Source organism: Paraburkholderia sediminicola, assembly GCF_046026675.1.
Taxonomy (GTDB): domain Bacteria; phylum Pseudomonadota; class Gammaproteobacteria; order Burkholderiales; family Burkholderiaceae; genus Paraburkholderia; species Paraburkholderia sediminicola_F.
This window is the reverse complement of the sequence record NZ_JAQQEY010000002.1, coordinates 1,493,474-1,607,279: the sequence shown is the minus strand read 5'-3', so window position 1 is coordinate 1,607,279 and position 113,806 is coordinate 1,493,474. Positions and strand designations below refer to the sequence as shown.

The following is a 113,806-nucleotide window of genomic DNA, read 5'->3' as shown; positions in this document are numbered from 1 at the left end:
GCCCGGGAAACGAAGTCGCAAGCCGTCTGGCAAGCGTGGTATGAGACTTGATGCGTCGCTATACTTGATGGCCTCGAATGAGCAGACACCCATGAACCAGATCACCCAGCACATGATCGCGGACGCGTTGAATATCCGCCAGCCAGAACGCCGCCATCCGTGAGCAGCAAAGAACTCCTCAACCTGGCGCAACTGCGCGCATTTCGACTCGTTGCCGAAATGGGTAGCGCCACGCGTGCGGCAGCGGCTCTATTTCGCGCTCAGTCCGCTGTGACGCGTTCGGTGCAGGAACTGGAGTCGGCCCTCGGTGAGCCCCTCTTCGATCGCGGCCCCTCCGGCATGCTGCCGACGCCCGTGGGCCGCGCTGTGCTGCAGCGGTGCGAGCGGATCTTCGCCGAACTGGAGGAACTCGCGCAGTGGTGCTCGGCGAGGCAGGCACGCCGGCGGCCGACCGCAGAAGGCGCGCTGCCGGCCTATCTGCTCAATACCCGGCGGCTTCAGCTATTCATCGCATTGGCGCGTCATCGGCATATGCCGAGCGCGGCAAAGACCTTTGGTATCAGTCAGCCGGCCGTGAGCACCGCGATCCGGGTGCTGGAAAGCGGCTCCGGTTTGAGTTTGTTCCATCGCAGCCCGCGCGGCATCCTGCTCACCACGGAGGGCGAAACGTTTCTGCTTCATGTGCGCCGCGCATTGAACGAATTGCGGCATGTGCCCGACGATATCGCCGCCTTGCACGGCAAGATTCAGGGTGCGGTGACGGTGGGCGCATTACCGCTCGGGCGCACATTGCTTCTGCCCAAGGCGATTGCGCGGATGACCGTGCAGCATCCGGGCGTGAGAGTCGTCACTGACGAAAGCGCCTATGAGGCGCTGGTCGCCGGCCTGCGCGCGGGCGATATCGACTTCATTCTCGGCGCGCTGCGCGATAACGACGCCAGCAGCGGTCTGAAGAACGAGCGTCTGATGTCGGAAGATATGGTCGTTCTGGTGCGCCGCGATCACGCACTGACTCGCGCTCGCGATCTGACCATCATGGATTTGCGCGACGCGCAGTGGATCGTGCCGCGCAGCAATGCGCCGGCTCGCGCCCTGTTTGAAGCGCAATTCAAACGAATGAAAGTGAAGCCACCCATGCCCACGGTCGAGACAGCAGACCTTGCGGTGATTCGTGGGCTGCTGCTCGGCACGGACATGGTCGCGGCGTTATCGGGCCAGCAACTGCACTACGAGGTTCAATCTGGTCAACTGGCGGTGCTCGACGTGCAGTTGCACAACACCCGGCGCGACATAGGACTGACCATGCGGGCAGCCGGCACGCCCTCGCCTGCGGCACGCGCGTTGATCGACGCGATCCGGCTCTCGGTTGTCGATGTCACGCGGACGATCAGCATCGCCGCAAACCAGCTTTAACGCGGCAAAGTCACTGGAAACTGGAATTCAGAATTACAAAGATCGCCAGAATATGCTGCTGTTGCCTTGGTCGAATAGTGACGATCAAGACAACGGAAGCAATATGAAAAGCCAACCTTTTTTGTTAGCACTATTCGCCGTCGCCGCGTTCTGGGCTGCCGATAGCCAGGCCGTGCAGCCGAATTACGCCTATTCGACAACGGTGCGCCTTTCCGACGGCAAAACGCTGAGCTGTGCTGTGAATGAGCCCCTGACCGCTGTGCGCGACGCCAGTACCACGCTCACCCGACGCGAAACGACGGAAGCAGACGTATTGGCGACTCAGCGCCTGCGCCTGCTCAGCGGCCCCACGTCCGCGTATCCGTCCCCGTACACTGCGCCGAACGTCACGTGCGGGGCCGTCGGTTGACGTGGAGTGGAGTGGCGTGACGGGGTGCGTGCGGCTCATTCGGTACGATGCGGAACATCGTCCGGGAAAGGATAAGGGGTGTGAGGCCCTGGCCATTCCGCCGCCGGTGGACCGCTTAGCGCATTGCATCCGGCGAGACCTGCGAGAAAGCTGCACGTGAGTAAAGCGGCGCAAATGCACCGCACTGCTGCTCGACCGTTCATCGCACACCTCCTCGCATCTACCGCATACGCTACTTCTTGGACCTTCGGTCGGCGTGGCAGGTTGCACATGGCGAGCCCCAAAAAAAACGGCGGGCGGATAAGTCCGCCGCCGCTAGCAGGAGCATATCGATGAACGGTTCAGAGCGAATCTGATTCCTGGATCAGAAGCGAGTGCGCACGCCCGAAGTCAGTTCGAGCTGATTGGTCGCGCCGAACGTGGTTCCGACTGTGTAGCCGCCATGCAGTCTCATGTAGTCGCCAGCCAGATACACTTCAGTACGCTTGGACAGGTGATAGAACGCGGACCAGTACAGCGTTTCCTTGTAACCGTTGTGGAGACCCGACGTCGGATCGAAAGCGCCGATGTTCGCGTTCGGGATGTCGCCGTCACTGTTGTAAGCGGCGTTCTTCACGCGCATCTGCTGATAACCTAGTTCGTAGTCGAACGGCCCCTTCGGCGACAGCTTGAGCGATACCGTAAAGGCGTTGTCCTGACGCTGGCCGAGCCCGCCCTGATTGCCCAGGTAACGGAAGTAACCCGCATTGGCGCGCAGAATACCGAACGTGTAGTTGCCACCCACCGAGAACGTCTGATTGGTAAAGCCGACGCGATTCGCGTGGCTATAGAAGCCCGACAGGTTGAACGGGCCGCCGTTGTACCCGAGCGCTGCCTGGTAGTTGGCGTTGGAGCCGAAACTCGTCGAGTTGCCGAATGCGTAACCTGCGCTGGCGAAAATGCCGTTGTCGAACAGTTTCTTCCATGCCACGCCATTGTTATAACGTGTGCCGGTTGCGCTGGCCGCGTAGAAAATCATCTGCTTGAAATTATTCGCGTTCGTCCAGCCGCCTTCTTCCGTCGTCAGACTCGCGGTGCCGTACGGATCGCCATAAATCGTCGATGCGTCGCGTGCGATCGTGTTCTGGAACCCTGCCGTAATCTTGCCGAATGCGTCGTTCTGGATGCCCACCCATGCGTCGCGGTCGAAGATCTGGCCCGGATCTTCCATCTGGCCGTTGGCGACAACGTATTCGCTTTCAAGCCGGAAAATGATCTTCGAACCGGCACCGATATCTTCCGCGCCCTTCAGGCCCCAGCGGCTGCCGCTGAACCACGGTTCGCCGCCGATACCCATGCCGATCACGTGATCGCCGTTCGCATTCGCGTGCGACTGATAGGTCGGTACGCTCAGATCCATCAGGCCATAGAGCTGAACACTCGATTGGGCGTGCGCGCCGGTTGCTGCAAAAGCGCCTGCCGTAGCGGCCAAAGCCAGATACTTTTTCTTCACGATCGTCTCCTCTGATTACAACATTGAAATTTTCGTTCTCGCCGACTGCGGTGACTGCCGTCCAGAGATCCGGACAACAGCCCCGATCAGTCGATGAGCGCAATCCTAGTTTTCTCAATCCTTCACGCCGCTTTCCCGCATCACCGGCACAACTAAGTGAATTCACCGATATACGTCGCCAATTCGGGCGTTCGCTGCGCGGTATCGATGCTGCGCAGGAGCTGCCGACCCCTTTTCAGCGTTGCAGGCCGTTCGGAGAAAAAAAACGGCACGCTACTGGCGTCGAACTCGATCACCGGGCGTCTTTGGAGACAACGGGATTCATCAGGCAAAACGGTGCAGGATGCCGGTACCGCGAAAGCGGCACCGGCGGCGCAACGAAGTCACACTGCAACCGGCCGGCGGCAGCGACCGGCAGCGCCGGCTTATTTCGAACCGGTGAACTCGTTGGTGTAGGTTTTCGCCAGCTCGATATGCTTGCCTTTGACTGACGGGTTGAACGCCGACAGCACCTTCAGCACGGTCTCGGGACCGTCGGCCGGCATCTTGCCGTCCTTCGTAAACATGGGCAGCGACGCTTTCAACGCGCTCACGTAAAGCGCTTTGTCTTTCTGATAGTCGTCAGGCATCTTCGCTGCAATTTCTTCCGCGCTATGCGTGTGGATGAACTGCATCGTGCGAACGAACGCGTGCGCAAGCTTTGCTGCTTCCGCCTTGTGAGAATCGGCCCATGCAGCCTGGACATAGAGGCTCGACGCCGGGTAGGTGCCGCCCAACGCGGCCTTCGTGCCCTCCACCGAGCGCATGTCGACAAGCACCTTTGCGTCGCCGGACTTCTGCAATGCGGAGACGGTCGGCTCGGTCGTCATGCCGGCGTCGATGCGGCCTTGTTTGATCGCCGCGATGAAGCTGGCGTCGGCGCCCACCGGCAGCATCGTGTATTGCGTGGACTGGATGCCGTGCTGTCCAGCGAGGTATTGCGTAAGGAAGCTGGTCGAAGAACCGAGGCCAGTCACACCCAGCGTCTTGCCCTTCACGTCCGCCATCGATTTGACCGTTTCGGCCGCTTTGGTCGATACCATTTCGACCTCGCCCGGCACCTGCCCGAACACGACGATCGCCTTGACGTCCTTGCCCTTGGTTTGCAGATCGATCGTATGGTCGTAGAAACCGACGACAGCCTGAACGGCGCCGGCCAGCAGTTCGTTCTCGGCGTCTACGCCCGCCGGCTGCGACAGCAGCTCGACATCGAGCCCTTCATCCTTGAAATAGCCGAGCTGTTCGGTCAGGCGCGCCGGCAAATAGATCAGCTTCGTGATACCGCCGACCATGATCGTGATCTTCTCGCCGTCGGCTGCTATCGCGTGCTGCGACGCAAGACTGAACAGCAGGCCGGAAGCAACGGCGATATGGCGCAGTGTGCGAAAGCGAGGGGTCATCGATAGTCTCCGTTATTGTCCGGTGCGGCGGAGTGCCGCCCGTCTGCATCGATGGGCCGATTCTAGGAGAGCGAATCCTTCCCTCGGCTTACACGGAGACCGAAGATCCGTACGGGATTTCCATGAGGGACGAGCACAAAAAAAAGCCAAGGCGTGAAGCCTTGGCTTGGAAAATTCTGTGGGTCGAGAGGTCCAGCAGAATCCGAAGATGCCTGCTGCGCCTTGGAACGCAGCAGCACCCAGGTACGGCAATAACAGTCTGGCGAGCGCGAAGGCTCAATGCCGGGCTTTGCTCCAATGCGGCCAGTAGTGGCGGTGATCGAGATGTCTAAGCCGCTTGCGACGCATCTGCTCCCGGTAATAATGAGCGGTGACGAACACAGGTGCCATCGCCAGCACGAACGAACCCATAACGATTCCCACTGCTTCACTCATCGCGACCTCCATTGCAGAACTAGCGAACTATCGGTATCGGCTTGACTTCAGTCCACGAATTGGATGCTGGAATTCATGATCCCAGCACCCATCAGCAATCCTTCATATATACCGGAGACCTCGCCACGGGCATTGCTGCCCGCGTCAGTTCTATCGCTTCGCTCCCGCAGCTACGGGAGCTTTCTCACCGTTGCTTTGTGCGGCTTGTGACGCCGTGGCTGTGACGACATCAAGATTGCTCCCGGCAAACTGCACGGCCTGTTGTCCCGTTTTCTGCAGCGTTTCGTACAGAGTCGTGGTGGCGGCAATCGCGGATTTCCACGCGGCGACTGCTGCTTCGGAGCCGGTGGGAGCATGCTTCGCCGTTTCTTCGACGAATGCCTGTACGCGATCGTTATAGCGCTCGTAGTGCGCCTGTGCAAGTTGCGTCACTTCAGCCTGAGTGCTCGATGCGATCTCGAACACCTGCTTACCGTATGACAGCGATTTTTCCGCGAAGGGTGCGGTGAAACCGGCTTGCAGCGCGAACCATTGCGGCGGCTCCGTCGTGCCGGGCACCTTTGCCATGTTTTCCTGCGTCTCGGCCAGCGTGGCCCTGACAGCCTGCAGGTTCAGCGCAACCAGTTTTTCGAAGCCTTCAAAGATCTTTCCGGCCGCCCCGAAGAACGCGTCGACGTTGGCCTTCTGTGCGGCAACCTGCTCGGGACTCAATAGAGTCATTGTGAATTCCTCAAAATTCGGTCCGGCGCGCGAAGCCCCTATCGGACGGGCGTGCTGCGGCGGACCGTGATGGTGAATAAATCGACGTGGGTGCCGCGGATGCAGATGCCTAGCGCATCCGGGCAACCGCCTTGAGAATGGAATCGCCTTCGCTTGTGATCTGAGGACGTGAGCGTCCCGACGCGAGGTTTTCAAGGGAAATGAGTTGTCGCTCGAGCAGAGCGTCGAGCTCGGCGCGGCCCAGTTCGATCTGATCCGGGGCGTTCTTGATGAGCATTAACGTAGCGAATTCATGGGGACTCAACATATCGTCTCCTCGATTTAGTCCACCTGCGCGGGAAGTATTAATTACCCCCTCTAGATTTAATGCCCGGCAAATGTTCCTGCCGTCTCCGCAAGCGATCGTTCGAGAAATCGCATCTGGGAGACGCCATCATAACCGCTCAATTTTCAAATGCAATATGCGGGATGCGCTTTATCAAAACGGCTGTTTTGTCTGTTGAATAGCTTCGCATCGCGTGGCCTCGTAATGCGCCCCGATAACACCGCCGACGCCCCGTGGATGCAGGCCTGGTAAGGCCGATGGGTTGATCCGATCAACCCGCCAATGTTTGAATCGATGGCTTAATTAACGCTACCGATCCACTTTAAATTCACCGAGCCTGTTTATATTTGAATATTGTATTTATAGACCGGCACTTTATCGCGGCGGCCACCCATACCTCGACACTGCGAAATATTTATTACAACGCACATCAATTTCAATAATTGTCAGAATTTCAATCAGCGCAGAGGCCTCTGACTTATTTATCGGGTTGAATTCCACAACCCGCCATACCGCTAACCGTGCCGAAACCGACGGACGCGATCCGCTTGAAGTCCGCTCATGTCCGTGCCGGCCAAACTGCAGAAGGAATGCCGACTGCGCCGTCGAACAGCCACCTCGCCGTGCGCAACAGCGCCGCGCTCAGCACTTCAGGCTGGCCTAGGCTGCCGCCGGGAACGAGCTCCACCGTGAACTCGCCTGTCGGGTGCTCAACCGACACGCGTTTTCGCGCGCCGTCAGCGTCCACATCGGCGAGGCCCTCGCAGACCGTACCCGGCAGCACCGCGGCCGTGGCCACGCTCACCGCGCCGAGTACACCGATCGACGCGTGGCAGCGATGGGGAATAAAGCTGCGCGTACTGATCGTGCCGCCCTGGCGAGGCTCGGCCACCAGACACATCTTCGGGACCGTGCGCGCGCTCACGTCGCCGAGATTCATCATTGGCCCCACAGCAAGCCGGATCTTTTCGATGCGCGCTTTCAGTTCCCCGTCCGCGTCGAGTTGCTCGCGCGTTTCGTAGCCTGTGCGATCGAAATCGCCCGCTCGCATCAGCACGAGGGGCATGCCGTTGTCGATGCACGTCACGTCGATACCGTCGACCGTATCCTTGAGATGCCCTGTAGGCAGCAGCGTGCCGCAGGTGGAACCAGCCGTGTCCCTGAACTCGAGCGGAATCGCCGCTGCGAGGCCTGGCACACCGTCAATGCGGGCATCGCCTTCGTAGGTGACCTGGCGTCCCGGCGTGCTTACCGTCGCCACCGCGATCTGCCCGGTGTTCACCATGTGAATCGCGACCCGTGTGCTGCCATCCTGCGCATCCACGAGACCGCGTTCGATCGCAAACGGGCCGACGCCCGCGAGAATGTTGCCGCAGTTCTGTCCGAAATCGACCCGCGCCTCGTTCACAACGACTTGTGCAAACAGATAGTCGACGTCGGCATCGTTGCGCGTGGAGGGCGAGATGATCGCCACCTTGCTCGTCAACGGATCGGCACCGCCGATACCATCGATCTGACGCGGATCGGGTGAGCCCATCACGGCAAGCAGAACACGGTCCCGAAGAGCGGAATCGGCCGGCAAATCCGACGCCATGAAGTAGGCGCCCTTTGACGTGCCACCGCGCATCATCATGCACGGAATACGCGTTTGCGCGCGACTGGCCATGACCTCGCCTCTCCGTCAAATATCGTCGGCCGAGGCAACGTAGCGCAGGCCCTTTTGCGCGAGCTTGTCACGCATCGCGTAGTAGTCGAGTCCCAGCGTGCCGGCGGCCAGCACCGAACGCGTCTTCTCTTCCTTCGCCATGCGTGCTTGCGACGCCTGCGCAACACTCGCCACGGTATCGAGCGGCACGACGACCACGCCGTCATCATCCGCAACGATGACATCGCCTGGATTCACGATCTGCTGCGCGCAGACCACCGGAATATTCACCGACCCGAGCGTTTCCTTGACTGTCCCTTGTGCGGACACGGCCTTCGACCAGACTGGAAATTTCATTTCCCTGAGCGAGGCAACATCGCGGCATCCCGCGTCGATGATCAGTCCGCACACGCCGCGCGCCGCGAGCGAAGTCGCGAGCAGGTCGCCGAAATAGCCGTCCTCGCAGGGCGAAGTCGGCGCCACAACGAGAACGTCACCCTCGCGGCATTGCTCGACGGCAACATGCAGCATCCAGTTGTCCGACGGCGGCACCAGCACCGTCACCGCCGACCCCGCGATAGCCGGCCCCGAGTAGATCGGCCGCATGTAGGACGCGAGCAGGCCGAGTCGGTTCTGCGCCTCGTGAACGGCGGCGGCGCCCGCATGCTGCAGCACGGCCACATCGCGCGGATCGGCACGGCGGATAGTCGTCACCACGACGCCTCGCTTCATGCCAGATCTCCCGTCACGGCCGGTGTGATGCGTTGATAACCTTCAGCGTATTGAATATCGCGCGCGGCGGTGATGCCGATATTGCGCTTGGCCTGCACGCCGCGTTGCAGGGCGACGCGCGTGTAGTACTCCCACAGGTGCTCCTGGCCCGCCATGCACTCGATCGCACGGCGCTTGACGTCCCAGACCTCGGTGATATCGAGGAACGTATTGGGCATCCATTCGCATTGTTCGGTTTGATGCGGTTCGAACGCGTAGACGGGCGGCGCACCGACCACCTTCTGCCCGGGATTGTGACCTTCGGCCTGGGCAATGATCCGCGCCTCCTGCGCCACGTGCATGGCGAGCGGGTGATCGAAGTTGTACGGGTCTTTCTGCGAATGGCTCAACACGAACGCCGGCTGCAGTTCACGGTACACATCGACGAGGCGCATCAGGGCCTCGTCGGGCACGCGCAATGGGTAATCGCTGAGGTCGAAAAATTCGACTTCCGCACCGAGAATGTCCACGGCCCGCTCGGCCTCCTCCCTGCGTGCCGCCTTGACCTTCTCGATCGTCATTTCGCCCTTGCGCCAGAGTTTGGCCGACTCCCCGCGCTCGCCGAACGAAAGACACACGACCTTCGTACGGTATCCATTTTTTTTGTGCAGAGCGATTGCGCCACCTGCTCGCCACACGAAATCGGCGCTATGCGCGCTCACTACCAACATCGCCTTGCCTGCCATTTCCAACCCGCCCATGTTCACTATGTGATGGGTACTATTGTAGGTTTCGAAGGTGGCCATGAAGCACCTAAAGGAGCGTGCAATACCATCTAATCTGTTTATCGGAATGGCTCAGTTCAACGCGAGACCGGCTTGGCACCTCAAGGAGCGCGTTGTTCAACGATGTTCTCGAACACGCGGCACAACGCGAATACAACCCCGTCGTCCCGCGCTCAAATCAGAACAGGTGATGTATCCCGCTCAGAAACACCGTCTGCCTTCCACCTGACGCCGCGCCGATCCCGAGCGTATTCGCCACCGCCCCTCCGCCCGCAGTCTCGAACATCAGGTCGGCATAGAGTTGAGTCGCTTTCGAGAGCGAATATACGTTCGCCACGGTGAATTGAGTCCAGCGACTCCCCGCGAGTGTCGCGGTCCATGCCCCCGCCGCAATCTCCTCCGCAGGCGTCAGGCGCACATTGAGGCCGCCGTCGACGGTGCGAAAGTGCTCGCTGCCACCGTCCGACTGGATTCGCACATCCGTTGCGAGCGCATGCAGCGTGACGCGTTCAAAACGATACGATCCGCCGATCCCCATGTCGCGTACCTGTTTCGCGTTGAAGGAGGCGCCGGGCGCGAGTGTCTGTCCTTCGAACGACGTCAGGCCGAGTCCATTGGAAAGCGGTAGCAAACGATCTCGGTATTCGGAATACACCGCCACCAGCTTGAGCGGTCCATTCGTATAGTTAGCGCCGAAGCTGGCGGTCCGTCCGTTGGTGTTGCTGGCCGACGCGCCGGGAAACCCGTAGAGCGCACCGAAACTGAGTCCGCTGTAATTCGCACTCTTCCACTTCACCGTGTTCGACAACTGCACGGGCAAGGTGCTTCCAAGGCCATCGAGATTGCCAGGGTGGAACGCAGAGAAGTCGCCGAGCAGTTGACCGGTCGACACCGAGCCGAGCCAATCGAAATTCCAGTCGGTCTGACGGCCGAGCGTCACGGTGCCGAGCATTGGATCGGACAGTCCCACATAGGCCTGACGATTGAAGAAGGTACTGCTGCTCGCGGACGCGCCCGTCGTCGTGACGAAACCGCTTTCGAGTCTGAATACCACCGAGCGGCCCGCGCCGATATCTTCAACGCCCTGGAAGCCGAAGCGATCGGCCTGGAAAGTGCCCTGCTCAGCGATATAAGCGTGAGCGCCGTGCAGGTTGCTCACGTAGCCAAGGCCCGCATCGAGACTGCCATACAGCGTGACGCTGCTCTGGGCGTTGGCCGCGGTCGAAACGACGAGCGCAGGCAGGCACGCGACGAGCGTCGCGCGGAAAGCGAAATGGGTTTTCATGGCGTGTTGGTTGAAGCGTTGGAGGGAGAACTGCGTGGGCGTGCGTGAGCCGTTAAAGCCCGAGGTCATCAGGTTGTCTGGATTTTCTCCGCGGGCCTAAGGTGCCATGGGCCGAAAACCAGATTGACGACGATGGCGGTGAGCGTCCCCGCCGCCATACCGTTGCCCAACACGATCTGCAAATAGCCCGGGAACGATGCGTAGACATTGGGGACCAGAATCGGTATCAGCCCCGCCACGAGCGCGGCGGCGAGCGTGTACTGATTGCCGCGTGCATGCAGGTCGACCTTGCCGAGCAGATTGACGCCCATCACGCCGATCATCGCGAACACGATCAGCGCCGTGCCGCCTACCACTGGCGCGGGAATGGCGTAAGCGAAGCGTCCGAGCGGCGCAAGCAGCGCGATGACCATCAGCATCGCACCCGCCGTCGCGGTCACGTAGCGCGAGCGCACGCCGGTGGTCTGCACGACGCCAATGTTCTCCGCACTCGTAATGATGAGCGAGGTGCCCAGCAGCGAGCCGAGCAACGACGCCACCGCATCGCCGCGAATGGTCCTCGGCACATCGCGGCGCATGTCGATCTTCTTGCCGGTGATCTCGCCGACGGCAACCGTCTGCCCCGTTGCTTCGGCCATCGAGATCACGCTGAAGATCAGCATCGGCAGCGCGGCGAGCACGTCGAAACGGGGCATGCCGAAAGGCAGCAAAGTCGGCAGCGTGAAGAGCGGACCGCCCCACATGCCGCCTGCGGGCATCAGTCCCATTGCCCAGCCAGCACACGTCCCCATCGCAAGGCCGAGCAGCACGGCAAGCCGACCCACCGTGCCCTTGAAGAGGCGCGCTACGGCCAGCGTCGCCACGATCGTGAGCAACGCGAGGCCGAGCGACTGCGGCCGCGCGAAACCAGGCGTTCCCGGCTGCCCGACGATGATGCCAGCGTAAATCTTGATGAGGCTCACTGACACGAGCAGCAGCATCGTTCCCACCACCACACGCGGGAAAAACCGCAGACAACGCGCGAATACCGGCAGGACGAGCCAGTAGAACAGGCTGGTGAGAATCGCCGCGCCCGCGGCGGTGCGCAGATCCGTCTGCGTGGCGATGACGGCGAACAGCATGGCGGGCGCGCCGCCCGGCACCATCACGAAGGGCAGCCGTGCCCCGATCGACCCTGCTCCGAGCGATTGCAGAAGCGTGCCGGCGCCACAGGCAAAGAAGGTCGCGCCGATCAGTTGCACGGTCATGTCCGATGAGAGCGACAGCATCCTCGACACCAGAAATACCGCGGTGACGGGCGAAGCCGCCATCGACAGGACATGCTGCAAGCCGAACAGCGCGAGTTGCCATGCGGGCAAGCGCGCGTCGACGCTATGTGTGGCTGGGTCTGGATTCACGTTACCCCCGAGGGATCGAAAACGCGGCGTTCAGGCGCGTAGCCACGGCAATTGCTCGCGGCTGTAGCGGAAAGTCTGGAAGACGCTGTTCAACTGGCCGGGGCCGGTTTTGCGCGCCGCATCGTCCGGGTACTGGCCGAACCAGGGAATCACGTATTCCCATACCACTTCTCCAGCGGGCGTCACTTCGAAGAGGCGGCCCGTTGCCGACTCGGTGATGTGCGTATTGCCATTCGCGAGTCGCTGCGCGTTGCCCATGAAAGCGCTGTAGAACGCATTCACCATGTCGTCGGCGTACGACCACACCACCTCGTTGTTCGACGGATCGATCTCGAGCACACGCGAGAAAGCGACGTGCGCACCGCTACGAAAATTGCCGTTGTCGAACGTGAGAATGTTGCCGTTGGCGAGCGCCACGGGTGCGTGCTGGTGCGACACCACGCTCGGCGGAACGTGCATCGTGACGCTGCCGGTCTTGCGATCGACGGCGATGATGCCCGACGTGGTGCGCAGGCTCATCAGCACGTCGCCCTTCGCATTCACGCCGAGCCCGTTCACGAGCGGCCAGTGATACCGGCCGAAGCCGGCCGCGATCGGAAAGTCTTCGGGCTTGAGGTGCTCCCATGCTTTCCATTCCCACACCAGCTCGCCTGCGCGATTCACTTCGCGGATCACATCGGCGTACATGACTTCGTCGGGACCGTGCGCCGTGCCGCCCGGCACGCGCTCGGCAAATCCCGCCGGCACGGGTGCGCACGCGGCGTAAAGCAGGTTGCCGTTGGCAAGCCACTGCGCGTCATGATGATGCGCCGGATCTTCGTAATGCCAGACCACTTCGCCCTCAGGCGTGACTTCGGAGAAATCGCCGCCGTGCCACATCGACCATGGCGCGTAACGGTTTTCCGATTTTGCATGGTTGCCGTTGTAGCCGAGATTGCCGTTGGGAAGAATTACGGCGTGGCGTCCGGCCCGCACCGGCATCTTCCACTCGTGCACGACTGTGCCCTCGATATCGATGAGATAGACGTGGCCGTCCGCCGTTTGCGGCGCAATCAGCGTATACCCGCCGAATGAAACCCTGGGGTCGTGAGCGATGAGGCCGACGCCGCGGCGCCGCTGGGTAATTTGATCGACTGTCGTGGTCACGGTTCGCTCCGTTAAGATGATGAAGCGAAATCTAGGCTATTCATTCCGTCAATAAAATCTGATTATTCTTTACGGCCCGTATGGAAAAACCATACGGTCGATTTATGCGTCCAATATCACAGACGTTCCGTTGTTTCGACGAGGTGGTGAGGCGCGGTTCGATCCGCAAAGCGGCCGAATCGCTGCACCTGACCGCGGCCGCCGTGCACCAGCAAATCCTCAACCTGGAGGAGCAGGTCGGCTCGCCGCTCTTCGACCGTTTGCCGCGCGGCATGCAACTCACCACGGCTGGCGAGATCATCATTGCTGCCGTGCGGCGCGGACAGCGCGATTTCGACAACGCGATGACGCAGGTGGAAGATCTGCGTTCGCTGCGCCGCGGGCATATCAACCTCGCGGTGTCGCCTTCGTCGGCCGAGCAGTTGGTGCCCGACGCGATTCAGGCCGCCATGAAAAGCTATCCGGGGGTGACTTACAGCGTGCGCTCGGGCAACGGCGAAAGCATCCTCAAGTGGGTGGAGACCGGTGAAGCCGACATCGGCTATGGCCTGCGCCGCAAGCCGCCGCCGGGCGTCGTGGAAGTGCGCGCCTTCTCGCAACACCTCGGGCTGGTCACGCCACCTGGGCATCCGCTGACGAAGCTCGGCAAGCGGCCCCGACTGCGCGACTGTCTCGAGTACCCGCTCATCCTCATGTCACCGGATACGGAGTTGCGGGCCATGGTGGATCAGATCGACCACCGCGAGCAACGCAAGGCGCGGCCGCTGGTGGAGACGAGTTCGGTTTCGATGGTGCGCCGGCTCGTCGCGGATGGTGTCGGGATCGGCTTCCTGATTGCGGAGAATGTGGCGGAGGACGTGACGCAGCGCAAGCTCGCATGGACCGCGCTCGCCGACGCCGGCGCGAAGTCGTTCAGTTGCCTTTATCAACGCTCCGATCTGACCACGACCGTCGCGATGAGCATGTTCCTGCAGTTCCTCGGCCACGCGATCGAGGCGACCGAGAGCCAGTTCCACGCGTCAGCGCAATCGGGCCGTAAGCGTGGGCAGCAGGTCAAGTGAGGAATCCGGAGTCGTGAAACGTTCAGTAGAGCGCTCAGCGGCAAACCGCTCCACACACGCCTGCCGCACTCTCTCAACCGACACGGCCCAGTCTTCGCCCACTGCCCGGCGGAATAGCCGCAGCGTGTGCGGATACCACGGCGAATCGTTGCGCTCGTGCATCCAGCGCCAGTCGATATCTTTCTCCGGCAGCATCACCCAGCACGGTTTGCCCAGCGACGCGGCCAGATGCGCCGTGGACGTATCCACGCAGATCACCAGATCGAGTTGTTCGATGATCGCGGCGCTGTCCGCGAAATCGTTCACTGCCGAGCCGAGTTCGAGCAGCGGCTGACCGGCGGGCGGCTTTTGCGCCTCGTCTTCACCCTGGCCTTTTTGCAGACTCACGAAGCTCAGACCCGGCACGCTCCAGAGCGGTGCGAGCGTGGCTAGCGTTGGGATCGACCGGTTTGCATCGTTATGGTGTTTCGCATTGCCTTTCCACACCAACCCGACTTTGCGGCCGGGCGGCATTGTCTCGAGCATCGGCCGCCACTTTTCGACGAGCGACGGTGCGGCCGCGAGACGGACCGGGCGCGGAATCGTGTCCACCGCCGTACGCAAGTGCAGCGGCGCGCTCAACAGGCTCGTCCAGCAATCGTATGTCGATGCGGCTACGCGGGCCAACGCCGTATCGTGATCGAGCACGGCATCCACGCCGTCCACCGAAGCCATCAGCCGGTGCAAGGCAGGCACGCACGCAAAGGCGATATGCGCGGCCCCTTGCGCCTTGAGCAAGGCGAAATAGCGGCTGAATTGGACCATATCGCCGAGCCCGTCTTCCTGCCAGACCAGCAAGGTCTTGCCGGCGAGCGTGTCGCCTTGCCACTGCGGACAGCTCAACATGGAACGCGTCTTGTGATGCACGAAGCCCGGCTGGTCGTAGCGGCACTCGTACAAGCGCCAACCCTCTTCAAAGCGGCCCATGCTGAGCACCAGCACAGCCAGACCGAACCTGGCATCGCCGTAATCGGGGCGTAAAGCCAGCGCCCGCAGGTAAGCGGCTTCAGCTTCCGGCAGCCGCTTGAGTTGTGCCAGCGCGGCCCCGGCGTTGTAATGAGCCTCGGCCAGATCGGGCCGAAGCGCAAGCGCTTGTGCGAAGGCATCGACAGCCTCCGGCAAACGGTCGAGCTGACGAAGCACGCAGCCCAGGTTGTTGTGCGCGTGAACGATGTCGGGCCGGCAGCGAATCGCCTCCCGGTAAGCTGTTTCGGCCTCGGGCAGACGCTCCAGACTGGTTAGCGCGAGGCCGAGGTTGTAGTGCGCCTCGGCATAGTCCGGGCGATGCGCGATGGCCTCCCGGTACGCCGCTTCAGCCTCGGGTAGACGCTTGAGATCCGCCAGCACAGCACCTAGGTTGAGGTGCGCCTCCGCGTAATCCGGGCGAATCGCCAACGCGAGCCGGCAAGCCAGCTCGGCCTCGGGCAGACGGTACGTCGCCTTCAGCACACCGCCGAGGTTATTGAGCGCTTCGGGATACTGGGGCTTGATGGTCAGCGCCTGCCGGTACGCGTCGTCCGCCTCGGCAACGCGGCCGAGTTCCATCAGCACGTTGCCCAGGTTGTTGTGCGCCTCGGCGTGTTCCGGCAGCCCGATCAGCGCCTCACGATAGGCCACTTCCGCCTCATGCAGGCGGCGCAGTTCGTGCAATACGATAGCCCGGTTGTAGTGCGCCTCTGTGTAGTCGGGGCGGATCGCAACCGCCTGACGATACGACGCCTCCGCCTCGTCCCTGTAGCCCATCCCGTAGAGCACCGTGCCGAGATTGTTGTGCGCGTCGGCCTGGCCGGGACGCAGCGCGACCAGTTGCCGATAGACCGCCTTGGCCGCCGACAGGCGGCCGTGCGACTTGAGCAGCATGCCGAGACTGCTGTACACCTCGGCATAGTCGGGTTTTGCCCGCAAACACTGGCGCCAGTAGGTTTCAGCATCGGACAGGTTGCCCATGCCGTACCAGCAAGCGCCCGCAATATTCAACGCGTCGGCCCGCGCGTCTTCCGCCACCTCCTCGTGCGGTTCGAGGATCGGCTCCACCAACGACCAGGCATCGGCGAATTGCCCGCTTTTGCAGAGCAATGCCGCCTGCTGATTGATGTCGGCTATCGAGGATGCGCGCGTCTGCGTGGCGGTCATGAGTCGTGGTAACGGGTGGCGGCGGTCGGGCCGGGTCAATCGTGTTTTGCACGCCCTGTCCGGCGTTTCGCTTTTCTGCGCGGTCGCGCGGGGGGCGAAGCGCCGACAGGGAAAGCCGAACATTTACCACGCAGCTTAAGGGAAACGGTGAAGCTGTAACGCCCCGAAATGAGCGGGTTTCGGCCTTCTAATCCGACGCTATAGGCGGAATCACAGGAGAAAAGACCGCGCGGCAATGCTAGAATCGCCCGCGTCTTTACGTTCATCACCATGACTCCACGCTCCCATAACCGCATGACCGCATGGCTTGGCCTGATCGCCATGTGGCTTATCGTGTTCGCGCCGGTCGTGAGTCAGATGCTGGTGTCGAACCGCGCGAACGAGCCCTTCGCGGCGCTCTGTTCTGCGCTACAGCCGGCCAATCAGAGCCTGGTGAGCCAATCCACCCAGGCCAACCCGGCGCCCGTCCACCTCAGCCATGACGACGCCTTCGGCGCATGCGGCTACTGCCATCTGCTCCAGCATCACGTCGCCATGCCGAGCGTCGCGGCCGTCGAACCGCCGCCAGCGATCGCGCTTGCCGGCACTGTGCCGCCCGCCCTCTCCACCCGCTTCACGCCGCTCGGCGCGTTCCCGTCCGGACGCCCAAGAGGCCCGCCCGCCGTTTCCTGATCGCTGTTGTTCCTGATCGCGCATCTTGTCGCGCCCGTTGAGGGGGCACGCGATCGCCTGTTCAATGCATCAAGGAAACGTTCATGCTCAACTTCGCTCTGCGAAGGCTGCCCTTTTGCGCCCGTCGCGGCGCTCGGCGCATCCCATCCGGCCGGCGGCCGCGATCGTATTTTCCAGCCTATTTTTCTGCGTTAATTCCGGCGTTCGCACCGGCATTTATTGCCTCCCCGGCTCACGCGGATAGCGCGCCCGCCGACGCCACGCTGCCTGCTGTCAGCGTCACCGCCAATACCAATGCCGTCTCCGCCCCGCGCGCGGTCGACCCTAACCTGCCGGCCTCGGTCGAGACCGTGACGCGCGAACAGTTCGACAACTGGAACGTCGTCAACACCGAAGACGTGCTGAAGTACATGCCGAACCTCGCCGTGCGCAAGCGTTTTATCGGGGATCTGAACTCGATCATCGCCGTACGCGGCACCAGCAACACGCAGAGCGCGCGTGGCCTCGTTTACGCGGACGGCCTGCTGCTCAGCAATCTGCTCGGCAACAGTTATTCGTTTCCGCCGCGCTGGTCGATGGTGTTCCCCGACGAGATCCAGCAGGTCGACGTGATCTACGGGCCGTTTTCCGCGCTCTATCCGGGCAATTCGCTAGGCGCCACGGTACTCATCAGCACCCGCATGCCGAAGAAGTTCGAAGCCGACGCGGACGTCAAAGCGTTCACCCAGCACTTCAGCCTGTTCGGCGTGAATCAGAATTTCAATGGCAGCGAGGCGAGCGCATCGATCGGCGACCAGATCGGGAAGTTCTCGTATCGGTTGGGCGTGAATCACCTTGAGAACACGAGCCAGCCGCTGCAATTCGCCACGCTGGCCAAGTCGAGCACGCCCGCGAAAGCCGGAGACACACCGGTGACCGGCGCGTACTTCTACAACAACCAGACCAACACGCCGACCGCGGTGCTCGGTGTGAACGGCGAAGGGATCGAACACACGGTGCAGGACCAGTTCAAGCTGAAGATGCAGTACGACTTCACGCCGACACTGCAGGCTGCCTTCACGCTCGGCTACTGGCATCAGACGTACAACAGCGCGACGTCGAGTTTTCTGCGCGATGCGAACGGCAATCCGGTATACAACGGCAAGGTCGCGATCGCCGGCTACGAGTACTCGATTCCGGCGGCCGCCCTCGCCCCGAGTCTCGGCTACAGCGAGAACTGGTTATACGGACTCACGTTGAAAACCCGCAACGCCACCGGCTGGAATGGCGAAGCGATCGCTTCGTACTACGACGTCGGCAACAGCGTGGCGCGCACTGCGAATTCGGGCGCGCCGGGCAACGGCCCTGGCACCGTGATCTTCGGCGACGGCACCGGCTGGAAAACGCTCGATCTGCGCACCACCTACACACCCGTCACGCCGCAAGCGGGCCTGACGAGTCACGCGCTGAGCTTCGGCTATCACTACGACAACTATTTCCTCGACAACGAGAGCTACAACACGCTGAACTGGCGCGACGGCGCGGCGACCTCGTTTGCCAATGCATTCAAGGGCAAGACACAGACTCAGGCGCTGCACGCACAGGATGCCTGGCACTTTCTGCCGCGCTGGAAGCTGGTCTACGGCGTACGGTACGAAGACTGGCAAGCCTATGGCGGCTCGCAGGCGCTGCCGGGCAAAGCCTTTCCGTACAGCGACGCGAACCAGCATCACTTTTCGCCGAAGGCCTCGTTGTCGTTCGACGTCACTGACGATCTAAGCTTGCGCGCCTCCATTGGCCGCGCTTATCGGTTTCCGACGGTGGGCGAGATGTTCCAGGGGCAAATCAACGGCTCGTCGATCATCAACAACAATCCGGACCTGAAGCCCGAAGACGATCTCTCGAAGGAGTTGACCGCTGAATGGGCGCACTGGAATGGCGTGTTCCGTTTCTCGCTGTTTCAGGACGACGTGAAGAACACGATCTTCAGTCAGACCGATACGACCGTGATTCCGAACGTGACAAATTTCCAGAACATCGGCAAGGTGCGCTCGCGTGGCGTCGAAACGAGCTACTCGGGACAGGATGTATTCGTGCGCGGTCTCGATCTACTGGGGAGCGTGGCGTACACGCAGTCGAAGATCATCGCGAATGCACAGAACCCGGCGACCGTCGGCAAGTACTTCTATCGGATTCCGCTGTGGCGCGCGAATCTCGCCGCGACGTATCACATCGACGAACGTGCAGCGATCACGCTTGCCGCGCGCTACTCCGGCCGTGAATACAACACGCTCACCAATACCGACACGAATCCCGATGTATTCGGCGGCACCAGTTCGTACACGGTGGCGGACGCGAAATTCACGTTCAAGCCGACGAAGCTGAGTGAAGTCGGTATCGGCGTCGATAACCTGTTCGACGCGCGTTACTTCGTCTATCACCCGTATCCGGGCCGCACGTTCTACGTCGAAGCGAAGTTACGTATGTGAACTCGCGATTTGCATGCGCGGTTTGCGCTCGCCCGGTGCCCGATGCACTCGCGAGTTGCCAACCAGCGCATGCATCGCTGCGCAAACCGATCGACTCATTTTTTGCTTCAGGAGGATTGAATGTCCACCACCACCGCTCAACGCGCGACCTCGGCAACAGGCGCTGCGAATACTGGCTACCGGACGCTCTGGCGCTGGCACTTTTACGCGGGACTCTTTGTGATGCCGTTTCTGGTCGTGCTTGCGATCACCGGCACGCTGTATTGCTTCCAGCCGCAAATCGAACCGCTGCTTTACCCGCACCGCCTGATCGTCGAACCGCAAGCCACGCCCAGGCTGACTGAAGACGCCTTGCTTGCCAAAGCCCGCGCGGCGATGCCGGCCGATGCGCGCGCGGTGACGGCGCCAATCGCGAGCGCACCGGACCGCAGCACCGAGTTCATCTTTCGCCTCGTCGACGGCGAAAAACAGAGCATCTATCTGAACCCATACAGTGGTGAAGTATTGGGCACGCTGAGCGTCGAGCGCCGCTTCATGCAGGTGGACCGCATGCTTCACCGCAAGCTGCTGCTCGGCAAGCCAGGTGAATTGCTGATGGAGTTGGCCGCGTGCTGGACGCTGGTGATGATCGGCACGGGCATCGCACTCTGGTGGCCGCGCGAGAAGACCACCGCACGCGCGGCGCTGGTGCCTCGTTTCTCGCTGCAAGGACGCGCGCTTTGGAAGAATCTTCACACCGTGATGGGTATCTGGCTCGCGCTCGGTGCGCTCATCTTCGTGCTGAGCGGCCTGCCGTGGACAGGCTCATGGGGTAAGCAGTTCAAGGCGCTCGCGACCGCCGCAAATCTTGGCGCGCCGCCGGGCTCGTGGGGTGGCTTGCCGTTGCGTTCTGCCCTGCCAGGTGCGCGCGCTGATAAGCATGCGGGTACTGTGGACACAGACGCCGAACCGCAATCGAGCCACGACGCACACGGCGAACACCAGGCGAACATGGACTCGATGCCGGGCATGGTGATGGACGATCTACCGTTGCCGCTCACGCCATGGGCCGTCGGTAACACGCCAGTGCCGCAATCCGCCGATGCACACGCGGCGCAAGCGCTGCCGCTCGGACGCATCGTCGCCCTCGTCGCATCGCTCGGTGTCCAGACCGGCTACGACATCGTGCTGCCCACCTCCGCTACGGGCGTCTACACCGTCTCGTACTTTCCCGCCGACCCGAAAGACGAGCGCACGCTGTACATCGACCAATACAGCGGCACGGTGCTGAAAGACATCCGTTACGGCGACTACGGCGCGGTGTCGAAAGCCGTCTCGTACGGCACGTCGTTGCATATGGGCCGCTATTTCGGCGTCGCCAATCAGATCCTCTGCGCCGCGATTTCGCTTGGCCTCGCGGGAATGGCCGTGACCGGCTGCGTAATGTGGTGGAAGCGTCGGCCGCAACGCTCGCTCGGCGCACCCTCGCGCGAACGTGCCGCACCGCCGATGCGTGGCTGGAAAACCGGTCTCGTTCTGCTCGGCATCGTCTTTCCGTTGATGGGCGCCACGCTGCTCGCAGTGTGGCTCGCCGATCACACGATTTTTGGCCGCGCCACGCGGCAACCTGCTTAACGCTTCATTTCCGCCGTTAAAACAAGGAACACATCATGAAGACATCACGCAAACTTCTCCTCGCCGCCTTGCTGTGCGGATCATCCATTCAAGCCTTCGCCGGTGGCGCGGCAACCGTGAGCGTATCGGACTGCTGGATCCGCACCCTGCCGGGTGACCTGCCATCGGGTGGCTATTTCAAGGCCAGTAATGCGGGTGATCAGCCGGTCAATCTCACCGGTATCAGCACAGAAGCTTTCGGCATGGCCATGCTGCATCAGACACAAAGCCAGGGCAGCACGTCTTCCATGGCGATGGTCCATCAGGTGGCGGTGCCCGCGCACGGCTCGCTCGTCTTCGCACCAGGCAACTATCACGTGATGCTGGAGCATCCGAAACAGCCGCTCAAGATCGGTACGACGATCCCGCTGACGTTCTCGTTCAGCGACGGCGAGAAAGTCACCGCCTCCTGTGCCGTGAAAAGCGCGAGTACGATGAGCCAGTAACATGCCGGATAATCAATACGGCAGGCTTAAAATCGGCTTACACGTGACCCCGGCGCTGCGAATCAGGCGCACCGTCTCAGCCCCGAAGCAGCCCATGGCCAAGCGACGGTTGAAATGGTGCGGCGAGCGATCCACTGCCGCTTACTCAGGAGAAGCAAATTGAATTCGAAACTTAGCCGGCCGGCATTGATCGCCGCGGCCCTCGCAGGACTCGCGGCCACCGGAATCAGCGCCGCGCATGCGGACGAGAAGGTTCAGTGCTTTGGCATCGCCAAGGCCGGCCAGAACGACTGCGCGAGCAAGACCGGTGTGCACGGCTGCGCCGGTGAGGCCAAGGTCGACCACGACAAGGGCGACTTCAAGACCGTGCCGAAAGGAACCTGCCAGAAGATGGGCGGCAAGATCGACGAACAGCATTCCTGACGCCAATGCGGCGATCCTGTGGCAGTCGACGCCTATGATGCATCCCCTCGTCCCTTCTGCCTGCGCGCCGGCCGGCATCGGTATCGGGTTGCGCCATACCCATTACCGCGACTTCCTCAATGCTACGCCGGCGGTCGACTGGGTCGAGGTGCACAGCGAAAACTATTTCGGCGACGGCGGCTTCGACCTGCACGTGCTGGACACCGTGCGACGCGATCTGCCCGTCAGTTTGCACGGGGTCGGTCTCGGCCTTGGCTCGGCGAAACCACTTGACCTCGCTCACGTTGCGAAGCTCAAACGTCTGATCGAGCGGATCGAGCCGGCTGTCGTCTCCGAACATCTTTGCTGGGGCGCGACATCGGCCGGCCATCTGAACGATCTTTTGCCGATGCCGTTGACTGAAGCGGCGCTCGCGCTGCTCGCTTCGCGTGTCAGCGAATTGCAGGACGTGCTCGGCCGGCCGGTTCTACTGGAAAACGTCTCCACCTACGTTCGATTCCGCGACGATCAATACGGCGAGACGGCATTTCTTGCGGAACTTGCGTCACGCACGGGTTGCGGCGTATTGCTCGACGTGAACAACCTGTACGTGAACCAATGCAATCATGGAGAGGACGCTGTCGCGGCCATGAACGCCCTGGCGATTGGCACGATCGGCGAGATTCATCTTGCGGGTCATCGCGTGACGGACATCGCCGTCATCGACGATCACGGCTCAAGTGTCACCAACGAAGTCTGGGCGCTCTATGAATACGCACTACAGCGGTTCGGCACCATACCGGCGCTGATCGAGTGGGATACCGATGTACCGGCGTTAAGCGTCATGCTCGATGAAGTCTGTCGCGCCCGTGATATCCAGAACACCGTTCACGCCAGGCGATCGGCCCTCACCCCTTCCACTCAATACGACGCCGACGATGCGCACGCCGGTTGAGTCACTGCAGCGCTTGTTTGCCGAATCGCTGGAGGGCGAACTGCGACCTGTGCTTTCGCAACTGCAATGCACGGGGCGCGGAGTCGATCAAGTGCAAGGTCGCGCCGACATCCCTGCATGTGCCGCTGGACAAACGCCTTGCTTCAGCAGCAACGACAATGGCGCCGGCAACGAACTCGCGGACAATCTGCGCCAACGCGTCGACCTCTATCGGAGCAGCATTCGCGCCAATCAGCGGACTGCACTCGCCAGCGCCTATCCCGTCGTGCTGGCGCTGGTCGGCAGCGCCTACTTCGATGCACTGTCAGTGACTTACGCGCAAGCACATCCGTCACAGAGCGGCGACCTCAATCGCTTCGGCGCCGCACTGCCGGCTTTCATCGAAACCTTCGAACAGGCCCCTCGTTTCCGTTATTTCGCCGACCTCGCGCGTCTCGAATGGTCGCTGCATCTGGCCTACTTTGCCGCCGACGCCAACGTGCTCACGCAAGCGGAATGGGCCGCCATCCGCCCCGAAGATTTGCTCGAAGCGAAACTGGCCGTGCATCCCGCCTGTGCGCTCATCTCGTCGCGCTATGCGATCGCCGAGATCTGGGCTGCACACCAGCCGGGCGGCTCGTTTCCGGCAAATCTCGAGTCACCGACCTACGCACTGGTTGTGCGACCACAATGGCGGCCGCAAATACTCGTTCAATGCGCCGCCGCGCATGCGGCTTTCGATGCGTTGCAACGCGGAGCGACGCTCAATGAAGCGCTCGACTTGGCGTTTGCAATCGATGCCGAATTCAATTTCACGTCGCAATGGCGCGCGTGGATCGCGGCCTCGGCGATTACAGGCCTCCAGCCCGGTGCGCGGCCCGCCCAGCCGACGTCAGCGCCTTAACGGCCTGCCGAACCTGTCCATTCAGGAGAATTTCGACCGCACCGTTGCTCGATCTGCTCGTTTACGTTAGATTATGCTCGATTATGATTGTTTTACAATCGAGCAAGGTGAGGTCATGCAACGAACGCGGCAGGATGCAGTGGACGGGCTTCTGCCCGAAGAGCGGGAGCGGCTGATTCTGGAACGGCTGCGGGCACAGGGCCGCGTATTGGCATCCGAACTCGCTGCCGAACTCCAAACATCTGAACATACGGTCCGCCGCCACTTGCGCGAACTGGCCGATCAGGGTCATTGCAAGCGCGTGTATGGCGGCGCCCTGCTGATCTCGCCTGCCGGCGTAGACGCCTCGGTCCGCATGCACGAAGCCGTGGATCGCAAGGCCTGTCTCGCCATCGTCGCTGCGTCCATCGTCCGGCCCAGGCAAATCATTTTGCTGGACACCGGGTCGACCAACGTTGCGATTGCCACCGCGCTCCCGGACAACGCGGATCTAACCGTCGTGACGAACTCGCCTGAGGCTTGCGCGCGCCTGCTGAACCGGCCGGGCTTCGACATCATTCTTATCGGCGGGCGCATCGCTCAGCACGCAGCCGGCACGACCGGCGCCACGGCGTTGCTGCAGATCCAGCAGATCAAGGCCGACCTTTGCTTTCTGGGTGCGTGCGCGTTCGATCCAGACGAAGGAGTCGCCGCGTTCGACGCTGAAGAGGCCGAACTCAAACGGGCGATGGTGCAGGCAAGCAGCCAGGTCGCCATCGCCGTGACGTCGGAAAAACTGATGACCGCTGCGCCGTTTTACGTTGCGCCGGCGCGCGCCGTGGACCACCTATTCGTCGAAGCGGATGTAACGGCCGCGCGGCGCGCCCAACTCGCAGCGGTATGCGACAACGTGATGGTGGCGCGCTCATGAAAACACTCGCTACTCCGGTCAGCACGCCGCTCATGAAACCGCTCAAGGAGCGGGTGGCCACCCTCGGCGTATTTCTCGCCAACGGATTCGGGATCGGCGCCTGGGCAGTCGAAGTGCCACGCATCAAGGAAAGCCTGTCGCTCAACGATACTTCGCTGGGGATCGCGTTATTCGCCTTTGCGCTGGGGGCCATCATCGCGATGCCGCTGGCCGGACAGTTGGCGCCGCGCTTCGGCAGTGGTCGGGCCACCGCGCTGCTCGGCGCGGCGTTTGTCGTGGCGCTGCCGCTCCCCGCCTTCGCGCCGAACCTGGCGACGCTGTGCATCGTGCTCCTCGCGCTCGGCGCAGCGAACGGCGCGCTCGACGTTTCGATGAACGGCCACGCCAGCACGATCGAAACGCAATGGAAGTCGCCCATCATGTCCTCGTTTCATGCGGCGTGGAGTGCGGGCGGCCTGCTCGGTGCGGCGACGGGCGCCATGCTTCAGAAAAACGGCGTCGGCGTGATCGGCGGTCTCGTGCTGCCGGACGTGTTCATCGCCGTCCTCATGGCCGCCGCCGCGGTGCTGGCGTTGCGTGATCTCGGTCCGCGCGCGGCCGCGTCCTCCAGCGGCTTCGCGGTGCCCAACGCCAAAGTGATGAAGCTTGCGCTGCTCGCGTTCCTTTGCATGATGGTGGAAGGCGCGGTGGCCGACTGGAGCGCGGTGTATTTGCGCGCTACCTTGACCGAAGCGGCCAGCGTCGCGGCGGTCGGCTATTCCGCGTTTGCGTTCTCGATGGCGGCTTGCCGCATCGTCGGCGATGTGTCCGTGCGGCGCTTCGGTTCGAGCAAGGTGATCGGCTTCGGCGGCCTGCTGGCGGCGGCCGGGCTCGCGCTGGTGTTGAGCCTGCCGACCGTGCTCACGGCTTGCGTGGGCTTTGCCATGGTCGGCGTCGGCCTCGCGAATATCGTCCCGGTGATTTTCAGCGCGGCGGGCCGCTCGACGGTTACGCCGGCTGTCGGCGTTTCGATGGCGGCCACGGCGGGTTATGCCGGCTTCCTGGTCGGCCCGCCGTTGATCGGACTCGGCGCGGGTTTGCTCGGCTTGCGCGTAGCGCTATGCGTGCTCGTCGTGGCCACCATGATTGTTTGTTTGACGGGTGGCAAGGCGGTGCGTGGTGGGAGTGTTGGTTAGAACACGCCGGGAATCACGCGATAACGTACGCGCCCCTTGTACGTCCGATAACTATCGTCTGCCGATAGAAGCTGCTCTTCCCGCACGATCCGGCCCACCTGCAAGGCAAACTGGCAGCCGTACACCAGCAGGTTTTGCAGGCCGAAGTTCACCAGCAGAAAGCCGATGTCGGTGATGAAGTAACCCAGATACATCGGATGACGCACGAAGCGATATGCCCCGCGCGATACGACGCCACGGTTCGCCGGCAAGATGCCGAACGAACGGCGCAGCGACGCCTTCGCGAACAGTTGCCAGAGAATCCCTAGCAGTTGCAACGATGCGCCGACCATCTCCGGCACCAGTTGCGCGCCGGGGGCAAGACGCACGGCGAGGAAGTAATACGTGCCGCCCATCGAACAGATGACCGCGAAGAGCCGCCAGTCGCGCTTCATCGGCACGCGCGAAAACAGCGAAAGACCGACTGTCACGCACGCGGCCACTACCAGCAGCAACAACGTGATCCGCGACGGCGCCGCGCGCCACTGAATGATCGCGGCGTAGGCGAACAGGCTCAGCATCGTCGCGGCGGCGGCCCGTGCTGTGATTTCCACCAGCGCGTGGCGCAAGCCGGTGGACTCGCCCATATCGGCAGCGGATGCGGATGCTGATGGCAGAGCCGCCGCGTCCGCAGGGCTGAGTGCGAGAGGCAGATCCTGCAAAGGTGTCGTCGGTGTCATGGCGCGCTCACTTGGAAATGCGGAGAATTTGCGAGGCCAGCTGCGAAAAGCACGGCTTCAGATCGTTCGGCGTCGCGGCATAGCAATACACGCCGACCGGTTGCGCCGGGTTGTAGCAGCGGGGCAGCGAATCAGGTGTGTTGGCCATGCATTTGAGTACTTCCTCGCCTATTTCGTTGTCCGGGCCTGCCGGCTGAGCGAGGGTGAGTCCATAGCCCAGCGTGAACACGTAAGTGCCGTCGATGCGCGCCTGCGCTGCCATCGCTTCGAGCAGATTGCGCGACACACGGTTGACGTTCACATACGTGACATTGCCGTTCGGCACCGCGCGCGGAGCGGTCACGGGCCAGATGGGGAAGATCTGTTCGTTGAAGTTGTGCGCGTTGTACCACTTCGGTAGCGCGGTCACGAGTGTGCTCGCGTCGCTGCTCGCCCTCTGGCCGCTCTTGTAGCATGGCGATGCGAACTGCTGACTTTGGGCACCTATGCTGTCCAGCCCCGATAGAAAGCCGTTCGTAGCGTCGCCGCTTGCGATCGTGCCGGCTTTATTGTTGTTGCACGCGCTCTGATTAGTCGGGAAGAAAGACGAGAAGCTATTCGGTGCGCCGTCCGAGAAGAACACGATCACCCGCAGACTGGACGGCTGCGTAATTACCGTATTCAACTGGTTGCGCGCATTCCAGATCGCTTCAGCCGAATTGGTGTTGCCGCTGAAAGCGTAGTTGTTGATATCAGCGGTCATCGTTGCGCGGTCGAATCCGCGTGTATTGCCATTGAACGGCACGTCCACCACGGTGCCGAACGCGAAGTGCATCAGCGCCACACGATCGTTCGTGACGTCGAAGTTGTTAAGGAACGCCACTGCATTCGAGCGAACCGCGGCCGGCACACCTGACGTATTCAGTGAACCGGTCGTATCGATCACGAACGCCAGATCCAGCGTCTTGCGGATCGCCTGCGACGAGGCGCTCACATTCAGCACCCTGAACCCAAGCGTCTGCATGAACGTGACCGGCACACTCGCCTGCGCCGTCATGCCGATCGTGACCGTGCCGGCGTTGAACACGATCGACGGCGTACCAGCCGTCACGCTCGATCCGAGAAAACCCGTCGGGTAATTTGCAGCAAAGAAAGCGGTGGCCGCCTGCTGCGCGTTGGCCGTCTGTTGCGTCTGGTTGTTGCCGCGCGTGACCGCTTCGCCGGCCGCGATCACCGCGCCGTCGGTGGCGGCGTCGAGCCGCGCCTTGATCATGTAGCCGAAACCGGAATCCACCGCGAGCCCGATAATGCCCAGCAACGCAATCAGCGACACCGCCACGATGATGCTGACCGAGCCCTTCTGCCGTTTATGTGCCGCTCTTGTTTTCATTGCATCCCCCGACCTGCGTTTTTTTATTTGAATCCGTTGCTGCCTGAATCAGAACACCGTCATTGCATAGAGATTGGGCGAGAGCGCCGGCGTCTTGATGCCGCCGCCCAGATTCAATGAGCCGATCAGTGGTGTTTGCAAATAGAACGTCTCGACCGCGTACGCTATCTGGCCGTCGGAAAGTTTGCCTTGCAGCAGATTCACCACCGGCGACGTGCTCCCCGCCGCCGGAATCCCGCTGCAACTGCCGGTGCCGTCGGTGGCCCAGCGCGTGCCACTGTTGCCGCAGTTCCACAACTGGCTCGCCGGAAAATAATTGCTGCCGTTCCAGCGATACTGGGCGACCACGACGCCCGTGCAGTTGTTGCCGTTGCTGTCGCAGTTGTTGTTGCCCATGATCTCGGTGATGTAGATCATCCCGTGCGCATTCATGTTCAGCGGCGGTGTGGTCGAGGTCAGCGACGACATGATGGTCTGCATCGGATACGTGAGCGACGCGCGCGACGACAGGCTCGCGCCTTCGCGGCTCACGTTGATCAGAATCATCTGCGCCTGGATGTTGCGCGCGACGTCATACACCGGCAGCGCCAACGCGACCAGGACCGGCAGCAACAGCGCCATTTCCACGCTGACGATGCCTCTGGCAGCGTGGCGGCTTCTTCGCGAGGAATGGGTGCGCATGTCAAAAGCCCTCGTTACGCATCGTGGCCGCGACGCTGAAACTGAACTTGCCATTGGCAAAGAACGGCTTGACCAGTGGCGTCAGCAGCGGCCAGATGCAATTGATCTGCAGCACGACGATGTCGCCCGGATTGCCGAACATGCCGGTGCTATAACTCGTCTGCGTGGTGTAGCTCTGGGTCGCGCCGTTGATGGTAATCACGTAACTCGGTGAAACGAGCGTGTAGAGACCCATCGAGCTAGTCTTGATTTCCTGCACGATCGCCAGATAACGCTGCTGGTTGGTCGCATTCGGATCGAGATTGCTTTGCCCCGTCACCGAGTAACGGGCGCCTTCCCTCACCGCATATTGCATCGTCAGATTGACCCATAGGGCGATGCCCAGGTCCATCGCAATGCACAGCAGCAGGAACAGCAGCGGCGCGAGCAGCGCGAACTCGATCGTCGCTACGCCGCGCTGCTTGCGCGTGGTGTCCCTTAAGCCAGATGTCAGGCGGGTGGCACGCCGGATGGCTTTCATTTCGCCTCCTTGTCCAGTATCTCGACACGCCTGCCGTTCAGAACGGCGCCGAGGCCAGCATGCGAACGCAGCGGCCAGCTCAACGCACCGAGCAGCGAACGCGGTTGTGCGCCGTCGTCCAGACCGGTAGCCGGCCATTCATGTTTCGCCGGCACCCACAGCGTACCGAACAGGTCGTCCCACAGCGGCAGCAGTTGCGTGAAGTTGTGGTCGAAATGCTCGGTGCGGTTCGAGTGATGCAGGCGGTGGTATTGCGGATTGTTGACCCACGTCGTGAAGCGGCCCAGGTCGACACGCAGGTTCATATGCGCGAAGTAATTGCCGAACATAAAAATGACCGCTGTGACACCGACGATCCACGGCTCGACCTTGAACAGCACGCCGACCACCGGATAGAGCAGGCAGCCCTTGAGGAACACCTCGAACCAGTGATGCCGGAACGTCACCGTGACATTGAAGTCGGTGGCACTGTGGTGCAACGAATGCAACTTCCACAGCACGGGCCACGCATGCTGCAAGCGGTGAAACGCGTATTCCAGCAGATCGACCGTCAACAGCACGACCACGATGGAAGCGAGTGCGCCCCACCCCCGCGAAGCCAGCACGACCCAACCACCGCCGAGCGCATTGATGATCGCGACGCTCGCCACCGCCATCAGCGGCCGCATGATTTCCGCGAGCCCCATATACAGTCCCGCGTAGATGACGTTAAAACGCATCCCCGCACGCGACTGCAGCAACTCGGCAGGCCAGCGCCGCTCCAGCGCCGCACCCACGCTCATCATCACCAGGGCGAGCGCGAAGCCGCCCAGCCAGTGCCGCGCGTGGATCAGCAGTTCAGGAAACGGGCTCGACGCAAACATGGAATTCCCCGGTAGATATGGTTCGCTCAATCTCTATCGCTCAGCCACCCGACATGGCGGTCATGGTCGGAAGCAGCTGGCGCGCGACCTGGATCGCTGACGGGCCGACCAGCACGACCAGTAGCGTCGGGAAAATGAAAAACATCAGAGGAAAGAGCAACTTTAACGCGATCTTCGCAGCCTGCTCTTCCGCGCGCAAGCGCCGTTTGGTGCGCAGGTTGTCCGTATAAACACGTAGCGAATCGCCAACGCTGGTGCCGAAGCGGTCTGCCTGGATCAGCATCGCGGCGAGCGTATCAATATCCTCGACGCCGGTGCGCAGCGACAGATTGCGCAGCGCCTTGTCGCGCCCCGATCCGGCACGCAATTCCAGCAGCACCATGTCGAACTCGTCTTTCAACGCGCGGCTTTTGACGCCTATTTCCTGGGTGACACGCATCATCGCCGCATCGAGCCCGAGGCCCGCCTCGACGCAGACGGTCATCAGATCAAGCGCGTCGGGCAGATCCTCGAACAGCTTGCGCTGGCGGCTGTCGATCAGGCGCGTGAGCACCAGGTTCGGAAGATAGAAACCGATTGCCGATACCGCCAGCACTACCAGCAGCAACACCATCCGCTTGTCGGCGTCGAAGACATTGCTGAGAAAGATGAGCGCGATGGCGGGCAGAATGAGGGCCAGTAGCGTCTTGGCGGCGAAATAGATGGCCGGAGCGGACGGTGTGCGGATACCCGCGTTCGCAAAGCGCAGGCGCAGCGCCGATTTGTCCCAATCTTCTTTTGGAAGCGAAAGCCTGGCGACACGTTCGGATACCTTGGTGACGGTTTCGACCCAGCTCTTCTGCGCGCCGGCATCGCCTTCCGCATCGCCAAGAGCGATGGCGCCGGACTGCCCGATCTCCTCGATACGCCGTTGCACCGGATCGGGCTTCAGCAGCATCATCGCTTTCAGCGCCGCGCCGAACACGATCAGGAACATCACCCCCAGCATGACGATCTGTTCTGTTTTCATGGTCTGCGGGCCGCGCCCGCGCTCCTCATTTCGAACCTATGGAACGGACGGTCTAGACATGAATGCGCACGATCTTGCGCATCCACACGATGCCGAACAGCATCATCGTGAGCGCTCCTGCGGCGAGTTGCACACCCGCCGAATCCTTCCAGAACACGCTGATGTAGCCCGGATTTAGCAGCGACAACAGCGCGAGGATCGCAAACGGCAAGACGCCGAGAATCCACGCGGACAGCCGCCCTTCCGCCGACAGCACACGCACCTTGCCAAGCAACTTCAGCCGCTCGCGAATGATGCTGCTGATGCTGCCGAGAATCTCCGCCAGATTGCCGCCCGCTTCGCGCTGGATCAGCACGGCGATCACGAAGTAGCGCAGATCCTCGACCGGCACGCGGTTCACCATATTCAGAAGCGCATCGTTCATCGACACACCGTAGTTGATCTCGTCGAACACCAGCGCGAATTCGCCACCGAGCGGGTCGGGCAATTCTTCGCCGACCATGCCGAGCGCGGCAGGAAACGAGTGGCCGGCGCGCAGCGCGCGGCCAATCAGGTCAGCCGCGTCGGGCAACTGACGCTCAAGTTGCAGCACGCGCTTTGCGCGCTTGCGGCGCAGGATCATCGTGGGCAGCAAGCCTGGCACCACGGCCACGGCGCTTATCACCGGGGCGGGCGCATGCATCACGAAACCCAGCACGGCGCCGACGAGCGCGCACAGCAGCGTATAGGTCGCAAAACGCGCCACCGACCAGCGCAGCCCGGATTGCTGCAACTGACGGTCGAGCGCGTGCACACGCGGCACGTGCAGCAGCAGCCGCGTAATGAACGGCGAATCGCTCAGGAGGCGCTGCTTGAGAATCGACAGTTTCTCGGCGCTGATATTGCCGCCCGCCGTGAGTGCGCGGAGGCGCTCGTCCATGCGCTTGACGGCCGTGCCATGACGGCTGCTCCAGAACAGATAGACGGCTTCGATCAGCAGCACGATCGCAAGAAACGCCAGCACCGCAAAGCCGATAAACGAGGTGTTCATGTCCGTCTCCCTGAAGCCTTTGTGTTAGGCATGCTCACACCTCGAAGCGCCGTGCCGGATCGAACATCTGGTCCGGCAGCGCAATGCCGAAGCCCGCCAGCCGGTCGCAGAACTTCGGCCGCACGCCGGTCGCACAGAAATGCCCTTTGATCATGCCGTTTTCGTCGACGCCGGTCCGCTTAAATGTGAAAATCTCCTGCATGTTGATGATGTCGCCTTCCATGCCGGTGACTTCCTGAATACTCATCAGCTTGCGACGTCCGTCCGTCAAACGCGAGGCCTGCACCACCACCGTGATCGCCGAAGCGATCTGCTGGCGAATCGCCTTGATCGGCATCGTCAGACCCGCCATGCCGACCATGTTTTCGAGCCGGGTCAGTGCATCGCGCGGCGTGTTCGCGTGCAGCGTGGCCATCGAACCTTCGTGGCCGGTATTCATGGCGTGCAGCATGTCGAGCGCTTCGGCGCCGCGCACTTCGCCGAGGATGATGCGGTCGGGGCGCATCCGCAGCGCGTTGCGCACCAGCGTGCGCTGCGAGATTTCACCCTTGCCTTCGATGTTCGGCGGCCGCGTTTCGAGCCGCAGCACGTGTTCCTGGCGCATCTGCAATTCGGCCGCGTCCTCGATCGTCACGACCCGTTCGTCGCCCGGAATGAAACCGGAGAGCAGATTGAGCAGCGTGGTTTTGCCGCTGCCCGTGCCGCCCGAGATCAACACGTTCAGCTTCGATTTGATAAGCGCTTCGAGCAGCTGCGCCATCGCCGGCGTGAAGCTCTGATTGGTCACCATGTCCGCCACCGTCAGCGGATTCACCGCGAAGCGGCGAATCGACACCAGCGGACCGTCGATCGCCGACGGCGGAATGATCGCGTTGACTCGCGAGCCGTCGGGCAGGCGCGCGTCGACCATCGGCGTGGACTCGTCGATCCGGCGGCCCACGCGCGAGACGATGCGTTCGATGATCTTCATCAGATGGGCGTCGTCGTAGAACGTGACGTCGGTGTGTTCGAGACGGCCGCGTCGTTCCACGTACACGTGCTGCGATGTGTTGACAAGAATGTCCGAGATGGTCGGGTCGTTGAGCAGCGGTTCGAGCGGACCGAGGCCGACCATTTCGTCGTGCACGTCCTGCGCGAGACGGCGGCGCTCGAGCTCGTTCATCGGAATCTTGTCTTCGTCGACGATCCGTTCGACCAGTTGCGCGAGTTCGCGCTTGATCTGTTCGGGCGACAGGCGTTGCAGCTTGTCGAGCTCCACCCGGTCGATGATCGCCTGATGAATGTTCATCTTGAGTTGCTGGTACGCGCGCCGCGCCGCGAGACTTTCTGCGGCAACGCCGGCAGCTGCAGCGCCGCCGTTGGTGCCGTCGAACGGTATCGTGCCGTTTTGCATCATCAACTGTTCGCGCAATGACATGGTGCTCTCCGCTTTGTTTCGATGGCAGCCGGGTTCGGTTTGACTTGTCCCGGCTTAGTGTCCGGCTTTCAGTTGCGGCGGCGAATTCGGCCGGCCCGGGAACAGACGACCTAGCACGCTCTTACGTGCTTCGACAGGGCGCGGCCACATCATGTCCGCCAGATGCGCAATGCCTTGAGCGAGCGCGCCGCCCTTCGCCGACGTAACGAGCGGCACACCGTGGTTAAGCGCCTCGGTGGCCTGCTTCTCGTCGCGCGGCAATTGTTGCGCAACCTTCGCGCCGAGCGTTTCTTCGAGCGTCGCCAGATCAATGCGCGCGCTCTTGTCGTACTGGTTGACGATCACCCTCACCTTGCTCGCCGGGTAGCCGAGTTCCTTGAAGATGTCGAGCATGCGGCGGCCGGCGTGCAGATACAGGATGTTCTGCCGCACTACCATGCAGATCGAGTCGCTGTGATCGAGCGCATGAATTGCAAGCGGATTGATGTTCTGGCCGACGTCGATCAGCACTGCGTCGTACTGCTCGCGCACCAGCGTCAATATCCGTTCCAGATGCGCGGCGCGCAGCTCGCCCGACTTGACCGGATCGCCCGCGCCGGCCAGCACGTCGAGATTCGGGTGCACGTGCATCACGCAGGCTTCGAAGAAGGCGGCGTCGAGCCGGTCGATTTGCGAGCACAGGTCGGCGAGCGTCGCAGGCGGCGGTTTGTCGGCGACTAGCAAACTCGCGTCGGCGAACTGCTGGTTCAGGTCGATCAGCAGCACACGCTTGTCACGCTGCGCCGCAAGGGCGTAAGCGAGATTCACGGCGATCAGCGTCGTACCACTGCCGCCTTTGCACGACGTGAACGAGACCACGCGGCCGTCACGGCGCACGCCCGCGCTTTTCTTCGCTGAGACATGCGCGAGGGCGTCGGCGAGTTCGGCCTCGTCAAGCGGCCAGGAGAGCACGTGCCGCACACCGACGCGCATGGCGGCCATCAACAGCGTGGTCGAAGGCGTGGGCGTCACCAGCATGCAGTGCAGATTCGGCGTGTGGGACAGCGCCTCTTCGACGCCACTCAGTTCGCGCGGCGTCAGCTCGGCGTCGTCGATGATTAGCAGGTCGGCGCTCCTGATCGCCGCGGCGTGCACGCGCAACTGCTTCGCGGTGCCGTGCAGCGTGCGCAGCCGGAACGCAATGCCGCTTGCTTCGAGACGCGCGGCGATCCGCGGCGCGCGCTCGGCGCTGGACGAAATCAGGAGGGTGTCGATCATGGTGTGTCTCCGCTGGCTCGAGTCCGAGCCGCCTGGCTGCGCTGTTTCAGTAGCTGCTCGACGAACCGATGCCGATGGTGAAGCTGTTGGTCGGCGCGGGTGGCGCCGTGAACGATTTGGCATAGCTCTTCTGCGCTGCGGCCGCCGCCGTGCCGTCAATGCCCGCGACCGGATCGGTATTGGTCGAGGCTTGCGGATTGAGCGTCTGCATTTCCTTGATCTGGTTGACCGAGTCGCCGAACGTCGCGTCCCAGTGCGGGGTTGAAGTCAGGCAGCCGGCGAGCGCGGCGCTCAGTCCTGCGCACACGGCAGCGCGGATCAGTGTCTTGGTAGATGTCATGTCGATCTCCGATGAGTCGCGATTCAGCGCGCGGCGTGTGAGGCGGCGCCGGCCGCCGATGTTTGGCTGACGAGCGCGGCGTCGTGGGCCGGGGTGGTCGCGGCCACCGGGGCCGGCGTACGATCATCCTGGCCTGGCTTGGGTTGCGTGGGTGGCAACGGTTGCGTGGACGTGGCCGGCGTTGCGACAGGCGTGGTCACCACCGGTGTCTGGCTGATTGCCGCGGGCATGTCAGGCGCGGCCGGCGTCGAAGGCGCGTTCGGCGAATTCGGTGCAACCGGTGCCGTGGCCCCCGCTGCTGGCGCGGCGCGCTTCGCGCCTTCCATATGGCCGGTCAGATACACGTTCCCTTCGTTGGCGTCGCTGAAACCGTCGGTCGGTAGCGGATAGTGCTGCGGCAGCGGCTTGGCGAGACGCGGCGTCACGACGAACACCAGTTCCGTCTTGTCCTGTTCGTAGCTGGTGCTGCGAAACAGCGCGCCGAGCACCGGCAGTTCAGCCGCGCCAGGCAGACCTTTGATCGAGCCAGTCACGTTGCTCTTCAGGAGACCGCCGATCGCAAAGCTCTGACCGTCGAACACCTGCAGCGTGGTCGAGGCGCGCCGCGTCGTGATCAGCGGCAGGATCGAGGTCGTGTTCGAGTTGCCGGCGCTGACAACCACACCGGTCGACGAGAGCTCGGACACTTCCGGCGACACCTTGAGATTGATACGGCCGCCTTCGAGCACCGTCGGCGTGAAGGTCAGGCCGACACCGTATTGCTCTTCCTGCAGGACGATCGTCGTGCCGCCCGAGCCGTTGCTTTGCGGCACCGGAATGTAGACCTTGCCGCCCGCGAGAAAGCTTGCTTCCTGGCCGCTGATCGCCATCAGATTCGGCTCGGCGAGGATCTTCACGAGTTGATCGGTTTTCTGCGCGTCGACCGCGAGGTTGAGCGGCAGATTGTTCGCTTTCGAGGCGGTCAGCGCGCTCAATCCGCCGGACAGGTAATTGGCCAGCAAGCCGAAACTCCAGCTGCCGATGCCGCCCTGGATGTTGGCCGCGACGCCGAGCTGGTCAATCAACGTCTTCGAGACTTCGGCGACTTTCACTTCGAGCATGACTTGCTGCGGCGCGGCCACATGCATCATGTTGATGATGCGTTCGCCACTCCCGCCACCGAGCGTCGGTGCCGGCGCGCCCATCGCGCGTGGCGCCGCACCGATCGGCAGCGGGCCGCTTCCCATCGGCGCACCACCTTGCAGCGCGGTGGTCGGCCGGGCCACGAAGGCGCGCGCCAGTTCCATCACACGCTCGGCCTTGACTGCATCGGTGACCGTGCCGGTCAGCACCAGCGTATCGGCGGCTGTCTTGACCTGGATGCCGGTTTCCTCCGGCATCAGCGCGGCGAGCGTCTGTTGCAGGCCGCCCGGGTCCGCGCCAACGCTCACGTCGATGATCGTGCAGGAGCCGCTACGGCCTTGCACGATCATGTTGGTGGTGCCGACGTCCGAGCCGAGCAGATAGAGCGTTTGCGGCGACACCAGCATCGCCTGCACGATCGACGGATTGCCGACGGTGCGGCTGCGCACGGGTTCGCGCACGTCGACCATCGTCGATTTGCCGACCGGGATCGTCACTGAAGTATGTTCCGCCACCGGGCCGCTGCAATTGGGTCCGCGGGTGGCTTGGGCCGCGCCGCCGGAAGAGGCGCCGCCGCTCATGCCCGTTGCCGCGATGGTCAGATGCACGGCTCCGTTTGACGCCATGGTGACCGGCATATCCGGCAAACCTGGCACATTGGCAGCTGCATTCTGTCCGGCCGCTTGCGCGACCGGCAGCATCGACAGATACAGTCCGACCACCACGCAAGTGCAAGCTTCAGCGATCCGGGTCCGGCCGCGGGCAGAGCGCGCATGCAGTCCGCGCGATTCACCTGGGCCAAGCGGGTCCTGCGGCGCGCGAGCGCGCTGATTCGTTCTGGCTTTCATGTCCTACCCCCGTTATGTGCCGCTTTTTTAACGCGCTGGACCTGGTGGTCAGTCACGCATATCGGTCACGGCTTGCAGGCTAAGGCCTGTCAAAAGCATTCTTGTCGTGCGTCGGCGCCGTCGAGCACGCGGACACAGTTGCCCGGCGCGCGCACCGCCACTTTCCGTATGATGTGCGCCGGTTTCGGTTCAGACGCGGCGACTACCGCAACCGGCATCTTGAGCAGCGTTGCCTTGGTGGCGCCAGCGGTGTCGATCGCCTGCGGATCGATCTGGTTGCGCAATACCAGCGAGAGCGTGCCGATGCTGCGCGCCAGGTCGATCTTCTCGGCCTGTTCCGGCGACACTTCGAGCGTCACCGCATCGACCACCTTAGGCTTGGTTTCGTCGCGGCCCACTTCCTGAGCGACGGCCAGCACCAGAATCTTTTCGAGCACGATCTTCGAAATGTTCTGGTCGCGCTGCGCACCGGGATCGCGATTGTCTTTCTGCGTGTTGACGATGATGTCGACGTAGTTGCCCGGCAGCGCGAAACCCGCCACACCGATCACGTCGTTCACCCGTACCGTGATGGCCCGCTTGCCTTCGCCGATTACCGCCGACAGGCCCCCGAGCGTGCCGACCGGTGTCAGCTTCGCGTCGACAATCGGTTCACCGTGCAAGAGGCTTTCCTTGAGCACACGGCCGTCGAGTTTCTGGACGTCGGTGTACGCGCCGGGCGGCACGCTGTTCGATGGCCAGTCGGTGAGCTTCAGAAAGTCCGGCCCGATCCGCTGACCGAGATTGATGTCGGTTGCGGCCACCACCACCTTGGTGGTGGCATTCGACGTCTGCGAGATCATCCAGCGTGAAGCGAACACGACCGCGGTGAGGCCGGCCAGCGTCGCGATCAGCAGCATCGTTACAGCGCGCGCATTTTTCATTTTGAACCCCCGATTTTTTTTGGCCTGCTGGTCCGCGTCACACGCTGTAGAACAACACGAGTGCGCTGCCTATCGCTATGGCCACTCCGTACGGCATGGACCCCGTCGCACTACTTTCGGCCACACCGCCTTGCCGCTGCCTTGCGCCGTTGCCCGGCGTCGTGTAGCTCACCAGCAATGTCGCCACCCCGCTCAGTCCAGCGCGCATCTGACGTCGCCGGAGCAGTATTGCAAGCGACCCGATTCCACCAATCACACAGGTCACCAAACCTATTTCGAGTGCGCCGTAAGCGCCACAGAAAGCGCCGATCGCAGCCATCAGCTTCACGTCGCCGGCGCCCATCAGCCGCATCGCATAGCCCGGCAGAAATATCGCGCCGCCTACGAGCATGCCGCCCAACCACATCTGCATCCCGTCGATACCGCCTTGCGTGAACCATTGCACAGGTATCGCCGCAATTAATCCCGTCGCCACCAGCCAGTTAGGAATCCGGCGCGTTTGCATGTCCCATAATGCGGCGAGCAATGCCAATGTCACTACGCACGGTCCAACCGGAAAAGGAACCCCGTTCATTTTCTGCTCCGTTTCAAGGATCGAATTGCCCTGCTGGAGTCGTTTCTTATTGGCGCGAGGCCGTCGCTACCCTGTTTCGAAGGACAATCGAAACAGGGTAGCGATCGGGTATGCGCCTGTTGCTGTGGGTCGAACTACGCAGCTGGGTTGACCACACCATTCAGTGCCGTCGAAACGAACCCAAACACGGTGTTGAGACGCGTGCCGATCAAGCCAATCGTCGTGATGATCGCCACCGCAATCAGCCCGGCCAGCAGGCCGTATTCGATCGCTGCAACACCGTCTTCTTCGCGCAGAAATTGTTGGATCGTGTTCTTCATGCTAACCCCCGTAAGAGTGAAAGTTGACTTCGGTTTGTGCCGCCACAGCTGCCTGAAAACAGGTCCACTGGTGCGGTGTTGAGGCCCGTCCACAGAGACGGAAAAAGTGGCGAGGTCAGCGCTTCACGTCGTCCCGGTCGCGAATCGCCGATACCCCGTATCGATCGTTCGCGCCGTGCTTTATTGACATCCGTTTTTCGTTGGCCCCGCCGCACCCCGTAAAGCGCGTTGAACTCTCCGACGCGTTCTACGAAGACTGTTGCTGCCGCCGGGATTTTTCTGCTGCTTCTGCTCGTTTGCTGCTTCCCGGCTGCAACGTGTTTCGCTTTGTGACTCGCTTATTGCACGCGCTGTGCCATGTGCCCTCAAAACCTTGCTGGACGGTGATGAGCGATTCGGCGCACCCCGCAGAAGGGGGTTCGCATCACGCGATGATTCGTGTTTGATACGCCGTGAGCGGTCGTGGCGGCGGGTTGCCGCGATGCGCCAGGCGTAATTTCCGGAGGGTGGGGAAACCCTCGGCCGTGATGACTGGCAATGGTTTGACGAATGCCCAGGTCAAAAATGCCGGGTCTCAACACACAAAAGTAGCTTTTACAGGTCGTGGACCAGCGTGTCGCAAGCTTGAGACAGCAAATGGTCGTTTCGGTGGACAGGTTGCGAGATTGACGTGGCCCGCGCCTGCATTGCTATGTGTGCTGGCCCGCACTACGGGGATTGACGGAGGATTTATGAATCGCTTGGACGTGGGACAGGCCGGCAGCCGAACACATTTTTTTGTGTGACGTAAGCGATGTGCCCGCTTCGCCTCGCACCAGGCGCAGCGCCTTGCTGGTCGCGCGCCACGCGGCGAAAAGCTACGTTTCAAACGATGGGGTTTTGCGGGCGGTAGGTAAAAAACTTCGTACCTGGCGCGTCGCATAGCGTCCCGGATGCTCGCGAAGCACACGGTGTCCGACTTAGTTCAGCGCTGAGTGAAATGCGGCGTGAACCGGCCGGTTTTGATTCATGTGGACCGTAGAGAGATCCATGTTGATGCGCCGCGTACTCACGCTGCCTGCGACTCAATATTCCACGAGGATGGTGACGCGGCGATTCGCGGCGCGCGCTGCGGCATCCTCGCCGATGATCAGGGGGAAGTTGTCCGCCCTGCCAATGGCGGCCATTCTGTGAGCTTCAATGCCCTTGTCGGCAAAGAATCGAACCACGGCGCCGGCTCGTGCCGACGACAGTTCCCAGTTGGACTCGTACTTCGCTGTCGATATCGGCACGCTGTCCGTGTGCCCTTCGACGAGGATGTTGTTCTTCGAGCGGTCGCGCAGCACCCCTGCGATCTGATCCAGGACGCCAAACGACTCCGGCAACAGGCGCGCGTCGCCCGAGTTGAAGAGAATTTTCGCGTTGATGGCGATTTCCACGCCCTGTGAGGCACTCGAGATCGTGATCTGCCGGTTGTCCTGAAGCGGCGCCAGCAAGGAAAGAAGCTGCCGCCTCGCGGCCTCCGGCGCGCCGGGCACGGCGACCACCGGTACGTGGGCGCTGCCGGCGGCCGTCGCCGTTTTCACCTCGCGGCGCTCGAGCATCCTGACTTCGAGCTCCCGGTTTTTCGCCAACTGCAGCGCGTAAAGCGCCAGAAACAGCACCATCAACGTGGTGATGAGATCCGCGTAGGAGATCAACCAGCGCCCGGACTGCGCCTCGCCATCGCCGTCGTCATCGTCGTGCCGATAGCCGGCTTTGTCCGCCGCAAGGCGCTTGTTACCCGAGGAGATTGTCATGCTCGAAACGTCTGCTTCCGAATTGCGTTTGAATGGACGCCTGGCGCGTTAGCGCCAACCGATCGAGGCCGGCTATCCCGAGTTATCCCAGGGCAATCCCGGGTTATCCCAGCAACTCAGCCGATCGTTCCCGGACGTCGCCCGCGAGCCGGGTTTCGATCGTATGGGGCGACTCCTTGCGCGAAATCGCGAGCAAGCCATCGAGGTACAAACGTCTGAAGCGCAATTCGCTATCCACCTGCGCCCTGATCTTTCCGTACAGCGGCAGAAAAACCAGATTCGCCAGCGCAAGACCGTACAGCGTCGCCACAAAGGCGACGGCAATGCCTTGTCCGAGTTGCGCTGGCTCAAGCAGATGGCCCGTGACCTGAATCAGGCCAAGCACCGCCCCCAGAATGCCGAACGTAGGCGCGTAGCCACCGGCCTGCTGCCATATCCGCGCGGCCGCCATGTGATTGCGCTCATAGGCGTCCAGTTCCCGTTGCAGGGCGTCTTCAAGCACAGCCGTCGACACCCCGTTGGCCAGAAGCTCGAGACCTCGCTTGGCAAACGGATTGATGTCGCCCGCCTCAATCGACTCGAATACGAGCATGCCGTTCAGCTTCGCCTGATCGCCCCACTCGAGCAGGACCGACAAGCTTTGCCGGTCGACCTGCCGCGCTTTCACAAACGCGAGCCGCAGTTGCTTCACGCCGTCATAAAACCTCGCCCACGTGTTCTGGATCATCACCGCGCCGAAGGTACCGCCCAATACGATGACGAACGCCTCCAGCTGAAACAGCGAGGTGAAGTGACCACCCTCGAGCGAAAATCCGGCCACGATGGCGGTCACGCCGAACAGGGCGCCAAATAGCGTCAAAAGATCCATACGTCCTCTCGAACGGCTGCTCCAGTGATCGGACCGGACCTGAAAGCATCCGGTGTCCGACCATCAGGCGTCAGGCATCCACATTGGAAAGCGGCGCTGCAGCGGCGGCCGGAGATTTGATCGCGCGTACGGTCTCGATGAAGCGCTCCTCGATCTCGGCAATCTCGAGCGGATCGATCTTGATTTCACGGCGCATGACCCACGACACCTCCTTCTTGCGCGCCTCGGTCATCACCGAGAACAGGCGATCGCAAATCGGCTCGCCTGTGACAGCAGAAAGCAGTTTCGCGAGGTCATAGGTGTCGAAAGCGCTGATGGCTTCGAACAAGGTTCGCTGGTCGACAAACTCCAGATCGGCCAGCGACTTCAGCTCGCTTGCGCCACGGGGAGTACGCCGGGAAAAATACGTGATGCCCTTTTCCTCGACGTAATTCAACACCTTGGTCTTGCGGAACGCGAAGATGTCTTCGGCGATTTCCGCATGCGCGAGCTTGTTGAGAATCAGGTTCTTCTCGACGCCGATCAGGGCTTCCAGGTCGGCCAGCTCGATCAGTTCCAGTTCGCTGTTGATCGACACGTCGAGATCGTGGTCCGCCACCTGCTGGGCCCGTTCCGTGATCCGCACGGGATCGAAAGTCACGAGTTGCCGGCCGGCTGCACCGTCCTGCGCCGAATAGCGCGCTGACAGCGTGCTCACGCGATCGGAGCGGCCCGGTTCGAGCGTGACGAGGTTGAGTTTTTCCATGCGCTTGAGCATCGCCATCACATGCGGACGGGAATGACCGGCAATCGCATGACACTTCTTGATGACTTCGGGCAGAGGCACCGAGCACTCCTCCCCCTGAGCGCGGCGCGAGCGCCCATCCACCCGGTCCGCGCTCTCAATACCCGCCATCAGCGACAGAACGTGCGCGTATGAGAGGACCCCCGGCAGAAAATCAGCGTGCGTGTTGGTGGCGAGGACATCGTCCTTCTTTCTCACCCGTCGAATCATGGTGCGCACGATATGGCGCAGCAGCGGCGATACGCGCTCGAGTTCCTCTTCCACCACGCTTGCCGCGATGACAGTCAATTGACAGAAGCTTATTGCTTTCGCAGTGTGCGCTCGTGGTTCGGCCGGCAACAACGAGGCCTCGCCAAAAAACTCGCCCTTGCCTAGCGTGGCGAGAATGACCTTCTTTTCGTCGCATTGGGTGGAGATTTCGACTTTGCCGTCTGCGATTACGTAGATGACGGCGTCGCCCGCGAAGCCTTCGGAATAGATGACTTCGCCCGGAGCCGCTGCGCGCGACCATGGCGATCGTTGCTGATTCAAAATTCAATCCCCCGTAGAGCTATTGCCTCGCTCATCCCGCGTCTTCATGAGGCGCGGGTATGTGCGATGGTCCTGACTTATTTGACTGGATAACGACATGCAAAACGCAAATCTTTAACCCTCTCAATCGTCAGACATAATCGTGCAAATAGCGCAAACGTTTGGCAGGCTGTGAGGCTACGTAAGGGATGGGTCTTCGTGGCCGGATTTCGTCCGCGGCGCGATGCACACAGCCCGGCATGCGGGTGAGCTCTGATCGCGCCGTATTCGCATCATTGCGGTGCGCCCGTGCGCAGACGCTCCAGTAATTCACGGCCCTGACGGGTCAGTTGCAGTGTCGAACCCTGCCGGCCACGCTGCCGAATTTCCACTAACTCGTAACGGCGTAACGCCAGTACGTCCGGATCGAAATCTTCCAGCCGCTTGTCCGTGTCGCCAAGCAGCATGAGTGTCGCAAGTTCGTGATGGCTGAGCATCGGGTACCTCCATTGATCGATACATGAGCGATGGAGGCATCCTAGCCAAACGACGCTACAGTTTGGCTACGGTTGTGTTTCTACGGATTACCTGCAGTGCTGTAAGCGTCGGCGGTAAACGTTGATGCGTCGCGCGGCAGAGGTAGTGAGCGAGGTGCGGAAGTAAAGGGGCGCAATACTTTCCGTGCGCCCCGTAATCGGGGCCTGCGTATGGGTCGCGGCACCGTCGCCTTACAGTGTCGTCAGCGCCTCTGTAATAGAAAGAAAGCGTTCGACGTCGCTGGGTGCATGACAATGCAGCGGCGAAATCCGCACTGCGCCCGCCAGATTGAATGACTTCAGCATGCGGCCCGAGTACAGACTCGAGGCGATCCGCTCGTAGACGATCACGCCGCGCTTCTCGTACTCGCGCACCGCGTCGGTCGGGCTCAGATTCGCGAAGCCGATACCCAGGATCAGGTCGCGCTTCGTAAGATCGGCATGATCCCAGAACACCTCCACGCCATCGAGTCGCCGCAAACCGCGCCGCCCACCCTGGCCATCGAGTAGCGCCGCCAGCAGCGCGCGCTCATGCAACTCTATACGCTTCATCCCCTCCACGAAAAGCTCGCGGCGCGTGTCGGCATCGCTGAACCGGCCACCGATCCACGTCACATACTCGACGATCTCGGTCACGACCGCGAACTGCGAGGGCGCCGGGCTGCCGAGTTCCCACACGCCTTCCTGCTTCGCGTCGAGGCGGTGATGCGGCAAAGCGGCCACACGCGGCGACAGCCAGGAGATGCCGGAGCCCCGGCAGCCAAAAAACTTGTAGGGCGCGAAATTGATGCCGTCGACCGGTGTCTTCTGCAGGTCGATGACACCATGCGGCGCGTGCTGGACCGCATCCACAACGATGAAGAGCCCGGGCTTCTTCTCGCGCGCCCGGCCGACGAGTGCCTCGATGTCGAACTTGGCGCCGGAAATATTCGACGCGTACATCACGCTGAGCAGCGCCGCGTCCGCGTCGATCAACGACAGAATCGCATCCACGTCTACCCCGCCCGTCTCCGGATTGCTGGGCGCAACCCGCAACGACTTGCCCGTGCGTTGCGCGTAGTACGTCATTGCGTCGAAAGAAGACGGATGTTCGAGGATCGTCGTGACGGCGTTGGTGCCCGGCACGTTTTCCATAATCGCGCGCACCATGTCGAACATCGCGCCCGACGCGGTCAATGAGGGATAAATGCTGCCGTCCTTCGCGTTGAGGATCGCGCGGATATCCGTCTCGCCGCGCGCCTGAACGTCCTGAAGATGGCGTGCGCGGGCGTGAATGCGCTCCGGGCAATCGGGCAGCGCATCGATTCGCGCGAACGCGTCGACGGCCGCCTTGAGGCGGAACGAGCCACCCGCGTTGTCGAAGAAGAGTCGCTCGCTCCCGTCGATATCGTGGTCGACATGGTGAAAACGCGCCTTGATCTCCTGCATCAACGACTCGGAAAAGAACTCGCCTTGGCTACTGCTCATCTGGATGCTCCTGATCTTTCTGCTAAATGATGTCGTGCTGCGAACCGTGCTCACTCAAGCGTCGAGCGACGCGAGATACGCCTTGCCCTTCTCCGCGTCGTACTGCCGCTCCCATTTGGCGATGACGAGCGGCGCAAGCGCGTTGCCCACCACGTTCAGCGCGGTACGTCCCATATCCATTACGCGGTCCACGCCGGCGATGAACGCGAGCCCTTCGAGCGGCAGCCCCGCGCTGGCCAGCGTCGCGAGAAGAATCACGAACATGAAGCCCGGTACGCCGGCTGCACCCTTGGACGTCACGACCATCGTCAACACCAGGACCATCTGCTCCTGCCAGCCAAGATGAATGCCATACAACTGCGCGACGAACAGCGTGCCAATGCCGAGATAGATCGATGCACCGTCGAGATTGAACGTGTATCCGGTCGGCACGACGAAGGTCGTGATGCTCTTCGGCACACCGTAGTCTTCCATCTTCTTCATCAGTTGCGGCAGCACGGTTGCCGAGCTGCAGGTCGAGAACGCGATGATCAGTTCGTCCTTGATAACACGCAGCAACGTGAAGATACGAAAGCCGAACAGCCGGGCGGTGATGCCGAGCACGACAAGCACAAACAGCACGATCGCCAGATAGGTGACGGCCACCAGCTTGAGCAACGGCAACAACGAACCGAAGCCGAAACTCGCCACTGTCACCGCGATCAGCGCGCATACGCCGATCGGCGCGTAACGCATCACCATGTTCGTCACCTTGAACATGGCTTCCGCGACACCCTTGAGCATGGCGATCACCGGCTTGCGGAATTCTTCCGGGACCGATTGCAGGCCAAGGCCGAATAGCACCGAAAAGAAGATCACTGGCAGGAGATCGCCTTTCGCCATCGAAGCAAGGATATTGTCCGGAATCACGCCAAGCACGAGGGTCATCAGGCCATGATGGCCCTGCACCTGTTGCGTTGCCTGCTGATAGCGGGAAATGTCGGCGTGGCCGAGCTGCGACATGTCGGTGCCGACGCCTGGCTGCAGCACGTTGCCAAGAATAAGCCCGAGCAGGATTGCGATCGTCGTGATCACCTCGAAGTACACGAGTGTTTTCAGGCCGATGCGCCCGAACGATTTGCCATCGCCGACACCGGCGATCCCGACCACCATGCTCGTGAATACGATCGGCACCACGATCATCTTGATCAGCTTGATGAAGATGTCGCCGGCGGGCTGCAACAGCCCCGAAATGGTCGCGTCCCGCATTTGCGGAAAGTGGTTCAACACGAGTCCCGTGGCAACGCCAATGACGAGACCGATCAGTATCTGCCATGCGAGTCCGACACGCGGTTTGCGCTCGATATGGTTGACAGGCGGGCTTTCGACAACGGTATCCATGCTCTCTCCAGATTGGGGGCGGGGCGATGGAGGAACCTTAAGCAGCCGAAATAAGTAAAAAAAGCGATTTTTTTGTATGAGAAGCTATCGCTTTAATTCATATTAAGGAAGGCGCGATGCTGACATTCAAGCAGATGGAAGCGCTCTACTGGATCGTGCAACTGGGTTCGTTCGAGGCTGCTTCGAGCCGCCTCAACACCACGCAGTCGGCCGTTTCGAAGCGGATTCAGGAACTTGAGCGCGCCTTCGACCTGTCGGTATTCGACCGTGCGCACCGCAGCGCGCGTCTGACCGAGAAAGGCGCCGACCTCTTCGTCTACGCAAAAGAACTACTCGAACGGCGCGACCAGATCGTCGAGCGAATCAGCTCAAGGGAGGCGTTGGTTCGGCAGGTCCGCGTCGGCGTGACGGAGCTAACCGCCTTGACGTGGCTGCCACGGCTGATTGGTGCGATCCAGGCGGCGTATCCGAAGGTCGTGGTCGAAGCCGAGGTGGACTTGAACGCGACGCTGCGCGACCGGCTCGCGGACGACACGATCGACATCATCGTCGTGCCGCAAATCCACAGCACCGAGTCCTTCGTCATGACGCGGGTCGGCGAAGTGGAGAATGCGTGGATGTGTGCCCCGGCACTGGCGCCGAAGCAGGCCGCCATTCCGCTCGCCGAGATTGCGCAGTACCCGCTGATCCTGCAGGGCGGCCTGTCGGGAACGGGCTTTATCTATAGCCGCTTTCTACAGGAGCACGGAGTCAACATGCAAAGAGTTCTTGCGAGCAACAGTCTGATCGCGCAGATCGGGCTGACGCTGTCGGGCCTCGGCATCAGCTATCTGCCGAAGGCGTGCCTGAACCACATGGTCACACGCGGCGCGCTCGGGATGATTCAGACGCGACCGGCTTTGCCGCCTGTCTCGTACGTCGCGATGCATCGCGCGGAACAACCGCACTCACTGAATGCTGAAATCGCCCGGCTCGCCGCGCAGTGCTGCGATTTCAGCTCGAACCTGCTCGATCCGGGCCGCGTCTGAACAGGACCGCGGCCCTGCGTTGCGAATAATCCGCCGCGCATGCCCTCCCTTATCAAGGCAAGGTAATCGGCACAGGACGCGTAAGCAGATCGACGTAGAGGCTGAAGAAACGATTGTTGTCGAACTGCGTGACGTACGTGATCTTTTTCGGTGACGCGCCCGCCGCGGGTTGATCGGGGTAGACCGTCACGTGTCCCTGATCCTCGCCGCTCGTCGTGTCGATATCGAGGTAGGCGCTCTTCGTCTGCGTGGCGTAGGTCGGATCCATGAAATAGGCGATCGTCAAGGTATCGAACAGATCGGTGTTGTCGGCGAATGCGCCCGCGTTGGCGATGCCGTACGCCCTGGTCACCGCGGTCTGTTTGCTCGGATTGTTGACGATCTGGTCGTACACGCTCTGCGTGAGCGGCACCGTATCCGTGACGTCGAGTGGAATGACGGCCTGGGGGATTGTCGTTTGAAGAACCGTGCGCACGGCAAGCGGATCAAACCACCAGTTGAGTTCCCCCACCGCATTCGCATTGCCCGGCACCGCCATCGCGCCGCCCATGTAGACGATCTGCTTGATCAGCGGCACGATCTCCGGCGCCTTCTTGATGGCCGTGGCGAGATTGGTGGGCGGTCCAACCTCGAGAATCGTGACCTGATTCGGATAGCGCTTGATGGTCTGGATCATGAAGTCCGCAGCACTTTGCGTCTGCAGTTTCGTCGACACCGCGAAACCGTCCGGCGGCGCCACAAGCTGGGATTGCTGGGTCGGTTCCGTCCGCATCCACGCGCCGAAATAGCCTTGCGGATTGGCAGCCTGCTGCGCACGAATGCTCGCCACATCGTATTGCAACGGATAGTCGGCGCCGCCGTAGACACCCACCACGTTCTGCACGCCCATGCGCTCCACCGCCTTCAGCGCATCCGCTTCTTCCTGGAGCAACCAGTCGTTACCGGTCACGACGGTCAGCCCGAGCAGGTTGACCTTGCCCTGCCCCATCAACTGTGTGGTCATGGCGAATAACTGGCCGTCGTCGCCCATCGTGTTGAAATCCGAATCGATGATGACCTTCGGCGCGTTGGCGAGCGGATCGGTGGTCGTCACACTGCCCCCACATGCGGCGAGCAGCGACGTCATCATCAGGATGCCTATGTATTGTGATTTCATGTTTCGTCCATTTATTCCAGTAGAGATCGCGATCAAACCAGGGGGAACACCATCCGGAGATGGTGCCGGTCATTCAACGTCAAGCTACCCAGAGTTGCAGGTCGGACTGCCTCATGTCACAACAGGCATCCGTTTCAGGCTGCGCTTTCGACTTCCGCGCGAGTCGGGATCGACGGCTGCGCGCCGGCGCGCGTGACCGAAATCGATGCCGCGCGTTGCGCAAGGCTGATTGCGCCTTCCAGCGGCTGCCGGGCGGCGAGTTGCGCGGCAAAGACACCGATAAAGGTGTCACCGGCCGCAGTCGTATCGACCGCCCTCACCTGCGGCGCGGGAAAATGCATGCCTTCACCTCCTTCCGGCAACAGGTAAGCGCCTTGCGCACCGAGCGTGACGATCACGTTGCGGGCGCCGCCGCGTTGCAGCTCCAGCGCCGCCCTTCTCGCGCCGCTTTGCGATTCGACCGGCAAGCCGGCGAGTATCGCGGCTTCAACCTCGTTCGGCACGAGGTAGTCGACGAGCGGCAGCCATTCCGCCGGTAGCGGGCCGGTTGCCGGCGCCGGGTTCAGCACGGTGATCTTGCCGAGGCGCCGGGCGAGCGCGAGTGTTGCGTGGACGGAATCCCAGGGCGTTTCCAGTTGGCAGACCACCACGTCGCTTGCCTTGATCGCCGCTTCGTGGCGTGCGACGCCTTCAGGCGTGAACTCACCGTTACTGCCCGCGACCACCACGATCGTGTTCTGGCCGTCGTCCGAGACCGTCACCATGGCGACGCCGGTGGGCTGCACGGCGTCGACCTCGACACCCGCGCAATCGATTCCTTCAGCTTCCAGATCCTTGACCCGCTGGGCGCCGTTCGCATCCTCCCCCACGCGCCCAACCATCGCCACGCGCGCACCGATGCGGGCGGCCGCCACTGCCTGGTTGCCACCCTTGCCGCCGGCAACCTGCGAGAACTCCTGTCCGCTGATCGTTTCGCCGGGCCGCGGCAAATGCGGTGCACGGGCGACGAGGTCGGTATTGATGCTGCCCACCACGAGCACGCGGCCCGGCTTCACTTCTTTCGACACGTTCACTCTCCTGCTGACCGTCCACGAAAGGTCGCTGACGGTCATTAATGGTCAATATTTATGCAGCGCGACGTCGGCTTCTATACGTATCCAGCACGACAGCCACGACAATCACGGCCCCCGTGATGATGCGTTTGGTCGGCTCGGTCGCCCCGATCTGGGCAAGACCCGCAGCCAGCACCGAGATGATCAACACGCCGAAGAACGTGCTGATCACCGAGCCGCGTCCGCCCATCAAGCTCGTTCCGCCGATCACGACGGCCGCGATCACCTGCAATTCGATGCCCGCGCCGGCATTCGGATCGGCAGCCTCGAGCCGCGAAATCTGGAACAGGGACGCGAGGCCGGCCAGCAAGCCCATCATCGCGAATACAGCGATCTTGTAGGGACGCGGGTTGACGCCCGCGAGGCGCACCGCTTCCTCGTTCGTGCCAATGCCGACCAGATAACGCCCGAACACCGTGCGGGTCAGCACCAACTGCGCGACGACCATCACGACAATGGCAATCAGGAACGCGGGAGAAATGCCGAAGGCAATCGGGTTGGACAGGAAGTCGAACGCATCGCCGATATAGGCCGTGCGGGAGTTGGTCAGCTGGTACGCGAGACCGCGGGCCGCCTCGAGCACGCCGAGCGACACGATGAACGACGGAATCCGCCAGGCCACGGTAATTGCGCCGGTCACGCAACCCGTCAAGGCCGCCCCTGCCATGCCGAGCAAGGCGGCAGGCAACGCCGGCCAGTGCCACTGCAAGGCCGCCACGCTCGTGAGCGCCGCGCCGAGTGCCAGCACGGAGCCGACCGACAGGTCGATCCCGGCGATGATGAGCACAAAGGTCATACCGACCGACATCACGACCAGATCGGGAATCTGGTTTGCGATCGTGCTGAAGGTGTCGTAGCTCAGGAAGTGCGAGCTCAGCAGCGAGAACAGGATGATCATCCCGAGCAGCGCGCCAAGCAGGCCAATATAGTTCGAGAATCCAAGGCGCGTGCCGATCGGCTTTGCGTCTTTGGGCGGTTCGTTCTGCACGGAAGGCAGGCTGGTTGGTGCAGTCATGCTTCAATACTCCACAGATTTTTGATCGGGCGCCGCTGAGTCGGGCGCTTTGGCGTCGGGTTCGATCGGATCGTGCAGCAGCGCGTCGCGTTTCGTATAGCCCGCGAACGCCGCTGCGAGCAGCGCGTCCTGGGTCCAGCTTCCGCGCTCGAACATGCCCGTCATCCGTCCTGCCGACATCACCCCGATCCGGTCGCAAATCGACATCAATTCGCGCAGATCGCTCGACACCACCACCAACGCGCGGCCTTCCCGCGCAAGCGCGCCCATCAGGGCATAGATATCGAACTTCGCCCCGACGTCGATGCCGCGTGTGGGCTCGTCGAACAGCAACACCGTGCAATCGCGCGCGAGCCAGCGGCCGATCACCACCTTCTGCTGGTTGCCGCCGGAGAGTTCCGACACCGGTTGCGACGGCCCTGAACTGCGGATACTCATGGCGTCGATCTGTTTGCGCGCCAGCGCCGCCTCGCGACGGGCGTCGACCACGCCGTTCTTCGATACCGAGCGCAAATGGCCGAGCGAGATATTGGCGGCAATCGGTTGCGTTAGCAGGAGGCCCTCGCCTTTGCGGTCCTCCGTTATCAGCGCGATGCCGTTCTTCACGGCGTCTGACGGCGACGACACCGTCACGGGCTGAAGCGGGCCACCGCCATGCGCGATCGACACCGTACCGGCGTCCGCGCGATCGGCTCCGTAGACGAGCCGCATCAATTCCGTGCGGCCCGCGCCGATGAGACCGCTGATGCCGAAAATCTCACCTGCTTTCACTTCGAAGGACACATCGCGCACAACGGGCTCACGGGTCATGCCTGTGACCTTGAGCGCCACGTCGCCAATGCGCCGTTCGCCGAGATCGATCCGTTCGCCGATATCACGCCCAACCATCAGCGTAACCAGACGGTCCGCCGAGAGGTTCGCCATCTCGTCGACATGCACGAGCCGTCCGTCGCGCAGTACGGCAGCGCGCCGCGCGATACGCTTCAATTCTTCAAGTCTGTGCGAGATGTACACCAGCGCCACGCCGCGCGCCTTGAGCCGCTCGACCTGCTCGAACAGCAGGTCAACCTCTCGGGCGGTCAGCATCGCGGTGGGTTCGTCGAGAATCAGCACGCGGCAATCGCCAATCAGATTGCGCGCGATCTCGACCATCTGCTGATGGCCGATGCCCAGCGTGCCCACCAGCGTGTCAGGATGAATCGCGTCGAGCCCGACTTGCGCCATGGCATGCCGGGCGTCCTCGCGCAACTTGGCGCGGTCGATCCAGCCGAACATGCCGCGCTGCGGCAAACGATTCAGGAACAGGTTCTCCGCCACCGAAAGGGTCGGCAGCAGGTTCAACTCCTGCATGACCATGCGCACGCCGAGCGCCTCGGCGTCCTTGCGGCTGCCCGGCGTGTAAGCTGCGCCGCCAAGCGTCATCGAACCAGTGGTTGGCGTAACGAGACCGCCGACGATCTTGGACAAGGTGCTCTTGCCCGCGCCGTTTTCGCCGGTCAGCGCCAGCACCTCGCCCGCGTACAGATCCAGCGAGATATCGGCGAGCACCGGCCCGGCGTAGGTCTTGCCGATGCCGTGAACAGTCAGCACGGGCGGGGCAACGGCAAGGGATAGGTTGGGAGTGGACATCAGATTGATAAAGCCAGACAAAGATCAGGCGGGGTGGCCCGCAAACGACGCGGGCCACGTGTTACCCCAATCTTACTTGGTGACCAGATCGACAGGCGTTTCGACGACGCCCGACAATTCCGACTGCTTCTTGTGTTCAGCGATTGCCTTCAGAGCCGTATCGATACCGAACACGGCCTGTCTGGCGGCGTACTGATTGGCAGTGGCAAGAACACGGCCATCGGCGAGCATCGGCTTGATCGCGTTGATGTCGTCGTAGCCGACCACCTGCACCTTGCCGGCCTTGCCTGCCGCGCGCACGGCCGATACCGCGCCGATCGCCATGTTGTCGTTACCGCACAGCAGCGCCTTGACGTCCGGGTTCGCATTGAGAATCTGGCTCGCGACGGCGTTGCCCTTGTCTATTTCCCACTCACCCGACTGCAGCGAGACGACCTTCATGCCGCCCGTCGCCATAGCCTGCTTGAAGCCGGCCGTGCGTTGCTGCGCGTTGGTGGTGGTCGAGACGCCTTCGATAATGGCGACGTTGTCGCCCGACTTCAGGCGCTTGGCCAGGTAGTCGCCCACCTTCAGTGCGCCCTTGGCGTTATCCGGGCCGACGAACGGGATGTTCAGGTCTTTCGACTTGAGCACGTCCGGGTCCAGCTTATTGTCGATATTGACCACGATGATGCCGGCGTCGACCGCTTTCTTCAGAACCGGCACCAGCGCCTTGGAATCGGCCGGGGCGATCACGAGTGCGTCGACCTTCGACACAATCATCTGTTCGACGATACGAATCTGGTTACCCGTATCCGTTTCGTCCTTGATGCCGTTCGTGACGAGATCGAATTTCGTGGGGTTCTGCTTCTGATAGTCTTTCGCGCCGGTTTCCATGGTCAGGAAAAACTCGTTCGCCAACGACTTCATCACCAGTGCGACTTTCGGCTTGTGGGCGGCCTGAGCGAACGCTGCGCCCGGCAGAATCGACACTGCGAAGAAGGCTGCGCTGGCTACGATAGCGCGACGCCGCGCCGGTTGGAAATGACGAATCATTGATGTCTCCGTATCGCTCGTTCGGTCTACGTAGTGACTGATAGCCGTTGAGTCGTGTGATGGGCAGGTTCGCCACACTTGCCTTCAACTGCCAATGAAGCCCTCAGGCTTCTTTGCCAGATGCTGGGACGAGTATGGCCAGGTCCAATGCTATCCTCGCGATCCACGTTATGCTATGCCTAATTTCAAAATCGAGCGTTTCAAAAATGGAACACGTAGACTGGGACGACCTGCGGATTCTGGTGGCAATCGCGCGCGGCGGCACGATGCGAGCCGCCGCGACGGCATGCGATCTGAGTCCGCCCACCCTGTCGCGCCGTCTGACCGAGCTTGAACGGCGACTGGGCGAGCCGCTTATCGACCGGGTGCCGTCGGGCTGTACGGTGACGGCATTCGGCGCGCGCGTGCTGGCCTGGGCCGAGCAGATGGAGGATCTGGCCCACCAGATCGAGCGTGCCGCGGACGTGACCGGCGGCGCTGCGGCTCACGGCACGGTGCGGATCAACGCCGTCGAATGGCCATCTTACATTCTGCTTAAATTGCTCGGTTCGTTCCAGGACCGGCTGCCCGGCCTCGCCATCGAGGTGCTGACCTCGCGGCGGCCGTACAGCCTTGCCCGCCGTGAAGCGGATATCGCACTGTGGTCCGAATGCCCTGACGAGGGCGATCTGTATGTCCGGCGCATCGGCCGGATCCGCTTCGGCCTGTTCGGTTCGCGCGACTATTACCTGCGCCACAAGGCAGCGATTACGCGGAAGGAGTGGGACAAGCTGTCGTTTGTCGGTTATGACGACCGGCAGCCCGATCACCCGGCCACGCAATGGCTGAAAACCCTGCCCGGCGCGCCTGCGCCTTCGCTTCGGAGCAGCTACGGCATGGGCGTATTCGACGGCGTGCTGGGCGGCTCCGGGCTCGGCGTGCTTGCCCAGCTCGCGGGCGACACCACGAGCGATCTCGTTTGCATCGAGAAACACATCAAGGCGCTCGACCAGGATGTGTGGATGGTGCTGCATCCCGCTCTACGCGATAGCGAGCGCATCCGCACGGTGGCCAACCTCATCGCCGAGATTTTTCGTTAGACCGGGGCGCAATCTGGACCTTCCAGTATCTAGTACTTAGCCCGGCGATCGCGGGCCGATTCCGGGAAACCTAAGATTCGCGCCCTTCCTCGACGCTGCAAAAAATCTGGAATAAGCAGCCACTCGATGTGTTTGCCCCTACATGGACGGCAGCAAGCAGACGGTCCACGAGCGAAAGCAGAAACCAAGCAGAAACGCTTCTGCGCAGCTTCAGCAGCACGTGGATCAAACAGTTGGACAAGTAAAGACGCAGTTCTCAATCACATAGATCGTTAGATTCAATCAACCTTAATTAGGCATCCAAAATGAAACTCAACCTTGCAATGACCCTTTCGATGATCCTCCTTGCATCAGCCGGTGCAGTCACCCAGGCATCGGCACAGGAAAAGACCCGCGCGGAAGTGCGCCAGGAACTGGTTCAGGCAGAAGCTAACGGCTCGCGCCTCGTGACCGACGCGTCGTACCCCGAGATCAGCCCGATCTTCGCGCAGCAGGCCGCACGTCTGAAGACGAACACGAGTGGCGAAGGCCCGGCGATGTCGGGTTCGACGGCGGCAGGCCAACGCTCGTCCAGCACACCTGCTCACTCGGCAGGCGCGGCGATGCCGGCGTGTGTCGGCCCCGTAGGCTTCTGCACGCCGTACTTCGGCAGTTGACCGCTGACGATGCACTTCTGGAAGTGGTTCGGACATCAGCGGATGACTGGCTGGCTGTCGAATGCCGATGCCGGGTGCGAGCGGACGGTGGCGTTATGAGGCGTCCGTCCGCGCCAACGATTTAGTTACAGCCCGCATTGTTTTTTATTTCCCCTTTGGCGACACGGCTCAATTAATTTCAATTTCAATTTAACAGACCTACCCTTTAATTTAAAACACCTAAAATCCCTGCGCATCACTAGCGAATTAGCATAAGTAAATGATTTTGTAATTAATGACGGAGCGACATCGTCATTAAATCAATTAGAGTCCCGCCTCCATTGCAGGGCGCCACACACGACGAGCCTCGCTTCGCCGATCTTCGTCAGGCTGCGGGCACGTTTGCAAACCGCGAATTCGAATAGCCTGAGCTTCCCCGCGGCCAGCTTTTACGGCGCTATCAGCTCGACGCCTTTGCTGGTGCACGACGTGACATCGGGCAACAACGGCTACAGCGGCTATGGTTACAAGGCGAGCACCGGTTGGGACTATCCGACCGGCTGGGGCAGCCTGGATATCGCGAAACTGTCCGCTTATATCAAGAGCAACGGCTTTGGACACTGAGTCTGCAGGCCGTTTGATGTGAACGCCTGAACGCTCGCCGATGATTTCGTGACATGCGGGTCATCGGCGGCTATGGGCAAACCGTTCGTCGAAATCACCGCGCGCGAGCATCCCTCCCCTCGCGCCCAACGATTACGGCGGTCCGAATCCGGGCCGCCCCTCACGCGTAAAACGCCCCTCCTCACTTTCCCCAATCGCTCGCCGTGCCTTCCGGCGGGTTGTCATTTTTGTTTTTCGATGTAATGATATAACATTACGCAAAATGGATGGCGACAAGGTGCCCGCTTGATCGGGACCAGTCAGCGCACGCCTCGTCATCCGTGTTTCGTCCAGGAAAAACGTCAGCAAGACAGAAAACACATCCACCCAGTGCTCACCCTGAATAAATAACGATGAAAAACCGCACGCGTGTCTCCCATGCAGCCTTGCTGCTGTTCGCTATCGCCGCTCATGCCCATGCCGCGCCCGACGAAGGTTCGGTGACGGGTGCCGTCACTGACGCAGCGGGCAAACCCGTCCGGAACGCCACCGTGAGCGTTCAGAACGCAAGCGGCGCCGCAGTCAATGAGGCAAAGACGGATGCAGACGGCCGTTTTGCGATCGGCCATGTGACACCGGGCACTTATGCGATCGTAGTTACGGCCCCGGGATTCGCGAGCGGCAGCAGCATGGCGACCACAACTGCGGGCGCAGAAAGCGCGGTAAGCGTCAAACTCGCTCAAAGCGACACGCTCGACGTTCAGGTGAACGCAAAGCGTCTCGATCGAGCCCGCAACGGACTGTTGCCGGAAACCGGCAGCAGCGTGTACCGCTTCAGCCAGGCCGATATCAATGCGCTGCCCGCGGGGCAAGACACGCCGCTGAACCAGGTGTTGCTCCAGGCGCCCGGCGTGGCAAGCGACTCGTACGGGCAACTGCACGTGCGCGGTGATCATGCGAATCTGCAATACCGCATCAACGGCATCATCATTCCCGAGCCGATCAGCGGTTTCGGCCAGGCACTCGACACCCGCATCATCGATCAGGTGAACCTGCTCACCGGCGCGTTACCGGCACAATACGGCTACCGCACGGCAGGCGTGGTGGACATCCGCACAAAGACGGGCGATGCCGGCAACGGTGGCTCCATCGACGTGTTCGGCGGCAGCCATCAGACAATCAAGACCAGCGCGGATGTATTCGGCAATGAAGGGCCGTTCAGCTACTACTTCAGCGGCTCGCTCGGCATGAACAACCTCGGGATCGAGAATCCCACAGCCAGTGCCAACGCGATTCACGATCACACCCGTCAGGGCGACGCGTTCGGCTACATGTCGTACATCATCAACCCGCTCACCCGCGTGAGCGTGATGTTCGGCACGACGAGCAACCAGTTCGAGATTCCCAACATACCCGGCTTGCCGACCAACTTCACACTCAACGGCAGCAACACGTTCGATTCGAGCCAACTGAACGAAACGCAATCGGAGTTGAACAACTTCGCGGTGGTGGCCCTCCAGGGCACCAATGGCGGCGCACTCGACTATCAGGTTGCCCTCTTTACACGCTACACGCGGACGCAATTCAATCCCGACCCGGTCGGCGATCTGCTCTTTAACGGCGTGGCGTCGCAGGACTTTCACAGCAACTCGGCCAATGGCGCACAGGTGGACACGACCTGGCGGCTGAACGACAAGCATACGGTGCGGGCGGGTATCTTCTTCCAGCAAGAACATGCGGTGTTCAACGACAGCGTCAACGTATTCGCGACGGACAGCAACGGCAACCAACTTTCCGATCAGCCCTTCGATATTCAGGACTCCAGCAGCAAGACCGGTTATCTGTACAGCGCCTACGTACAGGACGAGTGGAAAATCACAGACAAGCTCACGCTGAACTATGGTCTGCGCTACGACAAGATGGACGAATATGTCAGCGCGAGCCAGCTTAGCCCACGCATCGGTCTTGTCTATGCGCTGACGCCGGCCACGACGCTGCATGCCGGTTACGCGCGCTATTTCACGCCGCCTGCGTTCGAGCTGGTGTCCGGCTCGACCATCAGCCGCTTCAATGGCACGACCAACCAGAGTCCATCGAACCAGAACGACCAGGTGCAACCTGAACGCAGCCACTATTTCGATCTCGGTGTGACCCAGCGTCTTGGGTCGAACGTGACAATCGGACTCGACGCTTACTACAAGAAGTCAGCGAATCTGCTCGATGAAGGACAGTTCGGCTCGGCGCTCATCTTCACGCCGTTCAACTACAGGGAGGGACGCGTATATGGAGTCGAGTTCACGGCAAACTACAAACAGGACAACGTATCTGCGTATGTGAATCTCGCGTGGAGTCGCGCGCAGGGCACGCAGATCGATTCAGCGCAGTTCAATTTCGACCCGGCGGAACTCGCCTATATCAACAATCACTGGGTCTATCTGGATCACGACCAACGCATCACCGCGTCGTTCGGTGGAACCTACGATCTCGGCAGAACGACCTTCACATTCGACGGACTCGTAGGAAGCGGTTTGCGTAGCGGCTTTGCGAACACGGATCGGCTGCCGGTCTATGCGCAAGTCAATCTCGGCGTGATACAGCACTTCAACCAGCCTCTCATCGGCAAATTCGATGCACGCCTCGTCGTGATCAACGCGTTCAACCGCGTCTATGAGTTGCGCGACGGATCGGGTATCGGCGTCGGCGCCCCACAGTACGGCCCACATTTTGCCGTCTACGCCGGCGTCACCAAGCATTTCTGATTCTGTCCAGCTACGAAGAGGTAGAGCATGCAAGATTGGACAAGCGTTCTAGCGGCGGTACGCGTAGGCGGATGGGTCATCTATCCGCTGACGATACTCGCCATTCTGACAGTCGCCATCGCCCTCGACCGGGCCTATGTGTTTCTGCGTTTTGGCCGGTTGTCGGGCACGCTGCGTGGCACACACGACATTGCGGCGCCCGGCTCGGCCCTTGATTGGGCCGGCAGATTGAAAGATGTCTCCAGTCAGAACGCATTCAGACGCATGAGCGCGCCGTGGGCGCCCGATCCTTCTGTACCGCTGTGGCTACGCGAGGCCAAGGCGCAATCGGTTGCCGCACAAATCTTACGCGACATGAGCAAAGGTTTCTGGGTGCTGGAAACCATCGTGACGGCTGCGCCTCTGCTGGGTCTGTTAGGCACCATCGTCGGCATGATGCATTCGTTCCAGTTGTTCGGCGGCGATGGTCTCGTCGATCCGGGTGGCGTGACCGGCGGCGTGGCCCAGTCTCTGGTGGCAACCGCGATTGGCCTCGTCGTCGCCCTGTTCGCGCTCTTTGCGTTCAACTATTTTTCCCGCCGGCTCGAACGACTCATGGATGAACTCGAGTCGTTCGCGAATGCGCGACTCAGCGAAATCCGCCTTGCCGTTGCCGACACGTCCGCGGGAGCGCAGCCGTGAAGTTCAAGCGTTCGCGCGCGGCGAAGCGCGGTCGCATCGAAATCATTCCGATGATCGATGTGATGTTCTTTCTGCTGGCGACCTTCATGCTCGCATCGCTCGCGATGCAGCGGCTCGATGCGCTCAGGGTCAACCTCCCTGCCGGCAGCGCGCAAAAGATGGCCGCCCATGAACCCCTGACCATTTCAGTGGACCGCAGCAATGAGGTATTCGTGAACCGTCAGTCCGTCCATCTCGATCAGGTCGAACCGACGGTAAAACGCCTGCTGCAAGCGGACGGCAATGTTGTGATCGATGCGGACGACGCGGCGGGCCACGGCATAGTCGTTCAGGCGATGCTGGCCGCGCGCCGCGCGGGGGCTGAGCGGTTTTTGATCGCCGTGCGTCGTGAGTAGCCGGATGCGCCTTGCGGACACTTTGGACGATGCTCCGCGGATACGGATTGCGCTCGCGGTGCTGGTCGCGCTGGTCGTATGGATCGGGTTTCTGTTTCAGTTGGGGCGATGGTTGGGTACAACACCGTCCGTGCATGGGCCTGATAAGCCACTCGAGATGCGGGTGGTGGAGCTTGATCCTCCGCTGGCTCCGGCTACTCATGCTATGCCCGCTCCTATCGCATCGGCAAAGCCACGACAACCCGCCAATTCGCGCCCTCACGCGTCAACACAAGCACGCGCGACGCCACCTGTTCCATCGAAGCCGGATGTGCGATCGGTACAAAGCGTTACGCCCACTCAGTCGGCTCCCACGGTTCAAGAACCGAGGCCGACAGCCGAGCCGCCTGCGCGCGCTGCGAGTCTCTCTTCCGAAGAAAGAGCAAACGCCACGCCATCGGCCACATCGTCCGGCGAGACAACCGCGCGCGCCATCGCTCAACCGTTGCCGGAACTCCCCGACGATTTACGTGACCAGGCGTATCAAACCGTCGCGACCGCCCGCTTCGCCATTCACGTTGACGGCTCAGTCGATGTCGAACTCGTCAAGCCGACCGCCAACCCGCGTCTCAACCAGATCCTGCTCGAAACGCTCCGTAAATGGCGATTCTTTCCGGCGATGCAAGCTGGACATCCGGTCGAAAGCCGACAGGACATCCGTGTGCATTTCAATGTGAGTTAGCCCGAAGAAGGTTGTGCGTTGAGTTTCTACCAGCGCCTTCCTCACCCCTTCGTCGCCCCAAACGTCAAGCCCGCCACGAAATGCTTCTGCATCGCAAAGAACATCGCGACCGAAGGCAACGCGGCAAGAATCGACCCCGCCGAAACCAGATTCCACGCCGTCGTCCACTGCCCTTTCAACGCCGCGACGCCTACGGTAATCGGCGCCGCGTCGTCACCTTGCGTGAGACACAGCGCCCAGAAGTAGTCATTCCACACGAACGTGAACACGAGAATCGCCAGCGCCGCCAGCGCGGGACGGATCAGCGGCAATACGATCTTGAAAAACACGGTCCACTCATTGGCGCCTTCGATCCGCGCCGCCTCGACCAACTCAAACGGCAACTGCTTGATGAAATTCCGCAGAAACAGCGCGCAAAATCCCGTCTGAAACGACACATGGAACAGAATCAACGCGCTTACCGTATTGAACAAACCGAGTTGCAGCGACAGGTCCCGCACCGGAATCATCAACACCTGCACCGGCACGAAATTGCCCGCAACAAACGTCGCGAACAACGTCGAATTCCCGCGAAACCGGTAAATAGCCAGCGCGAATCCCGCCATCGCCGCAAGCGCAATCGAACCCACCACAGCGGGCACCGTAATTAGCACGCTGTTCCAGAAGTAATGCAGCATCGGCGAGGTCGTCAGCGCCTCGCGATAGTTATCGAACATCGCGAAATGCTTCGGCCAGCCCCAATAGTTGCCTTCGCTCAATTCTTCCGTTGAACGCACCGAAGTCACGAGCACCGCGATCATCGGCAGCAACCAGATCAGCAGCGCGAGCGGCAACGTCAGTTTGTACGCACGGCGCGTCACCGGCTTCCATTTGTCGATCGGGATCGGAAACATGATCGGCTCCTTATTGCTCGGTGCGCAGCATGCGGCGCAGGTGATAGACGATGTACACCAGCATGATGGCAAACAGCACCACTGCCACCGCCGCGGAATAGCCGATGCGGTAATACTTGATTGCCTGGTCGTACATGTAGTACGCGAGCACGGTCGAACTTTCGAACGGTCCGCCGCTCGTCATCACCGAAATCAGATCGAAGCTGCGCAACGCGCCGATCACCGTGACGACGATCGCCATGAACGTGGTCGGCCGCAATTGCGGCAGGATCACGTGCCACAGCATCGACCAGCCGCGCGCGCCCTCCATTCGCGCCGCCTCGATCTGCTCGGCGTTCAGCGACGTCAGGCCGGTCAGGTAAAGAATCATGCAATACGCGGTTTGCGGCCACAACGCCGCGAACACGATCCCGAGGGTCGCGTAACGAGGGTCGCCAAGTACCGGCACACCGTGCCCGAGAATCACCGCGAGCAGGCCGAAGGTCGGGTCGTAGAACCATGAAAAGATCAAGCCGACCACCACGCCCGACAACACGAACGGCGCGAAGAACAGCGATTTGACGATGCGAATGCCGGCCACGGCCTGGTTCAGATAGAGCGCGACGGCGAGCCCCATCGGCGGCGCAAGCAGGAACAGCAGCAACCAGATGAGGTTGTTCTTCAGCGCCGTGTAGAACGTTGGCGTATGGAACAACTCGATATAGTTTGCGAGACCGACGAAAGATGGGTCGGTCATCCCATCCCAGTTGAAAAAGCTCAGGCGCACAGTCGAGATGATCGGCCACACGACGTAGATCGCCACCATCACGCAGGCCGGCGCGAGAAACAGGAAAGCGGCTCGCCGCTGCCGGCGCGCGGTCGGCGACGGACGGCGCCGGCGCGCCGCGCCAGGCGGCCCGCCGCGCAATGCACCGCCCGAGGCCGGTGCGGCAGGACCGCCGACGGTGTGACGGGTGACGGAGTGCGACACGATCATTCTCCTGTCGACCAGAGTTGGCGCTTTAGTGCCGTACTCTGGTCCCATGCAACATAGTTGCCAATCTGATGCAACAAGTAGCGGCCCACGCCAGGACCTAAACCCGGGCCGCCACCGCTCACTTCTTGTAGATCCGCTTACGCGTCTGCTCGAGTTGCGCGAGCACGTCGTCGAGCTTCGAAGGATCGGAGATGAATTGCTGCATTCCCTTCATCCCTTCATCGGCCATTTCCTTCGTCATGTCGCGGTCGTAGAACTGCGCAATGCCGCCCTTCGTATTCGCGAGAATCTGGAAGCCGATCTTCGAAATCGGATCCTCAGGTTCCGGCGATTTGCTGTTCGCCGACAGCGAGCCGAGCCCGGCCGCCAGCTTCGCACCATTTTCCGGCGTCTGGACGAACGCAAGGAAGGCATGCGCATCGGCCTTGTTCTTCGCCTTCGACGGAATATGCAGCGATTCGACCGGACCGTCTTCGGCGGTCGGCACGTTCGCGTCGATGATCGGGAACTGGAAGTAGCCCATTTCCGGCTTGACGTTCGGCGGGAAACCACCCGTGATGAACGTGCCCATCAGCATCATCGCGGCCTTGCCCTGGAACAGGAACGGCTGCACCGCATCCAGATCGTAGGAAAGCGAATTGTCGATGAAATAGCCGGCGTCGATCAGTTGCTTCCACGTCGTGTAGACCTTCTTCACGCGCGGATCGGTGTACGCAATATCGCCCGCCATCAGTTTCTGATGGAACGCGTTGCCGTTCAGGCGCAGGTCGAGATAATCGAACCAGCCGGCCAGCGTCCATGAATCACGGCCAGCCACGGCAATCGGCGTAATGCCCGCTGCTTTCAGCTTCTTGCAGTCGTCGAGAAACTGATCCCACGTTTTCGGTTCACCGGTAATGCCGACCTTCTGGAACAGGTCCTTGCGATAGAACATGCCCCACGAGTAGTACACGGTCGGAGCGGCGTACTGCTTGCCCTTATACGACGACGCTTCCTTCGTCGACGCATACATGTCGTTCCAGCCGTTCTTCGCCCAGTCGCCGCTCAGATCTTCGAACAGGCCGCGCTGCGCGTAATACGCCATCCGCTCGCCGTCATGCCAGTTCACGATATCGGGCGCGACGGTGGAGAGCCAACCGGGCAACTGAACTTTGTACGCTTCTTCGTCGACGAACGACACCTTCACGTCGGTACCGGGATGCATTTTCTTGAAGTCGTCGATGATCGACTGCCAGACTGCGCGTTGACTCGCGCCCTTGAACGCGATGTTGACCGCGAGCGTGCCGGCCTGCGCCGTGCTGACGACGGACACGCCTGCGGCGGCCGCGGCCAGCGCAAGTGCCAGCAGAATCTTGCGAGGTTTCAGTGCCATGTTGCTGTCTCCTTTATGCCTTGATTTTGCGTCGTTGTTGTTACTGCATGGAATCCTTCGTTCAGCGCGTCAGATCATTTGCCAGATCGATAGACGGCCACACCTTGCGGTTCGATAGCGCGTGAACCGATCACGAAAGCGTCGTCGGCGACATGGGCCAGCGTGTACGTCTGATCGCCGTAGTTCAATACGTAGGTCAGCGCGCCACGACGGCTGAAGCGTACGGTGTCGCCGAGCGGTGTCGTTTCGACGCCCGCTTCTTCGGCGATGCGGGCGAACAGGCGGACCGTAAGCGCATCGTCGAACAGGCTCGCGAGGTAGTGAAACGCGCCGCTCTTCACGTAGGCGGGATGACCATCCGAAAAACGGGCACGCACGTCGAGCGAATCCGCTGTATCGCTGTCGATGAAATCGCGCCAGTGGCGCGCAACGCCGTCCTCCGGAGTCGCGTCCTGGTTATCCACGAGCAGCACTGCTTCGGTCACATTCGGCCGCATCGATTCGACTCGCCACACACGCAGCGGCAACACTGAAGCGAGCGCGCCCGGCGGCAGGTTCGCCGGAATCTGCACGTCTGCCGTCTTCGAACCGGCGCGGGGACCCAGCACGACTTGCGCGCCCGAGCTCGCCAACCGGGCGGCGAAATCCGCGGGCACGATCGGCAGAGGCGGAACGACGATCAAACGATAGCCGTCGAGAGCTGCATCGACCGGCACGATATCGACATCCAGCCCGAGCGCGCGCAGCGCCGAGTAATACTCGAATGCGAAGCGCGGATAGTGAAAGTCCGCGCCCTGCGGATGAATCTCGAAGAGCCACTTCGCTTCGTAGTCGTAGACGAGTGCAACCTTCGAGCGGATCGCTGCGTTGGCGTCGGCGTTCGCGGCGAGCACCGCGCGAATCTCGTCGGCAACCTGCGCCGCTTCGTTGCCGCCCACATCGAGCCGATTATCGGGTGTGTTCAAACCAGCGTGCATCTGCTCCTGCGCAAACGGCGCCTGGCGCCAGCGGAAATACGACACGCAGCCCGCACCGTGCGCGAACGCCTCCCAACTCCATAGCCGCACCATGCCAGGCAGCGGCGCCGGATTCCACTGCGCCCAGTTCACCGGGCCGGGCTGCTGCTCCATCACCCAGAACGGCAGCTTCGACATGCCGCGGTACACGTCATGATTGAACGACGCGAAGTCGGGATGCCCGCTGCGCAACCAGCGCGCTTTCACGTCCGGCGCAAACCACTGCTCTTCGAGTGCGCCGAGAGGATAGCTGTCCCACGCGGCAACGTCGAGATCGGCCGCCACCTTGTAGTGATCGAACTCGGTAAAGAGCTGCATGAAGTTGTGCGCGACCGGCCGCCCCGGCGAATGCGCGCGGATGATCTCGACCTGCATGCGGTTGTAGCGCGCCACTTCGTCGGAGGCGAAGCGCCGGTAATCAAGCCGGTGCGACGGATGCGCTTCGGTGACCGTCGCCACCGGCGCGTCGATCTCGTCGAAGCTGCGGTACTCCATGCTCCAGAACACCGTGCCCCACGCACGGTTCAGCTCATCGATCGTTTGATAGCGCGCCTTGAGCCACTCGCGAAAGCGCCCCACTGCAGCGGGCGAATAGCTGACCACCGTGTGATGGCAGCCGAATTCGTTATCGGTCTGCCAGTAGGCAACGGCCGGATGCTTGCCGTAACGCTCGGCGACCGCCGTGCAGATCCGCTGCGATGCCGTGAAATACGAAGGCGAGGAGAAATCGTAATGACGGCGTGAGCCGAAGGCGCGAGGACGGCCATCCGCCCCGATCGGCAAAATGTCCGGATGACGGTCGATCAGCCACTTGGGCGGCGTCGCGGTGGGCGTGCACATGACGACCTGCAGACCGGCTGCACCGAGCACATCGATCGCGCGATCGAGCCAGCCCCAGTCGTACTCGCCAGGCGTTGGCTCCATCCGGCTCCACGCAAATTCGGCGATTCGCACCTGCTCGATGCCGAGGGCTTTCATCCGGCGAGCGTCGTCTTCCCACATCGACTCCGGCCAGTGTTCCGGGTAATAACAGACTCCAAGGCGCATCCGAATGTCCTCTATGCGTAGTGTTCGACGGATTCGAGCGAAGCTGCGGCAAAGCCGTCTTCGGTAAACAAATGGCAAGCGCGGCTGGGGACGCGCAAGCTCGCGCGGTCGCCCGGCGCGAGGCGTGTGTCGCCGGGCGCCTTGGCGATCAGCGTGGCGCCGCCGGGCTGATCGAGGTGGACGTAGCTGTGCTCGCCGAGTTGTTCGACGAGGGATACGGTGCGGCTCAAAACGGCGCCCGGCGGGTTTTCAGAAACTGCCGCGTCGATGAATTCCAAGTGCTCCGGGCGTACACCGAGCGTGACGGGTTGCGCCGCCTGGAGTCCATCGCCGCCGACCGGCACGCGCACGTTTTCGGACGTATCGTCGAGCGTGACGATCACGCCCTGCTGATCAACCGACGCCACCCGCCCCGGCAAAAAATTCATCCGCGGCGAACCGATGAAACCGGCGACGAAGCGGCTCCTCGGGCGGTGATACAACTCGAGCGGCGCGCCGATCTGCGCGATGCTGCCGTAGCGCTCGGTGTCCTTACCCGCATGCAGCAGCACGATCTTGTCGGCAAGCGTCATCGCTTCGATCTGGTCGTGCGTGACGTACACCACGCTGGCTTTGGCGAACTGCTTATGCAGCCGCGCGATTTCGATGCGGGTCTGGCCGCGCAGCGTCGCGTCGAGATTGGAGAGCGGTTCGTCGAACAGAAACACGCCCGGCTCGCGCACGATGGCCCGGCCAATCGCCACACGTTGCCGCTGGCCGCCGGACAGTGCTTTGGGCCGGCGCTCGAGCAGCGCCTCAAGTTGCAGGATGCGCGCGGCTTCCCGCACCTTGCGGTCGATTTCGTCCTTGGGAGTTTTAGCGAGCTTGAGGCCGAAGGCCATGTTCTCGAACACGGTCATATGCGGAAACAGCGCATAGCTCTGGAACACCATCGCCACACCGCGCTGTGCCGCCGGGACGTCGTTGACGAGGCGGCCGGCAATCGACAGGTCTCCGTCGGTCACGTCTTCGAGGCCGGCGATCATTCGCAGCAAGGTGGATTTACCGCAGCCGGACGGACCGAGAAACACGCAGAACTCGTTCTCGCCGATCTCCAGATCGACATCGCGGATCACCAGCGCGCCGTCGCCATACGCCTTCTGCACGCCTCTCAACGAAATGCTCGCCATCGCATCGACTCCGTGATTTAATCGGCTCGACGTCGGAGATTAAGCGCTTAATCAGCAGGGCCGAAAAAATCGATCGCTTCCGATCGCTGGGGCCTTGCCTGTCTCCGATATCGTTTTGTCTGTGCGGCAAATGGTGCCGCGCCTTGGGCTGTGATGCAAATGCCGGACACCCATCCCAAATATTGAATAACTATTATGACAACCCTTAGCGAAGTCGCGCGTCACGCCGGCGTCACCCCTGCCACGGTGTCGAACGTGCTGCGCAATCGCGGCCGGGTCGGCGCGAGCACCCGGCAGCGGGTGCTGGACGCCGTCGCCGTGCTCGGCTACCGCCCGCATCTGGCCGCCCGCGCGCTCGCCGAAGGCCGCGCGCCGACGCTGGCGTTGATGGTGTCGAGCATTGCCAATCCGTTCTATCCGGAGTTCGCGCTCGCGGTCGAACACGCGGCGCGCAGCAGCGGCCACTTCGTGATCATCTGCAATACGAACGAAAATCCGCTGACCGGGCGGGCTTATCTCGACCAGATCGCTGGGACGCTTTCCGAGGGTGTGCTCGTCACCAATGCGAACCTGGACTTTGCCGACCTTCATACGACCGAATCGCGCGGCACGCCCGTGGTGCTGTGCATGTGGGAACGGCCCAATGAGCCGCCGGGGCTGCCTTGTGTAGCGGTCGATTTTCGTCTGGCAGGCGAACTGGCCGGCGCGCATCTGCTGACGCTCGGACACCGGCGGATCGGCGCGATTGTCGGCAGCAAGGCCTCGGGCATTCACGCAGCCCGTTACGAAGGTTTTGTCGATGCACTGCATGCGGCCGGCGCGCCGAAAGGACGGGTCAAGCATGCGCCCGATACGATACAGGGCGGCTACGCCGCGGCGCGTGCGCTGCTGGAAGCCGATCCAAAACTCACCGCGATCTTCGCGACCAACGATCTGCCGGCGCTTGGCGCGATGCACGCCGCCGCCGATCTTGGCCTGAACGTGCCGGGTGATCTGTCCGTGATCGGCATCACCGATATTCAACTGGCGCGCGAATCGCGGCCCGCGTTGACCACAGTCGCCGTGCCGACTGTCGAAGTCGCCGACCTGGCGGTGTCGCTGCTGCGCGAGTTGATCGAATCGTCGTATGGACAAGCGGGTCATCAACCAGCGGCAAGCGTGCCGATGCGGATTTCCTCCGCGCCGAAACTGGTTGTGCGTGCGTCGACGGGGGTGTCGCGCCCGAGGTAACGTGGCCGTAACAACATCGAGGACGTTACGTAGCGAACCCTGGCAACGGCCGCCCCCACCTCCCGGGCCACCGTCCGCAAACGCCCGTATCAAGCGGCTCCGTGGCAAAAAACACCGTTTTAATCAGTCCATCCATGCAGTTGGCACGGTCCCTGCGATAAAGCAGGAAAAGGCCGAGCGCCGGCATGACTCACATGCCGCCTGCGCTCCCCCAACCGGCCAGGCCAGGGCCATAACAAGCATGGATACTCAAATGAATGCCGCTCTTCTGCTGGACGCCGATCTCGCCGAACAGACCACCGACGCAGACTCGACCTTCGCGCAGCGCCATCCCTTGCAAATCGCAGTCTGCCTGCGCAAGCTGATGTCCGGACAGGACTTCGTGACGGTGGAATTCAACGGCCGCCAGATCGTGACGCAGGTACTCGATGTCGACTCGCGCAATGCCCGCTTTATCTTTGACGCCGGCAATACGCAGCTGGACAATTACGCGCTGCCGTCTGCGCGCCAGTTGATCTTTCGCAGTTTGCCAGGTGGCATTCGCACGGAGTTCACGACGCTCAACGCAGACCCGATCATGTTCGAGGGACGCCCGGCTTTCGAGGCAGCCTTCCCCTCGCTCCTGTACTACGTGCAGCGCCGCGAATTCTTCCGTGTGCAAACGCCCGTGCTGGATCCGTACATCGCTAGCGGGCCGTATGCGGACGGCGGTTCGTTCAGGCTCGAACTGCAGGATCTTTCATTGGGCGGCGTGGCGTTGAACACTGCCGATGCACGTTTCGGCTCGCTTGAAAACGGCACCGTATTGCGCGACGTCACGCTGCAACTCGGCAGCTTCGGCACGCTTACGCTCGATCTGGAAATCGTCGCGCCACGGCAATTGACTACGCCGAAGGGCGACCTGCGCTTCATGATCGGCTGCAAGTTCGTGACGACGCCGGGGCCAGCCGAACGGGTCTTGCAGCGTGTCGTCACGCAACTCGAAACGAAGCGTCAAAGGCTCACGCCGCGCGGGTAAACACCTTCGGGCACGCTCGCCACGATTCTCACGGCGTTGATCAGGTTTGCTGTCATCGCCGATGAGAATCGCTGCTTTTAGCCGCCGCTTACTACCTTCGCGACGGCAGTCAAAACCGTCGCAACGTATCAATTAGTATTTCAACCAGCTTTCAACCGAGCCAGGACTTTCCCGAGGTACCGGCGCTCGATCTTGCATCGCACCACTCCCGAAAAGCCCCGTCACGTATGGCCTGCCGCCTTGGCGGCCGCTTTGGCGCGTCGACGCCCTTCCTGATCGCTTCCTTGACGAGCGTCCTCGCGCCTGCTGTACTAAATCAACCAAAGTGATTTAAGCAGCCAGTTTTGCATTGCATTGGAATCGCATCAGGTTCGAAACCAGATCGCAAGCAGGCGGCAAGCGCGCAGCGTTCGCGTGTGCAATCACCCGCAGTTCACAACGTCGTGACCAATAACCGGAGGAGCGTCCCATGAATCTGAATTCCCGCAGGCATCCTGTCGCCAGGAAAATCGTGTCGATGTGCGTCGCGGCGTCGGCCGTGTGGTGTGCGAGCGCGAGCCAGGCGGCCGACCAGCCTGTTGTCGGCCTCATCACCAAGACTGACACCAACCCGTTCTTTGTGAAGATGAAACAGGGCGCTGAAGCGGCTGCATCGAAAGACGGCGCCAAGTTGCTCACCGCCGCCGGCAAGTTCGACGGCGACAACGCGAGCCAGGTCACCGCCATCGAAAACATGATGACGGCCGGCGCGAAAGCGATTCTGATCACGCCGAGCGATACCAAAGCGATCGTGCCGAGCATCAAGAAAGCGCGCGCCGCCGGCGTGATGGTGGTCGCGCTCGATACGCCGACCGATCCGCAAGACGCCACAGACGCCCTCTTCGCCACCGACAACTTCAAAGCCGGCGTGCTGATCGGCAAGTACGCAAAAGCCGCCATGAACGGCAAGCCCGCAAAGATCGCCACGCTCGATCTTGCGCCCGGCGTCTCGGTTGGCGTGCTACGTCATAACGGCTTCCTGGAAGGCTTCGGTGTGAAGGAAGGCGACCCGTCGATCGTCTGCAGCCAGGACACCCGCGGCGATCAGTCGAAGGGCCAGACGGCGATGGAAAACTGCCTGCAGAAATCGCCGGATATCAATGTGGTCTACACGATCAACGAACCGGCTGCAGCGGGTGCGTATCGCGCGCTCAAGGCAGCGGGCAAGGACAAGAGCGTGATGATCGTTTCCATCGACGGCGGCTGCGAAGGCGTACGTAATGTGAAGGCCGGTGCGATTGCGGCGACCTCGCAGCAGTATCCGTTGAAGATGGCCTCGCTCGGCGTGACGGCGGGTGTCGAGTATGCGAAGACCGGCAAGAAAGTCTCCGGCTATCAGGACACGGGCGTGACGCTGATCACCGATAAGGCGATGTCCGGCGTCGACAGCAAGGATACGAAGTACGGCCTCGACAACTGCTGGGGCAACAAGTAACGCGCACTAAACGGCGGCCCACTTCGCTGGGCCGCTCACGGATTGCCAGCCACTGGACCGCCGGCCCGGGACGCCGAACACCGGGACTCCGGCCGCCAGATGGCCGGCCGCCGTATTTGCCACGTGGCCTGCCCGCCACGTTCATGCATCGAGGACACCTATCATGTCGACACCTTCCGCGCCCGCCGGCCACCCGCGCACCTTCACCGACCACCTGCCGTCGCTCGCTGAAATCGGACCGCTGATCGCCCTGCTGCTGGCCTGCGGTTTCTTCATTTCGCAGAGCAACCGCTTCCTGTCGTTCCAGAACCTCTCGCTGATCCTGCAGCAGACGATGGTGGTCGCCGTCATCGCCATCGGCCAGACGCTGATCGTGCTGACAGGCGGGATCGATCTGTCGTGCGGGATGGTGATGGCGTTCGGCTCGATCATCATGACCAAATTCGCGGTCACGCTCGGCGTGCCGCCCGTTCTCGCGATTCTGTGCGGCATCGCCGCGAGCGCGTTGTTCGGTGCGCTCAACGGCGTGCTGATCACGCGTATCAAACTGCCCGCCTTCATCGTCACACTCGGTACGCTGAATATCGCATTCGCCCTCACGCAGATCTATTCGAACGCGGAGAGCGTCTCGAACCTGCCGGACGCGATCATGTTCCTCGGCAACACGTTCAAACTCGGGCCCGCCGATGTCACCTACGGCACGGTGCTGACACTGCTGATGTATGGGGCGACATGGTTCGTCTTGCGCGACACCGTGCCCGGCCGGCATCTGTACGCGCTCGGCAATAACCCAGAAGCCGCGCGCCTGATGGGCCTCTCGTCGCAAAAGATTCTGCTGACCGTGTATTCGCTGGCCGGTGCGATCTATGGCATCGCCGCGCTGTTGTCCGTGTCGCGCACCGGCGTCGGCGATCCGCAAGCGGGGCAAACCGAGAACCTCGACAGTATTACGGCAGTGGTACTGGGTGGCACGAGTCTGTTCGGCGGACGCGGCTCGATTAGCGGAACCCTGCTCGGCGCGCTGATCGTCGGCGTGTTTCGCAATGGCCTGACGCTAATCGGTGTCTCTTCGGTCTACCAGGTGTTGATCACCGGCATGCTGGTGATTCTCGCGGTTGCCGCGGACAAACTTTCCCATCGTCGCGGTTGAACGCCCAAAGGAACCTGTCATGTCGACACCTACTTCCGCTTCTGCCGTGATGCCCGTTCTGCAGGCGCGCGGACTCGTCAAACGCTACGGCAACGTCACCGCCCTCGACGGCTGCGATTTCGAAGTGCTGCCCGGCGAGATTCTCGCTGTGATCGGCGACAACGGCGCGGGCAAATCGTCATTGATCAAGGCGCTTTCCGGCGCCACCATCCCCGATGAAGGCGAAATCCTGCTCGACGGCAAGCCGGTCAAATTCCGCAGCCCTCTGGATGCGCGCGCTCAAGGCATCGAAACCGTGTACCAGGAACTCGCGGTGGCGCCCGCCATGAGCATCGCCGAAAACCTGTTTCTGGCCCGTGAGCTCGTCAAACCGGGCCGGCGCGGCTCGATCTTCAAGATGATCGACAAACGCCGCATGCTCGACGAAGCCACCGCGCACATGAAGGATTTGCAGATCGGCATCCGCTCGATGCGCCAGGCGGTCGAAACCTTATCCGGCGGCCAGCGTCAAGGCGTGGCTGTCGCGCGTAGCGCGGCGTTCGCACGGCATGTGGTGATTCTCGACGAGCCCACCGCCGCACTCGGCGTCAAAGAAGGCAACATGGTGCTCGAGTTGATCCGCCGCGTGCGTGATCGCGGCTTGCCGGTGATCCTGATCAGCCACAACATGCCGCACGTGTTCGAAGTCGCGGATCGTATTCATATCCAGCGGCTCGGCAGGCGCGCCGCGGTGGTCAACACCAAAGACATCCACATGTCGGAGGCCGTGGCGATCATGACGGGCGCGAAGCAAGCGGACGTCAAGGCGATTGCATGATGCACGCATCCCGCTGAGGGGCACACGACGATGGACACCACCGGTACACGCTCGCCTCTCAAACGCACGGTCGGCTCGAACCAGGTCGGCATGCGGCAGTTCAACGAACGAATCGTCCTCCAGGCGATCCGTTTGCACGGGCCGCTGCCGAAGGCCGACGTGGGACGCCTCACGCGTCTGTCGATGCAGACCGTCTCGATGATCGTCGACCGTCTGATCGACGACGGCCTGCTCGAAAAGCAGGCGCGCGTGCGCGGCCGCATCGGCCAACCTTCGGTACCGATCGCACTGCGTGCCGACGGCGCGTACACCATCGGCATCAAGGTGGGCAGACGCAGCCTCGACGTGTTGGCGATGGATTTCGCGGGCCACGTGGTGTGCCGCGATGTATTCGACTACGCCTATCCCGATCCGCGCACACTATTCCCCGCGCTCGAAAGCAAACTGGCGCGCGTGAATCAGACGCTCGGCGCGAAGGCAAACAAAGTGGTTGGCGTAGGCGTGGCGGCGCCGTTGTGGCTCGGCGGCTGGCGCGATTTTCTCGGCGCCCCGCAGGATGCGTTGGAAGCGTGGCACGAGATCGACTTGCGCAGCCGCATCGCGACGATGACGGGCTTGCCTGTCGAGTTCGCCAAAGACACTACCGCGGCCTGCGCGGCCGAACTCGTGATGGGCCAGGGCCGCGGGATTCACAATTTTCTGTACCTGTTCGTCGGGACGTTTATCGGCGGCGGCCTGGTGATCGACGGCCGTTTGCATGCCGGACCGCACGACAACGCCGGCGCAGTCGGCTCGATACCGCTGCGGGACGGCAGCACTCGCAAACCCGCGCGGCAACTGCTGCACGCAGCATCGGGTTTCGTTCTGGAACGGCTATTGAGCGATGCAGGCGTGCCGCCCGCCGCCGCGCACGATCATCGTGCGTTGTCGCCTGAACTGTGGCGGCAGACCGAACAATGGCTCGACACCGCGTGTCCCGCGATCGCCAATGCATTGACCAATGCGGCTGCCTTGCTCGACCTGGAGGCGGTGGTGATCGACGGTGAACTCGACCGGCAACTGGTCCGCGAAATCATCCGCCGAACCGAGCGCGTGCTCGATCGCTTCGAATGGGAAGGCATGGTGCGTCCGCAACTACTGGAAGGCACCATCGGCGCCGATGCGCGGGCGATGGGCGGCGCAATTCTGCCGCTGTATGCGCATTTCGCGCCGGTGCACGAGCTTTTCCTTAAGCCGGCGACGGACACCGGCTATTAGGCGCCCTTGCTCATTGCGCGGCGACTTTCGCTATCGCAGCGGTTTTGGCCGGCGGATTTTGCAGCAAGGGCTGCAGCACCGGCGCTAGCGACTTCAGCAACTGCACCGAGAGCGCACTCGTGAACTCGTAATGAGCCGCATACGGCTCATGCACCCAGGCAGTCAGCGTGCCGTAGAAGCGGTCTCCCATCACGAACACGAAGGTTGCGCTGCGGTTCACCTTGCGCGACTCGATTAGGCGCGCGCCTTTGGCCCAGACATTGAAACGCTGGTCGCCGGTGCCGGTCTTGCCGTAAATCTCGAGTGTCTGACCGTTGGGGAACGTCATGCCCTGCGCGAGACGCTTGGCCGTACCGCCTAATACGACATCACGCAACAGCCCCCTGACCACCCCGGCGATCTCCGGCGACAACTGCTGCTGCGGCGCCACCGCCGCGCGCTGGAAATGCGTTTCGTACGGCGTGTTTTTCGCGAAGTCGAGTTGCGTGAGACTTTCGGTCGGCACCTTGTTGCCGTTGTTGGCAATCACGCCTATCAGTTGCGCGAGCGCAGCCGGCCGGTCGCCGGACGCGCCGATCGCCGCCGCATACGACGGCGTGAGCGTCGCGAACGGATAGCCGAGCGCCTGCCACGATTTACCGATCGCATCGTAGGCGCGCAGTTCGACCATCCGCTTGATGCGGCGATCCTGGGTGGCGTGATAGCGAGTCTTGAAGAGCCACGAATAGGTCGACAGGCGCACGTCGCGGCTCGCGCTTTGTATCTGGTCGAGCGTCGCGTCGGGATGGGCGCGCAGATAGTTGAGGGTCCACAGTTCCAGCGGATGCACGCTCGAAATGTAGCCGCGATCGTTCAGATTGAAGCGGTCGATTGCATATTTGTCGTACAGATTCGCCAGGTCCTCGTCGTCCAGGATGGAGGCAGCCGGCGTATTCTTCAGCGCCGCACGCATCTTCGCGTTGAACCACGCGTTCGATTCGTCCGGCGCGACACTGCGCAACACAGTTGCTACTTTAGGCGGCGATTTGCGCACGCCAAGCAGCAGCAAGGCAAGTTGCTGCTCGGACGCCTTGCCGTGGTACTTCGTGTAGAAACGATTCATGTACACGCGGCTTTCCTGATCGGCGAAACGCGTGAGATACATCTTGCGAATCGCCGGGTCGCCCAGCCATTGCGACGACGGTCCGGTGGTCTGCACCATCTCGTAGTGGACGATATCGCGCATCAGCCGCACGAACACCAGATTGACCGAATGCTGGAATGCGCGGTGCACGGTGAGAATGCGGCTGTTGTCGTCGGATTCGAAGTTGTTGAAAGTCTGCGCGCCGCCCCCCGTGTAAAACGTTTCGCCTGGACTTGCCGAGTATTTGCGCTCCACGGCCGCGTCGAGCATGGCTTGCAGCGAGCGGTCCGGGGTATGCGCCAGATAATCCAGCGCCCAGCGCGTGAGCTGATCGTTCGGATCGGGCCTCACGGCTTTCAGCTCCGTTGTGCTCAACGGGGCATAACGCGCGTGCAGATCGGAGACGATCTGCAAATACGTCACGACGGTACGCATTTTCGCGGTTGAACCGAGATTCAGTCGCGCGCCGGAATTGATGTCGAAAGGCTGGTTCACGCTATCGGTTTGCACCCGCACCAGGTTCCCGCCGTCACGCCGTTCGAACAACGTAAAGCTATAAGCAATTCTCGACGGGTCGTCGGAGGCGCGCAGCATTTCATAGCCGACGAGTCCCGCGGCTTTTGCGCCGTCGCGCGTCGCGGCGGCGGCAAGACGTTCACTCACGGCCTGCTGCACGGCATTGTTGAGCGTGCCCGTTGCCTGCAAGTCGAGCCGGTCGAGTTCATAGAAACTCGGGATGCCGAGCGCCGTCAACAGGTGCGAACGCATCGACGTCACGGCTTTGCGCGACACGAATGAGTCGGCGTTCAGCGTTTTTTCCGGTGCGCGGCGCAGATCCACTTGCGCGGACAGCGCGGCATCGCGCAGCGGGATCGAAATGACACCGCCGCTCGCCAGCAAGCGCAGATAACTATCCGTCAAACGTTCAAGTTCGGCATAGCCGTGATGCAGGAAATACGACGGCGCACGTTGCGCGATCATCAGCGAGAGCACCTGGCGAAACGCCACACCCTGCTCCGCAAGATTCGCTTCTGTCGACGGCGCTTTGAGAACGCGGTTGACGTCGTTGAAATCGCGACCGTACCAGGCGGCGAGCCCGTCGCCCATCCCGTTGATTTCGCCGATGCCCGGCTGCGCGGCAAGCGGTACCGAGTTGAGATAGTGGACGACGATCTGCTGACGCGCGGGCATGGTCTGCGGGCCATTCAGATAAGCGCGTACCGAGGCGGATGCGATTTGCCGCAATTTCTCCGGCGGCGTTGCCGTGCGCCCACCTGCCGAGTGGCGAAACTTCTCAATCTGCGTAGCGAGCGTGCTACCACCCGGCGTCGACTGATGCCGATTGAACACGCGCGCGCCCTGGTCGACGAGCGCGTGGCTAAAGCGCCCCCAGTCGATTGCCGGATTACGGTTCGGCTGATCCGGATCGAGCAGATAGCGGTCTTCGATAAACAGCAGCGAATTGACGATCAACGGCGGGATCGAATCGAAGCTGTCATAAACGCGGCCTGGATACTGTGCACCAAAGAGCGGCGCGCCGGTACCGTCAAAGAGTTGCAGCCCCGCCTGATCTTTTTCGGCGTAGGGAATAAATAAGCCGTTATCGGCCAGCGACAGCATTCGCTCGGAATCACGCGACTGCGCGCTGATTTCAAACCCACGTTCGAGCAAGCGCTGCTGGAACGACGGCAGCAACGCGTAGCCGAGGCGGCTGTCGTAGGGGCCCTTGTCTGCCTGAGGGAACCGGATGGAATGACTTGGACCGTTCTCGACGGAGAAACCCACGTCGCGCGTGAGTTCGGAGAGATAGCGCGCCTGCAGTCGAGACGTTTCGATCTCAACCTGGATAAAGCGGGCCGCCAAGGCCAGCGCGAGCAGGAATCCCGCTGCCAGCCCCCATATGAGCCACTTCCTGACGGGCGTCATGCCTGTCGCGCGAAGCGGTAACCGAATCAGTGGCCGATTCATGGCTGCTCTCCCCGAGCGTGCGCCATTCTCTTGATTCTGGCGCACCTTCGATCAAGTGTAGCGCGGAACGCGAGCACGCAATCGGTTCGGATTTACCCCACAGTGTCGCCGCAGCAACACCTTCTCGCCGGGCATGGCGGAGCGCCGATTGCCATGAGATATTGAAGGTCTTTCGCGCGTCAAAAGAAAGCAGATTCAGACGTTTTTTTGCGCCGACGCCGCTTGCCCTTCCACCTGCCCCCTCGTCCTTCCACGCAGTAATTCGATGAATTGCTCAGCCGGCGGCGACAGCACGCCGCCTTTGCGCGTCACAATACCGAAGGTTTGTGACGGCGACTTCAGTTTGACCGGCACGAAGCGCAACATTTTCTGCCGCACGAACAACTCCGCGATTGCGGTCGGTAACAACGAAACCAGATCGGCACTGCTTTGCAGTAATGCGACTGTCACGAAAGTGGAGGCAGTCGAAATCGGGTTGTCCGGCATCTCAAGCCCCGCCAGATCCATCTCCCGTTCGAGCAACGCATGCAAGGGCATATGCGACGGATACATGACCCAGCGGTGGCCGGCCAGGTCACGCAGTTCCACTTCTTTCCTCGGCAGTGGCGGATGGCCATAACCCACCACCACGGATAACGGCTCGTCCCCAAGCGGACGATAGTGATATTTCGACGGATCGGCGGCAACCGCCGCACGGCCGATCACCAGATCGAGCCGGCCTTCGTCGAGTTGCAGCAGCATGCGCGCGCTGGTGTCTTCCATCACTTCGATCGACAGGCCCGGCTGGCCGGCATGCAGATCGTTCAGCGCCGGCACGACGCACTCCGGAATCGCGCCCATGATCGCGCCGATCGCGAGACGCCCGCCCCGCCCCGAGCGTATCTCGGCGACGTCCTGGCAGAGCGCGGTAAGGTCTGTGGCCACGAGCCGCGCGTAGCGGATCACGCAGTGGCCGAGCTGGTTCGGAATCATGCCGCTCTTCGAACGCTCGAAAAGCGGCGCCTCGAGCATCGACTCCAACTCCTGTAACGCCTTGCTGGCAGCCGATTGCGTCATCGACATCGCGCTTGCGGCTTTGTGCAGCGACTTATGGTCGTCGAGCGCGATCAGCAGTTGCAGCTGCTTCATACGCAGTCTCGACAGCAGGACGTTCAGGGTGTCTTTCATGAATTGCCGGGCAATCAAGGGAGTCGCGAGGTGAGTCGCAAAAGCGATCACAAGATGGAAACAATTCAATATACCCGCCACGCACCCCGCCGTATAGTCAGCGACGGAGACATTCAAACACCCACGCCTCATCACCTCATCACCTCGGCACAACGCACATCACCATGACCCACACCCACAACCCTGCTCCCATGCGCGGCGTGTTCCCCGTCGCGCCGACTATCTTCGACGAGGCCGGCGGTCTCGACCTGGAAGGCCAGAAACGCTGCATCGATTTCATGATCGACGCGGGCTCGAACGGCCTGTGCATTCTGGCGAACTTCTCCGAACAGTTCGCGCTGTCCGACGACGAGCGCAACACGCTGATGCACGTGGTGCTCGAACACGTCGCCGGCCGCGTGCCGGCGATCGTCACGACCACGCATTTCAGTTCGTACCAGTGCGCTGAACGCAGCCGCAGTGCGCAGGCTGCGGGCGCCGCGATGGTAATGATCATGCCGCCGTATCACGGCGCGACGATCCGCATCGGCGAGCGCGGTATCTATGAGTTCTATCGCACGGTGTCCGATGCAATCGGGATTCCAATCATGATCCAGGACGCGCCGGTCAGCGGCACGGCGTTATCCGCGCCGTTTCTCGCCCGCATGGCGCGTGAACTGCAGAACGTGTCGTACTTCAAGATCGAAGTGCCGCAGGCGGCGAACAAGTTGCGCGAGCTGATCGAACTGGGTGGCGACGCCGTGATAGGTCCATGGGATGGCGAAGAAGCGATCACGCTGATGGCCGATCTCGATGCGGGCGCAACCGGTTCGATGACCGGCGGCGGCTATGCGGACGGCATCCGCCTGATCGTCGACGCCTATGCGGCGGGCGACACCGAAGCAGCCGCCGCCCACTATCAGGAATGGCTGCCGCTCATCAACTATGAAAACCGCCAGGGCGGCCTCGCATCGTGCAAGGCCTTGATGAAAGAAGGCGGAGTGATTCGATCGGACGCAGTGCGCCATCCGCTGCCGCCGATGCATCCGGCCACACGCGCAGGTTTGCTGAAAGTCGCACGACGGCTCGATCCGCTGGTATTGCGTTGGGGCGTCTAGGCTCAACCTGGAGCAGTCCAAAGCAAAACGATAAGCGCGCAGGCGCAACCCTCGGACGCAACCCCCGGGTCCTGCATCCACATACGCGGCCATACGCCTGGCGGATGCAGCACACGGGGGAAAAACCACATATAAGGTCAGAAGGAAATTGAGTAACATAGGCCCGCAAGCTCACCACACCAATTTCCATGACCGCCGATCCTCGAGAACTGACGCCGGAAACCCTCGCTGAGTTGCTCGAACGCATTGCCAAAGAGGATGCTTCGGCACTACGCGAGCTATATGATCTCGCCGCCCCGAAACTGTTTGGTCTTGCGCTCCGTATATTGAGCAGGCACGAGTGGGCCGAAGAAGTATTGCAGGACAGCTTCGTCAACATCTGGCGCTTTGCGGGCGACTATCGGCGGGCACTCTCCGCCCCCATGACGTGGATGTCGGCAATCGTCCGGAACCGTGCTCTCGATCACCTGCGGCGGGTCAACAAGCAGGAAACCGAATGGAGCGATGCGTTGGACGATCTTGTGGCAACCGGCGATCCGGATCCCGAAGCACTGACCGCGGTCAGCCTGCAGGCACGTCTGCTGGCCGGCTGCATGCAGCAGCTGGAACCGGCGCAGCGTCAGGCGGTGGCTCTCGCCTACCTGCGTGACCAGAGCCATAGCGAGATCGCTGAAGCGCTGACGGTGCCGCTCGGCACCATCAAATCCTGGATCCGGCGCGGCCTTGCCAAGCTGAAGACCTGCCTGGGAGGTGAGTGATGAATCTCCATCGCTATCCTCAACTGGTCGATATGCTGGCCGCCGAGTATGTGCTCGGCACGCTGCGTGGCGGCGCCCGGCGCCGCTTCCAACGCTACGCGGATCACGATACGGTGATTCGTCAGGCCGTCGAAGAATGGCAGCGGCGAATCTCGCCGTTGGCCGAGCTCGCGGAGCCGCGTATGCCGCCGGCCGCCGTCTGGGATGCCGTCGAGCGGCGGCTCGGCCTGACGTCGGCTCGTGACGCTGCGCGTGAGGCGGCACGACCGCGCACCGTGGTCGAAAAACCCGCGCGTCCGTCCGGCAGCATCTTCGAAAATCTCGCGTTCTGGCGCGGCTGGGCGATCGGCGTGACGGGGTTTGCCGTAGTCGCCGCGGTGGTTGCCGTGCGCTCGCTGCTGCCGTCCGGCGTAACGCCATCCACAGCGCCATCCACAGCGCCGACCGTCGCGCAACAGCCGGAAGCGGCCGTCTCGCATGTCGCGGTGCTGAATGACAAGGACGCGCATCCGGTCATGCTGGTCGCGTGGGATGAAGCCCGCTCCACCATGACGCTGCATCCGCTCGGCAAGGTCGACCTGCCGGCCGGCCGGGCGATGGAGTTGTGGGGCATTCCGGCCAATGGCCATCCGGTATCGCTCGGCATGCTGCCGGACAGCGCCAACGGCAAGGTCACGGCCGGTCAGCAGAAGCCGGAGAGCTACGCGGCGCTGGCGGTCTCGATCGAAGCGCCGGGCGGCTCGCCCGATCACAATGCGCCTACAGGTCCGGTGGTGTTCAGCGGCAAGCTGCTGCCGGTGTCCTGATCTAACCTGAGCCCTATGCAAAGCTTTTACGAAGCCACCATCACCCGCGCTGCCGGGCACTCGCCTGCTTACGCGCCGCTAACCGGCCGGCGCAGCGTCAACGTCTGCATCATGGGCGGCGGCCTCGCGGGGTTGTCTACGGCATTGGGACTCGCCGAGCGGGGCGTCACCGACGTCGCCGTGCTCGAAGCCGAGCAGGTGGGCTTCGGCGCCTCCGGCCGCAACGGCGGCTTCGTGTTCGGCGGCTACAGCCTCGATTGCGCGGATCTGCTCAAAACCATCGGGCCGGTCCGCGCGCGCGAACTCTATGCACTGACAACCGACGCCGTCGATCTGATGAGGCAACGTATCCAGCGCTACCGCATCGATTGCGACGTGACCGATGCCGGCGTGATCCTCGCCAACTGGTTCGACGAACCTGCAAGGCTCGACACGCAGCGGCGTCTGATGCGGGATTCGTTCGGTGTCGAGTGGGAACCCGTGGCGGCCGCGGAGCTCGCTTCACAATTGAAGACGAACCGTTATCACGGCGGCCTGTTCGAGCGCAATGCGTTCCACTTTCATCCGCTGAAATACGTGCTCGGTGTCGCGGCCGCCGCGGCCGACGCGGGCGTGCAGATTCACGAGAAGTCGCCCGTTGTGCGCTTTGAGCGCAGCGGCGCCCGGGGCGAGGGTGCCGGCTTCGTGGTGCATACGCCGCAAGGCGCGCTCGAAGCACGCCACGTGGTGATGGCCGGCGGCGGCTATGCGCGCAACGTCTATGCACAGGTCGAACGCGCAGTGCTGCCGATCGCTACCTACGTGATGGCCACCGAGCCGCTCGGCGCCCGCCTGAAAGACGCGATAGACACCCGCGCCGCCGTCTACGACACCCGCTTCGCTTTCGATTATTACCGTCCGCTGCCCGACACACGCATCCTGTGGGGTGGCCGCATCTCGGTACGCGACCGCGCGCCCGACGTCATCGCGCGACTGCTACGGAGTGATCTGCTGAAGGTCTATCCGCAGTTGCACGACGTGCGCATCGAGCACGCCTGGGGCGGCCTGATGAGCTACGCGCGGCACAAAATGCCGCAAATCGGCCGCAGCACGGACGGCGTCTGGTATGCGGTCGGCTTCGGCGGCCACGGCATGGCGCCCACCACCGTCTCGGGCGAATTGCTGGCGGCGGCCATCTCCGGCGAACGGCCGGTACCCGACGCATTCGCGGCTTTCGGCCTGACGCGCACCTACGGCGCGCTCGGCCTCGCGGCCGCGCAACTCACCTACACCGCCATGCAGACGCGCGACGCGCTCGCCGCCCGGCGCCCCTCGCCCCGGTCGACGCCGTGACGCTACTCAGTACGCGACCCGACACCCAGCTCAATACGCCGCCGTTTATGCCCGAGACCCGCTCCGGAGGCTGGTTTCAGCATGCTAGAATGCGCCGTCATCGCCGCTCGAATACACAATGAAAAAGGGAAGCAAGGCCGCCGAGCCTGATACCAACGGCATCGCGTCCGACACCCGACGCAAGTACGATCCCGAACAGACGAAGCGCAACATCCTCGACGTCGCGACGCAGGAGTTCTCCGCAATGGGGTTGACCGGCGCACGCGTCGACGCGATCGCGGAGCGTACGAATACCACCAAGCGCATGCTGTACTACTACTTCGGCAGCAAGGAAGGGTTGTACCAGGCCGTGCTGGAAAAAGTGTATGGCGACATTCGCGCGCTCGAACAGGATCTGCACGTCAGCGAACTCGATCCGATCGAGGGCATGCGCGCGCTGGTCGAGTTTACGTTTGACTATCACGACCGCCAGCGCGATTTTGTCCGCCTCGTGACGATCGAGAACATTCACGGCGCGAAGTACGTCGAGCAGGTGAAGAGCTTCAAAGGCCGCAACGTCACCGTCATTCATACGATCGAAGATCTGCTCTCGCGCGGCATCGCGGCGGGACTGTTCCGCAGCGACATCGATGCGATCGACCTGCATCTGATGATCAGCTCGCTGTGCTTTCACCGCGTCGGCAATCGCCATACCTTTGGTACGGCGTTCGGCCGCGATCCGTCGCACCCGCGCCTGCGCGCGCGTCATCGCGCGATGATCGTCGACGCCGTGCTGCGTTTCGTGCGCAAGGAAGACTGAGGCCGGCCTGAAACAAAAAAGCGGGACCTGGCTGGCGCCGGGTCCCGCTTTTTTTGCCCAATGAAAGCCGTTCGAACGATACGTGCCGTTCAGTCCACTAGCACGATCCGCTTGATGTCACCGACGATAAAGATGTACGACAGCGCGCCGATCAACGCGATCGCGCCGATGAACACCAACGCCCCGACAAACGAGCCGGTTGCCGCGACGATGAAACCCACCACCAGCGGCGTGACAATGCCGGCCAGATTGGCGGCAAAGTTGAAGATGCCGCCCGTCACGCCAAGCAGGCCATCTGGCGCAATGTCCGACACCAGCGTCCAGCCGAGCGCCGCCATCCCCTGCGCGAAAAACGCCACCGACAGAATCGCGATCACCGCCACGTTGCTCTCGACATAGTTGGCAAGAATGATCGTCGACGCGAGCAGCAAACCGGCGATGATCGGCAGCTTGCGCGCCACGTTCGGCGACTTGCCGCGGCGCAGCAGCCAATCGGAGAAGATGCCGCCGAACATCACGCCGATCGACGCGGCAATGAACGGCATGATCGCGAAGAAGCCGATCTTCAGCCATGCCATATGGCGTTCGGTGGCGAGATAAGTCGGGAACCAGGTGAGGAAGAACACGAGCGTCGAGTTGCCGGCGAACTGGCCAAGGCAGATGCCGGCCAACTGACGATGCTTGAGCAGGCGTCCGATGGTGCGCCATTCGAAGCCGCTCTTCCCCGATGCAGCCGGTGCGCCGGAAACATCGGCGTCCTTCTTGCTGTGTGTCAGACCGCCGCCTGCTTCGATATAGTCGAGCTCCGCCTGATTAACGGACGGATGATCGTGCGGCTCGCGATAGAACAACCACCAGATCACTCCGAACACGAGACCCACACCGCCCACCACGTAGAACAGCGAACGCCAGCCGAACGCGCCCATCAACATGAACAGAAACGGGCTGAAAAACGCGAGGCCGATATATTCGCCAACCGTGTAGGTGCCGGTCGCCATCGCGCGTTCGCTCTGCGGAAACCATGTGGCCACCACGCGGCTGTTGGTCGGAAAACACGGCGCTTCCGAGACGCCGAGGCCAAGCCGGAACACGAACAACGCGCCGATACCGTGCACGAGCCCTTGCGCGAGTGTGCATAGCGACCAGAACGTCATCGACAGGAAATACGTGAGCTTGCTGCCGAAACGGTCGAGAAAGAGGCCGCCCGGAATCTGCGAGGCAACATAGCTCCACGAGAATACGGAGAACAACAACCCCATGAGCGCGGCGTTGATGCCGAGTTCCTTGGTCAACTGCGGTGCTGCGATACCGAGCACCGTGCGGTCCAGATAGTTGATCATTGTGCCGACCGCTAGCAGCGAGAGAATCTGATAGCGGGCTTTCGAGCGGCGCGCGGTGCTTACCGTGGCAGCCGTTTGGCGAGTTGCCTCGGCGGGCGTGGAATGAATGGGTTGTGGCATGGCGTCTCTGTCTCCTCGGTCGGATTACGTACCGGATATGTATGGCTTATGTGCTACTGGCCTGGCGTTGCAACAAGGACTGGAAATGCGTGTACACGCGCTCGGCGTCAGGTTCCAGGCCAGTGAAAATGCGCATCGCGTCGACCGCCTGATACACCGCCATCCCGCCGCCGCTCAGCGTGCGGCAGCCGAGTTCTTCGGCGGCTTGCAGCAGCGCGGTGCGGATCGGGAAATAGACGATATCCGCTACCCATAAATCGCGGTGCAGCAATTCGACCGGCAACGGCAAGCCCGGCAGTTTCGCCATGCCGGTGGGCGTCGCGTGAATCAGGCCGTTGGCGGTGACGAGCGATTCTGCGAGCGAGTTGCCAGCGCTGACAGTGGATGCGGGAAAGCGCTTCTGCAATTCCGCAGCGAGCGATGCGGCGCGCCCGGCGTCCACGTCGAATAGCGTGAGCGTTTGCGCGCCCATGGTCAGCGCGGCATGCGCGACCGCCGCGCCCGCGCCGCCCGCGCCCAGTTGCACGACGCGTTCCAGCGATACGTCCGGCAGGCCGCGTTGAAACGCGCGCGCGAAACCGGACCAATCGGTGTTGTGGCCGATACGTTTGCCGTTCTTGAACAGAACCGTATTGACCGCGCCGAGTGCGCGCGCGTCGTCGGAGAGTTCATCGAGCAGCGGAATCACGGCCTGCTTGCAGGGGTACGTGATGTTCAGCCCGTTGTAGCCCATGCGTTCGGCGGAAACGAGCAAATCGGAGAGTGCCGTGATGTCCAGCTTCAACGCTTCCAGATCGATGCGCCGATACACATAGTGCAGACCGAGTTTGCTGCCCTCTTCCTCATGCATCGCCGGGCTAAGCGATCCGCCGATGCCCGAACCGATCAGACCGACGAGAAACGATTGCGGGCTCGCTTGGGCGTTTGCTTGTGGGTTCACGCTCACCTGTGCGTTCATTTGGCCGCCCTATTCTTAAGGATGACCGCCATCCGCTCCAGAGCGAGTACATAGCCTTGCGTGCCGCAGCCAACGATGATCGCCTCAGCCACCGCCGACACGTACGAGTGGTGCCGGAACGCTTCACGACGATGCACGTTCGATATATGCACTTCGATGACGGGCTTTTCGATCGCCGAGAGCGCGTCGGCGATCGCTACCGAGGTATGCGTGTAAGCCGCTGGATTGATCACGATGCCGTCAACCTTGCTGCGCGCCGCATGCAGCCAGTCGATGAGCTGGTGTTCCGCATTCGATTGGCAGAAATCGACCGACAGATCCAGCCGCTCGCCCGCGTCGCGGCAGAGCTGCGCGACGTCGTCGAGCGTTTCCGAACCATAGATGGCCGGCTCACGCGTGCCGAGCAGGTTGAGATTCGGTCCGTTGAGGACCAGCACTGATGCAAAACTCATGACGACTACTCCTGCAAAAGTAAGGCATAAAGCGGGCCGCAGCACGCGCCGCGGCTCTACAACGTAAGCGCAGTGTGCGCGCATTGCCCGCAATCGTCATTCGGGGTTTATACGAATTTGTACCATCTAGTTAGTTTGTATAGACTATCGGGAAATTCCGCTAGTATGGGTATTTCTAACCTGAGACCTGCTGGTTGACGGTAACTAGCTAGACCATTTTGCGCATTGCAGCATGGCGAACCGCAAGACATGCGGACACCGTACAGCGGCCGCTTCGCGCCGCCCCAATAGCCGTTTCATTGTTTTTTGCAGGAGCCGTTCATGCAACGTTCGATTGCCACCGTGTCGATTAGCGGGACCCTCGTCGAAAAGCTGACCGCAATCCGGGCGGCGGGCTTCGAAGGCGTCGAAATCTTCGAGAACGACCTGCTGTATTTCGACGGCTCACCTGCCGACGTGCGGCGCATCGCCGAGGATCTCGGGCTGAAGATCATGTTGTTCCAGCCGTTCCGCGATTTCGACGGCGTAAGCCCGGAGCGCCTCGAGCGCAATCTGGATCGGGCGAAGCGCAAGTTCGACGTGATGCACGAACTGGGTACGGACCGGATTCTGGTCTGCAGCAACGTCTCGCCCGACACTATCGGCGACGATTCGCTGATGACCGACCAGTTGGGTGCGCTGGCCCGCGCAGCCGAAGCGGCCGGTGTGATCGCCGGCTATGAGGCGCTCGCGTGGGGCAAGCACGTCAAGACCTACCGCCATGCATGGAAACTCGTCAACGCAGTCAATCATCCGAATCTGGGGCTTGTGCTCGACAGCTTTCATACGCTGTCGCTGAATGATACGGTGGACACGATCGCCGATATCCCGGGCGATCGAATCGCCTTCGTGCAGATTGCCGATGCGCCGAAGCTCGCTATGGACGTGCTGGAATGGAGTCGCCACTACCGATGCTTCCCGGGTCAAGGCGATTTCGATCTGGCAGGCTTCACCGCCCAGGTCGTGAAAACCGGCTACACAGGGCCGCTTTCGCTCGAAATTTTCAACGACAGTTTTCGCGCCGCGCCAACCACCATCACGGCAGCGGACGGCCATCGTTCATTGCTGTTCCTCGAGGAACAGACTCGGGCGCTGCTTGAATCCACCCAGCAACCGGTCGGCGAGCTCTATCGATCGCCCGCTGCGCCCGCACACGTCGGCTATCAGTTTCTCGAGTTCGCGGTCGACCACACTACCCGCGCGCATCTCGTCGACTGGCTCGGCAAGCTGCGCTTCCGCCAGGCCGGCCAGCATCGTTCGAAAGATGTGACGCTGTTTCAGCACGGCGCGGCGTCGATCGTGCTGAATGCTGAACCGGATTCATTCGCCAATGCTTTCTTCCAGCAGCATGGTTTGTCGCTGTGCGCGTCGGCGTTTCGCGTGGATGACGCCAATCAGGCGTTCGAGCGCGCCGCCGGGTTCGGCTATGCCCCGTTCTCGGGCCAGATCGGCCCGAACGAACGCGTGCTGCCGGCTGTGCAGGCGCCCGACGGCAGCCTGAACTATTTCGTCGACGAGACGCCGGACCAGCCCACTCTGTTCGAAGCCGATTTTGTGCTCACCGACGTCAACGGTCCGACCGAAGTGGGGCCACTCGCGCGCATCGACCACGTCTGCCTGTCGGTGCCGGCGCCTTCGCTGGATACGTGGGTTCTGTTTCTGCGGACCGCTCTCGGCTTCCAGGCCGAGCCAGGCGTGCTGGTGCCCGACCCATACGGGCTGGTGCGCAGTCGCGCGCTGCGCAGTCATGACGGTTCGGTGCGCATCGTACTGAACGCGTCGGTGGACCATCACACGGCGGTGGCCGAAGCGTTGCACACCTATCACGGTTCGGGCCTGAATCACGTTGCGTTCAGCACCGGTGATATTTTTAGCGCAGTTCCCGAATTTGTCGCCGACGGTCTGCCGGTGTTGCGCATTCCGCGTAATTACTACGACGACCTCGCCGCCCGCTATGCGCTACCGGACGAGACGCTCGAGGCACTGCGCGCGCACAACATCCTGTACGACCGCGACGAACGTGGTGGCGAGTTCTTCCATGCCTACACCGAACAACTGGATCAGCGCTTTTTCCTGGAGATTGTCGAGCGGCGTGGCGGCTACGACGGTTATGGCGCGGCCAATGCGGCCGTGCGGCTCGCAGCACAGGCTCAGCGTCGCAAGTAGGAGTTTGCGGCCGGTAATGCTGGTGGGCGGTGGTTTGTCGTTTGCAGTTTGCGTCCCGCGAATTCAGGCAGATCGGGCACGGCTCATGCTGCGTCGGCTCAAGCGGGCGCGCCGCCCCGATATAATGGCGCTTGATCCGCGGTCCGGTGCCGCGCGCACTGTGCCCCCATGCGGGTGTGGCGCGAACCGTCGTCCGAATGAAAACGCCAGGAGAGATATGAAGAAGTTTGCCGTAGTCCTGTCAGTTCCCCTGCTTCTCAGCGCTTGCGCGTATTTCCAGAAGAATCCGGATGCCGGCGAGCCCGTCACGGATACCACGACGCAACGCTCGGTCAACGACGTAGTCGCCTGCCTGACGCAAGTGGCGACCAGCCACAACGCCGCCTTCAAATCGACCGGGATCCCGCAGGGCCAGATGCTCGATTTCGGCGATTCGAATATCGTCAAGGTGCGTAGCGACAACGGCGCGACGACTTATCGCTTCTACGCGGGCAAACGCCACGTGAGCAATCTGTGGCTTGAATCGGCGAGCAAAACTTGCGCACCGTAAGGTAAGCAAGCGCAACAATCGGCCAGGTGTAACGGTCGGTAACTTGTTCCGGCGCAATCATAGTGTCACGGTGTTACATCACAATGCTGTCTTAAGAATCGTTTAAGACTTCATCCGCATGATCCATCCGACACTATCCCGCACAAGGTGCGCTTCATGAACCAGCCCGATTACAACACGAACGACTCGCCCGCACCGGCGAAAAAGCCCACGATTCTGCGTCGCTTGCTGAGCCACCACGAGCTGGCGACGCTGCTGCTGTTACTGCACGCGCCGATCGACGCGTCCGCGAAACCCGAGATTCCGCAGCTTCACGAAGCCGGCCTGATCGAAACGGTCTCCGGCGACGCAGGCGCTTCGCATATCCGTCTGACGCCCGAAGGCAATGCAGTGCTGCGCGGACTCGGCGTGAAATAAAACTGGCTTACGCCTGCCATACGCCATACCCCGCCTCGCGTAGTCCAATCGCCAATTCCACTTCCATATCCTGAGCGCCGCGGTAAGGCATCGGATTGTAAACTTCATACAATTCGGGCATAAGGCGCAGGCCGTAATCGCGCACGTAGCGATTTGCCTGAATGCCGGCCTTGTGTCGGTCGAATCTCAGATCCGGGTCCAATCCCGTCATTCCCACGTACACACACGGCTTGTCGAACCGGTAATCCGGATTCGCGCGGCGAAAGCGCGCCTCGTTCCAGACGGTGTCATCGAGCGCGACGACGTATACGAAGTAATGATGCTTGCGACGAACCATGTGCGCGGCGGCTCAGCTTCGCGAGGTTCCGTGCAGCAACATCCGGTACTCGGTCGGCGTGACGCCGACGGTCGCCTTGAATTGACGCGTAAAAGCGCTGTGGTCGGTGTAGCCGCAGAGTGCCGCGACGTCGGTGACCTTGTCGTGTGAAACCAGCAATGCGGTGGCGGCGTCCAGCCGCGTTTTCAGCAGCACCTGGCGCGGCGTCAAATGAAACACTTTGTGAAAGTAGCGCTCCAGTTGCGCCACCGACATATCCGCCATTGCAGCAAGCTGTTTCAGATTCAACGGCTGCACGTAATTTTCCTGAATGGACTGCACCACTTCAGCCAGCCGGCTGTACGCGGGATGACTGCTTTCGTCCGCTTTCAGGTCGCGGGAGATGCCGGCAAGGCCGACCACCTTACCCGCCGGATCGCGCAACGGCTGCTTGCAGGTCAGGCACCAACCCGGCTGACGGCCAGGATACAGGTGCAGTTCCAACTGATCGATCATCTGGCTGCCTACGTTGATGATCGCTTTGTCCTGGGCGGTGTAGATACGACCGAAACGGTGCGGGAATACATCCTCGGCGGTCTTTCCGAGCAGCGCGGACTTTTCCTTGAAGCCACAGCGCGAAGCCAGCGTGCGATTGACCAGCGCATAGCGGGCATGCGCGTCCTTGACGAAGAACACGACGTCCGGCATCGCATCGAACACGGGCTCGAGTAGCGTGAAATGCGACAGCATGCCGGACAGCGTTGCGTCGTCCGGTTCGAGCGGATGAGCCAGCGTGTTCATCGTGCGGGTTCCGTGGTCGGTGCGGTGGTTCGTTGGTGCGTTGGGTGCGCTCAACCGCGCAGGTACGCGGGTGGTCACTTGCGGTCGATTATAGGGCCACGCGCTACTGAAAATATCCAGCGGACGAATGGATGCCGGCGTCACTTAGCGGGCGACCGCTCCTCGCCGATTGCCATCAACGTGCCGATTTGCGCCGGACTGAACGGCGGGCGCGGCGCTGCAGCTTGCCAGCCTAGATATAGCGACGCTGCGGCGCCGCAGATTCGGCCCTGGCATGCGCCCATCCCGCAGCGGGTATGCAGCTTGGCCTCGCGCCAATCCGGATAGGCGCGCACCTCGCCGAGGCTGACGTCTTCGCAACGGCAGAGCAGCGTGGCGTCGTCGGGTGGCATGCGCGCGGCGGACTGCAAGGCGAAAGCCGTTTCGACGCACCTTGCGAAACGCCGCCATCGGGCTCGTTGCGCTTGCAGCGTGGTGGCGTTTGCCCGGATGCCGCTTGCCGAGCCGCCGCTGGCAGAGAGCCCTGCAATCTCGCCTTCCACACCCGCCAGTTCCGCGCCGCCGACGCCTGTGCATTCGCCTGCCGCCAGCACGCCGTCGACCGAAGTCCGCTGCTCATCGTCGACAACGATCTCGCCCGCTTCAGTGATCGCACAGCCGAGCGCTTGCGCAAGCGTGATGTTCGGCACGAGTCCATAGCCGCAGGCGATGCGGTCGCAGTCGAGCGTCGACTCCTGCTGTCCGCGCCGGATCGTCACGCGCTCGACGCTGCCATCGCCATGAGCTCGCTGGACGATGCTGCCGGTCCAGTAATGCGTACCCGCTAAGCCGCGCGTCATGGTAATGGCTTGCCGTAACTTCGCCGGCTCGCTCAACAATGAGACGCCGAATCGGGCGACCTCAAGCGCCGAGGCCTGCTCCACGACCGCCAGCACCCGCGCCCCCGCCGCACGCGCGGTGGCCAGCGCCGCGATCAGCAAGGGCCCGCTGCCTGCAATCACGATCCGTTCGCCGCGCACCGGCATGCCGCCTTTGATGAGTGCCTGCAGTGCGCCTGCACCGGTTACGCCGGGCAACGTCCAGCCGGCGAATGGCAAGAGCCGCTCGCGCGCGCCGGTCGCGAGGATCAATCGATCGTAGCTGATCGACACGCCACCATGCTCACACGACTCGAGCAGTAGACCTCGCGGACTCAAAGGCGCGATCACGCGAGTCGACGGCAAAAGGGTGACATTGGTTTGCGTCTTCAAAGCGCCGAGCAGGCCTTGTAGCGGCACTTGCTGCGGATGGCCGGGACCTTGCCGCCAGATTTGACCGCCGGCGCGCGGATTGTCGTCGAGCACGGCGACTGTGGCGCCTTTGCGCGCCGCTGCCTTCGCAGCGTTCAATCCGGCCGGACCGGCGCCTACCACGACTATGTCGAAGTGATGCTTCATCGTTTGTCCGTGGTGGTCGGGGCGTTGGTCGCGTTGACTGCGTTGGCCACAGCCACGGCAGTGCAGACAACCTGCCCTTCGCGGCAAAGCGTCTGGCATGCCAACGCATGCGGCCGGCCGTCGATCGTGACGCGGCACTCCTGGCACACGCCCATCCCGCACAGTGCTGCGCGCGGCTGGCCGCTAACCGACGTCCGCGTGCCGCCCGCGCCCACCATGACAAGCGCCGCGGCCACGATCGTGCCGGCTTCGACCTCAATGCTTCTACCGTCGATCGTCAAATGAACGCGTGTTGCATCGGCGTCAGCCATGGGCCACCTTTTGCGCAAAACGGACCGGCAAGTACGGCTCGGCCGGAATCGGCGTGCTATTCCCTGTGATCAGCGCGGCGAGCAACTTTGCGGTTGCCAGCGAAGTCGTCACGCCAAGGCCCTCGTGTCCAACCGCAAGCCACACGCCGGGTGCAAAATCACCGGCCGGACCGATCAACGGTAAACCATCCGGCGACGCCGCACGAAACCCGGTCCACGCGCGAATTCCATTGAGCGTCGGCAGGACCGGCAGATAGTGCGCCGCGCGCTGCAACATCTGCGCGAGCACCGGCATGTCGACGGCGGGATCGGTTGTATCGAACTGGCGCGACGAGCCGATCAGCAACTGGCCTGTAGGCCGCGGCTGCGCATTGAACGCCACCGAGGTGCCGGCCGCATGATGCGCGCTCTTGATGTAGCCCAGTTCGAGCAGTTGATGGCGAACGAGTCCGGGATAACGGTCGGTGATCAGCAGATGACCTTTCTTTGGCTGCAACGGCAGAGAGCGCAGCAGTTGCTGAGCACCCAGACCATTGGCCACGATCACGTGCTCCGCGCTGATGTGCTCGCCGCCGGCCAGCGTCACGCCACGCGCGCTGATTGCGGTAACCCGCGTACCGAGCCGCACACGGATATTCTCGACTCCTGACGATTGCGTCAGCAGCCACTCAGCAACCGTAGGCGCATATACGATGCTGTCGTGTTCGATCCGCAGACCGCCTGCCATCGATGCCGCCAGCGCCGGCTCACACGCCCGCAACGCAGCCGCGTCGAGCAGTTGAGCGGAGACGCCCTGCACTTCGAAGGCTGCATGCATGGTGCGGGCGGCCTGCCACTCCTCATCGTCGGCGGCAACCCATAAAGTACCGCAGCGCGCGAACGCGTCGCGCGTGCGCAGTTGCGGCGCGAGCGCCAGCCACAAGTCGCGCGAATAGCGGCTCAACGCGAATTCTGCGGGCGAGTCGTTCATCACGACGATATGCCCCATGCCCGCCGCCGTCGCACCGCCGCCGATGCCCTGCGCGTCGAGTACCTCAACGCGCATGCCGAGCGCGGCCAGCTCCGCCGCGCAAGCCGCGCCGACAATGCCGGCCCCGACGATCAACGCATCCGCTGTCATGCCGTGCGGATGCCCCATGCGAACGGGTCGCGCTCGTCGAAACACAAACGCCCTTCGGCCATGATGTGCGCGTGACCGGTGATGGTCGGAATCACCGAGCGGCCATCGCCGGCGTGACGATAGCTCGCCTCGAATACGCTGCCGATGATGCTCTCCTGCCGCCACACCGCGCCTTCGGCCAGCTTGCCGTCGGCGGCGAGGCAGGCGATTTTCGCGCTCGTGCCGGTACCGCACGGCGAGCGATCATACGCGTTGCCGGGACAGAGAACGAAGCTGCGGCTGTCGATGCCGTCTCGCGAGCCGGGTCCGAAGAGTTCGATGTGGTCGATCAAGGCGCCGTCCGTGCCGGTGATGCGCTGCGCGATCAGCGCGTCACGGATTGCTGTACTGAACGCGCTCAGCTCGAGGATACGCGCCGCCTCCAGCGTGCGTCCGTGGTCGGCGACGAGAAAGAACCAGTTGCCGCCCCAGCCGATGTCGCCAGTCAACATGCCGTAGCCCGGCACGTCGACCTGCACGCCTTGCCGGTAGCGATAGGCCGGCACGTTGCGCACGGCGACACTGCCGTCCTCGTTGAGCGTCGCTTCGACGACGCCGACCGGCGTCTCGATCCGACGAAGCCCCGGCCCGATCCGGCCCATGTGCGCAAGCGAAACGACGAGACCGATCGTGCCGTGCCCGCACATGCCGAGATAGCCCACGTTGTTGAAAAAGATCACGCCGGCCGCGCACGCAGGGTCGTCCGGCTCGCACAGCAGCGCGCCGACCACCACATCCGAGCCGCGCGGTTCGGTGACGATGCCTGCGCGCCAGTCGTCGAAATGCGTGCGAAACACGTCGAGACGCTGTGCCAGCGTGCCGCCGCCGAGCGCAGGGCCACCCGACACCACCAGGCGGGTCGGTTCACCGCCGGTGTGCGAGTCGATGATGTCTAGGGTTTTCATGATGCACATGGTAGGAATACCGGGCGCCCGAGTCTTGGTGTGCATAATCGTGGATTGTGACGATTTCAGCATATCTCATCTGTCCATCCGCGCACACGTCGACTATTGAAATCAGGTGGCGGCCACGTCTGAACAATCTCTATCAAGCGAGCTCAGGAACGCACGTGAGACCCGCTCCACGTGCTTTCGATATATTTTGCGTCCTGTGCTGAAATAGCCGACAAGCTTGAGCTTTTCAGGCGTACAAGCATAGCCGTTATGCTGAAATCGTCATCCGCCACGCGTGAAACACGCAAGACGGCAGCATTTTCCCTGCTTACACTGCGCTTCGACTCAACACACTCAGGAGAGCAGTCGTGGCGCATATCTGGGAAGGCGTATTGCCCGCAGTTACCACCAAGTTTCACGCGGATTTCAGCATAGACCGCGAATGGACCGGCAAGAATATCGAGGCGCAGATCGACGCGGGTGTGGACGGCATCATCGTGTGCGGATCGCTCGGCGAAGCATCGACGCTCTCGCTCGACGAGAAGCTGCAAGTGCTCGACATCGCCGTCGAGGCGGCACACGGCCGTGTGCCGGTTTTGCTGACGATCGCCGAAAACAGCACGCTCGACGCATGCCGCCAGGCCGAAGCTGGAAGCCGGCATGGTGCGGCCGGTTTCATGGTGCTGCCCGGGCTGCGCTATCTGTCCGACCGGCGCGAAACGCTGCACCACTTTCGCAGCGTCGCCGATGCGAGCGCGCTGCCGCTGATGATCTATAACAATCCGCTTGCCTATGGCGTCGACATGACGCCCGAGATGTTCGCGGAAATCGCCGACGAAAAGAAGATCGTCGCGATCAAGGAGTCATGTGGCGACGTGCGGCGCGTGACCGATCTGATCAACGTGGTCGGCGACCGCTTCGCGATTCTGTGCGGGGTCGACAACCTCGCGATGGAAGCGATATTGATGGGCGCGCATGGCTGGGTGGCCGGTCTCGTGTGCGCGTTTCCGCGCGAGACGGTGGTGATTTATAAGTTGCTGAAGGCTGGCCGTCTTGAAGAAGCGCGCGCGATCTATCGCTGGTTCGCGCCCCTGCTCGCACTCGACGTTTCGTCGAAGCTGGTGCAGAACATCAAGCTGGCCGAGATGATCGTCGGGCTCGGCACGGAGCCGGTGCGGCCGCCGCGTCTGCCGTTGGCCGGAGACGAACGCAAGGCAGTCGAAGCGTTAATCCGGCGGGCGATTGAAAACCGGCCGACGCTGCCGCAGGTTTAAGTTGCGGCACGTTAGTTGGTCGCCGTTACCGGTCGCGGTGCGGCCGGTGCTGTGCCGGTTGGTCAGGCCGCCTGCTTTTCCGCGGCCGCTTCACCTTGCCGCAAATGCAGCAGCCGGTAGCCGCTCTTGTAAACGGGTTGCAGCCGGAAGTCGTTTTGAGGCTCGATCTCAAGCAGCAAACGCAGACGCGACACGTGGCTGTCGATCGTGCGGGTGAATTCGCGGAACTCACGGCCCCACACCATCGCGAAGATATGGTCGCGCGACATCACGCGGCCAATATTGGAAAAGAACAGCGACGCCAACCGGTATTGCGTACCCGATAGCGGAACCGGCTGGCCGCGCAGCATGACGAGCTGGCGATGCGTATCGAAGCGGTAGGGGCCGACATCGAAGCTCGCGGCGCTGAAACGGTCCGGATAGGCACGGCGCAGTAACGCCGCAACGCGCTCGCGGAACTCGCCCGGACGCAACGGCAGCCCGACATAGTCGTCTGCCCCGCTGGCAAAGGCGCGCACCACGCTGTCCTCCGACGTCTCGGTCGAAGCGAACAGGACAGGCAGGCGGTCGCCGCCGACCGCACGCACCGACCTCAGGACTTCGGCGCCGGACAGGCGAGTGCCTTGCCAGTCCAGTACCAGCAGATCCACGGTGGAACGGGCGAGCGCTTTCGACATGGCCAGACCATCGTCATAGACCATACAGGTATGGCCGGCACTCATAAGGATCTTTTCGATCGACTGACGCATGACGGGGTCACGCTGAAGGATGGCAATGCGCATGGGTTGACTCTTAACTGATAGCTCGGACGCGATTCTCAGAGGGACGCTCAAGCCATCCCATAGGAGCATTCCTAATTTGCGCGCCAATCGCCCCGCTCCGACACGTGCGCGCTGCACTCCTACACGTGACCGCTGCGGCTCGCACAACACGCAGCCGTCGCCATCCTGGCCGCCGTCGAAAAGACATGTTTCCGGGAACTTTTTCCAATCTAATTAAGCGCTTCCCGAAGCGACCGGCTTTCATCCTGTAAAATCGCCGCCCTGGCCCCAGTCGTCATCGCGCTTACCCTATCCGGGCCCGCGCGCCGGTGTCCCGTGCTCTACCCAGCGCTTGCCACACTTCTCCCGACGACCGCCGTTTTTCCACGCGCTACGTGTGGTTTCCAATTCAAGACAAGACTCAAGCAATGCAAGCGACAAATCTGGGTGGAGCGCAGGCTGTCACCTCACGCCCTCTTGGGCGAAGCGATTACAAGACACTCGGCCTCGCCGCGCTCGGCGGGGCGCTGGAGTTTTACGACTTCATCATCTTCGTATTCTTTGCGCCGGCGATCGGCCAGTTGTTCTTCCCCGCCGCGATGCCGGACTGGCTGCGTCAGGTGCAGACCTTCGGCATCTTCGCGGCCGGCTATCTGGCCCGGCCGCTCGGCGGCATCATCATGGCGCACTTCGGCGACCTGTTCGGCCGCAAGCGCATGTTCACGCTGAGCGTGCTGCTGATGTCGGTGCCGACCTTAATGATGGGTCTGCTGCCCACCTACGCCAGCATCGGCGTGATGGCGCCGGTATTGCTGCTGGTGTTCCGCGTGATGCAAGGCGCGGCAGTCGGCGGCGAAGTACCGGGCGCATGGGTGTTCGTTTCCGAGCATGTGCCGCAGCGGCACATCGGCTATGCGTGCGGCACGCTGACAGCGGGCCTCACGGCAGGCATCCTGCTTGGCTCGCTGATCGCCTCGGCGGTGAACCGCAACTTCGCACCGGCGGAAATCTCCGCCTACGCATGGCGCATCCCGTTCCTGGTGGGTGGCGTGTTCGGCATGTTCTCGGTTTATCTGCGCCGCTGGCTGCATGAGACGCCGGTGTTCGCCGAGCTCAAGCAACGCAAGGCGATCGCCGCGGAAGTGCCGCTCAAGGCCGTGCTGCGCGACCACGGTCGCGCCGTGATCGTGTCGATGCTGCTCACGTGGATGCTGTCGGCTGCGATCGTCGTGGTGATTCTGATGACGCCGACGCTGCTGCAAAAACAGTTTCATATCGCGCCGGCCACCGCGTTGCTGGCGAACTGCGTGGCGACGCTGTGCCTGACGATCGGTTGCGTGATGGCGGGCTCGATCGCCGGCCGCATTGGCGCGGGGCGCACGATTTTCATCGGCGGCCTCGCGCTGGCCGTGACGTACTACGTGATGTTCCGGCAGCTTGCCGTCGATACGTCGGCGCTGGTGCCGCTGTACGCAGTGGCCGGCCTGTTCGTCGGTGTGATCGGCGCGATTCCGTTCGTGCTGGTGAAAGCGTTCCCGCCGGTCGTGCGATTCTCGGGCATCTCGTTCTCGTATAACGTTGCTTACGCGGTGTTCGGCGGCCTCACGCCGATCGCCGTTTCGCTGATGATGAAGTCGAACCCCATGGCCGCGCCGCTGTATGTCGGCGCGGTCTGCATTGTCGGGGCCTTGACTACGCTGTTCATCAAAGACGCGCCGCAAGCGCGCTAATCGAGCTGTTTTGCAGCGGCGCACCGCTTGGCGCGCCGTTGTTTCCATCGGCTTCACGCCCGGCCCATCCGGCAATTCCGGCGACATCGACACTTCACGCCGGACCGAAACATCGTGCGCTGCATCGGCCTACGATGTGTCTCATGAACTCTTCCCATACCCCCGTCTCGCCCGCCCTCGGCCGCGTCCTTGCGACCGTCAGCATCGGCTTCGTCGTCACGCAACTCGACGTGACCATCGTCAACATCGCGCTGCCGAAGATCGGCGCGGACCTGCATGCGGATGTCGCGGGCCTGCAATGGGTCGTCGATGCGTACACACTCGCGTTCGCCGTGCTGATGCTTTCGGCGGGCGCACTCGGGGACCGGCTCGGCACACGGCGCATGTACGCGGCCGGCATCGTGCTGTTTGCACTCGCGTCGCTCGCCTGCGGACTCGCGCTCGATGCCACCATGCTGGTCGCCGCGCGCGCCGTGCAAGGCATCGGCGCCGCCGCCATGCTGCCGAACTCGCTGGCGCTGCTCAATCAGTCATACGGCCACGATCCGAAGCTCCGGGCACGTGCAGTCGGGCTGTGGACCGCCGCGGGCGCGATTGCGATCGCGGCCGGACCGGTGGTCGGTGGCGTGCTGATCGCGGCATTCGGCTGGCGCAGCATCTTTCTCGTCAATCTGCCGATTTGCGTAGCCGGTTTGCTGGCGACTTTGCTTTGGGTGCCGCGATCTAAGCCCGCACGGAAAGACGCGCAAGGAGCGGCCTCGTCTCCTGCTCCCGCTACGACCACGACTGGTACTCACACGAGGACTGCGACGGGGACAACGGCGGGCACTGCCGCGAAAACTACGGCTGGAGTTACACCAACGGCATCGGCCACAACCACAGCAATCCCGCGTGGCATCGATCTGAGCGGCCAGGCTCTTGCGATCGTCGCGCTCACCGCCTTCGTCGCCGCTGTGATCGAATGGCGCCCGCTGGGGCTAAGCCATCCGCTGGTCGCCGGCGGTTTCATACTCGCGCTGATCGCGGCCGGCGCCTTTATCGTCGTGGAATCGCGTGTCGCGGCGCCGATGCTGCCGCTCTCGCTATTCAGCAAGCGCACCTTCAATGCGGCGGTGCTATTCGGCATCTGCGTGAATCTGACTTACTACGGCATGGTGTTCGTGCTGAGCCTGTATTTGCAGCGCGTACGCGGCTATACCCCGCTGCAGGCGGGCCTCGCTTTCCTGCCGTTGACCGGCGGCTTTCTGCTCTCGAACGTGGCGAGCGGCTGGGTGGTCGGACGCTTTGGCGTACGTGTGCCGATGATCGCCGGCGCAATCACGGCGGGGCTCGGCTACGGCTTGCTGCATTTCGTCAATGCGTCCACGCCGCTCATCGGCTTGCTGCTGCCGTTCCTGCTGATTCCGTCCGGGATGGGCCTCGCGGTCCCGGCCATGACGACCGCCGTGCTGGCTTCCGTTGAAGCGCAGCGCGCCGGCACTGCGTCCGCCGTGCTGAATACCGCCCGGCAAGCAGGCGGTGCGGTGGGTGTGGCCGCCTTCGGCGCCTTGGCGAGCGGCGCGGCTGCCACGCAGATCGTCGCGGGGATGCGGGCCGCGACGGCCATCTCGGTCGGTTTGCTGGTGGTCGGTGGCATAATGGGCTGCCTTGTCCATCCGGAGCCGCAGACGTCGGCCTCCAAACCGCCCAAAACCGGCCCTGGGCGAGTTCGTGAATCGCGCTGATCGTCTCTTCGGTTGACCAGCGCGGGGCGGCAAATCACGCTGCCGCCGCACGGGCTTACAGCGGCGCTTCCTGGATCGTGCCGGTGTCGATCGCTCGTTCGATCAGCCCTTCGTTTTGCGCCTTGGTGATCGCGTCGGCGATCAACTTTTCCGGCTGTTCAATTTCGGCCTTGATCGTGCCGATAAGACCCGATGCATCCAGAACCACCAGTGTTTTCGCCGAATCGGCAAGGCTGATGATGACGCGATGCGGCGTAGGCCCTTCGCCGAGACTTGCGCACAACTGCGTGACCTTGCCGCCAATGGTTTGCTCAAAACTTTGAATCATTATTTGCTCCCTTGATTAAAGCCACAATCAAAAGCGACCTGCACAGACTACCTCAATTGCGTGATCAGAGATTCAGCCCGCCGCGCGGCGCGCGCGCGCCGTCGATACTGATTCGGCCCGCTCCGGTCACGAACAGCAGCAGGAAACCACCCGCGATACCGATGTTTTTCCAGAAGTGAATCACCATATCGCGTTGCAAAGCGGGATCGGTAACATTCCAGAAATCGTGGCCCAGCACTGCGGTTGCCACCGTGTAGACGGCCATGATGAGCGCGAGCGGGCGAATCTTGAAACCGACGATCAGCAGCAGGCCACCGAGTGCCTCGACCGCTGTCGCAATCGGCGCGGCGACCTGGACGAGCGGCACACCCTTCGCATTCAGATAGCCGACAAAGCCCGCATAGCCCAGCAGTTTCATCACACCGCCCCATAAAAACAGCACGGCAAGGGCAATACGCGCGATGAGGATGACGCCGGAATCGACGGGACGCGTCATGAGGGACTCCTGTAAATGAATAAGCAGCAGACCCGGCCAGACGGCCGCAGTTCCCCACTTTGCACCTGAGAATAGGTGCGCCGCCCGCCTTTTCCAAGCGTGAGCCGGCACGAACAGCGCAATCCGCGCAGTCTCAAGGGAAGGAAAACCGTGTCCGGGCGCACAGCGCGTGCCCGGTCGTGCGCGCCACGGACAGTATCGTCGCCGTGCCTAAGCGCGGGGATACGTCGCGACCTCGATCAGATTGCCATCCGGATCGCGGCAATACACCGAGGTCATCTTGCCGCGTGCGCCGTCGCGTTCAACCGGGCCGGCTTCTATCTCGACACCCTGAGCGAGCCAATGAGTTTTAACCTCAGCGGAACTCGTGGTGGTGACAAAACATAGATCGGCGCTGCCCGGCGCCGGCTCGCGCCCGGTGAACCACGCGACCGTGTCCGCATTCGCAGGACGCAAGTTGATCTTCTGATTGCCGTATGTCATCGCCACGCGCGTGCCGGTGCGCGACTCGAACTCGGTACGCCGCATGCCGAGCATGCGTGCATACCAGGCCGCGCTGGCTTCCACGTCGGCGACATTCAGAACGAGATGATCGAGACTGTCTATCGAGAAGCTCATGGGTTTCGTCGCCGTAGTGAGGTGTGAGGTGCTACTGCTGCGGCACATCCGGCGCGAGCAGGACACCCTTCGTAAAAACGAAGCAGCCGTAACCGCGCTCTTCACCCGTAGCGATCACGCAATAGGCTTTGCGCGCCCGCTCATAGAAAGCGAAACGTTCGACCGAAGCAAACGGCACCTCGCGCCCTTCCGCCACGTTGATCTCGATCTGCACTTCGCGCTGTACGGCCGGAATCGTATTCGGCTCGCCGACCACTTCCATCCGCGACGCAGGACGCTCAATGAATGTATCCAGCGGCATCACCGACAGAATCGCGCGAATGGCACGCGGCGCGTTCACGCCATCGAGGCGCAGCAGCTTGCCCAACACCGTTTCCTGCGCGACGGATGCGCCGGGAAAGTTGGCGTCGCAAACCACCAGTTCGTCGCCATGCCCCATCGAGCGTAGCGCATGCAGCACATCGGCATTCAGCAGCGGGTCCAGATTCTTCAGCACGGTGTCTCCTTGAGGTTCGATTGGCCGCCAGCCACCCGGGTTCGAGCGGATTGCCCTTGTGGCGTATCGCGATCGATTGTAGCAAGACCGTAGCGCACGGTCCGTTGCCGGCGGCTCACCGTCAACCCGCCTTTCCACACGATGCTGCGAGCGGCATTGCGCGACACCGCCACCGCAGCCATCCGACCAACGCGAGCAGCACGAGACCCGCGCCACCCAGCACCGGCTCGCGCCAGGCCAGCAACGCAGTGAAGGTGAACGCGCGCGTGCCGGCCAGCAGAGCGAAGCCGGCGATCGCGCTGGAGAGCGCGTCGACAGCGCCCGACAGGCGCGCGACCGTGAGGACAGTACCGGGAGCCGTGACGACAACGGACTCGTGCATGATCGTCTCCGTGAAAAAAATCGTATGGTCAGGTAGCGGCAGGCACCTGGTCGAGGAAACCAGTCACCGCCTGCAGGCGGCCGTGCGTGTCGAGCACGCCGAAGTCGGATCCCTTGACGATCGCCTCGCCGGCCGGCGTGGTGAGTGCCCACGAAAAGCGCAGGCGGTTCGCGAAACCGTCGACTTCAGTCGTGCGGTGAAACGTGTGATGCGGGAAGCGTTCATGCACCGCGCGAATCATCGCGTCGATGCCGTCATGGCCCGCGCCTGCCAGCAGCGGATCGCGATAGTCGGCATCGGCAGTCCATATCGCGGCGATCAGTTCGCGGCGGCGCACTGCATCGATTTCATTCCATGCGTCGAAGTAACGGTCGATCAGATCGGTATGCGCATTCATCTCAGACTCCTTGATTGGCATGACTGAGCACTACGCTCGGCAGACACGTTGTATGCGGCGGGCTCGGAGTGAAGATTGACGGCTCGAGCGCAGCGCGTCGATTACGTGGGAGGTAAGCATCCGGATGCACCGGCGTGAAGAACCATGCGTTTTGTCCACCGGATTGGCCATCCGGCCGAGTCGTCACCGGCTGCGTCAGCCGCTAACCTCGTGGCGAATTGGGGGGCCGTGCAGCATCGACTCGCGGCATGTGACGAACTGAATGGGCGCGGACACAAGCCGCTTTTTTAATATGGTTTTCACACTTGCAAGACCGTATCCAACGGGATACACTCATCAACAAATCGGTTCACCGCCTGTGTACACGGTCAAGCGCACCGAGGAATTCGACCACTGGCTCGCCGGCCTCGCAAACTTGAGAGCGAGAGCCAAAATCCTGGTGCGGATCCGGCGTGCTGAGCGAGGTCATTTCGGCGACGTGAAGTTGCTGGACGACGGTGTGTCCGAGATGCGTATCGATTGCGGTCCCGGCTATCGGGTCTACTTCGCGCGCGAAGGGCGCATGGTGTTCCTGCTGCTCTGCGGTGGCGATAAATCCACGCAGCCAGTCGACATCAGGCGTGCCAGATCAATGTGGGCAGACATCAGAAAGGAACTGTCATGAGCAAAGTCAAAACCACACGGTTCGACGCATCGCATTACCTCGATAGCGAAGAGATGATCGCCGAGTATCTCAACGCAGCGCTGGAAGAAGGCGACGCCGACCTCCTCCTCGCCGCGATCGCCGACATCGCAAAAGCACGCGGCATTGCGAAGGTTGCGGCCGACGCTGGACTCGGGCGCGAAAGCCTCTATAAAACACTCGCACCCGGCTCCAAACCGCGCATGGATACGGTGTTCAAACTGCTGCGCGCGCTGGGCGTCAAACTCAACGCCGTGCCGGAAGGCGTGGCGCCCGCCTGATTCGCGCCTGGCGTGTTGTCGCTTGGGGTACCACCCTGAATGAGTTGCGTATCCATGGGTGCTCCTACGCTTTCTCGGATATTCCTGGGTATTGCTGTGCATTCCCGGGTATTCCATTACCTGTCAGGTAATGGATCGCTAACGCGCTTTGGCTATCATCGGCAACATGAACACACACTCTCTCGCACAAACCATCCCGTCAAACAGGCCGACGGCAAGCCGCACGGTCGGCGATCTGCTGCGCGAATGGCGGCAGCGGCGAAGAATGAGCCAGTTGCTGCTCGCCGCTGAAGCCGATATTTCAACGCGGCATCTGAGCTTCGTCGAATCGGGCCGTGCGGTGCCCAGCCGGGAAATGGTTATGCACCTGGCCGAGCGGCTCGACGTGCCACTGCGCGCGCGCAATGCGCTGCTAATTGCGGCGGGTTACGCGCCGCTATTCCGCGAACGCCCTTTGACGGACCCGCAGTTGGCCGCCGCACGCGAGGCAGTTGAGTTGGTGCTCAAAGGTCACGAGCCGTATCCGGCACTCGCGATCGACCGTCACTGGACCATCGTTGCCGCGAACAATGCGCTTGCGCCGCTGCTTGCAGGCGCAAGCCCGGAGCTTCTGAAACCGCCAGTCAATGCGATGAGACTGAGCTTGCATCCGGAAGGCATCGCAGCGTCGATCGTCAACTGGCATGCCTGGCGCGCGCACGCGCTGTCCCGACTCCAGCGACAAATCGACGTGAGCGGTGACGACACGTTGAGCGCCCTGCGCGACGAACTCGCCGCATATCCCGCCCCGCCCGGCGCGGAAGCGGCCGACCACGAAGACACGATGGGCAATCAGATCGCCGTGCCGCTGCGTTTGCGCACACCGATCGGCCTGCTGTCGTTCTTCAGCACGACCACGGTATTCGGCACACCGGTAGATGTCACACTGTCGGAGCTCGCTATTGAAGCCTTCTTTCCCGCCGATCAGCAAACCGCGGCGGCATTGCGCGAGTTTGCCGCAAGCCAACGCGCGGAAGGCCAAGGGGCTGAAGCCGTGAGGCCATAGCCGCACCGCTGAACCGCGGAAACCTGAAGAGCAACATCGAAAGCTGGGTTGTTTCCGCTTGCAGCACCATTCAAACCATACGGAGAGACACACTTGATCAACAGCGCCCTACTGGTTCGCCAACTCGGTCCCGCCGACCGCGACGCCTACTTTCAGCTTCGCCTGCGCGGACTGAAGGCGCATCCGGAGTCGTTCGGTCAAAGCTACGAGGAAGCGGTGGCCAAGGGTGCCGCTCGGCACGACGCGATTTTGCAAGGCGCACGCGCAGCCGAAGGCGACTTTTTGCTCGGTGCTTATGAATCGGCCAATACCCCATTGATCGGCGTGGTCGGATTGCTGCGTAACCGGAGCGACAAGGAACGGCACAAGGCCTCTGTCATCGGTATGTATGTCGCGCCGGAAGCTGCGGGCCGCGGAGTCGGGCGCGCGTTGCTTAATGAATTGCTGGCGCGAGCGGCACAGATAGAAGGTCTACGGCAAATCCAGTTGATGGTGGGTAGCCGCAACGAGGCGGCGCGCAAGCTCTATGAATCGCTTGGCTTTCGCAAATATGGTTGCGAGGTCGACGCATTGAACGTCGGCGGAGTGTTTCACGATGCTGATCTGATGGCGCGCTTCTTGTAACAGCTATCGGGCGCCAATCCTGCTCTGGGGGCATCCGTCCCGAGACGCAGTGAGAAGCGGCGGCAATCAGTGCCCATGCTCAAAGCGAAACGTAGTCAATCGACCGGGAAGCCGTCGCCCAGCAGTCAACGCCGCACAACGGACCGCGCCCTGCTTCAACGCGCGATCCGTGCTATCTTTTTCAATCACCTTTCCGCTGCGCCAACCCCGAAACGGCTCATCCGCCGCCCTCGGGCTATCTTCGATTTGCCGCTCGCCAGTCAAACACCATGTCCGATCTTGCCACTTCGCTTCCGCGCGTCCCACGCCGTTTCGACATCAATCCGAAACCGCTGGGCGCCGCACTCCTTCTAATCGCGCTGGGCGCCGTCTATCTGGCGCAGACCGTTAGCGGCCGTCAGGCTGCGCTCTACATCGTCGGCACATTGCTGGGGTTGTCGCTCTATCACGCGGCGTTCGGTTTTACCTCCGCGTGGCGAGTCTTTATCGCCGACGGCCGCGGCGCGGGTCTGCGCGCCCAGATGCTGATGCTGGCGCTCGGCGTGTTGCTGTTCTTTCCGGCGCTCGCCGCGGGCACGCTGTTCGGCCGGCCGGTGGTCGGCCTCGTCGCGCCGGCCGGCACGTCCGTTCTGGTCGGGGCCTTCATGTTTGGCATCGGCATGCAGTTAGGCGGCGGCTGCGCGTCCGGCACGCTGTACACCGTGGGCGGCGGCAGCACGCGCATGATCGTCACGCTGGCGGCGTTCGTCATCGGTTCGGTTGTCGCCACCGCGCACATGCCGTTCTGGACCGCACTACCGTCTCTTAAACCGCTTTCGATGGTGACCACGCTCGGCCTCGGCTGGGCGATCGCGCTGAATCTGTTCATGTTCGCTGCGATCGCAGCGCTCACCGTATGGGTCGAACGGCGCCGCCATGGCCGGCTGATCGACGAGCCGCAGCGTGCGCCGCACGCGTCGCCATGGCTACACGGCCCTTGGCCGTTGTTCGTCGGCGCAATCGCTCTGGTCCTGCTCAACTTCGCGACGCTGGCGCTGTCCGGTCGCCCATGGGGCGTGACGTCTGCGTTTGCGCTGTGGGGCGCCAAGATATTCGCCGCACTGGGTATCGATGTGGCCAATTGGCCGTATTGGGCCACTCACGCCAACGCCGGCGCACTGGCCGCCCCTGTTACACATGACGTCACGACGGTGATGGACATTGGCATCATCCTCGGCGCCATGACGGCTGCCGCGCTTGCCGGCCGTTACGCACCGGTCTGGAAGGTGCCGGCCCGCTCGCTGGTCGCGGCGGTGGTCGGTGGCCTGATGCTCGGCTACGGAGCCCGTCTGGCCTACGGTTGTAACATCGGCGCCTATTTCAGCGGCATCGTGTCAGGCAGCTTGCACGGTTGGCTGTGGCTGGTCGCCGCCTTCGCCGGCAACGTACTCGGCACCCGCCTGCGCCCGGCGTTCGGCCTCGAAGTCGAACGGATCCGCGCAAACGGTTGCTAGAAGTTACAAATGCGGCCTCGTTTGTAACCGGGGCCGCATCAATGTGTTACACGTCCGATTTGTCCCCATAGCAGCGCCAATGAACGGTATTTATTACTTTCAATTGGACTCGCTTTCTATTTCCTTTCTGATTCAGTCCTGATTTTCCAGTTCTCGATCGGGCACACATCATTGCTCAGATGAATAACTATGAAGCCCACCACGCAGGGGTTTTCATGGATCAGACGAAATTCCCAGGCAGCAAAAAACCCGCTAAGCATTGCCTATTACAGGACTGTGAAAGACTTACCGAAATTTGATGTATCTTTTTGAGATATTTTTTTAAGAAGGGATTGATTTCTTGTTTTGCCCTTCATACAATTCGACCCAAGCTGTTACGAAATGTAACGCGATGTATCAAAAAGTCGCGATCTGTATCAGGTGGTGACATGTAGCCGGAGGACAACGTTTCCGGCGAGGCACAAAAGACATAACGGCAAAAAAAGCCGACTTAGTAATTCGGGGCTTCGGAAACACAGAAAATGGACCGTAGCAGCGAGACGCTGGATTCAATCCGCGAGATCAACTTGTCTTACATCATGCTCGCGCAACGTATGTTGCGTGAGGACAAACCGGTCGGCATGTTCCGACTGGGACTGTCGTCGGAACTGGCTGATTTGCTTGCCGGGCTGTCGCTCGCGCAGATCGTCAAGCTGGCCGCTTCCGATCAGCTTTTATGCTTCTTCCGCTTCAACGACCACTCGATGTTGTCGGCGTTGACGCAAACGACGAAGCACGCAGCAGTTGCACCGACTCACGCGGCGATCCTGCTTGCAGGCCAGCCTGCTGAGCAGTTTGCTTAATTGAGGTGACCGCGATGCTCAAGCGTAGCCTGACGGAAGACGCACAAGAAGTATTCCGTGCCATCGCGCTGATTGAACTCGGCGCGCGCATGCAGGTGCTCGAAAGCGAGTTGACGCTTTCGCGCGACCGCATGATCCGCCTGTACCGCGAGGTCAAAGGCGTGTCGCCGCCCAAGGGCATGCTGCCGTTCTCGGCGGACTGGTACATGACGTGGCTGGCGAACATCCACGCGTCGTTGTTCTACAACACGTACCTGTTTCTGAAGAACGAAGCGCGTTGCTCGCACCTGGATGCGCTGACCAAAGGGTATCGGCTGTATCTGGAACATTGCCAGCACAGCGACACCGAACCGGTACTGGATCTGACGCGCGCATGGACGCTGGTGCGTTTCTTCGACGCCAACATCTTGCAGCAGACCAAATGCTGCCGTTGCACCGGCAAGTTCGTCGCGCACAAGCACGACCTGCAACACAACGTGGTGTGTGGCGCCTGCCAACCGCCATCGCGCGCCGGCAAGACCAAAAAGGCCGCCGCCGCTCGTCAGGAAGCGCTCGAAGCAGCGCAGATTGCGCAAGCCGCCTGAGTTAAGTGGAATCGATGAGGGCCGGTCCAGCCTGATTCGAACCGAAGCACCTTGGAAAAAGTCCGCCATCCCGCGGACTTTTTTTTGTGTAATTCTCGCCCTGACACGAGACACATCACATCCAACACCCGACACCAGGCGCTACCCCGCTGCTTCCCGCAGCCGCATCAGTCGACCAGTCCCACCGTCTGCACCACCAGCCACAGATTCGCCGCACTGATCACCACGAACAGCGACCAGGCGAGGAGCCGCGTCGGCAGCCTATTGGCGAATTCGCCCATTAACGAACGATCGTTGGTCATGCGGATCAGCGGATAAAGCGCGAACGGCAGTTGCAGGCTCAACACGACCTGGCTTGCGACCAGCAGTTTGCCGACTGCGCCGTTGCCCATCGTCTGCACGCCGATCAGCGCCGGAATCAAGGCAAGCGCTCGTGTGATAAAGCGCCGCTGCCAGCACGGAATTTTCAGCTTCAGGAAGCCTTCCATGATGACCTGCCCCGCCACCGTGCCGGTGAAGGTCGAGCTTTGCCCCGACGCCAGCAGCGTGATCGCGAATAGCACCGCCGCGAAACCGGTGCCGACGATCGGCGCGAGCAGTTTGTACGCGTCTTCGATTTCGGTGACCTGATTGTGGCCGGTCGCGTGGAACGCGGCGGCCGCGAGAATCAGGATCGCCATATTGATCAGCAGCGCAATCACCAGCGAGACGATCGTATCGATGCGCGACATGCCGATTGCCGATCGGATGCTGGCCGAATCGCGTTTAACCGCGCGGGTCTGCACGATTGACGAATGCAGATAGAGGTTGTGGGGCATCACGGTCGCACCGAGTATGCCGATCGCCAGATACATCGGCTCGCGGCTGCTGATCGCCTGCCACGAAGGAATCAGTCCTTGCGCGACTGACGGCCAATGCGGCTTCACCAGTGCCAACTCGATGATGTAACCGACGCCGATAGTCGCGATCAACCCAAGCATGATCGCTTCAAGGTCGCGGAAATTCTTGCCCTTCAGGCCGAGCACGATCAACGTGTCGAATGCGGTCAGCAACACCCCGGTGGTCAGCGAACATTTGAAGAGCAGATGGAAGGCCAGCGCACCGCCGAGCACTTCGGCCAGATCGCAGGCCACGATCGACAGCTCCGCAAGCAGCCACTGAAAGCGCGCGACACCTGGTGAATAACGCAGTCTCGACAATTCCGCGAGGTCCCGCCCGGTGGCGATGCCCAGGCGCATGCTCAGGCATTGCAGCGCCATCGCCGCAAGACTCGACAGCATGACGACGAACAGCAGGCTGTAGCCGTAACGCGAGCCCGCTTCGATATCGGTGGCCCAGTTGCCGGGGTCCATGTAGCCGATCGAAATCAGCAGGCCAGGCCCCGCGAATTGCAGGATTTTTTTCCAGAACGGCGCGCCTTGCGTGACGGCGACCGTGCCTTGCACCTCGGATGGGCAAAACGGCGCCGTTGCGGTGGTCGGTAATTTGAACTGCAAGCCGGTGGTCTCTTGAAGGGGATAAACCGCGACGCCTCAGGCAGGCCACCGCGAACCGCCTCAAGTGTACAAAGAAACTTCCGGCAATGTCCCGCTTAACGCATACCGGCCAACGTCGCGTACGCGATAGTCGAGTGGATCGTGCAGCGTATGCACGCGAGCGTTACGCCAGAAGCGGTCGAGCGCGAGCGGTGCGTGGGTGGCGCGCGCGCCGCAGGCATCGAACAGTTTTTCGCTGACGTCGAGCGCGGCGCGGTGCGCGACGATTTTCGCCTCCGAGGTGGCGAGCGCCACCTGTGCACGGGTTTCGGCGTCCAGAGCCGGGCCTTGTTGCCATGCGTCTTCGAGCGCGTAGGCGGCACGCACTGCCAGCGCTTCCGCACTCACCGCCTGCAAACGCATCTCGCCGAAGCGCTGGATCAGGTAGGGATCGTCGGTGGCTTTATCAACGCCGGAAGAGATCCACGGCTTGCCGTACTGCGTGACGTACGTGCGTGCTTCTTCGAGCGCGCCCTGCGCGATGCCGACGAACAGATTGATCAGCACCTGCTGCGAGATCAGCGTGCGCAAACTCGCGTATGGCGTGTCGGCCCGCTCCAGCACCTCGTGCGGTTCGACCTTGACTTGCACAAAGGAGACGCTGCCGCTATCGGTTTGCCGCTGACCGATCGGATTCCAGTCTTCGTGAACGGTAATGCCTTCACGCGTGGTCGGCACCACCGCGAACACCGCTTTGCCAGTAACCGGATCATGTCCGGAAACCGTCATCATGTGCGAGCCGCGCGTGCCCGAACAAAATCCTTTCTGCCCATCGAGACGATAGCCGCCGTCGCCGGTTGCGCTTGCAACGAGCCGCGTGTCGAGCGGATTGACCGCATTACCCCACCACCAGCGTCCTTCCACTGTGCCGCCCAGATAGCGGGCACGTTGTTCCGGGTTGCCCCATACATTGACGCTGACCACCTGCAGGCACGTGAAGCCCAGCAGATGTGCAAGCGCACTGTCGACTCGCGCGATCTGGCGGATCGTCTCGTAGATCTCGGGCCAGCGCGTGCCGGAACCGCCGAATTCACGCGGCACGGCGAGCGTGAGCAGCCCCGCGTCGGCGATCCACTGTTTTTCCTGCGCGGCGTGGCCACCGTCGCGATCGCGCTGAGCCGCGCTGGCACGCAACGCATCGAGCAAGCCGGTCAGATCGCGCACCACAGGCGCAGCACCGGTTTGCAGCGGTTGCAGTGCCTCGGGATGTCGAGGTTCGTTCATGCAATGTCCACGTGAAGAAGTTTGGCGAGCGACACGCGCGCTTATCCGCGCGGCCGGTTTGCATTCGATCGGGCGAGCGGGAGTCTCGCTGCGTCCAACGTCGTAAATAGCATAATAGACGGTGGCGTCAGCGCTGAAAACGTGGGCCGCACGCGCGTATTCGTCATGCGAATAGCGGCCGAAAGGCGACGCTCATGCGCGTTGCGCAAGCCGTCGCACGAAGCGATCGCCGACGAACTGCACCGCCGTCACGATCACGATCAGCAACACGATCACCGTTACCATCACGGTGGTATCGAAACGCTGATAACCGTAGCGGATTGCCAGATCGCCGAGACCACCGGCGCCCACCGCGCCTGCCATGGCAGAGGACCCGATCATCGCCACCACGGTGATCGTGAAGCCGCCGAGAATGCCCGGCAGCGCTTCAGGCAGCAGCACATGCCAGATGATATGCCGGCGCTGCGCGCCCATCGCCTGCGCGGCTTCGATCAAACCCCGGTCCACTTCGCGCAAGCTGACTTCGGCCACGCGTGCAAAAAAAGGAATCGCCGCGATACTGAGCGGCACGATGGCAGCCCATACACCGATCGTCGTGCCAATCAGCAAACGTGTGAGCGGCAACAGCGCGACCAGCAAAATGATGAACGGCGTGGAGCGGAATGCGTTGACGAGCGCGCCGAGCGTGCTGTTCACCACACGCTTCTCGAAGATGCCGCCGCGCGTGGTGGTGACCAGCACCAAGGCGAGCGGAATGCCGACCAGCGCCGCGACGAAGGCCGATATGCCGACCATGACGATGGTGTCGCGAATGGCATCGGCGAGTTCCGAGAGCCAGAGATCAGACATAGCCCAGCACCTCGACATGATTGGCATAGTGACGCGCGCGCTCGAGCAGCGTCGCGATCTGCTTTTGCACCGTGCCGTCCGCATTCGCGCGCACTTCTGCCGATACCACCAGACGCCCTTGCGCATGCCCCTGAATCCGGTCGATGCCGCCATGCACGAAACTCACGCGTCCACCTTCAATGCTCAATGCAGACGTCAACCCGCCCAGGTCAGGCTCACGTGCGTCGCTGCCGGTGAAGCGCACGTCGAGCAGAATCTGCGCATTCGCTTGCGCGATCTCGTGCAACGGTTTGACGCGCGCGGCGAGATCCGCAGGCAGATCATGCACCAGGGTCCGCAGCAACGCGCGCGTCGCGTCGTGCTGCGGGTCGCCGAATACCCGCCACACCGGGCCGGTCTCCACCACCTCACCGCGTTCGATCACGGCCACCGTATCGCACACTTCGCGAATGACCTGCATTTCGTGCGTAATCAGCACGATGGTCAGGTTGAGCCTCTGATTGATATCGCGCAGCAACGCCAGAATGGCTTGCGTCGTTTCCGGATCGAGTGCGGAGGTCGCCTCGTCGCACAGCAGAATGTCCGGATCGGTCACAAGGGCGCGCGCGATCCCAACGCGCTGTTTCTGGCCGCCGGACAAACTCGCCGGATAGGCATCGCGCTTGGTCGACAGGCCGACTAGTTCGAGCAAAGCGTCGACCTTCCTGTCGATCGCAGCTTTTGGCGCGCCAGCGATTTTTAGCGGCAACGCAATGTTTTCGCGCACCGTTTTCGCGGAGAGCAAATTGAAATGCTGGAACACCATGCCGATACGCCGTCGCAGCGTGACCAGCCCGCGTTCGTCGAGCTCGCCGACACTCACGCCATTCACACGCACGGCGCCGGAACTCGGCTTTTCCAGACCATTGACGAGCCGCAGCAGGGTCGATTTGCCTGCGCCGCTTCGGCCGATTATGCCGAACACTTCACCACGCGCTACCTTCAGCGTGACGTTCTCCAGCGCTGCGGTAGACACACCGCGCGTGTTGGCGAACACCTTGCCCACGTCGTCGAATACGACAACTTCTTGCGTGGTATCGATCGCCTCACGATTCAAGGCGAGGGATGGTGCGTCTTCAATGAATTGCGGCACGTCGAAAAGATGAGCCATGACTTCGTTCCTCTCAAGCGTCCACGGTGGATCGCGCGCCGGTTTGCGCAATTGGTGCATTGCGCCGATGCCGCGCACCGGCATGCACCTCAGGCAGTCGCGCGCGGCCGCCACCGAATAGCTTTTCACGCAGCGTCGGCGCCGGGTCGTAGTCTTCCTTGTAGACGCCGCGATTCTGCAATTCCGGCACCACCAGATCGACGAAGTCTTCGAACGATTCGGGCATGACGGTGCGCGTCAGATTGAATCCGTCGACGCCGGCCTCTTCTATCCACGACACCAGCTCGTCCGCGATCTGCTGCGGCGAACCGACTACGGGCTTCGCGCGGCCGCCGAGCGTCATCTGTTCGAGCACCTTGCGTTTGGTCCATACGCCGCTCACGCTCTTCTTCGAAATCGCTTCAACGGCCGATTGCATCGATTCGGTCTTCACATACGAAATCGGCTCATCCAGTTCGTACCGCGAGAAGTCGATGCCGGTCGAACTGGAGAAATGCGCGATGCCGCCCTCGGCGCTCGCGTAACGCCGGTATTCTTCGAATTTCTCCTGCGCGGCGCGTTCTGTTTCGCCGACTACAACGGTGATGCCGGCAAAGATCTTGATATCGTCAGGCGCGCGGCCGAAGCTCACCGCCCGTGCGCGAATGTCGTCGACAATGGAACGCGTGAGCTGCTTGTTCTGGCCACCGACAAACACGCATTCCGCGTGACGCGCCGCGAAATCGACGCCCCGGCTCGACGAACCCGCCTGATACAGCACCGGCGTGCGTTGCGGCGACGGCTCGCTCAAATGAATGGCGTCGATCGAATAGTACGGACCGTCGTGCTTCACGCGATGCACCTTGTCAGGGTGAGAGAAGATACGTGCTTCGCGATCGCGCACCACTGCGTCGTCTTCCCAGCTTTGCTCCCACAGCTTGTAGACCACGTCCATATAATCGTCCGCGCGATCGTAGCGGTCGTCGTGGCTAATCTGTTGCGCGAGACCCATGCCGCGCGCCGCGCTGTCCAGATAGCCGGTGACGATGTTCCAGCCGACCCGGCCCTTCGTCAGGTGATCCAGCGTCGACATGCGACGCGCGAACAGGTATGGCGGCTCATAAGTCAGATTCGACGTGACGCCGAAACCGATATGCTTCGTCACGTGTGCCATCGCGGGCACGATCAGCGACGGGTCGTTGATCGGAATCTGCACCGATTCACGCAACGGGGTTTCCGGACCGCCCTGATAAACGTCGTATACACCAACGATATCCGCGAGAAAGATCCCGTCGAACTTGCCGCGTTCGAGCGTTTGCGCGAGGCTCGTCCAGTAGTCGAGGTCGGTGTAATGCGCCGAACGGTCGCGCGGATGCGTCCACAGACCATGATTGATGTGGCCGACCGCATTCATATTGAACGCGTTCAGCAGGATCTTTTTCTTCGCCATCGTTCGGCTCCTTGCTGGTTGCAACGTTGCTAGCGGCGTGACTTGGTTGCGTGCTTAGTTGCGTGGCCTACCAGGCGACGGCGTAGAGGCTGCCGAAGGCCTTGTCGAGCGCAGCGCGCACAGCGGGCGAATGTTGATAGATCGAGATGAACTTGCGGATGCGCGGATCATTTGCGCTTTCCGGGCGCACAACCCACTGGATCGCGTAGTTCTTGTTTTCCAGGCCGTCGAACAACAATGCGCTATTCGGATCGGTGGTGCCCGCGAGCTTGA

At 62.0% G+C, this 113,806-nt stretch carries 109 protein-coding genes and 1 pseudogene (1 of these 110 only partly in view); 44 read left to right on the top strand and 66 right to left on the bottom strand.

From position 1 onward, the window contains the following. The first annotated feature begins 159 nt into the window (after positions 1-159). Together PQQ86_RS26875 and PQQ86_RS26870 are read left to right on the top strand one after the other, a co-directional pair. Positions 160-1,413 carry a LysR family transcriptional regulator gene (locus PQQ86_RS26875; RefSeq protein ID WP_408273815.1) on the top strand — a complete coding sequence of 418 codons (1,254 nt, stop codon included), beginning with the start codon at positions 160-162 and terminating at the stop codon, positions 1,411-1,413. Positions 1,414-1,465: 52 nt separating this feature from the next. Beyond that, the gene (locus PQQ86_RS26870) at positions 1,466-1,822 is read left to right on the top strand and encodes a hypothetical protein (RefSeq protein WP_408273812.1); all 357 of its coding nucleotides are present in this window, start codon (positions 1,466-1,468) and stop codon (positions 1,820-1,822) included. A gap of 364 nt (positions 1,823-2,186) precedes the next feature. On the opposite strand, the gene PQQ86_RS26865 is transcribed toward PQQ86_RS26870, so the two are convergent. The 11 genes from PQQ86_RS26865 to PQQ86_RS26815 form a co-directional block, all read right to left on the bottom strand. Further along, positions 2,187-3,314: a porin gene (locus tag PQQ86_RS26865; protein ID WP_408273810.1), complete on the bottom strand. Its 1,128-nt coding sequence runs from the start codon at positions 3,312-3,314 to the stop codon at positions 2,187-2,189. 425 nt (positions 3,315-3,739) lie between these two features. Next, positions 3,740-4,753, bottom strand: a complete 1,014-nt coding sequence (locus tag PQQ86_RS26860) for an ABC transporter substrate-binding protein (RefSeq protein WP_408273808.1) — start codon at positions 4,751-4,753, stop codon at positions 3,740-3,742. A 276-nt stretch (positions 4,754-5,029) separates the two neighbouring features. Further along, entirely contained in the window at positions 5,030-5,188 is a 159-nt protein-coding gene (locus PQQ86_RS26855; protein WP_408273806.1) for a hypothetical protein, read from the bottom strand. Between the two features lie 150 nt (positions 5,189-5,338). Beyond that, positions 5,339-5,908, bottom strand: a complete 570-nt coding sequence (locus PQQ86_RS26850; RefSeq protein WP_408273803.1) for a phasin family protein — start codon at positions 5,906-5,908, stop codon at positions 5,339-5,341. Positions 5,909-6,017: 109 nt separating this feature from the next. Continuing rightward, positions 6,018-6,215, bottom strand: coding sequence for a hypothetical protein (locus PQQ86_RS26845; RefSeq protein WP_054038930.1), 198 nt, complete (start codon positions 6,213-6,215; stop codon positions 6,018-6,020). Between the two features lie 577 nt (positions 6,216-6,792). Next, entirely contained in the window at positions 6,793-7,899 is a 1,107-nt protein-coding gene (locus PQQ86_RS26840; RefSeq protein WP_408273800.1) for a 4-oxalomesaconate tautomerase, read from the bottom strand. Between the two features lie 15 nt (positions 7,900-7,914). After that, positions 7,915-8,610 carry a 4-carboxy-4-hydroxy-2-oxoadipate aldolase/oxaloacetate decarboxylase gene (locus tag PQQ86_RS26835; protein ID WP_408273796.1) on the bottom strand — a complete coding sequence of 232 codons (696 nt, stop codon included), beginning with the start codon at positions 8,608-8,610 and terminating at the stop codon, positions 7,915-7,917. Continuing rightward, positions 8,607-9,350: a PIG-L deacetylase family protein gene (locus PQQ86_RS26830; protein ID WP_408279368.1), complete on the bottom strand. Its 744-nt coding sequence runs from the start codon at positions 9,348-9,350 to the stop codon at positions 8,607-8,609. The genes PQQ86_RS26835 and PQQ86_RS26830 overlap by 4 nt, the downstream gene beginning before the upstream one ends. Before the next feature lie 202 nt (positions 9,351-9,552). After that, complete coding sequence (locus tag PQQ86_RS26825) at positions 9,553-10,659, bottom strand: porin (RefSeq protein ID WP_408273794.1); 1,107 nt, start codon at positions 10,657-10,659, stop codon at positions 9,553-9,555. Between the two features lie 68 nt (positions 10,660-10,727). Next, positions 10,728-12,056, bottom strand: a complete 1,329-nt coding sequence (locus PQQ86_RS26820) for a uracil-xanthine permease family protein (RefSeq protein WP_408273792.1) — start codon at positions 12,054-12,056, stop codon at positions 10,728-10,730. Positions 12,057-12,086: 30 nt separating this feature from the next. After that, on the bottom strand, positions 12,087-13,202 hold the full coding sequence (locus tag PQQ86_RS26815) for an aryl-sulfate sulfotransferase (RefSeq protein ID WP_408273790.1): 1,116 nt from the start codon (positions 13,200-13,202) through the stop codon (positions 12,087-12,089). A gap of 104 nt (positions 13,203-13,306) precedes the next feature. Here PQQ86_RS26815 and PQQ86_RS26810 point away from each other — a divergent pair, with 104 nt between their 5' ends. Beyond that, complete coding sequence (locus PQQ86_RS26810) at positions 13,307-14,263, top strand: LysR family transcriptional regulator (protein WP_408273788.1); 957 nt, start codon at positions 13,307-13,309, stop codon at positions 14,261-14,263. Here PQQ86_RS26810 and PQQ86_RS26805 read toward each other — a convergent pair. Then, positions 14,222-16,435 (bottom strand): tetratricopeptide repeat protein, encoded by a 2,214-nt coding sequence (locus PQQ86_RS26805; RefSeq protein ID WP_408273785.1) that lies wholly within the window; start codon positions 16,433-16,435, stop codon positions 14,222-14,224. The two genes, PQQ86_RS26810 and PQQ86_RS26805, sit on opposite strands and share 42 nt — an antisense overlap. Before the next feature lie 270 nt (positions 16,436-16,705). Between PQQ86_RS26805 and PQQ86_RS26800 the strand changes: the two genes are divergently transcribed. From PQQ86_RS26800 to PQQ86_RS26760, 9 genes are all read left to right on the top strand, one after another. Further along, positions 16,706-17,107 carry a DUF2946 domain-containing protein gene (locus PQQ86_RS26800; RefSeq protein ID WP_408273782.1) on the top strand — a complete coding sequence of 134 codons (402 nt, stop codon included), beginning with the start codon at positions 16,706-16,708 and terminating at the stop codon, positions 17,105-17,107. An 83-nt stretch (positions 17,108-17,190) separates the two neighbouring features. Continuing rightward, positions 17,191-19,575 carry a TonB-dependent receptor gene (locus tag PQQ86_RS26795; RefSeq protein ID WP_408273780.1) on the top strand — a complete coding sequence of 795 codons (2,385 nt, stop codon included), beginning with the start codon at positions 17,191-17,193 and terminating at the stop codon, positions 19,573-19,575. A gap of 120 nt (positions 19,576-19,695) precedes the next feature. Further along, positions 19,696-21,189 (top strand): PepSY-associated TM helix domain-containing protein, encoded by a 1,494-nt coding sequence (locus PQQ86_RS26790; protein ID WP_408273778.1) that lies wholly within the window; start codon positions 19,696-19,698, stop codon positions 21,187-21,189. A gap of 35 nt (positions 21,190-21,224) precedes the next feature. Beyond that, a complete protein-coding gene (locus PQQ86_RS26785; RefSeq protein ID WP_408273775.1) occupies positions 21,225-21,674 on the top strand; it encodes a copper chaperone PCu(A)C in 450 nt (149 codons plus the stop codon). 159 nt (positions 21,675-21,833) lie between these two features. Beyond that, entirely contained in the window at positions 21,834-22,097 is a 264-nt protein-coding gene (locus PQQ86_RS26780) for a BufA1 family periplasmic bufferin-type metallophore (protein ID WP_257021092.1), read from the top strand. A 34-nt stretch (positions 22,098-22,131) separates the two neighbouring features. Beyond that, positions 22,132-23,031, top strand: a complete 900-nt coding sequence (bufB, locus tag PQQ86_RS26775) for an MNIO family bufferin maturase (RefSeq protein WP_408273772.1) — start codon at positions 22,132-22,134, stop codon at positions 23,029-23,031. After that, positions 23,015-23,914, top strand: a complete 900-nt coding sequence (locus tag PQQ86_RS26770; protein WP_408273769.1) for an HvfC/BufC family peptide modification chaperone — start codon at positions 23,015-23,017, stop codon at positions 23,912-23,914. Before bufB ends, PQQ86_RS26770 begins: the two co-directional genes overlap by 17 nt. Positions 23,915-24,029: 115 nt before the next feature. Then, the gene (locus PQQ86_RS26765; protein WP_408273766.1) at positions 24,030-24,824 is read left to right on the top strand and encodes a DeoR/GlpR family DNA-binding transcription regulator; all 795 of its coding nucleotides are present in this window, start codon (positions 24,030-24,032) and stop codon (positions 24,822-24,824) included. Then, on the top strand, positions 24,821-25,999 hold the full coding sequence (locus PQQ86_RS26760) for an MFS transporter (RefSeq protein ID WP_408273763.1): 1,179 nt from the start codon (positions 24,821-24,823) through the stop codon (positions 25,997-25,999). The genes PQQ86_RS26765 and PQQ86_RS26760 overlap by 4 nt, the downstream gene beginning before the upstream one ends. Here the strand turns inward: PQQ86_RS26760 and PQQ86_RS26755 are convergent. From PQQ86_RS26755 to gltP, 20 genes are all read right to left on the bottom strand, one after another. Further along, complete coding sequence (locus tag PQQ86_RS26755; protein ID WP_408273760.1) at positions 25,996-26,718, bottom strand: methyltransferase family protein; 723 nt, start codon at positions 26,716-26,718, stop codon at positions 25,996-25,998. The two genes, PQQ86_RS26760 and PQQ86_RS26755, sit on opposite strands and share 4 nt — an antisense overlap. Before the next feature lie 7 nt (positions 26,719-26,725). Next, positions 26,726-28,087 carry a TadE/TadG family protein gene (locus tag PQQ86_RS26750; protein WP_408273757.1) on the bottom strand — a complete coding sequence of 454 codons (1,362 nt, stop codon included), beginning with the start codon at positions 28,085-28,087 and terminating at the stop codon, positions 26,726-26,728. A 48-nt stretch (positions 28,088-28,135) separates the two neighbouring features. Next, positions 28,136-28,768 (bottom strand): TadE/TadG family type IV pilus assembly protein, encoded by a 633-nt coding sequence (locus PQQ86_RS26745; protein WP_408273754.1) that lies wholly within the window; start codon positions 28,766-28,768, stop codon positions 28,136-28,138. A 1-nt stretch (position 28,769) separates the two neighbouring features. Continuing rightward, complete coding sequence (locus tag PQQ86_RS26740) at positions 28,770-29,288, bottom strand: TadE/TadG family type IV pilus assembly protein (protein WP_408273751.1); 519 nt, start codon at positions 29,286-29,288, stop codon at positions 28,770-28,772. Next, a complete protein-coding gene (locus PQQ86_RS26735) occupies positions 29,285-30,151 on the bottom strand; it encodes a sterol desaturase family protein (protein ID WP_408273748.1) in 867 nt (288 codons plus the stop codon). Before PQQ86_RS26735 ends, PQQ86_RS26740 begins: the two co-directional genes overlap by 4 nt. A gap of 40 nt (positions 30,152-30,191) precedes the next feature. Beyond that, the gene (locus tag PQQ86_RS26730; RefSeq protein WP_408273745.1) at positions 30,192-31,160 is read right to left on the bottom strand and encodes a type II secretion system F family protein; all 969 of its coding nucleotides are present in this window, start codon (positions 31,158-31,160) and stop codon (positions 30,192-30,194) included. Positions 31,161-31,212: 52 nt separating this feature from the next. After that, a complete protein-coding gene (locus PQQ86_RS26725) occupies positions 31,213-32,190 on the bottom strand; it encodes a type II secretion system F family protein (RefSeq protein WP_408273743.1) in 978 nt (325 codons plus the stop codon). A 34-nt stretch (positions 32,191-32,224) separates the two neighbouring features. Further along, on the bottom strand, positions 32,225-33,607 hold the full coding sequence (locus tag PQQ86_RS26720; RefSeq protein WP_200651419.1) for a TadA family conjugal transfer-associated ATPase: 1,383 nt from the start codon (positions 33,605-33,607) through the stop codon (positions 32,225-32,227). 54 nt (positions 33,608-33,661) lie between these two features. Continuing rightward, positions 33,662-34,864 (bottom strand): CpaE/TadZ family protein, encoded by a 1,203-nt coding sequence (locus tag PQQ86_RS26715; protein WP_408273739.1) that lies wholly within the window; start codon positions 34,862-34,864, stop codon positions 33,662-33,664. A 46-nt stretch (positions 34,865-34,910) separates the two neighbouring features. Beyond that, the gene (locus PQQ86_RS26710; RefSeq protein ID WP_408273736.1) at positions 34,911-35,204 is read right to left on the bottom strand and encodes a hypothetical protein; all 294 of its coding nucleotides are present in this window, start codon (positions 35,202-35,204) and stop codon (positions 34,911-34,913) included. A gap of 23 nt (positions 35,205-35,227) precedes the next feature. Then, positions 35,228-37,174: a type II and III secretion system protein family protein gene (locus tag PQQ86_RS26705; protein WP_408273733.1), complete on the bottom strand. Its 1,947-nt coding sequence runs from the start codon at positions 37,172-37,174 to the stop codon at positions 35,228-35,230. An 89-nt stretch (positions 37,175-37,263) separates the two neighbouring features. Continuing rightward, positions 37,264-38,097: a Flp pilus assembly protein CpaB gene (gene cpaB, locus PQQ86_RS26700; RefSeq protein WP_408273730.1), complete on the bottom strand. Its 834-nt coding sequence runs from the start codon at positions 38,095-38,097 to the stop codon at positions 37,264-37,266. Positions 38,098-38,134: 37 nt separating this feature from the next. Then, positions 38,135-38,671, bottom strand: coding sequence for an A24 family peptidase (locus PQQ86_RS26695; RefSeq protein ID WP_408273728.1), 537 nt, complete (start codon positions 38,669-38,671; stop codon positions 38,135-38,137). Between the two features lie 134 nt (positions 38,672-38,805). Next, a complete protein-coding gene (locus PQQ86_RS26690) occupies positions 38,806-38,991 on the bottom strand; it encodes a Flp family type IVb pilin (RefSeq protein ID WP_408273725.1) in 186 nt (61 codons plus the stop codon). 1,064 nt (positions 38,992-40,055) lie between these two features. Further along, entirely contained in the window at positions 40,056-40,769 is a 714-nt protein-coding gene (locus tag PQQ86_RS26685) for an OmpA family protein (protein WP_408273722.1), read from the bottom strand. Between the two features lie 103 nt (positions 40,770-40,872). Then, on the bottom strand, positions 40,873-41,637 hold the full coding sequence (locus PQQ86_RS26680) for a flagellar motor protein (protein ID WP_408273719.1): 765 nt from the start codon (positions 41,635-41,637) through the stop codon (positions 40,873-40,875). A gap of 70 nt (positions 41,638-41,707) precedes the next feature. Beyond that, positions 41,708-42,952, bottom strand: a complete 1,245-nt coding sequence (locus PQQ86_RS26675) for a Crp/Fnr family transcriptional regulator (RefSeq protein WP_408273716.1) — start codon at positions 42,950-42,952, stop codon at positions 41,708-41,710. 272 nt (positions 42,953-43,224) lie between these two features. Continuing rightward, on the bottom strand, positions 43,225-43,428 hold the full coding sequence (locus tag PQQ86_RS26670) for a hypothetical protein (protein ID WP_408273713.1): 204 nt from the start codon (positions 43,426-43,428) through the stop codon (positions 43,225-43,227). Positions 43,429-43,659: 231 nt separating this feature from the next. Beyond that, complete coding sequence (locus PQQ86_RS26665; RefSeq protein ID WP_408273710.1) at positions 43,660-44,934, bottom strand: aminotransferase class V-fold PLP-dependent enzyme; 1,275 nt, start codon at positions 44,932-44,934, stop codon at positions 43,660-43,662. A 54-nt stretch (positions 44,935-44,988) separates the two neighbouring features. Continuing rightward, entirely contained in the window at positions 44,989-46,314 is a 1,326-nt protein-coding gene (gene gltP, locus PQQ86_RS26660; RefSeq protein ID WP_408273708.1) for a glutamate/aspartate:proton symporter GltP, read from the bottom strand. 116 nt (positions 46,315-46,430) lie between these two features. Here gltP and PQQ86_RS26655 point away from each other — a divergent pair, with 116 nt between their 5' ends. After that, the gene (locus tag PQQ86_RS26655) at positions 46,431-47,342 is read left to right on the top strand and encodes a LysR family transcriptional regulator (protein ID WP_408273705.1); all 912 of its coding nucleotides are present in this window, start codon (positions 46,431-46,433) and stop codon (positions 47,340-47,342) included. A 52-nt stretch (positions 47,343-47,394) separates the two neighbouring features. On the opposite strand, the gene PQQ86_RS26650 is transcribed toward PQQ86_RS26655, so the two are convergent. From PQQ86_RS26650 to PQQ86_RS26630, 5 genes are all read right to left on the bottom strand, one after another. Further along, entirely contained in the window at positions 47,395-48,498 is a 1,104-nt protein-coding gene (locus PQQ86_RS26650) for a nucleoside hydrolase (protein WP_408273702.1), read from the bottom strand. Positions 48,499-48,632: 134 nt separating this feature from the next. Next, on the bottom strand, positions 48,633-49,610 hold the full coding sequence (gene rbsK / locus PQQ86_RS26645) for a ribokinase (RefSeq protein WP_408273699.1): 978 nt from the start codon (positions 49,608-49,610) through the stop codon (positions 48,633-48,635). A 13-nt stretch (positions 49,611-49,623) separates the two neighbouring features. Then, positions 49,624-50,625 carry an ABC transporter permease gene (locus PQQ86_RS26640; protein ID WP_408273696.1) on the bottom strand — a complete coding sequence of 334 codons (1,002 nt, stop codon included), beginning with the start codon at positions 50,623-50,625 and terminating at the stop codon, positions 49,624-49,626. A 3-nt stretch (positions 50,626-50,628) separates the two neighbouring features. Next, positions 50,629-52,254: a sugar ABC transporter ATP-binding protein gene (locus tag PQQ86_RS26635; RefSeq protein WP_408273693.1), complete on the bottom strand. Its 1,626-nt coding sequence runs from the start codon at positions 52,252-52,254 to the stop codon at positions 50,629-50,631. A gap of 72 nt (positions 52,255-52,326) precedes the next feature. Beyond that, positions 52,327-53,289 carry a sugar ABC transporter substrate-binding protein gene (locus tag PQQ86_RS26630; protein WP_408273690.1) on the bottom strand — a complete coding sequence of 321 codons (963 nt, stop codon included), beginning with the start codon at positions 53,287-53,289 and terminating at the stop codon, positions 52,327-52,329. Positions 53,290-53,495: 206 nt separating this feature from the next. Between PQQ86_RS26630 and PQQ86_RS26625 the strand changes: the two genes are divergently transcribed. From PQQ86_RS26625 to PQQ86_RS26595, 7 genes and pseudogenes are all read left to right on the top strand, one after another. Continuing rightward, positions 53,496-54,368 (top strand): LysR family transcriptional regulator, encoded by an 873-nt coding sequence (locus PQQ86_RS26625; protein ID WP_054038995.1) that lies wholly within the window; start codon positions 53,496-53,498, stop codon positions 54,366-54,368. 305 nt (positions 54,369-54,673) lie between these two features. Next, the gene (locus PQQ86_RS26620; protein ID WP_408273684.1) at positions 54,674-55,024 is read left to right on the top strand and encodes a DUF4148 domain-containing protein; all 351 of its coding nucleotides are present in this window, start codon (positions 54,674-54,676) and stop codon (positions 55,022-55,024) included. 339 nt (positions 55,025-55,363) lie between these two features. After that, positions 55,364-55,627 (top strand): annotated as a pseudogene (locus tag PQQ86_RS26615) (peptidase S53); the annotation flags it as partial. Between the two features lie 392 nt (positions 55,628-56,019). Next, the gene (locus tag PQQ86_RS26610) at positions 56,020-58,365 is read left to right on the top strand and encodes a TonB-dependent receptor (RefSeq protein WP_408273681.1); all 2,346 of its coding nucleotides are present in this window, start codon (positions 56,020-56,022) and stop codon (positions 58,363-58,365) included. 27 nt (positions 58,366-58,392) lie between these two features. Next, the gene (locus PQQ86_RS26605) at positions 58,393-59,046 is read left to right on the top strand and encodes a MotA/TolQ/ExbB proton channel family protein (RefSeq protein ID WP_408273678.1); all 654 of its coding nucleotides are present in this window, start codon (positions 58,393-58,395) and stop codon (positions 59,044-59,046) included. Then, positions 59,043-59,441, top strand: a complete 399-nt coding sequence (locus PQQ86_RS26600) for an ExbD/TolR family protein (protein ID WP_408273675.1) — start codon at positions 59,043-59,045, stop codon at positions 59,439-59,441. The genes PQQ86_RS26605 and PQQ86_RS26600 overlap by 4 nt, the downstream gene beginning before the upstream one ends. Before the next feature lie 484 nt (positions 59,442-59,925). Beyond that, a complete protein-coding gene (locus PQQ86_RS26595; RefSeq protein WP_408273672.1) occupies positions 59,926-60,162 on the top strand; it encodes an energy transducer TonB in 237 nt (78 codons plus the stop codon). A gap of 41 nt (positions 60,163-60,203) precedes the next feature. On the opposite strand, the gene PQQ86_RS26590 is transcribed toward PQQ86_RS26595, so the two are convergent. From PQQ86_RS26590 to PQQ86_RS26570, 5 genes are all read right to left on the bottom strand, one after another. After that, a complete protein-coding gene (locus PQQ86_RS26590; RefSeq protein ID WP_054039020.1) occupies positions 60,204-61,055 on the bottom strand; it encodes a carbohydrate ABC transporter permease in 852 nt (283 codons plus the stop codon). Positions 61,056-61,065: 10 nt separating this feature from the next. Further along, complete coding sequence (locus PQQ86_RS26585) at positions 61,066-62,031, bottom strand: carbohydrate ABC transporter permease (protein ID WP_408273669.1); 966 nt, start codon at positions 62,029-62,031, stop codon at positions 61,066-61,068. A 118-nt stretch (positions 62,032-62,149) separates the two neighbouring features. Then, positions 62,150-63,403, bottom strand: a complete 1,254-nt coding sequence (locus PQQ86_RS26580) for an ABC transporter substrate-binding protein (protein WP_408273666.1) — start codon at positions 63,401-63,403, stop codon at positions 62,150-62,152. Positions 63,404-63,477: 74 nt separating this feature from the next. Beyond that, on the bottom strand, positions 63,478-65,466 hold the full coding sequence (locus tag PQQ86_RS26575; RefSeq protein ID WP_408273663.1) for a beta-galactosidase: 1,989 nt from the start codon (positions 65,464-65,466) through the stop codon (positions 63,478-63,480). 11 nt (positions 65,467-65,477) lie between these two features. Further along, positions 65,478-66,635 carry an ABC transporter ATP-binding protein gene (locus PQQ86_RS26570; RefSeq protein ID WP_408273660.1) on the bottom strand — a complete coding sequence of 386 codons (1,158 nt, stop codon included), beginning with the start codon at positions 66,633-66,635 and terminating at the stop codon, positions 65,478-65,480. Between the two features lie 195 nt (positions 66,636-66,830). Here PQQ86_RS26570 and PQQ86_RS26565 point away from each other — a divergent pair, with 195 nt between their 5' ends. The 6 genes from PQQ86_RS26565 to PQQ86_RS26540 all read left to right on the top strand — a co-directional run bounded on the left by PQQ86_RS26565 (position 66,831) and on the right by PQQ86_RS26540 (position 73,581). After that, on the top strand, positions 66,831-67,865 hold the full coding sequence (locus tag PQQ86_RS26565) for a LacI family DNA-binding transcriptional regulator (RefSeq protein WP_408273657.1): 1,035 nt from the start codon (positions 66,831-66,833) through the stop codon (positions 67,863-67,865). Between the two features lie 253 nt (positions 67,866-68,118). Further along, on the top strand, positions 68,119-68,883 hold the full coding sequence (locus tag PQQ86_RS26560; protein WP_408273654.1) for a flagellar brake protein: 765 nt from the start codon (positions 68,119-68,121) through the stop codon (positions 68,881-68,883). A gap of 469 nt (positions 68,884-69,352) precedes the next feature. Further along, a complete protein-coding gene (locus PQQ86_RS26555; protein WP_408195508.1) occupies positions 69,353-70,357 on the top strand; it encodes a sugar ABC transporter substrate-binding protein in 1,005 nt (334 codons plus the stop codon). A 163-nt stretch (positions 70,358-70,520) separates the two neighbouring features. Further along, a complete protein-coding gene (locus tag PQQ86_RS26550; protein WP_408273651.1) occupies positions 70,521-71,507 on the top strand; it encodes an ABC transporter permease in 987 nt (328 codons plus the stop codon). Positions 71,508-71,526: 19 nt separating this feature from the next. Next, the gene (locus PQQ86_RS26545) at positions 71,527-72,324 is read left to right on the top strand and encodes an ATP-binding cassette domain-containing protein (RefSeq protein ID WP_408273647.1); all 798 of its coding nucleotides are present in this window, start codon (positions 71,527-71,529) and stop codon (positions 72,322-72,324) included. Between the two features lie 30 nt (positions 72,325-72,354). Then, the gene (locus PQQ86_RS26540; RefSeq protein WP_408273643.1) at positions 72,355-73,581 is read left to right on the top strand and encodes an ROK family transcriptional regulator; all 1,227 of its coding nucleotides are present in this window, start codon (positions 72,355-72,357) and stop codon (positions 73,579-73,581) included. A gap of 10 nt (positions 73,582-73,591) precedes the next feature. Here the strand turns inward: PQQ86_RS26540 and PQQ86_RS26535 are convergent, their stop codons facing one another. Both PQQ86_RS26535 and PQQ86_RS26530 read right to left on the bottom strand, forming a co-directional pair. After that, positions 73,592-76,672 (bottom strand): transglycosylase domain-containing protein, encoded by a 3,081-nt coding sequence (locus PQQ86_RS26535; RefSeq protein ID WP_408273640.1) that lies wholly within the window; start codon positions 76,670-76,672, stop codon positions 73,592-73,594. A gap of 195 nt (positions 76,673-76,867) precedes the next feature. Then, the gene (locus tag PQQ86_RS26530) at positions 76,868-77,839 is read right to left on the bottom strand and encodes a LysR family transcriptional regulator (RefSeq protein ID WP_408273637.1); all 972 of its coding nucleotides are present in this window, start codon (positions 77,837-77,839) and stop codon (positions 76,868-76,870) included. A 164-nt stretch (positions 77,840-78,003) separates the two neighbouring features. Between PQQ86_RS26530 and PQQ86_RS26525 the strand changes: the two genes are divergently transcribed. From PQQ86_RS26525 to PQQ86_RS26505, 5 genes are all read left to right on the top strand, one after another. Continuing rightward, positions 78,004-78,936: a dihydrodipicolinate synthase family protein gene (locus PQQ86_RS26525; RefSeq protein ID WP_408273634.1), complete on the top strand. Its 933-nt coding sequence runs from the start codon at positions 78,004-78,006 to the stop codon at positions 78,934-78,936. A 188-nt stretch (positions 78,937-79,124) separates the two neighbouring features. Continuing rightward, positions 79,125-79,694 carry an RNA polymerase sigma factor gene (locus tag PQQ86_RS26520; protein ID WP_097396066.1) on the top strand — a complete coding sequence of 190 codons (570 nt, stop codon included), beginning with the start codon at positions 79,125-79,127 and terminating at the stop codon, positions 79,692-79,694. Continuing rightward, entirely contained in the window at positions 79,694-80,500 is an 807-nt protein-coding gene (locus PQQ86_RS26515; RefSeq protein ID WP_408273631.1) for an anti-sigma factor, read from the top strand. Before PQQ86_RS26520 ends, PQQ86_RS26515 begins: the two co-directional genes overlap by 1 nt. A 15-nt stretch (positions 80,501-80,515) precedes the next feature. Further along, a complete protein-coding gene (locus PQQ86_RS26510) occupies positions 80,516-81,832 on the top strand; it encodes an NAD(P)/FAD-dependent oxidoreductase (RefSeq protein ID WP_408273629.1) in 1,317 nt (438 codons plus the stop codon). A gap of 118 nt (positions 81,833-81,950) precedes the next feature. Continuing rightward, entirely contained in the window at positions 81,951-82,631 is a 681-nt protein-coding gene (locus tag PQQ86_RS26505; RefSeq protein WP_408273626.1) for a TetR/AcrR family transcriptional regulator, read from the top strand. 89 nt (positions 82,632-82,720) lie between these two features. Here PQQ86_RS26505 and PQQ86_RS26500 read toward each other — a convergent pair whose 3' ends face one another. The 3 genes from PQQ86_RS26500 to aroQ are packed head-to-tail and all read right to left on the bottom strand — an operon-like array spanning position 82,721 to position 85,501. Then, entirely contained in the window at positions 82,721-84,091 is a 1,371-nt protein-coding gene (locus PQQ86_RS26500; protein WP_408273623.1) for an MFS transporter, read from the bottom strand. Between the two features lie 46 nt (positions 84,092-84,137). Further along, positions 84,138-85,049 (bottom strand): shikimate dehydrogenase, encoded by a 912-nt coding sequence (locus PQQ86_RS26495; RefSeq protein ID WP_408273620.1) that lies wholly within the window; start codon positions 85,047-85,049, stop codon positions 84,138-84,140. Then, entirely contained in the window at positions 85,046-85,501 is a 456-nt protein-coding gene (gene aroQ / locus PQQ86_RS26490; protein ID WP_154558529.1) for a type II 3-dehydroquinate dehydratase, read from the bottom strand. Before aroQ ends, PQQ86_RS26495 begins: the two co-directional genes overlap by 4 nt. A gap of 321 nt (positions 85,502-85,822) precedes the next feature. On the opposite strand from aroQ, the gene PQQ86_RS26485 reads away from it, so the two are divergent. The 3 genes from PQQ86_RS26485 (at position 85,823) to PQQ86_RS26475 (ending at position 88,673) form a co-directional block, all read left to right on the top strand. After that, positions 85,823-87,706: a bifunctional sugar phosphate isomerase/epimerase/4-hydroxyphenylpyruvate dioxygenase family protein gene (locus tag PQQ86_RS26485; RefSeq protein WP_408273618.1), complete on the top strand. Its 1,884-nt coding sequence runs from the start codon at positions 85,823-85,825 to the stop codon at positions 87,704-87,706. 217 nt (positions 87,707-87,923) lie between these two features. Next, positions 87,924-88,256, top strand: a complete 333-nt coding sequence (locus PQQ86_RS26480) for a hypothetical protein (protein ID WP_408273616.1) — start codon at positions 87,924-87,926, stop codon at positions 88,254-88,256. Between the two features lie 156 nt (positions 88,257-88,412). Further along, complete coding sequence (locus PQQ86_RS26475) at positions 88,413-88,673, top strand: hypothetical protein (protein ID WP_408273613.1); 261 nt, start codon at positions 88,413-88,415, stop codon at positions 88,671-88,673. A gap of 7 nt (positions 88,674-88,680) precedes the next feature. Here the strand turns inward: PQQ86_RS26475 and PQQ86_RS26470 are convergent, their stop codons facing one another. From PQQ86_RS26470 to PQQ86_RS26445, 6 genes are all read right to left on the bottom strand, one after another. Beyond that, positions 88,681-89,010: a hypothetical protein gene (locus PQQ86_RS26470; RefSeq protein WP_408273611.1), complete on the bottom strand. Its 330-nt coding sequence runs from the start codon at positions 89,008-89,010 to the stop codon at positions 88,681-88,683. Between the two features lie 12 nt (positions 89,011-89,022). Further along, positions 89,023-89,790, bottom strand: coding sequence for an AraC family transcriptional regulator (locus PQQ86_RS26465; protein WP_093645317.1), 768 nt, complete (start codon positions 89,788-89,790; stop codon positions 89,023-89,025). A gap of 140 nt (positions 89,791-89,930) precedes the next feature. Then, a complete protein-coding gene (locus PQQ86_RS26460; protein WP_408273607.1) occupies positions 89,931-91,226 on the bottom strand; it encodes an FAD-dependent oxidoreductase in 1,296 nt (431 codons plus the stop codon). Then, positions 91,223-91,537, bottom strand: coding sequence for a (2Fe-2S)-binding protein (locus PQQ86_RS26455; protein ID WP_408273604.1), 315 nt, complete (start codon positions 91,535-91,537; stop codon positions 91,223-91,225). The genes PQQ86_RS26460 and PQQ86_RS26455 overlap by 4 nt, the downstream gene beginning before the upstream one ends. Beyond that, positions 91,530-92,657 carry an NAD(P)/FAD-dependent oxidoreductase gene (locus PQQ86_RS26450; protein ID WP_408279367.1) on the bottom strand — a complete coding sequence of 376 codons (1,128 nt, stop codon included), beginning with the start codon at positions 92,655-92,657 and terminating at the stop codon, positions 91,530-91,532. The genes PQQ86_RS26455 and PQQ86_RS26450 overlap by 8 nt, the downstream gene beginning before the upstream one ends. Beyond that, a complete protein-coding gene (locus tag PQQ86_RS26445) occupies positions 92,654-93,610 on the bottom strand; it encodes a 4-hydroxyproline epimerase (protein WP_408273602.1) in 957 nt (318 codons plus the stop codon). Before PQQ86_RS26445 ends, PQQ86_RS26450 begins: the two co-directional genes overlap by 4 nt. A 347-nt stretch (positions 93,611-93,957) precedes the next feature. On the opposite strand from PQQ86_RS26445, the gene PQQ86_RS26440 reads away from it, so the two are divergent. Beyond that, the gene (locus PQQ86_RS26440; RefSeq protein WP_408273600.1) at positions 93,958-94,863 is read left to right on the top strand and encodes a dihydrodipicolinate synthase family protein; all 906 of its coding nucleotides are present in this window, start codon (positions 93,958-93,960) and stop codon (positions 94,861-94,863) included. A 62-nt stretch (positions 94,864-94,925) separates the two neighbouring features. Here the strand turns inward: PQQ86_RS26440 and PQQ86_RS26435 are convergent, their stop codons facing one another. After that, a complete protein-coding gene (locus tag PQQ86_RS26435; RefSeq protein ID WP_408273597.1) occupies positions 94,926-95,645 on the bottom strand; it encodes a response regulator transcription factor in 720 nt (239 codons plus the stop codon). 407 nt (positions 95,646-96,052) lie between these two features. Between PQQ86_RS26435 and PQQ86_RS26430 the strand changes: the two genes are divergently transcribed. Next, entirely contained in the window at positions 96,053-97,354 is a 1,302-nt protein-coding gene (locus PQQ86_RS26430; RefSeq protein WP_408273595.1) for an MFS transporter, read from the top strand. A gap of 143 nt (positions 97,355-97,497) precedes the next feature. Continuing rightward, positions 97,498-99,078, top strand: a complete 1,581-nt coding sequence (locus PQQ86_RS26425) for an MFS transporter (RefSeq protein ID WP_408273593.1) — start codon at positions 97,498-97,500, stop codon at positions 99,076-99,078. 55 nt (positions 99,079-99,133) lie between these two features. Here PQQ86_RS26425 and PQQ86_RS26420 read toward each other — a convergent pair whose 3' ends face one another. The 6 genes from PQQ86_RS26420 to PQQ86_RS26395 all read right to left on the bottom strand — a co-directional run bounded on the left by PQQ86_RS26420 (position 99,134) and on the right by PQQ86_RS26395 (position 101,795). Next, positions 99,134-99,406 carry a hypothetical protein gene (locus tag PQQ86_RS26420; RefSeq protein ID WP_074286797.1) on the bottom strand — a complete coding sequence of 91 codons (273 nt, stop codon included), beginning with the start codon at positions 99,404-99,406 and terminating at the stop codon, positions 99,134-99,136. Between the two features lie 64 nt (positions 99,407-99,470). Continuing rightward, positions 99,471-99,902 carry a DoxX family protein gene (locus tag PQQ86_RS26415; RefSeq protein WP_408273590.1) on the bottom strand — a complete coding sequence of 144 codons (432 nt, stop codon included), beginning with the start codon at positions 99,900-99,902 and terminating at the stop codon, positions 99,471-99,473. Between the two features lie 210 nt (positions 99,903-100,112). Continuing rightward, positions 100,113-100,520, bottom strand: a complete 408-nt coding sequence (locus PQQ86_RS26410; RefSeq protein ID WP_408273588.1) for a VOC family protein — start codon at positions 100,518-100,520, stop codon at positions 100,113-100,115. A 31-nt stretch (positions 100,521-100,551) separates the two neighbouring features. Next, on the bottom strand, positions 100,552-101,016 hold the full coding sequence (locus tag PQQ86_RS26405; protein WP_408273585.1) for an RbsD/FucU family protein: 465 nt from the start codon (positions 101,014-101,016) through the stop codon (positions 100,552-100,554). 121 nt (positions 101,017-101,137) lie between these two features. After that, positions 101,138-101,398 (bottom strand): hypothetical protein, encoded by a 261-nt coding sequence (locus PQQ86_RS26400; protein WP_408273582.1) that lies wholly within the window; start codon positions 101,396-101,398, stop codon positions 101,138-101,140. Between the two features lie 28 nt (positions 101,399-101,426). Next, positions 101,427-101,795 carry a nuclear transport factor 2 family protein gene (locus PQQ86_RS26395; protein ID WP_408273579.1) on the bottom strand — a complete coding sequence of 123 codons (369 nt, stop codon included), beginning with the start codon at positions 101,793-101,795 and terminating at the stop codon, positions 101,427-101,429. 292 nt (positions 101,796-102,087) lie between these two features. On the opposite strand from PQQ86_RS26395, the gene PQQ86_RS26390 reads away from it, so the two are divergent. The 7 genes from PQQ86_RS26390 to flhC all read left to right on the top strand — a co-directional run bounded on the left by PQQ86_RS26390 (position 102,088) and on the right by flhC (position 107,346). Continuing rightward, on the top strand, positions 102,088-102,459 hold the full coding sequence (locus PQQ86_RS26390; RefSeq protein ID WP_408279366.1) for a type II toxin-antitoxin system RelE/ParE family toxin: 372 nt from the start codon (positions 102,088-102,090) through the stop codon (positions 102,457-102,459). Continuing rightward, positions 102,456-102,758: an addiction module antidote protein gene (locus tag PQQ86_RS26385; RefSeq protein WP_408273576.1), complete on the top strand. Its 303-nt coding sequence runs from the start codon at positions 102,456-102,458 to the stop codon at positions 102,756-102,758. The genes PQQ86_RS26390 and PQQ86_RS26385 overlap by 4 nt, the downstream gene beginning before the upstream one ends. Positions 102,759-102,924: 166 nt before the next feature. Continuing rightward, positions 102,925-103,803 carry a helix-turn-helix domain-containing protein gene (locus PQQ86_RS26380; RefSeq protein ID WP_408273574.1) on the top strand — a complete coding sequence of 293 codons (879 nt, stop codon included), beginning with the start codon at positions 102,925-102,927 and terminating at the stop codon, positions 103,801-103,803. Between the two features lie 93 nt (positions 103,804-103,896). Beyond that, positions 103,897-104,427 (top strand): GNAT family N-acetyltransferase, encoded by a 531-nt coding sequence (locus tag PQQ86_RS26375; RefSeq protein ID WP_408273570.1) that lies wholly within the window; start codon positions 103,897-103,899, stop codon positions 104,425-104,427. Positions 104,428-104,696: 269 nt separating this feature from the next. Further along, complete coding sequence (locus PQQ86_RS26370) at positions 104,697-105,920, top strand: YeeE/YedE family protein (RefSeq protein ID WP_408273567.1); 1,224 nt, start codon at positions 104,697-104,699, stop codon at positions 105,918-105,920. A 521-nt stretch (positions 105,921-106,441) separates the two neighbouring features. Beyond that, positions 106,442-106,762, top strand: coding sequence for a flagellar transcriptional regulator FlhD (gene flhD, locus PQQ86_RS26365; protein ID WP_028194930.1), 321 nt, complete (start codon positions 106,442-106,444; stop codon positions 106,760-106,762). Positions 106,763-106,776: 14 nt separating this feature from the next. Continuing rightward, positions 106,777-107,346, top strand: coding sequence for a flagellar transcriptional regulator FlhC (gene flhC, locus PQQ86_RS26360; RefSeq protein ID WP_408195479.1), 570 nt, complete (start codon positions 106,777-106,779; stop codon positions 107,344-107,346). Positions 107,347-107,513: 167 nt separating this feature from the next. Here the strand turns inward: flhC and PQQ86_RS26355 are convergent, their stop codons facing one another. The 6 genes from PQQ86_RS26355 to PQQ86_RS26330 form a co-directional block, all read right to left on the bottom strand. Next, a complete protein-coding gene (locus PQQ86_RS26355) occupies positions 107,514-108,842 on the bottom strand; it encodes an Nramp family divalent metal transporter (protein ID WP_408273564.1) in 1,329 nt (442 codons plus the stop codon). Between the two features lie 60 nt (positions 108,843-108,902). Beyond that, complete coding sequence (locus tag PQQ86_RS26350; protein ID WP_408273562.1) at positions 108,903-110,105, bottom strand: acyl-CoA dehydrogenase family protein; 1,203 nt, start codon at positions 110,103-110,105, stop codon at positions 108,903-108,905. A gap of 192 nt (positions 110,106-110,297) precedes the next feature. Beyond that, on the bottom strand, positions 110,298-110,954 hold the full coding sequence (locus tag PQQ86_RS26345; protein WP_408273559.1) for a methionine ABC transporter permease: 657 nt from the start codon (positions 110,952-110,954) through the stop codon (positions 110,298-110,300). Beyond that, positions 110,947-112,104, bottom strand: coding sequence for a methionine ABC transporter ATP-binding protein (locus PQQ86_RS26340; protein ID WP_408273558.1), 1,158 nt, complete (start codon positions 112,102-112,104; stop codon positions 110,947-110,949). Before PQQ86_RS26340 ends, PQQ86_RS26345 begins: the two co-directional genes overlap by 8 nt. A 13-nt stretch (positions 112,105-112,117) precedes the next feature. Further along, on the bottom strand, positions 112,118-113,533 hold the full coding sequence (locus tag PQQ86_RS26335; RefSeq protein WP_408273555.1) for an LLM class flavin-dependent oxidoreductase: 1,416 nt from the start codon (positions 113,531-113,533) through the stop codon (positions 112,118-112,120). A gap of 67 nt (positions 113,534-113,600) precedes the next feature. After that, a protein-coding gene (locus PQQ86_RS26330) for a MetQ/NlpA family ABC transporter substrate-binding protein (RefSeq protein ID WP_408273552.1) crosses the window boundary here: on the bottom strand, positions 113,601-113,806 show its end. Its footprint extends 634 nt past the window's final position; only the last 206 of its 840 coding nucleotides appear in the window; its start codon lies off the right edge, out of view; it ends in the stop codon at positions 113,601-113,603.

What these genes read in the sequence shown, in the direction of transcription:
- PQQ86_RS26870 (WP_408273812.1), top strand. Translation starts at nt 1,466, where the DNA reads ATGCTGCTGTTGCCTTGGTCGAATAGTGACGATCAAGACAACGGAAGC.
- PQQ86_RS26860 (WP_408273808.1), bottom strand. Translation starts at nt 4,753, where the DNA reads ATGACCCCTCGCTTTCGCACACTGCGCCATATCGCCGTTGCTTCCGGC.
- PQQ86_RS26855 (WP_408273806.1), bottom strand. Translation starts at nt 5,188, where the DNA reads ATGAGTGAAGCAGTGGGAATCGTTATGGGTTCGTTCGTGCTGGCGATG.
- PQQ86_RS26850 (WP_408273803.1), bottom strand. Translation starts at nt 5,908, where the DNA reads ATGACTCTATTGAGTCCCGAGCAGGTTGCCGCACAGAAGGCCAACGTC.
- PQQ86_RS26845 (WP_054038930.1), bottom strand. Translation starts at nt 6,215, where the DNA reads ATGTTGAGTCCCCATGAATTCGCTACGTTAATGCTCATCAAGAACGCC.
- PQQ86_RS26840 (WP_408273800.1), bottom strand. Translation starts at nt 7,899, where the DNA reads ATGGCCAGTCGCGCGCAAACGCGTATTCCGTGCATGATGATGCGCGGT.
- PQQ86_RS26835 (WP_408273796.1), bottom strand. Translation starts at nt 8,610, where the DNA reads ATGAAGCGAGGCGTCGTGGTGACGACTATCCGCCGTGCCGATCCGCGC.
- PQQ86_RS26830 (WP_408279368.1), bottom strand. Translation starts at nt 9,350, where the DNA reads ATGGGCGGGTTGGAAATGGCAGGCAAGGCGATGTTGGTAGTGAGCGCG.
- PQQ86_RS26825 (WP_408273794.1), bottom strand. Translation starts at nt 10,659, where the DNA reads ATGAAAACCCATTTCGCTTTCCGCGCGACGCTCGTCGCGTGCCTGCCT.
- PQQ86_RS26810 (WP_408273788.1), top strand. Translation starts at nt 13,307, where the DNA reads ATGCGTCCAATATCACAGACGTTCCGTTGTTTCGACGAGGTGGTGAGG.
- PQQ86_RS26805 (WP_408273785.1), bottom strand. Translation starts at nt 16,435, where the DNA reads ATGACCGCCACGCAGACGCGCGCATCCTCGATAGCCGACATCAATCAG.
- PQQ86_RS26800 (WP_408273782.1), top strand. Translation starts at nt 16,706, where the DNA reads ATGACTCCACGCTCCCATAACCGCATGACCGCATGGCTTGGCCTGATC.
- PQQ86_RS26795 (WP_408273780.1), top strand. Translation starts at nt 17,191, where the DNA reads ATGCTCAACTTCGCTCTGCGAAGGCTGCCCTTTTGCGCCCGTCGCGGC.
- PQQ86_RS26790 (WP_408273778.1), top strand. Translation starts at nt 19,696, where the DNA reads ATGTCCACCACCACCGCTCAACGCGCGACCTCGGCAACAGGCGCTGCG.
- PQQ86_RS26785 (WP_408273775.1), top strand. Translation starts at nt 21,225, where the DNA reads ATGAAGACATCACGCAAACTTCTCCTCGCCGCCTTGCTGTGCGGATCA.
- bufB (WP_408273772.1), top strand. Translation starts at nt 22,132, where the DNA reads ATGATGCATCCCCTCGTCCCTTCTGCCTGCGCGCCGGCCGGCATCGGT.
- PQQ86_RS26770 (WP_408273769.1), top strand. Translation starts at nt 23,015, where the DNA reads ATGCGCACGCCGGTTGAGTCACTGCAGCGCTTGTTTGCCGAATCGCTG.
- PQQ86_RS26765 (WP_408273766.1), top strand. Translation starts at nt 24,030, where the DNA reads ATGCAACGAACGCGGCAGGATGCAGTGGACGGGCTTCTGCCCGAAGAG.
- PQQ86_RS26760 (WP_408273763.1), top strand. Translation starts at nt 24,821, where the DNA reads ATGAAAACACTCGCTACTCCGGTCAGCACGCCGCTCATGAAACCGCTC.
- PQQ86_RS26755 (WP_408273760.1), bottom strand. Translation starts at nt 26,718, where the DNA reads ATGACACCGACGACACCTTTGCAGGATCTGCCTCTCGCACTCAGCCCT.
- PQQ86_RS26750 (WP_408273757.1), bottom strand. Translation starts at nt 28,087, where the DNA reads ATGAAAACAAGAGCGGCACATAAACGGCAGAAGGGCTCGGTCAGCATC.
- PQQ86_RS26745 (WP_408273754.1), bottom strand. Translation starts at nt 28,768, where the DNA reads ATGCGCACCCATTCCTCGCGAAGAAGCCGCCACGCTGCCAGAGGCATC.
- PQQ86_RS26740 (WP_408273751.1), bottom strand. Translation starts at nt 29,288, where the DNA reads ATGAAAGCCATCCGGCGTGCCACCCGCCTGACATCTGGCTTAAGGGAC.
- PQQ86_RS26735 (WP_408273748.1), bottom strand. Translation starts at nt 30,151, where the DNA reads ATGTTTGCGTCGAGCCCGTTTCCTGAACTGCTGATCCACGCGCGGCAC.
- PQQ86_RS26730 (WP_408273745.1), bottom strand. Translation starts at nt 31,160, where the DNA reads ATGAAAACAGAACAGATCGTCATGCTGGGGGTGATGTTCCTGATCGTG.
- PQQ86_RS26725 (WP_408273743.1), bottom strand. Translation starts at nt 32,190, where the DNA reads ATGAACACCTCGTTTATCGGCTTTGCGGTGCTGGCGTTTCTTGCGATC.
- PQQ86_RS26720 (WP_200651419.1), bottom strand. Translation starts at nt 33,607, where the DNA reads ATGTCATTGCGCGAACAGTTGATGATGCAAAACGGCACGATACCGTTC.
- PQQ86_RS26715 (WP_408273739.1), bottom strand. Translation starts at nt 34,864, where the DNA reads ATGATCGACACCCTCCTGATTTCGTCCAGCGCCGAGCGCGCGCCGCGG.
- PQQ86_RS26710 (WP_408273736.1), bottom strand. Translation starts at nt 35,204, where the DNA reads ATGACATCTACCAAGACACTGATCCGCGCTGCCGTGTGCGCAGGACTG.
- PQQ86_RS26705 (WP_408273733.1), bottom strand. Translation starts at nt 37,174, where the DNA reads ATGAAAGCCAGAACGAATCAGCGCGCTCGCGCGCCGCAGGACCCGCTT.
- cpaB (WP_408273730.1), bottom strand. Translation starts at nt 38,097, where the DNA reads ATGAAAAATGCGCGCGCTGTAACGATGCTGCTGATCGCGACGCTGGCC.
- PQQ86_RS26695 (WP_408273728.1), bottom strand. Translation starts at nt 38,671, where the DNA reads ATGAACGGGGTTCCTTTTCCGGTTGGACCGTGCGTAGTGACATTGGCA.
- PQQ86_RS26690 (WP_408273725.1), bottom strand. Translation starts at nt 38,991, where the DNA reads ATGAAGAACACGATCCAACAATTTCTGCGCGAAGAAGACGGTGTTGCA.
- PQQ86_RS26685 (WP_408273722.1), bottom strand. Translation starts at nt 40,769, where the DNA reads ATGACAATCTCCTCGGGTAACAAGCGCCTTGCGGCGGACAAAGCCGGC.
- PQQ86_RS26680 (WP_408273719.1), bottom strand. Translation starts at nt 41,637, where the DNA reads ATGGATCTTTTGACGCTATTTGGCGCCCTGTTCGGCGTGACCGCCATC.
- PQQ86_RS26670 (WP_408273713.1), bottom strand. Translation starts at nt 43,428, where the DNA reads ATGCTCAGCCATCACGAACTTGCGACACTCATGCTGCTTGGCGACACG.
- PQQ86_RS26665 (WP_408273710.1), bottom strand. Translation starts at nt 44,934, where the DNA reads ATGAGCAGTAGCCAAGGCGAGTTCTTTTCCGAGTCGTTGATGCAGGAG.
- gltP (WP_408273708.1), bottom strand. Translation starts at nt 46,314, where the DNA reads ATGGATACCGTTGTCGAAAGCCCGCCTGTCAACCATATCGAGCGCAAA.
- PQQ86_RS26655 (WP_408273705.1), top strand. Translation starts at nt 46,431, where the DNA reads ATGCTGACATTCAAGCAGATGGAAGCGCTCTACTGGATCGTGCAACTG.
- PQQ86_RS26650 (WP_408273702.1), bottom strand. Translation starts at nt 48,498, where the DNA reads ATGAAATCACAATACATAGGCATCCTGATGATGACGTCGCTGCTCGCC.
- rbsK (WP_408273699.1), bottom strand. Translation starts at nt 49,610, where the DNA reads ATGACCGTCAGCGACCTTTCGTGGACGGTCAGCAGGAGAGTGAACGTG.
- PQQ86_RS26640 (WP_408273696.1), bottom strand. Translation starts at nt 50,625, where the DNA reads ATGACTGCACCAACCAGCCTGCCTTCCGTGCAGAACGAACCGCCCAAA.
- PQQ86_RS26635 (WP_408273693.1), bottom strand. Translation starts at nt 52,254, where the DNA reads ATGTCCACTCCCAACCTATCCCTTGCCGTTGCCCCGCCCGTGCTGACT.
- PQQ86_RS26630 (WP_408273690.1), bottom strand. Translation starts at nt 53,289, where the DNA reads ATGATTCGTCATTTCCAACCGGCGCGGCGTCGCGCTATCGTAGCCAGC.
- PQQ86_RS26625 (WP_054038995.1), top strand. Translation starts at nt 53,496, where the DNA reads ATGGAACACGTAGACTGGGACGACCTGCGGATTCTGGTGGCAATCGCG.
- PQQ86_RS26620 (WP_408273684.1), top strand. Translation starts at nt 54,674, where the DNA reads ATGAAACTCAACCTTGCAATGACCCTTTCGATGATCCTCCTTGCATCA.
- PQQ86_RS26610 (WP_408273681.1), top strand. Translation starts at nt 56,020, where the DNA reads ATGAAAAACCGCACGCGTGTCTCCCATGCAGCCTTGCTGCTGTTCGCT.
- PQQ86_RS26605 (WP_408273678.1), top strand. Translation starts at nt 58,393, where the DNA reads ATGCAAGATTGGACAAGCGTTCTAGCGGCGGTACGCGTAGGCGGATGG.
- PQQ86_RS26590 (WP_054039020.1), bottom strand. Translation starts at nt 61,055, where the DNA reads ATGTTTCCGATCCCGATCGACAAATGGAAGCCGGTGACGCGCCGTGCG.
- PQQ86_RS26585 (WP_408273669.1), bottom strand. Translation starts at nt 62,031, where the DNA reads ATGATCGTGTCGCACTCCGTCACCCGTCACACCGTCGGCGGTCCTGCC.
- PQQ86_RS26580 (WP_408273666.1), bottom strand. Translation starts at nt 63,403, where the DNA reads ATGGCACTGAAACCTCGCAAGATTCTGCTGGCACTTGCGCTGGCCGCG.
- PQQ86_RS26575 (WP_408273663.1), bottom strand. Translation starts at nt 65,466, where the DNA reads ATGCGCCTTGGAGTCTGTTATTACCCGGAACACTGGCCGGAGTCGATG.
- PQQ86_RS26570 (WP_408273660.1), bottom strand. Translation starts at nt 66,635, where the DNA reads ATGGCGAGCATTTCGTTGAGAGGCGTGCAGAAGGCGTATGGCGACGGC.
- PQQ86_RS26565 (WP_408273657.1), top strand. Translation starts at nt 66,831, where the DNA reads ATGACAACCCTTAGCGAAGTCGCGCGTCACGCCGGCGTCACCCCTGCC.
- PQQ86_RS26560 (WP_408273654.1), top strand. Translation starts at nt 68,119, where the DNA reads ATGAATGCCGCTCTTCTGCTGGACGCCGATCTCGCCGAACAGACCACC.
- PQQ86_RS26555 (WP_408195508.1), top strand. Translation starts at nt 69,353, where the DNA reads ATGAATCTGAATTCCCGCAGGCATCCTGTCGCCAGGAAAATCGTGTCG.
- PQQ86_RS26550 (WP_408273651.1), top strand. Translation starts at nt 70,521, where the DNA reads ATGTCGACACCTTCCGCGCCCGCCGGCCACCCGCGCACCTTCACCGAC.
- PQQ86_RS26545 (WP_408273647.1), top strand. Translation starts at nt 71,527, where the DNA reads ATGTCGACACCTACTTCCGCTTCTGCCGTGATGCCCGTTCTGCAGGCG.
- PQQ86_RS26540 (WP_408273643.1), top strand. Translation starts at nt 72,355, where the DNA reads ATGGACACCACCGGTACACGCTCGCCTCTCAAACGCACGGTCGGCTCG.
- PQQ86_RS26535 (WP_408273640.1), bottom strand. Translation starts at nt 76,672, where the DNA reads ATGAATCGGCCACTGATTCGGTTACCGCTTCGCGCGACAGGCATGACG.
- PQQ86_RS26530 (WP_408273637.1), bottom strand. Translation starts at nt 77,839, where the DNA reads ATGAAAGACACCCTGAACGTCCTGCTGTCGAGACTGCGTATGAAGCAG.
- PQQ86_RS26525 (WP_408273634.1), top strand. Translation starts at nt 78,004, where the DNA reads ATGACCCACACCCACAACCCTGCTCCCATGCGCGGCGTGTTCCCCGTC.
- PQQ86_RS26520 (WP_097396066.1), top strand. Translation starts at nt 79,125, where the DNA reads ATGACCGCCGATCCTCGAGAACTGACGCCGGAAACCCTCGCTGAGTTG.
- PQQ86_RS26515 (WP_408273631.1), top strand. Translation starts at nt 79,694, where the DNA reads ATGAATCTCCATCGCTATCCTCAACTGGTCGATATGCTGGCCGCCGAG.
- PQQ86_RS26510 (WP_408273629.1), top strand. Translation starts at nt 80,516, where the DNA reads ATGCAAAGCTTTTACGAAGCCACCATCACCCGCGCTGCCGGGCACTCG.
- PQQ86_RS26505 (WP_408273626.1), top strand. Translation starts at nt 81,951, where the DNA reads ATGAAAAAGGGAAGCAAGGCCGCCGAGCCTGATACCAACGGCATCGCG.
- PQQ86_RS26500 (WP_408273623.1), bottom strand. Translation starts at nt 84,091, where the DNA reads ATGCCACAACCCATTCATTCCACGCCCGCCGAGGCAACTCGCCAAACG.
- PQQ86_RS26495 (WP_408273620.1), bottom strand. Translation starts at nt 85,049, where the DNA reads ATGAACGCACAGGTGAGCGTGAACCCACAAGCAAACGCCCAAGCGAGC.
- aroQ (WP_154558529.1), bottom strand. Translation starts at nt 85,501, where the DNA reads ATGAGTTTTGCATCAGTGCTGGTCCTCAACGGACCGAATCTCAACCTG.
- PQQ86_RS26485 (WP_408273618.1), top strand. Translation starts at nt 85,823, where the DNA reads ATGCAACGTTCGATTGCCACCGTGTCGATTAGCGGGACCCTCGTCGAA.
- PQQ86_RS26480 (WP_408273616.1), top strand. Translation starts at nt 87,924, where the DNA reads ATGAAGAAGTTTGCCGTAGTCCTGTCAGTTCCCCTGCTTCTCAGCGCT.
- PQQ86_RS26475 (WP_408273613.1), top strand. Translation starts at nt 88,413, where the DNA reads ATGAACCAGCCCGATTACAACACGAACGACTCGCCCGCACCGGCGAAA.
- PQQ86_RS26470 (WP_408273611.1), bottom strand. Translation starts at nt 89,010, where the DNA reads ATGGTTCGTCGCAAGCATCATTACTTCGTATACGTCGTCGCGCTCGAT.
- PQQ86_RS26465 (WP_093645317.1), bottom strand. Translation starts at nt 89,790, where the DNA reads ATGAACACGCTGGCTCATCCGCTCGAACCGGACGACGCAACGCTGTCC.
- PQQ86_RS26460 (WP_408273607.1), bottom strand. Translation starts at nt 91,226, where the DNA reads ATGAAGCATCACTTCGACATAGTCGTGGTAGGCGCCGGTCCGGCCGGA.
- PQQ86_RS26455 (WP_408273604.1), bottom strand. Translation starts at nt 91,537, where the DNA reads ATGGCTGACGCCGATGCAACACGCGTTCATTTGACGATCGACGGTAGA.
- PQQ86_RS26450 (WP_408279367.1), bottom strand. Translation starts at nt 92,657, where the DNA reads ATGACAGCGGATGCGTTGATCGTCGGGGCCGGCATTGTCGGCGCGGCT.
- PQQ86_RS26445 (WP_408273602.1), bottom strand. Translation starts at nt 93,610, where the DNA reads ATGTGCATCATGAAAACCCTAGACATCATCGACTCGCACACCGGCGGT.
- PQQ86_RS26435 (WP_408273597.1), bottom strand. Translation starts at nt 95,645, where the DNA reads ATGCGCATTGCCATCCTTCAGCGTGACCCCGTCATGCGTCAGTCGATC.
- PQQ86_RS26430 (WP_408273595.1), top strand. Translation starts at nt 96,053, where the DNA reads ATGCAAGCGACAAATCTGGGTGGAGCGCAGGCTGTCACCTCACGCCCT.
- PQQ86_RS26425 (WP_408273593.1), top strand. Translation starts at nt 97,498, where the DNA reads ATGAACTCTTCCCATACCCCCGTCTCGCCCGCCCTCGGCCGCGTCCTT.
- PQQ86_RS26420 (WP_074286797.1), bottom strand. Translation starts at nt 99,406, where the DNA reads ATGATTCAAAGTTTTGAGCAAACCATTGGCGGCAAGGTCACGCAGTTG.
- PQQ86_RS26415 (WP_408273590.1), bottom strand. Translation starts at nt 99,902, where the DNA reads ATGACGCGTCCCGTCGATTCCGGCGTCATCCTCATCGCGCGTATTGCC.
- PQQ86_RS26410 (WP_408273588.1), bottom strand. Translation starts at nt 100,520, where the DNA reads ATGAGCTTCTCGATAGACAGTCTCGATCATCTCGTTCTGAATGTCGCC.
- PQQ86_RS26400 (WP_408273582.1), bottom strand. Translation starts at nt 101,398, where the DNA reads ATGCACGAGTCCGTTGTCGTCACGGCTCCCGGTACTGTCCTCACGGTC.
- PQQ86_RS26395 (WP_408273579.1), bottom strand. Translation starts at nt 101,795, where the DNA reads ATGAATGCGCATACCGATCTGATCGACCGTTACTTCGACGCATGGAAT.
- PQQ86_RS26390 (WP_408279366.1), top strand. Translation starts at nt 102,088, where the DNA reads ATGGTTTTCACACTTGCAAGACCGTATCCAACGGGATACACTCATCAA.
- PQQ86_RS26385 (WP_408273576.1), top strand. Translation starts at nt 102,456, where the DNA reads ATGAGCAAAGTCAAAACCACACGGTTCGACGCATCGCATTACCTCGAT.
- PQQ86_RS26380 (WP_408273574.1), top strand. Translation starts at nt 102,925, where the DNA reads ATGAACACACACTCTCTCGCACAAACCATCCCGTCAAACAGGCCGACG.
- PQQ86_RS26370 (WP_408273567.1), top strand. Translation starts at nt 104,697, where the DNA reads ATGTCCGATCTTGCCACTTCGCTTCCGCGCGTCCCACGCCGTTTCGAC.
- flhD (WP_028194930.1), top strand. Translation starts at nt 106,442, where the DNA reads ATGGACCGTAGCAGCGAGACGCTGGATTCAATCCGCGAGATCAACTTG.
- flhC (WP_408195479.1), top strand. Translation starts at nt 106,777, where the DNA reads ATGCTCAAGCGTAGCCTGACGGAAGACGCACAAGAAGTATTCCGTGCC.
- PQQ86_RS26350 (WP_408273562.1), bottom strand. Translation starts at nt 110,105, where the DNA reads ATGAACGAACCTCGACATCCCGAGGCACTGCAACCGCTGCAAACCGGT.
- PQQ86_RS26345 (WP_408273559.1), bottom strand. Translation starts at nt 110,954, where the DNA reads ATGTCTGATCTCTGGCTCTCGGAACTCGCCGATGCCATTCGCGACACC.
- PQQ86_RS26340 (WP_408273558.1), bottom strand. Translation starts at nt 112,104, where the DNA reads ATGGCTCATCTTTTCGACGTGCCGCAATTCATTGAAGACGCACCATCC.
- PQQ86_RS26335 (WP_408273555.1), bottom strand. Translation starts at nt 113,533, where the DNA reads ATGGCGAAGAAAAAGATCCTGCTGAACGCGTTCAATATGAATGCGGTC.